100 protein-coding genes, 2 pseudogenes and 1 riboswitch (2 of these 103 running past the window's edge) are annotated in these 115,343 nt (G+C 48.2%); of the genes and pseudogenes, 19 read left to right on the top strand and 83 right to left on the bottom strand.

Annotated features, from left to right (window positions below; all coding sequences use genetic code 11):
- The 4 genes from pepV to LK436_RS08940 form a co-directional block, all read right to left on the bottom strand.
- Positions 1–568, bottom strand: partial view of a dipeptidase PepV gene (gene pepV, locus LK436_RS08955; RefSeq protein WP_008398760.1) — the 5' end (the start) only. It extends 836 nt beyond the left edge of the window; the window shows 568 of its 1,404 coding nt (coding positions 1–568); its start codon is at positions 566–568; its stop codon lies beyond the left edge, outside the window.
- Between the two features lie 94 nt (positions 569–662).
- Positions 663–1,109 (bottom strand): GatB/YqeY domain-containing protein, encoded by a 447-nt coding sequence (locus LK436_RS08950; RefSeq protein WP_008398759.1) that lies wholly within the window; start codon positions 1,107–1,109, stop codon positions 663–665.
- A 122-nt stretch (positions 1,110–1,231) separates the two neighbouring features.
- The gene (locus LK436_RS08945; protein ID WP_008398758.1) at positions 1,232–2,833 is read right to left on the bottom strand and encodes a peptide chain release factor 3; all 1,602 of its coding nucleotides are present in this window, start codon (positions 2,831–2,833) and stop codon (positions 1,232–1,234) included.
- Positions 2,834–3,078: 245 nt separating this feature from the next.
- Complete coding sequence (locus LK436_RS08940) at positions 3,079–4,011, bottom strand: alpha/beta hydrolase (protein ID WP_008398756.1); 933 nt, start codon at positions 4,009–4,011, stop codon at positions 3,079–3,081.
- 428 nt (positions 4,012–4,439) lie between these two features.
- Here LK436_RS08940 and sigG point away from each other — a divergent pair, with 428 nt between their 5' ends.
- Positions 4,440–5,216 (top strand): RNA polymerase sporulation sigma factor SigG, encoded by a 777-nt coding sequence (gene sigG / locus LK436_RS08935; RefSeq protein ID WP_015574814.1) that lies wholly within the window; start codon positions 4,440–4,442, stop codon positions 5,214–5,216.
- Positions 5,217–5,314: 98 nt separating this feature from the next.
- Here sigG and sigE read toward each other — a convergent pair whose 3' ends face one another.
- The 16 genes from sigE to LK436_RS08855 all read right to left on the bottom strand — a co-directional run bounded on the left by sigE (position 5,315) and on the right by LK436_RS08855 (position 24,024).
- Complete coding sequence (gene sigE, locus LK436_RS08930) at positions 5,315–6,055, bottom strand: RNA polymerase sporulation sigma factor SigE (protein WP_008398753.1); 741 nt, start codon at positions 6,053–6,055, stop codon at positions 5,315–5,317.
- A complete protein-coding gene (locus tag LK436_RS08925; protein ID WP_198006656.1) occupies positions 6,045–7,184 on the bottom strand; it encodes a sigma-E processing peptidase SpoIIGA in 1,140 nt (379 codons plus the stop codon). Before LK436_RS08925 ends, sigE begins: the two co-directional genes overlap by 11 nt.
- Before the next feature lie 472 nt (positions 7,185–7,656).
- Positions 7,657–8,892, bottom strand: a complete 1,236-nt coding sequence (gene ftsZ, locus LK436_RS08920; protein ID WP_021966008.1) for a cell division protein FtsZ — start codon at positions 8,890–8,892, stop codon at positions 7,657–7,659.
- Positions 8,893–9,046: 154 nt separating this feature from the next.
- Positions 9,047–9,772: a cell division protein FtsQ/DivIB gene (locus LK436_RS08915; RefSeq protein WP_008398746.1), complete on the bottom strand. Its 726-nt coding sequence runs from the start codon at positions 9,770–9,772 to the stop codon at positions 9,047–9,049.
- A gap of 24 nt (positions 9,773–9,796) precedes the next feature.
- Positions 9,797–11,122 carry a UDP-N-acetylglucosamine 1-carboxyvinyltransferase gene (murA, locus tag LK436_RS08910; RefSeq protein WP_008398745.1) on the bottom strand — a complete coding sequence of 442 codons (1,326 nt, stop codon included), beginning with the start codon at positions 11,120–11,122 and terminating at the stop codon, positions 9,797–9,799.
- Between the two features lie 74 nt (positions 11,123–11,196).
- The gene (locus LK436_RS08905; RefSeq protein ID WP_021966006.1) at positions 11,197–12,348 is read right to left on the bottom strand and encodes an FtsW/RodA/SpoVE family cell cycle protein; all 1,152 of its coding nucleotides are present in this window, start codon (positions 12,346–12,348) and stop codon (positions 11,197–11,199) included.
- Positions 12,349–12,436: 88 nt separating this feature from the next.
- Positions 12,437–13,783, bottom strand: a complete 1,347-nt coding sequence (gene murD / locus LK436_RS08900; protein ID WP_008398742.1) for a UDP-N-acetylmuramoyl-L-alanine--D-glutamate ligase — start codon at positions 13,781–13,783, stop codon at positions 12,437–12,439.
- 13 nt (positions 13,784–13,796) lie between these two features.
- Positions 13,797–14,768, bottom strand: a complete 972-nt coding sequence (gene mraY / locus LK436_RS08895) for a phospho-N-acetylmuramoyl-pentapeptide-transferase (RefSeq protein ID WP_008398741.1) — start codon at positions 14,766–14,768, stop codon at positions 13,797–13,799.
- Between the two features lie 124 nt (positions 14,769–14,892).
- Positions 14,893–16,635 (bottom strand): peptidoglycan D,D-transpeptidase FtsI family protein, encoded by a 1,743-nt coding sequence (locus tag LK436_RS08890; protein ID WP_347476090.1) that lies wholly within the window; start codon positions 16,633–16,635, stop codon positions 14,893–14,895.
- A gap of 236 nt (positions 16,636–16,871) precedes the next feature.
- Entirely contained in the window at positions 16,872–19,124 is a 2,253-nt protein-coding gene (locus LK436_RS08885) for a penicillin-binding transpeptidase domain-containing protein (RefSeq protein WP_008398739.1), read from the bottom strand.
- On the bottom strand, positions 19,099–19,599 hold the full coding sequence (locus LK436_RS08880; RefSeq protein WP_008398738.1) for a cell division protein FtsL: 501 nt from the start codon (positions 19,597–19,599) through the stop codon (positions 19,099–19,101). Before LK436_RS08880 ends, LK436_RS08885 begins: the two co-directional genes overlap by 26 nt.
- 42 nt (positions 19,600–19,641) lie before the next feature.
- Positions 19,642–20,595, bottom strand: a complete 954-nt coding sequence (gene rsmH, locus LK436_RS08875; RefSeq protein WP_008398737.1) for a 16S rRNA (cytosine(1402)-N(4))-methyltransferase RsmH — start codon at positions 20,593–20,595, stop codon at positions 19,642–19,644.
- Positions 20,592–21,017, bottom strand: coding sequence for a division/cell wall cluster transcriptional repressor MraZ (mraZ, locus tag LK436_RS08870; protein ID WP_015574810.1), 426 nt, complete (start codon positions 21,015–21,017; stop codon positions 20,592–20,594). Before mraZ ends, rsmH begins: the two co-directional genes overlap by 4 nt.
- Before the next feature lie 526 nt (positions 21,018–21,543).
- Positions 21,544–21,699 carry an aspartyl-phosphate phosphatase Spo0E family protein gene (locus tag LK436_RS08865; RefSeq protein ID WP_008398733.1) on the bottom strand — a complete coding sequence of 52 codons (156 nt, stop codon included), beginning with the start codon at positions 21,697–21,699 and terminating at the stop codon, positions 21,544–21,546.
- A gap of 2 nt (positions 21,700–21,701) precedes the next feature.
- Positions 21,702–22,577 (bottom strand): prolipoprotein diacylglyceryl transferase, encoded by an 876-nt coding sequence (gene lgt, locus LK436_RS08860; RefSeq protein WP_008398732.1) that lies wholly within the window; start codon positions 22,575–22,577, stop codon positions 21,702–21,704.
- Positions 22,578–22,695: 118 nt separating this feature from the next.
- On the bottom strand, positions 22,696–24,024 hold the full coding sequence (locus LK436_RS08855) for a sodium-dependent transporter (RefSeq protein WP_008398731.1): 1,329 nt from the start codon (positions 24,022–24,024) through the stop codon (positions 22,696–22,698).
- A gap of 239 nt (positions 24,025–24,263) precedes the next feature.
- On the opposite strand from LK436_RS08855, the gene ychF reads away from it, so the two are divergent.
- A complete protein-coding gene (gene ychF / locus LK436_RS08850) occupies positions 24,264–25,361 on the top strand; it encodes a redox-regulated ATPase YchF (RefSeq protein ID WP_008398729.1) in 1,098 nt (365 codons plus the stop codon).
- 164 nt (positions 25,362–25,525) lie between these two features.
- Here the strand turns inward: ychF and LK436_RS08845 are convergent, their stop codons facing one another.
- The 19 genes from LK436_RS08845 to hrcA all read right to left on the bottom strand — a co-directional run bounded on the left by LK436_RS08845 (position 25,526) and on the right by hrcA (position 51,223).
- Entirely contained in the window at positions 25,526–25,861 is a 336-nt protein-coding gene (locus tag LK436_RS08845; protein WP_008398727.1) for a DUF1292 domain-containing protein, read from the bottom strand.
- Positions 25,862–26,089: 228 nt separating this feature from the next.
- A complete protein-coding gene (locus LK436_RS08840) occupies positions 26,090–26,824 on the bottom strand; it encodes a hypothetical protein (protein ID WP_227910195.1) in 735 nt (244 codons plus the stop codon).
- 87 nt (positions 26,825–26,911) lie between these two features.
- A complete protein-coding gene (locus LK436_RS08835) occupies positions 26,912–27,493 on the bottom strand; it encodes a cob(I)yrinic acid a,c-diamide adenosyltransferase (RefSeq protein WP_015545207.1) in 582 nt (193 codons plus the stop codon).
- A gap of 78 nt (positions 27,494–27,571) precedes the next feature.
- Positions 27,572–29,428 carry an ATP-dependent helicase gene (locus LK436_RS08830; RefSeq protein ID WP_008398724.1) on the bottom strand — a complete coding sequence of 619 codons (1,857 nt, stop codon included), beginning with the start codon at positions 29,426–29,428 and terminating at the stop codon, positions 27,572–27,574.
- Between the two features lie 129 nt (positions 29,429–29,557).
- Positions 29,558–31,009 (bottom strand): glutamate--tRNA ligase, encoded by a 1,452-nt coding sequence (gltX, locus tag LK436_RS08825; protein ID WP_008398723.1) that lies wholly within the window; start codon positions 31,007–31,009, stop codon positions 29,558–29,560.
- 187 nt (positions 31,010–31,196) lie between these two features.
- Entirely contained in the window at positions 31,197–32,549 is a 1,353-nt protein-coding gene (gene mgtE / locus LK436_RS08820) for a magnesium transporter (protein ID WP_021965396.1), read from the bottom strand.
- Positions 32,550–32,880: 331 nt separating this feature from the next.
- Positions 32,881–33,930 (bottom strand): ABC transporter permease, encoded by a 1,050-nt coding sequence (locus LK436_RS08815; protein ID WP_147594840.1) that lies wholly within the window; start codon positions 33,928–33,930, stop codon positions 32,881–32,883.
- The gene (locus tag LK436_RS08810; protein WP_008398719.1) at positions 33,923–35,107 is read right to left on the bottom strand and encodes an ABC transporter permease; all 1,185 of its coding nucleotides are present in this window, start codon (positions 35,105–35,107) and stop codon (positions 33,923–33,925) included. The genes LK436_RS08815 and LK436_RS08810 overlap by 8 nt, the downstream gene beginning before the upstream one ends.
- Before the next feature lie 154 nt (positions 35,108–35,261).
- Positions 35,262–37,286, bottom strand: coding sequence for a hypothetical protein (locus LK436_RS08805; RefSeq protein ID WP_044931654.1), 2,025 nt, complete (start codon positions 37,284–37,286; stop codon positions 35,262–35,264).
- Between the two features lie 378 nt (positions 37,287–37,664).
- Positions 37,665–38,336 carry an ABC transporter ATP-binding protein gene (locus LK436_RS08800; protein ID WP_008398713.1) on the bottom strand — a complete coding sequence of 224 codons (672 nt, stop codon included), beginning with the start codon at positions 38,334–38,336 and terminating at the stop codon, positions 37,665–37,667.
- A 245-nt stretch (positions 38,337–38,581) separates the two neighbouring features.
- Positions 38,582–40,693: a polyribonucleotide nucleotidyltransferase gene (locus tag LK436_RS08795; RefSeq protein WP_008398711.1), complete on the bottom strand. Its 2,112-nt coding sequence runs from the start codon at positions 40,691–40,693 to the stop codon at positions 38,582–38,584.
- 313 nt (positions 40,694–41,006) lie between these two features.
- The gene (gene rpsO / locus LK436_RS08790) at positions 41,007–41,273 is read right to left on the bottom strand and encodes a 30S ribosomal protein S15 (protein WP_015545211.1); all 267 of its coding nucleotides are present in this window, start codon (positions 41,271–41,273) and stop codon (positions 41,007–41,009) included.
- Between the two features lie 213 nt (positions 41,274–41,486).
- On the bottom strand, positions 41,487–41,792 hold the full coding sequence (locus LK436_RS08785) for a hypothetical protein (protein ID WP_008398708.1): 306 nt from the start codon (positions 41,790–41,792) through the stop codon (positions 41,487–41,489).
- Positions 41,789–43,375: a hypothetical protein gene (locus tag LK436_RS08780; protein WP_008398707.1), complete on the bottom strand. Its 1,587-nt coding sequence runs from the start codon at positions 43,373–43,375 to the stop codon at positions 41,789–41,791. The genes LK436_RS08785 and LK436_RS08780 overlap by 4 nt, the downstream gene beginning before the upstream one ends.
- Before the next feature lie 50 nt (positions 43,376–43,425).
- Positions 43,426–45,636 carry a L,D-transpeptidase family protein gene (locus tag LK436_RS08775; RefSeq protein ID WP_008398706.1) on the bottom strand — a complete coding sequence of 737 codons (2,211 nt, stop codon included), beginning with the start codon at positions 45,634–45,636 and terminating at the stop codon, positions 43,426–43,428.
- A 436-nt stretch (positions 45,637–46,072) separates the two neighbouring features.
- The gene (gene dnaJ, locus LK436_RS08770) at positions 46,073–47,230 is read right to left on the bottom strand and encodes a molecular chaperone DnaJ (RefSeq protein WP_008398704.1); all 1,158 of its coding nucleotides are present in this window, start codon (positions 47,228–47,230) and stop codon (positions 46,073–46,075) included.
- A 173-nt stretch (positions 47,231–47,403) separates the two neighbouring features.
- On the bottom strand, positions 47,404–49,257 hold the full coding sequence (gene dnaK / locus LK436_RS08765) for a molecular chaperone DnaK (protein WP_044931674.1): 1,854 nt from the start codon (positions 49,255–49,257) through the stop codon (positions 47,404–47,406).
- A 127-nt stretch (positions 49,258–49,384) separates the two neighbouring features.
- The gene (gene grpE / locus LK436_RS08760; protein ID WP_008398701.1) at positions 49,385–50,050 is read right to left on the bottom strand and encodes a nucleotide exchange factor GrpE; all 666 of its coding nucleotides are present in this window, start codon (positions 50,048–50,050) and stop codon (positions 49,385–49,387) included.
- A 129-nt stretch (positions 50,051–50,179) separates the two neighbouring features.
- Positions 50,180–51,223 (bottom strand): heat-inducible transcriptional repressor HrcA, encoded by a 1,044-nt coding sequence (gene hrcA / locus LK436_RS08755; RefSeq protein ID WP_008398700.1) that lies wholly within the window; start codon positions 51,221–51,223, stop codon positions 50,180–50,182.
- 231 nt (positions 51,224–51,454) lie between these two features.
- On the opposite strand from hrcA, the gene LK436_RS08750 reads away from it, so the two are divergent.
- Positions 51,455–51,910, top strand: a complete 456-nt coding sequence (locus LK436_RS08750) for a 3D domain-containing protein (RefSeq protein WP_008398699.1) — start codon at positions 51,455–51,457, stop codon at positions 51,908–51,910.
- Positions 51,911–52,258: 348 nt separating this feature from the next.
- Positions 52,259–52,978, top strand: a complete 720-nt coding sequence (locus tag LK436_RS08745; protein WP_008398698.1) for a 3D domain-containing protein — start codon at positions 52,259–52,261, stop codon at positions 52,976–52,978.
- Between the two features lie 36 nt (positions 52,979–53,014).
- On the opposite strand, the gene uraA is transcribed toward LK436_RS08745, so the two are convergent.
- Together uraA and LK436_RS08735 are read right to left on the bottom strand one after the other, a co-directional pair.
- A complete protein-coding gene (gene uraA, locus LK436_RS08740) occupies positions 53,015–54,265 on the bottom strand; it encodes a uracil permease (protein ID WP_008398697.1) in 1,251 nt (416 codons plus the stop codon).
- Positions 54,266–54,487: 222 nt separating this feature from the next.
- A complete protein-coding gene (locus LK436_RS08735; protein ID WP_227910194.1) occupies positions 54,488–55,009 on the bottom strand; it encodes an AAA family ATPase in 522 nt (173 codons plus the stop codon).
- Positions 55,010–55,403: 394 nt separating this feature from the next.
- Here LK436_RS08735 and LK436_RS08730 point away from each other — a divergent pair, with 394 nt between their 5' ends.
- Positions 55,404–56,315 (top strand): LysR family transcriptional regulator, encoded by a 912-nt coding sequence (locus tag LK436_RS08730; protein ID WP_008398692.1) that lies wholly within the window; start codon positions 55,404–55,406, stop codon positions 56,313–56,315.
- Between the two features lie 75 nt (positions 56,316–56,390).
- Positions 56,391–56,546, top strand: a riboswitch (M-box (ykoK) riboswitch).
- Positions 56,547–56,922: 376 nt separating this feature from the next.
- The gene (gene mgtE, locus LK436_RS08725) at positions 56,923–58,335 is read left to right on the top strand and encodes a magnesium transporter (RefSeq protein WP_008398688.1); all 1,413 of its coding nucleotides are present in this window, start codon (positions 56,923–56,925) and stop codon (positions 58,333–58,335) included.
- Positions 58,336–58,566: 231 nt separating this feature from the next.
- Here mgtE (LK436_RS08725) and LK436_RS08720 read toward each other — a convergent pair whose 3' ends face one another.
- The 11 genes from LK436_RS08720 to LK436_RS08670 all read right to left on the bottom strand — a co-directional run bounded on the left by LK436_RS08720 (position 58,567) and on the right by LK436_RS08670 (position 76,482).
- Complete coding sequence (locus LK436_RS08720; protein WP_008398686.1) at positions 58,567–59,964, bottom strand: MATE family efflux transporter; 1,398 nt, start codon at positions 59,962–59,964, stop codon at positions 58,567–58,569.
- 208 nt (positions 59,965–60,172) lie between these two features.
- Positions 60,173–60,748 (bottom strand): pyridoxamine 5'-phosphate oxidase family protein, encoded by a 576-nt coding sequence (locus LK436_RS08715; protein ID WP_044931648.1) that lies wholly within the window; start codon positions 60,746–60,748, stop codon positions 60,173–60,175.
- A 115-nt stretch (positions 60,749–60,863) separates the two neighbouring features.
- Positions 60,864–62,279, bottom strand: a complete 1,416-nt coding sequence (locus tag LK436_RS08710) for a sugar transferase (RefSeq protein ID WP_227910193.1) — start codon at positions 62,277–62,279, stop codon at positions 60,864–60,866.
- A 648-nt stretch (positions 62,280–62,927) separates the two neighbouring features.
- On the bottom strand, positions 62,928–63,449 hold the full coding sequence (locus LK436_RS08705) for a VanZ family protein (RefSeq protein WP_008395246.1): 522 nt from the start codon (positions 63,447–63,449) through the stop codon (positions 62,928–62,930).
- A gap of 181 nt (positions 63,450–63,630) precedes the next feature.
- Positions 63,631–64,986 (bottom strand): hypothetical protein, encoded by a 1,356-nt coding sequence (locus tag LK436_RS08700; protein WP_008395247.1) that lies wholly within the window; start codon positions 64,984–64,986, stop codon positions 63,631–63,633.
- A 3-nt stretch (positions 64,987–64,989) separates the two neighbouring features.
- Positions 64,990–66,672 carry a coiled-coil domain-containing protein gene (locus tag LK436_RS08695; RefSeq protein ID WP_008395248.1) on the bottom strand — a complete coding sequence of 561 codons (1,683 nt, stop codon included), beginning with the start codon at positions 66,670–66,672 and terminating at the stop codon, positions 64,990–64,992.
- Positions 66,673–67,219: 547 nt separating this feature from the next.
- The gene (locus LK436_RS08690) at positions 67,220–69,670 is read right to left on the bottom strand and encodes a hypothetical protein (protein ID WP_008395250.1); all 2,451 of its coding nucleotides are present in this window, start codon (positions 69,668–69,670) and stop codon (positions 67,220–67,222) included.
- Positions 69,667–71,487 (bottom strand): DEAD/DEAH box helicase, encoded by a 1,821-nt coding sequence (locus LK436_RS08685; protein WP_008395251.1) that lies wholly within the window; start codon positions 71,485–71,487, stop codon positions 69,667–69,669. Before LK436_RS08685 ends, LK436_RS08690 begins: the two co-directional genes overlap by 4 nt.
- Positions 71,484–74,039, bottom strand: coding sequence for a DEAD/DEAH box helicase (locus tag LK436_RS08680; RefSeq protein WP_008395252.1), 2,556 nt, complete (start codon positions 74,037–74,039; stop codon positions 71,484–71,486). The genes LK436_RS08685 and LK436_RS08680 overlap by 4 nt, the downstream gene beginning before the upstream one ends.
- A 68-nt stretch (positions 74,040–74,107) precedes the next feature.
- Positions 74,108–75,943, bottom strand: a complete 1,836-nt coding sequence (locus tag LK436_RS08675; RefSeq protein WP_147594841.1) for a TIR domain-containing protein — start codon at positions 75,941–75,943, stop codon at positions 74,108–74,110.
- 386 nt (positions 75,944–76,329) lie between these two features.
- A complete protein-coding gene (locus tag LK436_RS08670; RefSeq protein ID WP_156796954.1) occupies positions 76,330–76,482 on the bottom strand; it encodes a hypothetical protein in 153 nt (50 codons plus the stop codon).
- Positions 76,483–76,514: 32 nt separating this feature from the next.
- On the opposite strand from LK436_RS08670, the pseudogene LK436_RS08665 reads away from it, so the two are divergent.
- Together LK436_RS08665 and LK436_RS08660 are read left to right on the top strand one after the other, a co-directional pair.
- Positions 76,515–76,655, top strand: a pseudogene (locus LK436_RS08665) (toxin-antitoxin system protein); the annotation flags it as partial.
- Positions 76,638–76,805 (top strand): annotated as a pseudogene (locus LK436_RS08660) (type II toxin-antitoxin system YafQ family toxin); the annotation flags it as partial. The pseudogenes LK436_RS08665 and LK436_RS08660, both read left to right, overlap by 18 nt.
- Before the next feature lie 42 nt (positions 76,806–76,847).
- Here the strand turns inward: LK436_RS08660 and LK436_RS08655 are convergent.
- Positions 76,848–78,548 (bottom strand): AAA family ATPase, encoded by a 1,701-nt coding sequence (locus LK436_RS08655; protein WP_021965520.1) that lies wholly within the window; start codon positions 78,546–78,548, stop codon positions 76,848–76,850.
- Between the two features lie 320 nt (positions 78,549–78,868).
- Here LK436_RS08655 and LK436_RS08650 point away from each other — a divergent pair, with 320 nt between their 5' ends.
- Positions 78,869–79,141 carry a hypothetical protein gene (locus LK436_RS08650; RefSeq protein WP_008395257.1) on the top strand — a complete coding sequence of 91 codons (273 nt, stop codon included), beginning with the start codon at positions 78,869–78,871 and terminating at the stop codon, positions 79,139–79,141.
- Positions 79,142–79,621: 480 nt separating this feature from the next.
- Here the strand turns inward: LK436_RS08650 and LK436_RS08645 are convergent, their stop codons facing one another.
- The 9 genes from LK436_RS08645 to LK436_RS08605 form a co-directional block, all read right to left on the bottom strand.
- Positions 79,622–80,350, bottom strand: a complete 729-nt coding sequence (locus LK436_RS08645) for a hypothetical protein (protein WP_008395261.1) — start codon at positions 80,348–80,350, stop codon at positions 79,622–79,624.
- Positions 80,347–81,531 (bottom strand): AAA family ATPase, encoded by a 1,185-nt coding sequence (locus LK436_RS08640; protein ID WP_008395263.1) that lies wholly within the window; start codon positions 81,529–81,531, stop codon positions 80,347–80,349. Before LK436_RS08640 ends, LK436_RS08645 begins: the two co-directional genes overlap by 4 nt.
- Before the next feature lie 264 nt (positions 81,532–81,795).
- Positions 81,796–82,038, bottom strand: coding sequence for a type 1 fimbriae regulatory protein FimB (locus LK436_RS08635; protein WP_008395264.1), 243 nt, complete (start codon positions 82,036–82,038; stop codon positions 81,796–81,798).
- 157 nt (positions 82,039–82,195) lie between these two features.
- A complete protein-coding gene (locus LK436_RS08630; protein ID WP_008395265.1) occupies positions 82,196–82,426 on the bottom strand; it encodes a DUF6718 family protein in 231 nt (76 codons plus the stop codon).
- The gene (locus LK436_RS08625; protein ID WP_008395266.1) at positions 82,398–83,018 is read right to left on the bottom strand and encodes a hypothetical protein; all 621 of its coding nucleotides are present in this window, start codon (positions 83,016–83,018) and stop codon (positions 82,398–82,400) included. Before LK436_RS08625 ends, LK436_RS08630 begins: the two co-directional genes overlap by 29 nt.
- 126 nt (positions 83,019–83,144) lie before the next feature.
- On the bottom strand, positions 83,145–84,065 hold the full coding sequence (locus LK436_RS08620; protein ID WP_227910192.1) for a transposase: 921 nt from the start codon (positions 84,063–84,065) through the stop codon (positions 83,145–83,147).
- Complete coding sequence (locus LK436_RS08615; RefSeq protein ID WP_008395268.1) at positions 84,043–84,474, bottom strand: transposase; 432 nt, start codon at positions 84,472–84,474, stop codon at positions 84,043–84,045. The genes LK436_RS08620 and LK436_RS08615 overlap by 23 nt, the downstream gene beginning before the upstream one ends.
- Positions 84,475–84,555: 81 nt before the next feature.
- The gene (locus LK436_RS08610; protein WP_008395269.1) at positions 84,556–84,900 is read right to left on the bottom strand and encodes a transposase family protein; all 345 of its coding nucleotides are present in this window, start codon (positions 84,898–84,900) and stop codon (positions 84,556–84,558) included.
- 531 nt (positions 84,901–85,431) lie between these two features.
- On the bottom strand, positions 85,432–86,607 hold the full coding sequence (locus LK436_RS08605) for an IS110 family transposase (protein ID WP_044930339.1): 1,176 nt from the start codon (positions 86,605–86,607) through the stop codon (positions 85,432–85,434).
- A gap of 261 nt (positions 86,608–86,868) precedes the next feature.
- On the opposite strand from LK436_RS08605, the gene istA (LK436_RS08600) reads away from it, so the two are divergent.
- From istA (LK436_RS08600) to LK436_RS08585, 4 genes are all read left to right on the top strand, one after another.
- On the top strand, positions 86,869–88,389 hold the full coding sequence (gene istA, locus LK436_RS08600) for an IS21 family transposase (RefSeq protein WP_347476035.1): 1,521 nt from the start codon (positions 86,869–86,871) through the stop codon (positions 88,387–88,389).
- Complete coding sequence (gene istB, locus LK436_RS08595) at positions 88,382–89,152, top strand: IS21-like element helper ATPase IstB (protein ID WP_008395594.1); 771 nt, start codon at positions 88,382–88,384, stop codon at positions 89,150–89,152. The genes istA (LK436_RS08600) and istB overlap by 8 nt, the downstream gene beginning before the upstream one ends.
- Positions 89,145–89,501 carry a hypothetical protein gene (locus LK436_RS08590; RefSeq protein WP_008395593.1) on the top strand — a complete coding sequence of 119 codons (357 nt, stop codon included), beginning with the start codon at positions 89,145–89,147 and terminating at the stop codon, positions 89,499–89,501. The genes istB and LK436_RS08590 overlap by 8 nt, the downstream gene beginning before the upstream one ends.
- A gap of 95 nt (positions 89,502–89,596) precedes the next feature.
- Positions 89,597–90,250, top strand: a complete 654-nt coding sequence (locus LK436_RS08585; RefSeq protein WP_227910191.1) for an IS66 family transposase — start codon at positions 89,597–89,599, stop codon at positions 90,248–90,250.
- A gap of 468 nt (positions 90,251–90,718) precedes the next feature.
- Here LK436_RS08585 and LK436_RS08580 read toward each other — a convergent pair whose 3' ends face one another.
- The 8 genes from LK436_RS08580 to LK436_RS08545 all read right to left on the bottom strand — a co-directional run bounded on the left by LK436_RS08580 (position 90,719) and on the right by LK436_RS08545 (position 98,066).
- Positions 90,719–91,495: an ATP-binding protein gene (locus LK436_RS08580; RefSeq protein WP_147594810.1), complete on the bottom strand. Its 777-nt coding sequence runs from the start codon at positions 91,493–91,495 to the stop codon at positions 90,719–90,721.
- 6 nt (positions 91,496–91,501) lie between these two features.
- On the bottom strand, positions 91,502–93,061 hold the full coding sequence (gene istA, locus LK436_RS08575) for an IS21 family transposase (RefSeq protein WP_008398413.1): 1,560 nt from the start codon (positions 93,059–93,061) through the stop codon (positions 91,502–91,504).
- A 50-nt stretch (positions 93,062–93,111) separates the two neighbouring features.
- Positions 93,112–93,798 carry an acyltransferase gene (locus LK436_RS08570; protein ID WP_008398414.1) on the bottom strand — a complete coding sequence of 229 codons (687 nt, stop codon included), beginning with the start codon at positions 93,796–93,798 and terminating at the stop codon, positions 93,112–93,114.
- Positions 93,799–93,803: 5 nt separating this feature from the next.
- Entirely contained in the window at positions 93,804–94,922 is a 1,119-nt protein-coding gene (glf, locus tag LK436_RS08565) for a UDP-galactopyranose mutase (protein WP_008398416.1), read from the bottom strand.
- Positions 94,923–94,972: 50 nt separating this feature from the next.
- On the bottom strand, positions 94,973–95,758 hold the full coding sequence (locus LK436_RS08560; protein WP_227910211.1) for a polysaccharide biosynthesis C-terminal domain-containing protein: 786 nt from the start codon (positions 95,756–95,758) through the stop codon (positions 94,973–94,975).
- 550 nt (positions 95,759–96,308) lie between these two features.
- Complete coding sequence (locus LK436_RS08555; RefSeq protein WP_008398421.1) at positions 96,309–96,674, bottom strand: hypothetical protein; 366 nt, start codon at positions 96,672–96,674, stop codon at positions 96,309–96,311.
- A 46-nt stretch (positions 96,675–96,720) separates the two neighbouring features.
- Complete coding sequence (locus tag LK436_RS08550; protein ID WP_044931530.1) at positions 96,721–97,521, bottom strand: helix-turn-helix domain-containing protein; 801 nt, start codon at positions 97,519–97,521, stop codon at positions 96,721–96,723.
- A gap of 50 nt (positions 97,522–97,571) precedes the next feature.
- A complete protein-coding gene (locus LK436_RS08545) occupies positions 97,572–98,066 on the bottom strand; it encodes a tetratricopeptide repeat protein (protein ID WP_004462512.1) in 495 nt (164 codons plus the stop codon).
- Between the two features lie 344 nt (positions 98,067–98,410).
- Here LK436_RS08545 and LK436_RS08540 point away from each other — a divergent pair, with 344 nt between their 5' ends.
- From LK436_RS08540 to LK436_RS08520, 5 genes are all read left to right on the top strand, one after another.
- Positions 98,411–98,824 carry a cysteine-rich VLP domain-containing protein gene (locus tag LK436_RS08540; protein WP_044931594.1) on the top strand — a complete coding sequence of 138 codons (414 nt, stop codon included), beginning with the start codon at positions 98,411–98,413 and terminating at the stop codon, positions 98,822–98,824.
- A 111-nt stretch (positions 98,825–98,935) separates the two neighbouring features.
- Positions 98,936–99,331, top strand: a complete 396-nt coding sequence (locus LK436_RS08535) for a replication initiator protein A (RefSeq protein WP_008395205.1) — start codon at positions 98,936–98,938, stop codon at positions 99,329–99,331.
- A 185-nt stretch (positions 99,332–99,516) separates the two neighbouring features.
- Positions 99,517–100,458: a MobV family relaxase gene (mobV, locus tag LK436_RS08530; RefSeq protein WP_008395207.1), complete on the top strand. Its 942-nt coding sequence runs from the start codon at positions 99,517–99,519 to the stop codon at positions 100,456–100,458.
- 70 nt (positions 100,459–100,528) lie between these two features.
- A complete protein-coding gene (locus LK436_RS08525; protein WP_002566025.1) occupies positions 100,529–100,720 on the top strand; it encodes a hypothetical protein in 192 nt (63 codons plus the stop codon).
- Between the two features lie 94 nt (positions 100,721–100,814).
- Positions 100,815–102,326 (top strand): recombinase family protein, encoded by a 1,512-nt coding sequence (locus tag LK436_RS08520; RefSeq protein WP_008395211.1) that lies wholly within the window; start codon positions 100,815–100,817, stop codon positions 102,324–102,326.
- Here LK436_RS08520 and LK436_RS08515 read toward each other — a convergent pair.
- From LK436_RS08515 to LK436_RS08465, 11 genes are read right to left on the bottom strand one after another with little or no spacing between them, the layout of a single operon-like run.
- On the bottom strand, positions 102,310–103,053 hold the full coding sequence (locus tag LK436_RS08515) for an oligosaccharide flippase family protein (protein ID WP_008395212.1): 744 nt from the start codon (positions 103,051–103,053) through the stop codon (positions 102,310–102,312). The genes LK436_RS08520 and LK436_RS08515 overlap by 17 nt on opposite strands.
- Before the next feature lie 9 nt (positions 103,054–103,062).
- Positions 103,063–105,012, bottom strand: coding sequence for an HAD family hydrolase (locus tag LK436_RS08510; protein ID WP_008395213.1), 1,950 nt, complete (start codon positions 105,010–105,012; stop codon positions 103,063–103,065).
- A 22-nt stretch (positions 105,013–105,034) separates the two neighbouring features.
- Entirely contained in the window at positions 105,035–106,219 is a 1,185-nt protein-coding gene (locus LK436_RS08505; protein ID WP_008395214.1) for a hypothetical protein, read from the bottom strand.
- A gap of 16 nt (positions 106,220–106,235) precedes the next feature.
- Positions 106,236–107,228 carry a glycosyltransferase family 2 protein gene (locus tag LK436_RS08500; protein WP_008395215.1) on the bottom strand — a complete coding sequence of 331 codons (993 nt, stop codon included), beginning with the start codon at positions 107,226–107,228 and terminating at the stop codon, positions 106,236–106,238.
- On the bottom strand, positions 107,225–108,430 hold the full coding sequence (locus LK436_RS08495; RefSeq protein WP_083794709.1) for a Coenzyme F420 hydrogenase/dehydrogenase, beta subunit C-terminal domain: 1,206 nt from the start codon (positions 108,428–108,430) through the stop codon (positions 107,225–107,227). The genes LK436_RS08500 and LK436_RS08495 overlap by 4 nt, the downstream gene beginning before the upstream one ends.
- 12 nt (positions 108,431–108,442) lie before the next feature.
- Positions 108,443–109,603, bottom strand: a complete 1,161-nt coding sequence (locus LK436_RS08490) for a polysaccharide pyruvyl transferase family protein (RefSeq protein ID WP_044930360.1) — start codon at positions 109,601–109,603, stop codon at positions 108,443–108,445.
- Between the two features lie 11 nt (positions 109,604–109,614).
- Entirely contained in the window at positions 109,615–110,556 is a 942-nt protein-coding gene (locus LK436_RS08485) for a capsular polysaccharide synthesis protein (protein WP_008395221.1), read from the bottom strand.
- Between the two features lie 21 nt (positions 110,557–110,577).
- A complete protein-coding gene (locus LK436_RS08480) occupies positions 110,578–111,315 on the bottom strand; it encodes a glycosyltransferase family 2 protein (protein ID WP_008395222.1) in 738 nt (245 codons plus the stop codon).
- A complete protein-coding gene (locus tag LK436_RS08475) occupies positions 111,308–112,048 on the bottom strand; it encodes a glycosyltransferase family 2 protein (RefSeq protein ID WP_008395223.1) in 741 nt (246 codons plus the stop codon). Before LK436_RS08475 ends, LK436_RS08480 begins: the two co-directional genes overlap by 8 nt.
- A gap of 1 nt (position 112,049) precedes the next feature.
- On the bottom strand, positions 112,050–112,688 hold the full coding sequence (locus tag LK436_RS08470) for an HAD family hydrolase (RefSeq protein ID WP_044930361.1): 639 nt from the start codon (positions 112,686–112,688) through the stop codon (positions 112,050–112,052).
- Positions 112,689–112,701: 13 nt separating this feature from the next.
- Positions 112,702–113,538 carry a LicD family protein gene (locus LK436_RS08465; protein WP_008395226.1) on the bottom strand — a complete coding sequence of 279 codons (837 nt, stop codon included), beginning with the start codon at positions 113,536–113,538 and terminating at the stop codon, positions 112,702–112,704.
- A gap of 72 nt (positions 113,539–113,610) precedes the next feature.
- Between LK436_RS08465 and LK436_RS18530 the strand changes: the two genes are divergently transcribed.
- Complete coding sequence (locus LK436_RS18530; protein ID WP_083794717.1) at positions 113,611–113,808, top strand: hypothetical protein; 198 nt, start codon at positions 113,611–113,613, stop codon at positions 113,806–113,808.
- Here LK436_RS18530 and cps2T read toward each other — a convergent pair.
- Both cps2T and rfbC read right to left on the bottom strand, forming a co-directional pair.
- Positions 113,771–114,979 carry a beta 1-4 rhamnosyltransferase Cps2T gene (gene cps2T / locus LK436_RS08455; protein ID WP_008395227.1) on the bottom strand — a complete coding sequence of 403 codons (1,209 nt, stop codon included), beginning with the start codon at positions 114,977–114,979 and terminating at the stop codon, positions 113,771–113,773. The genes LK436_RS18530 and cps2T overlap by 38 nt on opposite strands.
- Positions 114,980–114,997: 18 nt before the next feature.
- A protein-coding gene (gene rfbC / locus LK436_RS08450) for a dTDP-4-dehydrorhamnose 3,5-epimerase (RefSeq protein ID WP_008395228.1) crosses the window boundary here: on the bottom strand, positions 114,998–115,343 show its 3' portion. 260 nt of this gene lie beyond the right edge of the window; only the last 346 of its 606 coding nucleotides appear in the window; the start codon falls outside the window, past its right edge — the gene reads right to left on this strand; its stop codon occupies positions 114,998–115,000.

Raw genomic sequence — 115,343 nt, 5'->3', positions numbered from 1 at the left:
CCAGATGGCCCTTCTCAATATTCACAACAGGGAAGGCTCCGTCCGGCGAGAAGGTCATCGGCGCCTCCTTCTCCACAGCGTAATAATGTTTTATATCGCTGCTGCCGCACTCCTCATCTGTTCCCAGAATCAGCCTGACGCGCTTCTTTAACGGAATGCCTAACTCCTTTACTGCCCGCAACGCATAGAGGGCGGCAACGGCCGGCCCCTTGTCGTCGGCTGTACCGCGGCCATAGAGTCTTCCGTCCTTCTCCACCGGCTCAAAGGGTTCTGTCACAGTCCAGCCCTCTCCGGCCGGAACCACGTCGAGATGAGCCAGAATATCAAGCTGGCTTTCCTCTCCTCCCCAGTCGACCGTTCCCACATAGTTGTCGTAATTGCAGATGGAAAAACCGTATCCCTCAGCCATGGCAAGCGCTGTTCCAAGCGCCTGGCAGGCTCCCTCTCCGTAGGGCATTCCCTCCTGGTAAGGCATTTTTTCGCTGTTGATGCGGCACAGGGACTTGATATCCTCAAGCATCTCTCCTCTGTGGCTGTCAATATACTTCTCGATCTCTTCTCTGTACATCTTCTGTCATCCCCTTTCCGGGGCCTCCCAACCAGGCTGCCCCACTCTGCCCTGTCATTTCTGTCTCTTTCTCAGGCCTGACCTGCGCCTGTCTTTATTTCAGCATTCCTGCCAGCACCTCATTCACAACCCTGCCGTCAGCCTTTCCCTTTACTCTCGGCATTAAAACCTTCATGACTGCGCCCTTATCGGACTTCTTTGGCTCATCGATGGAAAGCTCCCTGAGCACTTCCCCGATCACCTCCCTGATCTGATCCGGTGTCAGATCGGCCGGAGCGAACTCCTCATAGACGGAAAGCCTTGCCGCAGCCTCGTTCCTGATATCCTCCCTGTCGGCCGGAGCCAGCTCCATGGTTTCCCTGGTCTGCTTGATCTCCTTTTTCACCACTGCATTCTCCTCATCCTCTGTCAGCGGCTCTCTCTTGTCAATCTCCGCATTCTTCAGAGCTGAAAGCAGCATGGACAGGGAATCCTTCCTTGCCTTGTCCTTGGCCTTCATGGCCTCCACCATCGCTTTTCTCACAACATCAATCTTGCTCATTTTTCTACCTCCCAGCTTACTGCTGCTTCTGTGACTGTGCTGTTTAAACTATACTGTCTCTGTGATCGTCCCTCTATGCCAAAAATAGAAGGGACGGTTTTTCTGCCGCCCTGCCGGCAGCCTTAATCGCGCCCGAACTCGCTGAGCACCAGTCCCGGATTTCTGTCCAGTACCATGCCGACGCTCCAGCTGTTGACAAATAAGAGCAGAGGATTGCCCTTTAAGTCCTTGATGCGCTTCATATCTGAGGTTCCCTGAATTTTGGCCGGATCCACCTCATTCTTATTCTCAATCCAGCGGATATATTCGTAGGGCAGCTTCTCCAGCTTGACCTCCACATTGTACTCATTTTCCAGACGGTAGGTAAGCACCTCAAACTGCAGCTCTCCCACCACGCCCACGATGATTTCTTCCATTCCCGTGTTGAACTCCTGGAAAATCTGAATTGCACCCTCCTGGGCGATCTGATTGACTCCCTTGATAAACTGCTTTCTCTTCATGGTGTCCATCTGACGTACCCTTGCAAAATGCTCCGGTGCGAAGGTAGGGATGCCCTCAAACTGAATTTTGTCATTGGACGCGCAGAGGGTGTCTCCGATGGAGAAGATGCCCGGATCGAACACACCGATAATATCGCCTGCGTAGGCCTCCTCCACAATCTTTCTGTCCTGGGCCATCAGCTGCTGAGGCTGGGACAGACGGATCTTTCTGCCTCCCTGCACATGATTGACCTCCATGCCCGCCTCGAACTTTCCGGAACAGATACGCATAAATGCAATTCGGTCTCTGTGGGCCTTATTCATATTTGCCTGGATTTTAAACACAAAGGCCGTGAAATTGTCATCAAATGGGTTCACCTGGCCTGTGGTGGTCTTTCTTGGAAGAGGCGGTGTGGTCATATTCAGGAAATGCTCCAGAAAGGTCTCCACTCCGAAGTTTGTGAGGGCAGACCCGAAAAAGGCCGGAGAGAGTTTTCCTGTGCTGACCTTCTCCATGTCGAAGGGCTCGCTGGCCCCGTCGAGAAGCTCGATGTCATCAAGAAGCTGGCTGTGGTAATCCGCCCCGATCACCTGCTCTGCCTCTGTTCCCTCCAGATCAAATTCCCTGGACGCAACCTCCTTCTGGCCTCCCATGGCCGCCGTAAAGGTGGTGATCTTCTTTGTATTTCTGTCATAGACGCCCTTGAAGTTCTTTCCGCAGCCGATGGGCCAGTTGATCGGGCAGGTCTTGATTCCGAGAACGCTCTCAATCTCGTCCATCAGCTCGAAGGGATCTCTCGCCTCCCGGTCCATCTTATTGATGAATGTAAAGATAGGAATATTTCTCAGAAGGCATACCTTAAACAGCTTGATAGTCTGGGCCTCCACACCTTTGGAGGCGTCAATCACCATAACCGCCGAGTCGGCCGCCATCAGCGTCCTGTAGGTGTCCTCTGAGAAATCCTGGTGTCCCGGAGTGTCCAGAATGTTGATGCAGTAGCCCTCATAGTTAAACTGCAGGACAGAGGAGGTGACGGAGATACCTCTCTCCTTCTCAATCTCCATCCAGTCTGAAACTGCGTGCTTGGTAGCCTTGCGCCCCTTAACCGTACCGGCCAGGTTGATGGCCCCTCCGTAGAGAAGAAACTTCTCCGTCAGCGTCGTCTTTCCCGCATCCGGGTGGGAAATGATAGCGAATGTCCTTCTCTTTTTAATCTGCTCTGTGGTGTTTTCTGTATTAGCCAAAATGGTTCCTCCATGTTCTGTCTTTTTCCTGCTGAGTTTCCGGATTCTGCCCGGCCCGTGATGTCCGTTCAGTCTGTTTCCGGTGCTTCTTTTCCGGCAGCTTCTGTCTCTGCACAGAAAAAATGGACACCAGCGCCTTCGGTGTCCATTTTATTCTAGTATGAAATATATGGAAAGTCAAGGGCAAGGAATTCTGACAGAGCGGCCCGGACCGCCCAGGCGGAAAGAAAAGCTTTCCATCCCCTCTACTCTTTTCTCCACCTGTCCAGAAACCGCTCTGCAAGCTCCACCCACGGATGGCAGCACTCCACGTCGCAGCTTCCTCTTCCGTCATCTGTCTCCTTGTCGGTGCGCTCGTCGGCCAGGGCAATTCCATGGCGTCCCTCGGGAAAGATATGGATCTCCGCGCTTACTCCGGCCTTTCTCAGAGCTCCTGCAAAGAGAAGCGTATTTTCCACAGGAACCGTTCCGTCGGTGAAGGTGTGCCAGAGAAATACAGGAGGCACCTGGCTGCCCACCTGCTTTTCCAGAGACAGAAGATCGAGAAACTGCTCTCTCTCCTCCCCCTTCCTGCCTCCGAGAAGGACATCAAAGGAACCTCTGTGGGCATACTCTCCGGAGGTGATCACCGGATAGCTCAAAAGCAGGCGGTCCGGGCGCAGGAGCAGGGAAATTTCCTCCAGGCTGCTCTCGGAAAATACCGTTTCCCTTCTTCTGAAACCGTCGCCTCTGGGATACTGCACCTGGCCTTTCACAAGAGCTGCCAGAAATTCCTGATTCCAGAACACTGCCAGGCTGGCAGCCAGATGTCCGCCTGCTGAAAAGCCCATGACGGCCACTTTCTCGGGAATCACCTTCCATTCTCTGGCTTTCATCCTCACCATGGCCACCGCCCCGGCAAGCTCCAGGAGGGCCGTCGGAAAGCTGTCCGGAGCTACGCTGTAGTCCAGCACAAATACCTGGTATCCCTTGGACAGAAGCTCCAGAGCCACCGGCTCCCCTTCTCTGAAGGAGCAGAACTCATAGCCTCCGCCCGGGCAGATAATAACTGCAGGCCGTTCCTTTATCCTGCACTCCCTTCCCGAATCCTGAAGGTAGGCCGTGAGCACCGCCGTCTTGTCTGTGATTTTAAATGCTCCGTTTTTTTCTATCTGAATCTGTATCTGTTCGACTCTCATCTCTGATTTCCTTTCTCCTCGCCGCAGTGGTGTTTTGGCTCCCTTCGGGCGCCAGCGGCTCGGCGCAGGTATAATGCCTGCTACGCAGCCATTATACCATATCCTCCGGATATGGCAGCCTCCGGCGGAACTTAGCGCCCGGTTTTCAGCAGTGAATGCTGAAACCGGTATGCGCAGGTATAATGCCTGCTACGCAGCCATTATACCATACCTTGTCCGAAATGGAAACGGAGACTGAGGAGGAGCGTTTCCCTGTCAAGGGCTAAAAGTTTTTTTAATTTCCTCTTTTTCAGTATATTGCCGCCCAAAGAGGTAAATCATGATAGCAGATGAAAACTTGCTGCCGTTTGGACTTCCTTCTGCGCAGGCTCCTTTGTAAAAAGCCGGAGGGAAGAACGGCTGCGAATAATGTAAGGAGGATACTCTTTATGGCACTTAACAAAGTTGAAATCTGCGGCGTCAATACAGCGAAGCTGCCGCTTTTGACCAACGAGGAAAAGGAAGAGCTCTTTGCCCGTATTCTAAAGGGTGACAGGGAAGCCAGAGAACAGTACATCAAGGGAAATCTCCGGCTGGTTCTCAGTGTCATCCAGCGCTTTTCCGGCAGCAGCGAAAATGTGGATGATCTGTTTCAGATCGGCTGCATCGGCCTGATCAAAGCCATCGATAATTTTGATATAACACAGAATGTCCGTTTCTCCACCTACGCAGTTCCCATGATTTTAGGCGAGGTAAAACGCTATCTCAGGGACAATAATTCCATCCGGGTCAGCCGCTCTCTGCGGGACACGGCCTACAAGGCCATCTATGCCAGGGAAAGTCTGATGAAGAAGAATTTAAAGGAGCCGACACTCTGCGAAATTGCCGAGGAGGTGGGTGTCAGCAAGGAGGATATTACCTATGCCCTGGATGCCATCCAGAGTCCGGTAAGTCTCTATGAACCTGTGTACACCGACGGCGGGGATCCGCTCTATGTGATGGATCAGCTCAGCGATAAGAAAAACTCTGAGGAGAACTGGATCGAGGACATTTCCCTGAGCGAAGCCATGAGACGGCTACCCGAAAGGGAACGCCACATCATCGGCATGCGCTTTTTTGAGGGAAAAACACAGACCGAGGTGGCAGAGGAAATTCATATCAGCCAGGCCCAGGTCAGCCGCCTGGAAAAAAATGCCCTGAAAGCCATGAAAAACTACCTGAGTTAAAAAATACGGCAGCGGATGGAGAGAATTCCTGCTCCATCCGCTGCCCAGACTGCTCATAGTTTTTTGCTCATGTAGCCGCTTTCTGTTCATCGCTTCCTCTACTCATACTTCACAATCTCTTTTTTAAGCCGCTTCATAATCTTCTTTTCCAGCCTGGAAATATAGGACTGTGAGATTCCCAGCAGATCCGCCACTTCCTTCTGCGTCATCTCCTCCCCATTTTCACTGTTCAGCCCGAACCTCAGCTCCACGATTTTCTTTTCCCTGGGATTCAGCCGGCTGATAGCTGTGTTCAAAAGGTTCCTCTCTATCTCATCCTCCAGATCCCTGTAGATCACATCCTCATCTGTTCCCAGAATATCGGAGAGCAGAAGCTCATTTCCGTCCCAGTCCACATTGAGGGGCTCGTCGATGGAGACCTCCAGCTTCGTCTTATTGTTCCGCCTTAGATACATCAGAATCTCATTTTCGATACAGCGCGATGCGTAGGTGGCCAGCTTAATATTCTTTCCCGTGTTAAAGGTATTGATGGCTTTAATAAGCCCGATGGTTCCGATGGAAATCAGATCCTCCACACCCACGCTTGTGTTGTCAAACTTCTTTGCTATGTAGACCACCAGCCTGAGGTTGTGCTCAATCAGCCTGGATTTAGCCTCCCTGTCCTTTTCCGTGCCCAGCTCACCTAAAACCTCTGCCTCCTCCTTGCTGTCCAGGGGAGCCGGCAGAATGTCTGCCCCTCCTATGTAGTGGATTTCCCCTTCCTTCTGCATAAGCAGAGTTTTAAATGAAGGTACTGTCTTCAGCCGAAACCGGTTCGATATTGCAACCTTAATCACCATATTTCTCTCCTCCTGACTGATTCTCAGGCTCCTTGCGCCCGCTTTTGCCGCCGTCCTCATTCTGCGGGCTCCTGCTGTTTTCCAGTCCTGTCTTTCCCTCAGAGCCGCCTTTTTGTGTTCCATTTTTTCCCACTGCATCATTTTTTCTTTCTGTTTCCTTTCCCGTTTTTTCGTATGTCTCAGGCTCTGTGAGCCTTTCGCTGCCTGCCCAATTATTTTCCGATTTTTCTGTCTCCTGTCCGCCTTCCGTCTGCCTGCTTTTGTCTTTCTCTGTCTTCCCCGTCCTGGCGTCTCCCCCGTGGCAGGACTTCTCAGACCTGACTGCCTTCTCCCAGAATGCCTCATGCAGAAGCATTTCATAGCTTCCGTCTGACGACAGAGGAGCCTGCGAGACGGCGATGAGAGGATTTTTAAGCTCTCTGCACTTTCCCTCCAGTTCGATACAGATACAGTCAGCCTTCACTGCCGGCAGGAGTCCGCTTTCTTTTCCCACGCTCCTGTAGGGAATAAGAGTCACCCCCGGCGCTCCGTCAAAAAATCCCTCCAAAGCTCCGGCCCAGATAACGCTCACAGGCCGTCCGGATACGGGATCGGTCAGCCGGTTTCCTGTATCGAGAAATGCCTGCACCTGAAGACTTCTCCCCTGGAAAAAAATCGTGGCACCTGCCATATGGCTTCTTCTCCTCCGTTCCTCCCTAACCGCTTCAAGCAGGAAGCAGATAAAGAAGAATACTGCCGCTGCCGCAAAAAAAAGCACATAAAAAGGCAGTTTCTGCTGCCTGGGGTTTGCGGGATTTTCATAATTGTACACTCTGGCGGAAAGGCCCTTGACAAGCTCCAGCCCTCCTGCCATAAGAACGGCTGTCAGGTACAGTGCCGCCGTTCCTTTTAAAAGTCTGACCGGATGTCTCTCCCTGAAAGCCAGAAAGACCATGAGTAAGCTCACAGGCCCGCAGGTAAGGGCCGCCTTCATCGGAAAAGAAAGCGGCAGAAAAATTCCGCCGCAGGCCCACAGCGCCCCTGCTGCTCCTCCCGCCGCAATCCGTCCGGCCCTGCAGGTTTGCCTCATCATCCTCCCTGTCAGCGTGAGAACGCAGACATTCATCAAAAAATTTTGAAGAAATATCACGTCCAGGTACAGCGTATATTCTGCTGCCAGCCGCCTCACCTCCCGTCTGACACAACCTATTATAAAAACTTTCCCCTTCGTAATTTGTCAAAGTGTGCAGGATAATCCTCTTTTTTTATCGCCATATTTCGGCTGGATTCCCCCCGGATTTTTTCCCTTCTCCGGCCAATGACCTCTCACCTATTCAGGGTCCGGCGGAGTATGCCTCCTGCTTTCCTTCAACCAGAGAGTTCTGTACTTTGTTTCTGATTTTGTCGGATTTGCTCAGATTATATAAATAAATAGAACAAAAAGAATTATATAGAAAATTATTTTTCTGTCCGCCGCGCGGCGTACGCATCCCGCCCGGCAGGGCTTTTTGTATTACAGGAAATTGAGAGGAATTTCCTATAATTATGAAAAAAGAGCCTTCATCTCACTGTGAAATGAAAGCTCTTTTGAATTTTCTCTATTTTACTGCCTTATGCCGGCTTTATCTCTTATGCTTTAAGAAATCCGGAATATTGATCTGTGTCTGTCCCATAGGTCTGTAGGAAGGAGTCGGGGCAGGATTCTGGGCCGGAGCCTGCTGGCCTGCCTGATTCACAGATGTGGGAGCCTTATATCCGGCTGCTGGCTGGTGAAAGCTCTGGGAAGCCGGCTGTGCTGTCGTGGCAGCCTCTCTTCCTGCTCCTGCCGGCTGAACAGGCGCCTGCTTTTTCTGGAACGGGTTCGTTCCGAAGCTGGTCATAGCCTTGGCAACAGGAGTCGCTGCATTCTGATCATTTAATCCTGTGGCGATAACTGTAATTGTGGCCTCGTCCTGAGCGTTCTCATCGTACATGGCGCCGAAAATAATGTTGGCGTCATCGCCTGCAAGTTCCTGAACATAGGAAGCAGCCTCATTTGCCTCAATAAGGCTGATATCGCCGGAAATATTGATGATCACGTGGGATGCATTCTCGATGGTAGTCTCGAGAAGCGGGCTGGAAACTGCCTGCTTCACAGCCTCGATAGCCTTGTCGTCTCCCTTGGCATGTCCGATTCCGATGTGAGCGATTCCCTTGTCAACCATAACAGTCTGTACATCCGCAAAGTCCAGATTGATAAGGCCTGGAATATTGATCAGATCCGTGATTCCCTGTACCGCCTGCTGAAGCACCTCGTCTGCCTTCTTTAATGCATCCGGCATGGTTGTCCTTCTGTCAACAATCTCAAGCAGCTTGTCATTTGGAATGACAATCAGGGTATCCACGCAGCTCTTTAACTTTTCAATGCCCTGAATCGCATTGTTCATACGTGTCTTTGCCTCGAAGCGGAATGGCTTTGTGACAACTCCGACTGTCAGGATTCCCATATCTTTCGCAATCTTTGCCACAACGGGAGCCGCGCCTGTACCTGTGCCGCCGCCCATACCGCAGGTGACAAATACCATATCTGCACCCTTTAACGCCTGGGCTAACTCCTCCTGATTCTCCTCGGCAGCCTTCTCCCCGATCTCAGGTCTTGCGCCTGCTCCAAGTCCCTTGGTCAGCTTTTCTCCGATCTGCATGGCTGTGGAGGCCTTGCAGAACTGAAGCGCCTGTTTGTCTGTATTGATTCCAATAAACTCAACACCTGCGATATTTTCCTCGATCATACGGTTCACTGCGTTGTTTCCTGCTCCGCCTACGCCAACTACAATGATTCTGGCTGCATTCTCTGACTCATTTATCTTAATCTCTAACAAGAAAACTTCCTCCTTCACTCACATCTCTATCGGGTTTTAGCTTATGTTTTGCTCATTCCTGTGCTTATCTGATTCTAGCCTATCTAATACTATATTTTATTTTACCAAAAATATCAACTGTTATTTTGCCAAATTTATAACTTTCTTGGACCAATCAGTCTTTTTGGAAGCGGTACATGGGGTTGGTATTCGTCTCGTCATAGGTATCCAGGTAGAGAGTTCCGTCCAAATCCGGATACTCCTCGATAATGTCATGCAGTTCGGAAATTTTTCCGTTTATTTCCGACTCGCTTCCCAGCTCCACGCGGAGATTCTTGACTGTGAGAACCGCTTCCCCGTTTTCCCGGTAGCGGATTCCGTCGGTCGGTATTTCATAGAGGGACAGCACCTGCGTCAGATTCAGAATATCCTCGAAAATATTCTGGTTCTCCACGGGGAGAGGCTTGTGAAGCACCACATGGCCGAATTTCAGTCCCTGGATTTTCGGTATGCCGGGAAGCGTTTCGCTGGTACTCTCCACGATAATTCCGTCCTTGTCAAAGTACATATTGCTGTTCATATAGGAAACGTATCCGACCAGGCTCTTCTCATATACGATGATTTCCACCTCATTGGGACTTCTGAATACTATTTTATAGTCTTCCACAAAAGGGATGGTCTTATGAGGCCGGAACCTGTACTGGAAATAACAGTAAGCTGTATTTCTGCTCAGTGACGAGTCAAAAATCGTCTGTTCGATCTGCTCCGGCGTATACCTTGTCGTTCCGCTGACAGTCACATCTGTAATGCGCAGAGAAACAGCCGTGATCACCAGAACTGCAAGCACCGCAAGGGCGGCGATCAGGCCTGTTTTTTTTCTGCGTCTGAAATATGTTCTCACCTTTGTACCTCCTGCTGTCCCTTTTTACTTCGCTTCCCTGTCTTCCTTTGACGGCTGCTCTTTTCTGCCAGGTGCCGTGATGTCCCTTTCCATATATCTGAGCCGTCCGCCCAGCTGACTCAAGTCGCGGCAGATATTTTCATAACCCCTTTTAATATACTCCGCATCCTCCACCACCGTTATCCCTGAAGCGGTCAGCCCGGCCGTCACCAGGGCAGCCCCTCCTCGCAGATCGCAGGCCTTTACCCGGCATCCGAAGAGCCTTCTGCCTCCGCGCACAAAGGCCCTGTCACCTTCCAGGCGAATGGAAGCTCCCATTTTATTCAGCTCTCCGGCAGTTTTAAAGCGGCTCTCAAATACCGTTTCCCTGATTTCTCCTCCCTTTGATACGCATAAGAGAGTCATAAGAGGAGACTGCAGATCCGTGGGAAAAGCAGGATACGGTCCTGTCACTGTGCGCATCTGTCCGAGGGGCCTTGGAGAACGGAGGAAAATCCGATCTTTCTCTGTGTAGATGAAGGCTCCTGCTTCCTTCAGAAGCTCTATCACACCTTTCAGTTCCTCCGAGCGAATTCCATTTATCTGAATCTCTCCCATGGAAGCAGCAGCTGCCATCAGGTAGGTTCCCGCCACAATCCGGTCGCCGTCTGCCCGCACCGTACAGCCGTGGAGAGGCAGGCCTCCTGAAATCCGCAGATGGCTGGTTCCCACCCCCAGGATCCTGGCTCCCATCCGGTTCAGCATGTGGCACAGAGCAGTAATTTCCGGCTCTCTGGCGCAGCCGGAAAGAAAACTCTCACCGTCTGCCGCCACTGCTGCAAATATGGCATTTTCCGTAGCGCCGACGCTGGGATAGGGAAACTCCACAAAGGCTCCCCTCAGGCAGGCAGAGCGCCCGCTTACCTTCGCTTTCACTCTCCCCGTCTCCCTGTCCTCCATAATCTCTGCTCCAAACCGGCCCAGGGCGAACAGATGCAGGTCAATGGGCCTTTTCCCGATCATGCAGCCTCCCGGATAATAGATGCAGGCCTCCCCCTGCCTTGCCAGAAGCGGAGCCAGAAGTATGACAGAGGAACGCATTTTTTCCATGTCCTCTTTTCTGATACATGTCCCTGAAGCTCCTGACGAATCCACCGTCAGCCTGTTTTCTTTCAGAGAGCAGACACAGCCCAGAGAATTAAGAATCCCCATCATACAGCAGACATCCTGTATTTTGGGGACATTTTCAATTACCGTAATTCCGTTTCCCAGAACCGCTGCCGCCATCATAGGCAGAACGGCATTTTTAGAACCCTGTACCTCTATTTCACCACTCAGCGGGCCATTGCCCAGAATTTCTATCGCAGACAAGCCAAACCTCCCGTATGCCTTCTATATAATATTTTATGGCATAGAGAGTGTCCCTGTGACTAAAGGCGGCTTTGCTACGTTTCCAGCTTGATCTGGTTGGATACGCTTAACACCAGTCCCATCTCGCACATCAGGAACAGAACCGATGTGCCTCCGTAGCTGATAAAGGGCAGTGTAACTCCGGTGTTCGGGATCGTGTTGGTAACAACCGCCACGTTTAAGATAACCTGGATTCCGATATGGGCCATGACTCCCACCACGAGCAGTGCCCCCATCAGATCCGGAGCGTTTCCGGCGATTACCATAAAGCGGTAAATGACAAACATGAACATGAGAATCAAAAGGACTGCTCCAAAAAGGCCCAGCTCCTCACAGATAACCGAGAAAATCATATCGTTCTGCGCCTCGGGGATAAAGCCCAGCTTCTGGAGACTCTGCCCCAGCCCTCTCCCGAAGAAGCCTCCGGAACCGATGGCGTAAAGCCCCTGAAGGGTCTGATAGCCGGTGTCTGTCGCCGTTGGATCCACCCAGGCGGTGATTCGGTCGAGCTGATAGGGCTTCAGAAGGCGGAGAGCCACCAGGGCGTTTCCTATATAGGGAGAAATAGCAATCAGGCCTACGCCCGCTCCTGCGCAGGCAAAAAACGGCCATTTAATTTTGCAGGCCACAAAGAGAACTACAAACACAATTCCGCAGGTGATGATACCGGAGCTTAAGTTGTTCTCTGTTATCAGAAGAGCCGGGATACCGCACCAGATAATAATCGCCCGCACCTTCTTGAACTCGTTGATTTTTAACCCCAGACGTGAAATCACCACTGCCAGAAACAGGATAAGCGAAATCTTTACCATCTCTGTCGGCTGGAACTGGATCGGTCCAACCTGCAGCCATCTCTTTTTTCCGTGGGATTCCACGCCGAACAGCATGGTGGCAACCATACAGATCAGGGAAACAAAGTAAGCCGGATAGGCAAACTTCGCAAACCAGTGATAGTCAATCTTTGAGATAAGCAGCATTCCCACGGCGCTGCATGCCGCAATCATCCCCTGCCTTTTTACGAAGTAAGCTGCGTCACCCTGCACCAGCTGTGCCCGGTAAGAACTGGCGCTGTAGATCATGATCAGTCCGAACACAGTCAGGAACACTACAGCCAGAAGAAGACTGTAATCATAAAACCGGTGGGGCTTTTTTTTCTTTTTTTTCGGTGTAGTCGGCGCATCAGCCATCGTATCACTCCTCACTTGCCAGCCAGGCCCGGCGCCTCCTTTCAGGAGGCAGCAGCCGGAGCCCGTCGGAAACAGCGTTCAGATTCATTTAGAGGTTTCTCACATACTCCTTGAACATGCGGCCTCTCTCCTCATAGTTTTTAAACATTCCCCAGCTTGCGCAGGCCGGTGAGAGCAGCACATTGTCCCCCGCATTCGCGTAGGAAGCGCAGACCTGAACAGCTTCTTTCAAGTCCTCTGCGTACATAATATCCGTAAAGCCGTGACGCTTTGCGCACTCTGCGATTTTATCCCTGGTCTGTCCGATTAATACCAGGTAGCGCACCTTGCCACCGAAGCTCTCGATCCACTCGTCATACTCAGAGTGCTTGTCATAGCCTCCAGCGATGAGAAGCGTCGGGCCCGGCATGGCCTTGATGGCCTGCATGGCTGCATCCGGGTTCGTTCCCTTAGAGTCGTTGTAATATTTTACACCGAACCGCTCTGTCACGAATTCAATGCGGTGCTCCACCGCCTCAAACCGTTTTACCACCCGGCGGATGGTGTCCATGGGAACATCCATGTTCATGGCAATGGCCACTGCTGCCATGACGTTCTCGTGGTTGTGGCGTCCAAGGAGCTTGAGCTCATGGATGTTTACAATCTCCGTCACTGTCTCGCCGTCCTTGTATACGATCTGATCTCCGTCCAGGAACAGGCCCTTTTTCAGCTTCTCGCGGCTGGAAAAATAGACAACCTTACACTTTAAGGTTTCCCCGAACTCTCTGAGTACCGGATCATCGTAATTTAAGACGCACACATCGTTTTCCTTCTGGTTCTTTGTGATGCCCTCCTTAATCTCGATGTAGCGCTCCATGGTTTTATGCCTGTCTAAGTGATCCGGGGTGATATTTAAGATGGCGCTGACATTCGGTCTGAAATCCATGATGGTTTCCAGCTGGAAGCTGGAAACCTCCGCCACTGTCACCGACTTCTCTGTGGTTTCCAGAGCGTGAGCCGTGTAGGGATCTCCGATATTTCCCACCACGAATACGCTGTCATAGCAGGCCTTCATAATCTCTCCCGTCAGCGCTGTCGTCGTCGTCTTTCCGTTAGTTCCCGTGATGGCCGCCAGCCTTCCCTTCGCACAGTGGTAGGCCAGCTGGATCTCGCTCCATATGGGGATTCCCGCCTGATCAATGACGGACACGAAAGGAGCCTCCAGGGAGATTCCCGGGCTGATAATCGAAAGCTCCACGCCCAGCAGATCCGTGCGTGTCAGCTCACCCAGCACAAAGCTCACCTTTGCATTTTCATCAAATTTCTTTCTCAGATCCTCTTCTCTCAGCTTTTCGTTTCCGTCATAGAGAACTACCTCTCCTCCCATGTCGAGAAGGAGCTTCGCCGCTGCAATTCCGCTGATTCCGCTTCCTGCTACCAATACTTTCTGACTCATTGTCCATTTCCTCCTATAATCCTAAGTACGCAATCAGGCAAAGGATTGCCGTTATAATTGAAAATACTGCCACTACTCTCGTCTCCGACCATCCGCACAGCTCAAAGTGGTGATGGATCGGCGCCATCTTGAAAATCCGCTTTCCCCCTGTACTCTTAAAGTAGGTTACCTGGATAATGACCGACAACACCTCTACCAGATAAATCAGTCCCACCAGAGCGATGAAAATCGGCATCTGCATCATAAATGCGCTGGACGCCACAAAGCCTCCCAGAGCCAGAGAGCCGGTATCTCCCATAAACACCTTGGCCGGATACACATTAAACAGAAGAAAGCCGAGAAGACTTCCCACCACAGCCCCGGTAATGGGACTGATGCCCGTGTTCTCGCCGATGGCCACAATCGTAAAGAAGGTCGCCACCAGAATCGTCACACTGGTGCAGAGGCCGTCAAGGCCGTCTGTGAAATTTACTCCATTGTCCGTACCCAGCACGATAAAAAACAGAGCCGGTATAAACAGAACCGGCGGAAGTTCCAGGAAAAAGCCGTCGTCAAAGCCGCCGGTGAACGGAATCAGCATGGAGGTACCCACCTCCCTGCTGCTGATCAGGTAATAGGCGAAAATGCCTGTAATCACAAACTGTCCGATGAGCTTCTGCTTCGGGTTTAACCCCTCTGACCGCTTCATCACAATCTTAATATAGTCATCCAGAAAACCGATAATGCCAAAGCCCACTGTAACAAACAGAATCGGGATAATTTTCGGATAATCCCTGATATAGAGAAGGGAGGTAATCACAATCGCTCCCAGAATCACCACTCCGCCCATGGTCGGAGTTCCCTGCTTTTTCAGATGGGCCTGCGGGCCGTCCTCCCTGACCTGCTGGCCAAATTTCAGCTTGTGCAGAAACGGTATCACGATCGGGCACATGACTGCGCTGATAATGAATGCCGTAATAACTGCCAGAATTGTTTCGTTTACCATGTCACACCTCAGATTCTTATGTAGTCTTTTGTGATACTGCGGCCACAGCTCCGAAAGGACGCGGCTTATCTGTTTTACACGATCCCAAGACTCCTGATTAGTATACGTCTTTTTCCTGGAATAATCAACTGTTAGTTGACTCCTCCTCTGCCCTTGGAATTCCCAGATACGGCAGGATGTTTTCAAAAATATCTCCCACCACCGGGGCTGCTATGGTTCCTCCATAATAGACTCCCTCCGGCTCGTCGATAGTGATAAGGGCAATCACCTGCGGATCATCCGCCGGGGCAAAGCCCAGAAAGGAGGAAATATACTTTTTTCTGCTTCTGGGCAGCTTTTCCGAGGTGGCCGTCTTTCCGCCGATGCGGTAGCCCTCTATCTTCGCGTTTTTTCCGCTCCCCTCTGCCACCACCTGCTCTAAAATATAGCGCATGGCGGCGCTTGTTTCCTCTGAGAGAATTCTTCCCTTTTCTTTGTACTCAAATTCATGGACAATACCGGTAGACGGATTTTCAGCCCGCAGGGCAAAATGCGGTGTCACCCTGTTTCCTCCATTAATGATGGAGGAAGCTGTGGTGATGAGCTGAAGGGGGGTAATCTGGAAGGACTGCCCAAAAGAAACAGTGGCCAGCTCCACAGCCCCCATATTTTCCTTCCGGTGCATGATCGTGGCCGCCTCCCCGGGCAGATCCACCCCTGTCTTTCCCATCAGACCGAACTGTTCAAAGTACCTGTAATAATTGTCCACCCCCAGCCTCTGTCCCACATCGATGAGCACCGGATTGCAGGAATTCATCATACCCTGAAGGAAGGTTTCACCTCCATGGCCGCCGACCTTGTGGCAGCGGATCTTCCGATCCTCCACAATCCGAAAACCAGGGCAGGAAAAGGTGTCGTCCAGATCCACCACGCCTGCCTCCAGCCCTGCGGCGGCTGTGATAATCTTAAAGGTAGAGCCGGGCTCATAGGTATCGTTAATGCACTTGTTTCTCCACATTTGGTTCAGGAGATCCTGTTTCTTTTTCGCCTCATCGTCGCCGCCGTCCGCTTCCGGGGACTCATCTGCTTTTTCCTCCCCCTGGACTTCGGCAGCCGCAGGCAGCCATACAGTCTGTCCCTCCTCCTTATGCTCAGCCTCCATCCCCGCAGTCAGGGTAAATGGCTCATTCAGGTTAAACTCCGGCACATTCACCATAGCGAGAATCTCCCCGTTTTTCGGATTCATGACAATGACAGAAACACTGTTTGCCGATTTTTTCTCCATCACCTGGTAGGCGGCCTGTTCCGCATACTTCTGGATATTCACGTCCAGGCTTACCGTCAGATCATGTCCCGGTATCGGCTCTATGCGATCCTCGGCTGCGTTCTCAATCTCCACCCCGGCCGCATCCGCCAGTGTCAGGATCAAGCCGTTCTCTCCCTTGAGCCAGGATTCATACTGCACCTCCAGTCCTATGATCCCCTGATTGTCCCCGCCTGTAAAACCAAGCACCCTGGATGCCAGGCTGTCATAGGGGTAATACCGCTTGTAGTCCTCATCCACCTTGACGCCCGGAAGAGCCATTTCCCGGATCCTGTCCCCGATTTCCTTGTCCACATTCGTCTTTATGATTTCCCTGGCCGTGTATTTCTCCACCTTCTTTTTCACATCCTCAAGGGGGATGGACAGTTCCCGGCTCAGAACCTCCGCCGTCCGCTCCGGCTCTGTTATCTGATTGTGCACCACAGAAACGGTACATACTGTCCTGTTGTCGGCAATGACCGTTCCGTTTCTGTCCAGAATTCTCCCTCTGGCAGCCTTGATTGACCGCTCCCTCTGGTGGAGATCCTCTGCCATGGCGCTGTACTCCTCTGCCCGAAAGGTCATAAGAAAAAATAGCCGTCCTGTCAGACCAGCCATACAGAGGCATAAGAGTCCGCACAGGAGAGCTATTCTTTCTCTGTGTCGCGTTCTTCTCCGCTCCATACCGCATCCCTTCACCGCCCTGTCCCCTTACGGCAGAGGGCGTCTTTCTCTCTGCTTGGTACAGTATATTGGAAAAAAAACATTTTATGTGTTTGTAATCGCAGGCTTACGGATTCACTTCCGTCCCGCCCGTCTCTCTATGCGCCGGCTTCTCCCTGGGCGCCTGATACCGGTGAAGCCGGCTCCTCCCCTTCAGGCGATGCCGCGCTGCCCTCTGACTCCTGGCTTCCGTCCGCTGTCTGGTCTGCCGCGCTTTCCGCTCCCTGACTCTGACTTTCACCCGTTTCCGAATCTGAGGGCTGCTCTGCAAAAGCTTCGCTTCCTGACGTCTCTCCCGGATCGGCAGCGCTCTGTTCCGGACTGCCCGGCAGTCTTTCCGGGTAGCTCACGCCGTCATCGATAAATTCCTCATCATAGACAGGATAGGTTTCGCCGTCTGCGTTCGTCGGCGCTTCCGTGCTCTCCTCCTCGCCTTCCTCCGGCTCCTGGCTGGTAATTCCCTCCGGAAGCTCTGCCATCTCCTCATCGGCAGGTGCTGCCTCGGAATCCGGAAATACATTCATATAAGGAAGCACCTCTGCCATAATCTTGCTGAAAATCTCGCTGGCGAAGGTGGAATGAGCCTGTTCTGTTCCTTCCAGATGCGGTGTGTCAAGCACCACATAGCAGAGCACCTGAGGATCATGGGCCGGTGCATGCCCGATGAAGGAAACCAGATAGTTCTTGGCGCTTCTCGGATACTTCTCAGCCGTTCCCGTTTTTCCGGCTATCTCGTATCCTGCCACGGCAGCCGCTTTGGCAGTTCCGCCCTCGCCTGAGACGGTCTGGTAGAGGGCCTCATTGATAAAGTCTGAGGTTTCCTGGGAGATCGTCTCTCTCACAAGCAGAGGCTCCCTTTTTTCCACCACTGAGCCCTGTTCATTGAGAATCTGCTTCATCACATGGGGCTCGTAGTAGGAGCCCCCGTTGATCAGGGAGGCATATGCTGCAGCCATCTGTATCATGGTGCAGTTGTAGTTCTGTCCGAAGGAGTTGGTGGCCAAATCGGCAGGGCCCATGTTTTCAGCCGTATAAATCAGTGTCGCCGCATCGGCCTCTCCCGGAAGGTCGATTCCCGTTTTTTGCCCGAAGCCAAAAATACTCTGATACTTGGCAAAAATATCCGTTCCCTCCATCCGGGAAATATTCATCATGACCACGTTGCAGGATTTCATCAGACCCTGCACAACTGTCGTCGGGCCGTGTCCAAACCTGGAAACACAGTGAATATCGTGTCCTCCGATGGAGAGAAAACCTCCGCAGTCAAAGCTCTCATTTCCGTTGATGATATTCTCCTCCAGGGCTCCGGCCACAGTGAAGGCCTTCTGGGGAGAGCCCGGCTCATAGGTGTCATTGACGCAGAAGTTTCTCCACAGCTTGTACCATGCATCTGACTTTGCCTTTTCGTCCATGGCGTCTATTTCTTCCTGGGAATAGTAGGCGCTCAAATCATAGGGATTGTTCAAATCATACCGCGTGCTGGTATCCATGGCCAGAATCTCTCCGCTCTTGGGATCCATCACAATGACTGCCGCCACGTTGCTTCCGATTCCCGCCTGCCACTCGTCAATGTATTTTTCACAGATTTTCTGAATGTTAAGGTCAATGGTGGAAACTACTGTATTTCCGTTCTCTGCAGGCTTAATTACCCGCTCCAGGTTGGAATCGTCGGTCAGATATCCGTATTCGCGGCCATTGTTTCCAATCAGCTCACTGTTATAGTACTGTTCAATTCCTCCTGAACCGGTGCTTCCATCCTTCTGGGCAAAGCCGATCACATTGCAGGCAGTGGCGCCGTTTGGGTACACCCTTCGGTACTCATCCTCAAACCAGACGCCCAGGATTTTCTTTGCCTCATTGTTTTTTTTGAATGCCTCGTTCCTCTCCCTGGAAGCTGTCTCAAACTGTTCCTTTTCCTCAAAGGTCATCTGCTTCCTGTAGCGAATGTAGGAGCTGTCTTTTCTGCCTGTGATAGTTTCCCTCAATTCCGCAGTGTCAAAGCCGAAGCACTCGTTTAAAAGCTGAATGGTCGGTTCCACACACTCATTTCTCTCATCAGAGTACATCTGCCTCGGATCCAGAATCAGAGTGTAGACTTTCTCGCTGGTGGCCAGGTAGGAGCCGTTCCGATCCACAATGTCTCCGCGTCTGTAGGGAATGGTTCTGCTCTCATAATCCTGGTGCCCCAACACCACCTGTGTATATTCCTCGTTCTTTTCCTGGACAATCGTGTAAAGAATGACGACAAGAGCAATTAAAGCCAGCATCATTACCAGTACGGTAATTGCCAGCTTCTCCTGCATGTATCTTCTGAACGGCTGCCTGTTATTCGTGTTCTGGGACGTCTTCATACTGTCTTACATACTCGCTTTCTGTTTTATCGTACAAAAGAATCTGATTCTTATTTGCATAGACCATGCCCAGCTCTTTTGTAGCGACATCATAGATATGATCCAGATCCACGTATGTATTGATGCTTGTTTCGAGGGCGTCATTCTCAGCCTTCAGCGCCTCCACGTCCTGTTCCAGGCTCTCGATATTTCCGATTCTCGTGGTGATGGATGACCGGAGCTGAAGGTACTGCATACAGATAGCCAGCGTGACAATCGCTGCCACAGTTAATGCCAGCACGTAAGGTGCATCCATCCTGAGAGCCTTTTCTCTATTCCTTCTTACCATTTGGCTGCGTCTGATCTCTGACTGCAGCTGCCGCCTGCGCTGTTCTTCTTCCTGCCGTCTCTCACGCTCCTGCGGCGCCCGTCTGACCTTTCTAACCGTATTTCCATCCGTATACGTCTCATATACAGTCCGTTTTCTTGCAGCCATGGTTTCTCCTCCTCACATTTCAAAACCCGGAAAGCCTCCGGTTTACTGCTTCTGATCGCCTGCTTTTTCGAACACTCTCAGCTTGGCGCTCTTTGATCTCTTATTTGCCGAGAGTTCTTCATCAGAAGGTAAAATGGGCTTTCGCGTCACCACGCGTCCCCTGCTCTTCTTTCCGCACATACACACCGGAAATTCCGGCGGGCAGGTACAGGGATTTTCATTGATGCGGAATCTGTTTTTTACAATCCGGTCCTCCAGGGAGTGGAAGGTAATGACAGAAAGCCTTCCTCCCGGATTCAGAAGCTCGATCATCGTGTCGATGGAGTTTTCCAGCACCTGCAGCTCCCGGTTCAGCTCTATCCTGATTGCCTGAAACGTCCGCTTTGCCGGATGTCCTCCCGTAGCCCTGATTTTTGCCGGAATCGCTGCCCTGATGATCTCTGTCAGCTCCCCTGCCGTCTCAATCTCCTTCTCCTGTCTGGCTTTAACGATATGCTTTGCAATATTTTTGGCAAACCGGTCTTCCCCGTAATCCCGGATAATCCGGTAAAGCTCCATCTCGCTGTAGCCGTTTACAATATCCTTTGCCGTTTCTGACCTTCTCTGATCCATCCGCATGTCAAGAGGAGCGTCGTCTTCCCTGTACGTGAAGCCTCTCTCAGCCGTATCCAGCTGGTAGGAGGAAACTCCCAAATCCAGGTAAATGCCGTCCACCTTTGCAATTCCCAGAGAGGCCAGGGCCTCCTTGATATTTTCATAGTTTGTCCGGATCACAGTTACCCGGTCCCCGTAGGGCTTCAGCCTCTCTGTCGCCGCCGCGATGGCATCTGCATCCTGATCAAGTCCAATCAGCCTTCCGCCCTCTCCCAGCCGGCTGAGCACCAGGGAGGCATGTCCTCCCCCGCCGAGGGTTCCGTCCACGTAAATTCCGTCCGGCCTGATATTCAGGCTGTCCACCGTTTCGTACAAAAGGACAGATGTGTGTGAAAATGTCATATTCCCAGTCCCTCCATATTTTCGGCAATGTCCTCCATGTCGTCATAGACATTCTTCTCTTCCCAGAGTGCCCGGTTCCAAATCTCAATTCTGCTTCCCACTCCCACCAGAGTCACCTCTTTTTCCAGATGGGCAAACTCCCTGAGCACAGCCGGAATCAGAATCCTTCCCTGCCTGTCCACCTCACAGTCCGAAGCTCCGGCAAGGAAAAATCTCGTAAACTTTCTGGCATTCTGGTTCGTCAGCGGCAGCGCCCGCAGCTTCTCCTCAAAGGCGGTCCACTCAGAATTGTCATACACAAATAAACAGCCGTCGAGTCCCTTTGTTACGACAAATTCATCTCCGAGCTGTTCTCTGAATTTCGATGGCATAATCAGACGCCCCTTGGCATCTATTGTATGACTGTACTCTCCTTTGAACATAAAACCACCTGCTGGCCGAAGCTGCCACTCGGCCTCCATAGCGCCCCACCAGGCCCCACTTTCCGCCACTTTCTACCACTTTGTATTTATAATAGTAGTACATACGAAAAAAAATAGCAAGGAATTTTTCAAAAAAATTATGTAAATTGCAAAGATCGGGCCGGCAATTTTTTCCATTTGGAAAATTAGCTGAATTTTCATCTCGTTTTCACGTTTTTCCGGCCGGCAGGCATCTTTTCAGGCCCCCTCTTTTCCGGTCAAAAAGTCTTTCTTTCCGCGAAGTCTGTCTTTCCGCGCCGGCCGCTGGACAAAATAAAGAATCCTGCCTCTCAGGATTCTTCGCCTGCGGCGGGGCTGCAAAGCAGCCATATCCCTCTCCGCCGCAGTGCGATCCCCGCGGAGCGTTTTTCATATCACAGGGAACGAAGTTTCCTGTGATATGAAAAACAGGCGCTGCCATAACGACAGCGCCTGCATGCGGCTTTGTTGCAATATGTGTTTAAGAATCTCTGAGAATTATCCCATTCTAATAGCCGGCCACAATATACTGATTCAGCAGTTCGTCAAGTTCCACGCTGTACTCGTATATCTTCCGGTATTCTTCCCTGCGCTCGATGCAGAGATCCATTTTTTTTCTCACCCTCTCGATTTTCTCCACTAACTCTTCTTTTGCATTTGCCATTTCTATTCTCCTTTTATCCCTGTTTTTAACCGCAATCGTTTCCAGATGATAACGGCTGCTGAGGCAGCCACCAGAATCATCGACAATGCCTGGGATACAGGAATACCCGTGCCAAAGAACAGAAGCTGATCGGTGCGAAGCCCTTCTATCCATGCGCGACCGAGTCCATATCCCAAAAGATACACCCACAGCACCTCTCCATCGAACCTTTTTCTCTTTCGGTACCACAGCAGAAAAATCAGGACTCCTACATTCCAGAGCGATTCATAGAGGAAGGTCGGGTGAACCTGGATATACTCCACCCCGTTTTCCACTATTCTATGTTCGAGAAGCCCCTGTGAAATCATAGAAGGATTTACCAGTGACATTTTAATTCTCATTGCGAACAGATTATCTGTGTAGCCGCCGAAGGCCTCGCAGTTGAAAAAATTACCCCACCGTCCGATAATCTGCCCTGTCACCAGTCCGATACATCCGCTGTCTGCCATCGAAAAGAACGAAGTCTTCTTGATCCTTGAAAATACAATCAACGTCAGGACGGCCCCGATAATTCCTCCGTAGATAGCCAGCCCGCCTCCCCGCAGATTGAAAATCTGGATTGGATCATTCTTATAAAGGTCCCAGTTAAAAATGACATAGTACAGTCTGGCTCCTATGATGGAAAAGATGATCGCATATAGGGCAAAATCCAGATAGATTTCAGGATTCTGTCCTCTCCTGCGCGCATCCCTCTGCGCCATATAAATCCCGGCAAGCATACCGCATCCTATGATAATTCCATAATAGGCAATTTCAAATCCTCCGATAGAAATACTGTTCCTCAGATGCTCGATCGTTATACCGAGATGGACAAAACTTATGTCTGCACCTTCCGTCATACACGTTCTCCTTTCGATGCAATTTTTATTTTAAGTCACGAATCCCCAAAAATCAAACACATTCGCTCGACATTGTATCCTCTTTTTCGACAAACAGGGCTCGGAAACCGACGTTTTTCTACCCAATTCCCTTATAGATAATTCCCAGAATAAATACCACAACCGTCAGCGGTACATACAGATATCTGGCCACTCCTCCAAACCAACCGGGAACAGGTGTCTTTCTGCCGGTTTCCAGCTCTTTCCTGATTTTCCTGTATCCGAATACATAGTAAACCGATACGGCTCCCAGCACAGCGCCGAGAGGGGTGACAATAATGGTGATAAAATCCATCCAGCTTCCCACGTATGCCTCCAGTTCCAGGAACACGCCGATGCCCAGGCAGATGATTCCGCAGAGCGCCACAGCCAGGCGGCGCGGTATGTCGAATTTGTGCTGCCAGCTCTCAATGACTGCCTCGAACATATTAATTAAAGAGGTAATCCCTGCAAACACCACGGACAGGAAGAAGATAGCAGAAAAAAACTGTCCCATGGGCATCTGCGAAAAAATCTTCGGGATTGTGATAAACATCAGGGACGGTCCGGAATTCGGCTCGATTCCAAAGGCAAACACAGCGGGCATGATGGCAAGAGCCGAAAGCATGGCTGCTACTGTGTCAAAGCCCACGGTCCTCATGGATGCTCCGATAATGTCTGTATCCTTATTGAGATAGGAGCCGTAAACGATCATGCCGGAGCCTGTGATGGAGAGGGAGAAAAACGCCTGTCCCATAGCCATAACCCAGGTATCCACATTTTTCAGCTGTTCCCACTTCGGCACAAAGAGAAAGCGATAGCCTGCCCCTGCACCGTCCAGGAAGCACACCCGCACAGCCAGCACGGCAAACAGTACAAAAAATACCGGCATCATGATACGGTTGGCCTTCTCAATCTGGGTAACTGAGCCTGTGAGCAGGATCAGCACGGTAATGAGAACTACGGCAATATGCCAGGGCAGGCTTCCGAAGCTGCCTGTAACCTGAGAAAAATATTCTGCAGAATCTGTGTTCAGAATGCTTCCTGTCAGGGAGCCTGCAAATGAGCGCAGCACCCATCCGATGATAATGGAGTAGCCGATCGCAATTCCCAGAGACCCGATAAGCGGAATCCAGCCGATTGCCTTTCCCACCGTCTTTCTGAAGCCGTCTTTCTGTCCGTCTCCCCAGCACAGCTCATAGGAGCCGAGGGTTCCCGTCCTGGCGCGCCTGCCGATGGCGAACTCCGCTGACAGGCCGGTCAAACCGAACAGCACCACAAAGAATATATAGGGGACCAGAAAGGCCGCCCCTCCATACTGCCCCAGGCGGTAGGGAAACATCCAGATATTTCCAAGCCCCACCGCTGAGCCCACACAGGCAAGTACAAAGCCCAGCGAGCTGCTGAAGCTTCCGTTTTTGTGACTCATCCAATTTCCTCCTTCACTATGCCGCTTTAAATTTAAAAAGCAGCAGTTTCCTTATACCTCAATCTCTTATCTTAATATATCGCAGGCAGAAAAGCAAACATTTTTCTCTTTTCTTTCCCCCCATTCTATGCTATTCTTATAAAAGACTATCAGCCGATAAAAAAACAGGGCTTCTGCCGCAGGTATTCTGCCGCGTGCCGTGCCTGAAGCAGCCCTGAAGAATAGAAAGGATACGTATTATGAAATTAGGTATCGTAGGTTTACCAAACGTAGGAAAAAGTACATTATTCAACTCTCTGACGAAGGCCGGCGCCGAGTCCGCCAACTATCCCTTCTGCACCATCGACCCGAATGTGGGCGTCGTTCCCGTTCCCGACGAGAGACTCCAGAAGCTGGCAGCGCTCTATAATTCTGCCAAGATTACTCCGGCTGTCATCGAATTTGTGGACATTGCCGGTCTGGTAAAGGGAGCTTCCAAGGGCGAGGGACTCGGAAACCAGTTTCTCTCCAACATCCGCGAAGTAGACGCTATCGTCCATGTAGTTCGCTGCTTCGATGATCCCAACGTTGTACATGTAGACGGAAGCGTAAACCCCTTAAGAGATATTGAAACCATTGATCTGGAGCTGATTTTCTCTGATATGGAGATTCTGGAGCGCCGCATCGCAAAGACTACAAAGAGCGCCATGGGAAACAAGGCTCTCGCAAAGGAGCTTGAAATCCTGAAAGCCATGTACGCCCATCTGGAGGAAGGAAAGCTGGCCAAAAGCTATGAGACAGAGGATGAGGACGAGCTGGCCTTTATCTCCTCCTTAAATCTCTTAACCTGGAAGCCTGTGATTTTCGCCGCCAATGTAGCCGAGGATGATCTGGCGGATGACGCGGCCGGCAATGCCTATGTCCAGGAAGTCAGAAAATTTGCAGCTGAAAACGGCAGCGAGGTATTTGTCATCTGCGCCCAGATTGAGCAGGAGATTGCAGAACTGGACGAAGATGAGAAAAAGATGTTCCTGGAGGATCTGGGGCTGAAGGAATCCGGGCTCGACAAGCTGATCGCCGCAAGCTACCGCCTTCTTGGCCTCATCAGCTATCTGACCGCCGGAGAGACGGAGACGAGAGCCTGGACCATCAAGGTCGGCACAAAAGCTCCCCAGGCAGCCGGAAAGATCCACTCCGACTTCGAGAGAGGCTTCATCAAGGCCGAGGTTGTCAACTACCAGGATCTTCTGGACTGCGGAACGTACACCGCAGCAAAGGAAAAGGGCCTTGTCCGCATGGAGGGCAAGGAATACGTGGTAAAGGACGGAGATGTGATCCTGTTCCGCTTCAATGTATAGTATGTAGAAAAAAACGAGGATATTTTGTTCCAGCGAAGTCACAAAATATCCTCGTTTTTTTCTTGGGAGGGAAGAGACACTCCCGTTTCCCTTCCCCCAGGAAAACCCCCATGTTTTTTTGTGACTTTTCTGGAACAAAAAAACATGGGGGTTTTCCACACCTCTTATTCTTCTAACTCGTCCTCGCCGACCAGCTCGTCGTACTCCTGCTCGTCAAGGAGCTCGTCGAAGGCGTCAGCGACGATCTCATACTCATCGTCGTCCTCGATGTTCTCAAGGTTCGGCTCTCCGTTCTCGTCCTCTGTATAGCGGTACAGGTAAACCTCTCCCTCTTCACTGTCCTCATCATCCATGGGAAGCAGGGCAATATACTCCTTCTCACCGGCCGGGAAAATAGTGAGAACTACACATTCCAGTTCTCTTCCGTCATCCAGTGTCAGGGTCACTGTCATCTCTTCCTCATTCTCTGCTGCCGGATTTACATTCTTGTTTTCAGCCATAGATTTTCTTACCTTTCTGTTTTATCTTTCACTGTGAAGCCCCGGACCTCTCTCTGCATGGTCCGCCTTTCGGGCCTTTCTCCTGCGCGGCAGGACAGGGCGTCCTTCTTTTTAAACTTTATCAGAGAAAAGGCGAAAAATCAAGCAGCTTTTCACCTGCTTTTCCTGTGAATTCCTGCATTCTCCGGGAAGACCTGCGGCGGGTCTGAAAATAGCTGCAGGCCGTCTCTATTCCTTCCGCTCTGAACCGGAGGGGGTTCTCCCCTGGTCATCCCCTTTTTCTGCGCAGTCTGCATCCTGAGTCCTCTCCCTGCCGCCGCTTTCTTCGCTTTCCTCGCTTTCCTCCCTGTCCCCTATGCTGTCCTGGGCTTCATTTTTATATCCGGCCATGCGCTCAAGCGTATCCCTCGACACCTGGTTCGTCATAAACCAGGATCCCATCTGGCGGTTCAGCCTGATTGTCATGGCCGCCTTTGGCTCAAAGACTACATAGATACAGAATACCGCCTCTATGAACTGTAAAACCATCCCCGCTGTCATAATGAAAATGGCGGGAAGGGCTGTTAATCCCGGCAGACCCATGACCAGCACCGGAGCGCTGTTTAAGAGGGAGGTTCCTCCTATAACCAGACCGATTCCCCTGGCCGCTATCATCAGCGCCGCCACGGCCCACCCGGAGGTCAAAAGCAGGGTATACCAGAAATAGAATACTGCTGTGCCGAACAGACTGACAAACCCGCTGGACAGGCTGATCCCGCTCGGCACGAGAGTCTGATAAAACAAGATCAGCATGATATAGAGCAGGCTGTATACCAGCCTGACTCCCGTAAAAGTGTAGACGAACATGTAAAGCTTGTCCCTCTCATAGATGTATCCCGGATGTTTCTTCTCCATCTCGTTTAAGTATCTCAGCCGCATTTCCTTCGTGATCAGGCTCATCTGCGGCTTTTTTGCTCTGTTCATTCTCACTGTCCTTTCCATTCTCTCCTGAGAGTTCTTCCTCCTGTGCGGCCGCCGGATTGATACACTTCTCATGGGGCCGGCAGAGGTTCAGTATTCAATCCCCCGGCGGGCTGTCATCCCCTTCTCAAAGGGATGTCTCCTGCACACAATCTCTGAGATATAGTCCGCCTCTCCCAGAAGTTCTTCTGACGGATTTCTGCCTGTCATGACCACCTCAAGGTTATGGGGCCTCTTTCGCAGAAAATCCACCACTTTCTTCTCCTGCACAAATCCGCCGCTGCAGGCTGCGAAGATCTCGTCAAGGATCAAAAGCGCCCGGCAGTCTCTGTCCGGGACGGCATTCTTTTTCTCCTCCCGCTCTTTTTCCTCCAGCCTATCGCAGAGCTCCAGAGCCCTTTCGCGCGCCCGCTCAAACATGGCTCCATAGTAACCGGACGCTTCCTCCCTCTGGGCATCTGTCATCTGCCAGGTAAACCCGAAACTTCTGTCGCACGGCAAAAGCTCGATGCCGGGAAGGCTTTTCAAAGCCCCCACTTCCCCCGACTCATCTGTCTTTAAAAAGCGGGCAGCTATCACATATCCCCCGCATCCCTGCATTCGCACAGCCAGCCCGACGGCGGCAGTGGTCTTTCCCTTTCCGTCGCCGCAGTAAATATGCACACAGCCCATCCGGTTCCACCTCTCTTTCCATTTTTCCATCCCCCGGTTTCAGAAACCGCTTCAGCTCTTATCCCGGTTTTCTTTCCATCACAATACCGTCTGCTCTTCCTCCCCGTCCAGATACTCCTCCACAAACCTGGAAACCTCCGCCGGCTTATGGTATCTCTCCTTTACGCTGTACACGTGGAGCCTCTGCTTTGCCCTGGTCATGGCCACATAGAACAGCCGTCTCTCCTCCTCGATATCTGCGTCCAGGACAGCCTTGCTGTGAGGCGTCACTCCCTCATTGGCATCCAGAATATAGACCACCCTGTACTCCAGCCCCTTGGAGCTGTGCATGGTGGACAGGGTCACAGCATCTGCCGTCTGCTCCCTCTCCCTGGCCTGGCGTTTCAGCTCCTCCCCATATTCGCTGATATGGGAAAACCAGGCGTCAAAGGTTTTGTAGCGGGCGGCGCTCTCCTTAAGCTGGTCTGCCGTTTCCAGAAATTCATCTGCCTTCATCCGGTGGGCGGCCGCGTACTCGTAAAGCCAGGCATCGTATCCCACGGACTTCCTGATATAATTGACGGCTGCAAGAGGCGACATGCGGCTGATTGCCGTCAGGTCAAATTCCAGGCTTTCGATCCGCTCCACCATCCAGTCCTTGTCCCGGTAATAGCCCTTGACCTCGTCAAAGGAGATCTGCGGCGCCTGAAGGGCATCCCTGCTGATATACCGGGCCGGACGGTTGATCATCTGAAGCACTTCTCCCCTCTCCCTGCTTCCCAGAGCCACCCGGATGTAGGCCAGAATATTTTTTGAGATCCAGTGCTCATAGAGATTCGGGACCACATCCCTGGCTTTAAAGGGCAGGTTGTACTCCATCAGCTTTTCTATAAGCCTGCGGGGGCCTGAATTGGTGCGGTAGAGAACGGCGATGTCCCGGTAGGCACAGCCTGCCTCGCTGTACATCCGGATCTCCTCGGCGATGCGGCTGTTCTCCTCCTCCTCATCCTTCCAGACACGGGTGATCACCTTTCTGCCTCTGCTTCCAGCCGTCCTTAGGGACTTTTTAAAGCGTTTTTCATTGTTTCCGATCAGACGCAGGGACGCGTCCACAATCTCCTTCGTGGAGCGGTAGTTGACATCGAGAAGAACTCTCCCGGCATCTGGATAGTCCCGCTCGAAACCCAGCATAATCTCCGGCCTCGCTCCCCGAAACCGGTAGATGGACTGATCATCGTCCCCCACAATAAACAGATTGTTCCGGGGGGCTGCAAGCATCCGCACAATCTCATACTGCAGCCGGTTAATGTCTTGAAACTCGTCCACCAAAATATAGGCATACTTTTTCTGCCAGGCCCCCAGAATATCCGGCCGCTGCCGGAACAGCTCATAGCACATTACAAGCATGTCATCAAAGTCGATCTTTCTGTTTCTTCTGAGTCTCTCCTCATAGCCTGCATAGATTCGCTTGAAGGCCTCCTCCGAGCAGCTCTTTGCATAATAGTGGTCAAGATCAATCAGCTCTCCCTTCACAGAGCTTATCTCTGAAAGAAGGGAGGCGATCAGCTCATTTTCGTCCTCCGGCTCCAGCTGCTCCTTTGCCACCAGTTCCCGCATAAAGCGAAGCCGCTGATCCTCCCTGATAATATCGGCTGCCTCATAGCCGTAGGCCAGCTTGAGGATCCTGAAAAAAACGGCATGGAAGGTTCCAAAGCTCACCTGCCCCCGCAGGCACCGCCCCTCCATCAGACGCTCAAACCGCTCCTTCATTTCTCTGGCTGCGGCCCTCGTAAATGTGATGACAAGAATCGATGAGGGGTTGACTCCATGCCTCTCAATCAGGCTCTGCACCCTGTGTGTCACCACCGTCGTCTTTCCCGAGCCCGGCCCGGCAAGGACCATCATGGGGCCTTCCCCGTGGTTTACCGCCGCCTCCTGCGCTTTATTAAATGGCATACCTGTCCACTCGCTCCCTCCAACAGACTTCCTGCAGCGCTGCGGCCTGCGCGTCGCTGCCTCATACGTCAAAGAAGGATGCCGCGGAACCCATCCGCAAGGCATCCCTCTTTTATATAAGCATCTCTTCTATTTCTCGAGAAGCTCGATTCCTTTTCTGATTCTCTTTAAGGATTCCTCTTTTCCGAGAACCTCCATAATCTCCGTAGCCCCCGCAGGCGTCATCTGCTTGCCTGAGACAGCTGTACGGATAGGCCACATAACAAAACCTGTCTTTACCCCTGTTTCAGAAATGTAGGCAGACAGTCTCTCATAGAGAGCGTCATTGGAGAAATCCTCCTGGGCCTCCAGAATCGGCAGCACGTCCTTTAACACCTTTAAGGAAGTCTCCTCTGTGGATTTCATCTTCTTGTGGACGTACATCTGCGGATCGTACTCCGGAAGCTCCTCAAAGAAGTCAATATGTCCCGCAATGTCCGGGAACACCTCAATCCTCGTCTTCACCATGGCTGCAATCTTCTTCAGATCCAGATCCTTTTTGATCACGGCTTTGATATAGGGCTCTGCCATCTCATAGAACCGGTCAAAGTCCATGGCCTTCATATACTCGCCGTTCATCCATCTGAGCTTTACCATATCAAACACTGCCGGCGACTTGCTGATGTGTCTGTAATCAAACTGCTTAATCAGCTCGTCCAGCGTAAAGATCTCCTGGTTGCTCTCCGGAGACCAGCCTAACAGCGCCACGAAGTTCACCACAGCCTCTGAGAGGAAGCCCTGGTCGATGAGATCCTGGTAGGAAGAGTGACCGCTTCTCTTGCTCAGCTTCTTGTGCTCCTCATTTGTGATGGTCGGGCAGTGTACGTACACGGGAACCTCCCAGCCAAACGCCTCATAAAGGCGGTTGTACTTCGGGGAGGAGGAAAGATACTCATTTCCCCTCACCACATGGGTGATTTTCTGTAAATGGTCGTCGACCACGTTGGCAAAATTATAGGTGGGATAGCCGTCGGACTTAATAAGAACCATGTCGTCCAGCTCCGAGTTGTCCACGCTGATGTCACCGTAAATCTCGTCGTGGAAGGTTGTCCTTCCCTCCTGTGGATTGTTCTGGCGGATGACGAAAGGCTTTCCGGCAGCCAGGTTTGCCTCAACCTCCTCCTTGGACAGGTGCAGACAGTGCTTGTCATAGACCATAATTTCCTCGCCGTTTACGGTCTTTCTCAGGCTGTTTAAGCGCTCCTGATCACAGAAGCAGTAGTATGCTTCCCCCTTGTCAATGAGCTTTTTCGCATACTCCATATAGATGCCTGCCTTCTGGCGGTCGCTCTGGACGTAAGGACCTACCGGTCCTCCCACGTCCGGGCCCTCATCGTGAATCAGGCCTGTATCCTTTAAGGTATTATAAATAATCTCAGTGGCGCCCTCCACGTAGCGCTCCTGATCCGTATCCTCAATTCTTAAAATATAGTCGCCGCCCTCATGCTTGGCAATCAGGTAAGCGTACAGTGCAGTCCTTAAATTTCCGACATGCATCTTCCCAGTCGGGCTTGGGGCATATCTCGTTCTGATCTTTTCCATAGCTCCACACTCCTCACTTTGATAATTCAGTCCAGTCAGATAACTGAACTGCTGCTAAAGATACTTAATTATATCGCCTTATCTGAAAAAATACAAGCCTGGAGTGGGACTGAAATCCTGTCCTCTGGCATAGCCCCGGAAACTCCTTTATCCTCACAGAGGCAGCCTGAATGATTTCTGATGCTTGCTAAACCGCCATATCCAGCAGGTGGCAGGCAAAATTAAAGTAGATGACAAGACTGCAGGCATCCAGGATCGTGGAAATCATCGGGGATGCCATCAGGGCCGGATCCAGGTGCAGCACCTTTGCGATAATGGGCAGCGTGCATCCGATCGTCTTGGCAATAATGACGATACAGAAAATGCTCAGCACTACAGTCAGGCAGATCATCTCCTGTCCCGGATAGGACAGGCTCAGACGGATGAAGTTTGCCACAGCCAGGCAGAATCCCACTAAAACGCCGACTCTCAGCTCCTTCCACACCACCTTCACAATGTCTGCTGGGCTGATCTCTCCCACCGCCATACCTCGGATAATCATGGTGCTGGCCTGGCTTCCCGAGTTTCCTCCCGTGTTCATCAGCATGGGGATAAAGGTAACAAGCAGAGGGATCGCAGAGAACGCCTCCTCATACTGGGTCAGGATCTCTCCCGTGACCATACTGCTGAACATCAGCACTAACAGCCACACGATCCTGTTTTTGGCGAGCTGGAACACACTCGTTTTCAGGTAGGGCTTCTCGCTGGGGTTCATGGCCGCCATCTTCTCAAAATCCTCGGTAGCCTCCTGCTCCATGACATCCATAATGTCGTCAACCGTGATAATTCCCACCAGCCGGTTTTCCCCGTCCACAACAGGAAGGCTTAAAAGGGCATACTCATTGAACATGGCCGCCACGGCCTCCTGATCCTCTGTGGTGACAGCCTTCAGCACATGGGTGTCCATGATCTCCTCGATGGTTGTGGTGTAGGGGCTCATGAGAAGATCCTTTACTGTGACGACTCCCTCCAGATGGCGGGCCGCATCCATGACATAGCAGGTGTAGATGGTTTCCTTGTCCACCCCGTATTTTCTGATGTAGGCAAAGGCCTCCTCCACCGTCATGGCCTTTTTCAGTCCCACATATTCGGCTGTCATCACGCTTCCCGCACTGTTCTCAGGATATTTTAAAAACTGGTTGATCAGCGCTCTGGTGTCAGGGCTTGAATTTTTCAGCACCCTTTTTACAATGGTAGCCGGAAGCTCCTCCAGCATATCCACCGCATCATCCACAAACAGATCATCCATGATATACTGAAGCTCTGTATCCGTGATGCTGGTAATAATGTGCTGCTGCTTCTCCACCGGAAGGCAGGCAAACACATCTGTGGCAATCTCCTTAGGGAGCGTTCTGAACACCACCACCGTCTTTTCAGAATCCAGCTCCTCGATAAACGAGGCAATGTCCACCTCATTCATCTCTATCAGTTTTTCCTTCAGGCTCCTGTATTTTTTTTCATCTGCCAGAAGGTGCAGCTCATCGAAATTCATCTCTTCCATGCCAGATTCCTTCCCCCTCATCAATCCTTGGTCCTATATACAGAGACGGCAAAAAGCGGAGCACCCGCGCCGCAGCCACACAGGGCCCGACGGCAGAAACGCCGTCCTTTACGGTATCGGGATGCTCCGCTTCTCCGGGCATCGCGTACTCTTTTTTTATTATAGTCAGAATCCTGTTAAATTTCAATGTGTTTAAAGAGAGTTTTCCAAAATCTGACACAGTCTTTTAAAAGACTTTACAGTCAGACCTGTATCTTCTTTTCCTCCCTGCCGGAGACCGGAGCCTATCCTGGGGCCTGCAGAAGGCGGGACTCTCCAGCCGGCAGAACTCCTACAGAAACGCAGCTGCTTTCAGATAATACCAGGGCAAAAACAGCTTTCCCGCAGTTTTCAAAGCCGGAAGGAACAGGGACAGATCCACAAAAACAGGGCAGAAGACAAGGCTTCCGATAATAAAAAAAGGAATCAGGCAGGCGATGGCCAGAGGATTTCTGACCAGGCGGCAGAGAACCCAGGAAAAGACTGTGCAGCTGCAGCCATAGAGCAGAAGAAGACCTGCTTCCCCGGCTGGGCTCATGAGCACTCCCGCCGCTCCCAGACCTGCAAACCCGCTGAGACAGGCAAGAGATACAGGCGCTGCCAGGCAGGCCATAATGGCCGCCTCCCGCCGCAGACCGGACATGGTCCCGAACAGGCCTTTTTTTATATCCTCGCAGACTGTCACCGCCGCTGCAAGTCCCATGACAAAGATAAACACCGCCGCGATCCCTCTGGCAGGGGGAGAAGTTTTAAGCGTCGGCTCCTCCAGGGCGCTTCCCCCTGAGGTGACATACTGAAAAGCAAAGGTGCTCCCGTTGTTCAGATACCTGTCATAGAGGGGTTCCAGCTGCTCCCAGACGTCCTTCTGTCCGCAAAAGGCTTCTCCCTCACCGGCATATGCCTCAAGGAGCTCCCTTCCCCAGACGGTAAACAAACCGGAAAATACAATCTCCGTAGAAAGTCTTCCCGCTGTGGTTGACGGGGAGGAGACCAGCACAATGCACCTTTTATAGTCTCCTGTCTCCAGCCTCTCCTTAAGATCCTCCGGAAAAATATAACCGCACTCGGCTCTCCCCGCTTTCACATCTTCCCTGAGCGCTTCCTCAGAGCTGCTCACATAAAAGCCAAAAGATCCTGTGTCCGAAAGAAGCTCCTTTGCCACTTTCCGGTTCCACGCGCTTTCCCCGGCATAGAGAGCTACTTTCACCTGCTCACTCTCCCCCTCTCCGGCTGCCCTGAAGCACCACAGCCCAGCGGGAAGGAAAAAAAGAAGAGCCAGAAAAAAGATCCTCTTCACCTGTCTTTTCAGGGACAGAAAAAACCAAAGTCCCGTCTTATTCATAATCCCTCCTTACTGCCGCCGCAAGCAGAAAAGCGGCTGCTCCCAGGACTGTAAGCCTGAGTACAGGAAAGGCCTCCCCTCCCGACACCATCCACTGTACTGCGTCCATCAGAATCGCTGCCGGTGTCACGCTTCCCGCCCGCTGTACAGCCTCCGGGAGAAAGACAGAAGGAATCAGGCCACCCGCCATGAAAACAGAGGCCGCTGCAGTAAGAAACAGCGCACAGATCCCCGCAAATGCGTTCCTGGCCAGCTCATAAATGAGTATCGTCCACATGGCTGCCGCCATGCAAACCATAAGCCACACGGGAATACTGAATCCTCCGCTCTCCATGAATCCCATTCCAAAGCACAGAAAAAACGGCGCAGCCGTCACGGCCGCAAATGCCAGCCACAGGCACACGGCCCTGGCTATAAGTCTTTTTGTCCGTGAAAGACCGATTAAGAACAGCTTTCTCTCCATGATTTCCGAGTAGGGCTTTAAGAAACCGGCCGCCGGAATTCCCAGGAGCAAAAGCACCATCACAGAAGCTGAAATTCCATAAAAAGCGGCCGTTCCCACCTCTCCCACGGCACTTACCTCCTCTGTCCTGAAATAAACGGAGCGGTTCAGTGCGTATTTCAGATACATGGAATTTATATCTGCCTCAGCGCTTGGAATCTGTGTCTCTCTTCCCATTCTGCTGCACAGCTCATCCGCTGCATAGACAGCCGCCTGAGCCGTTTTCAGGATCTGTGTTCCTGCATCGGCAAGCTCCCTGAATACCGCCGCCTCCAACCCTGCATTTTCCGGAAATACGATGGTCACCGGCGTATTGGTGCCGTCCATAATCCCCCTCAAAAGCCCCTCCGGAAGCAGCATCAGGGCATAGAGTTTTCCCTGCCTCATCTGCTCCCGCCCTTCTTTTTCATCCACATAGGAGAATTCGCACAGGCTGGACACGCTTTCCAGGGAGGAGACCATGGAAATCAGTTTCTCAGACGCAGGATCCTGTTGCGGCAGCACGACTCCCACCCGGATATTCCCAACTGCACGGTCCGAGTAAAGCACCCTCCCCGCCGCAAAGGCAATCAGGCCCACAAGAACTGCCAGCACCGCTGTTCCCGCAAGAAAATATGGGGCGCTCTTGAGCGCCCGTTTCAGCTCCAGTTTCAGATACACTAAAAATGTACGCATCCGTCAACCTCTTTGTCCATGTTTCGTCTGCGCCTGCTGACTCAAGGCGCTCCTCTCATCTTTGCAGAAATCCGGCGCAGACTGTCTTTTTCCATTCATCTGAGCAAGCAGAGCCTGCCTGGGCCTTCGCCCCGGCAGGCTCTGCTCCGGTCATTTAGTATATGCTGCTCGTCAGCTCATTGAGTTTTAAGTACATTTCCGCGATTACCTGATTCCATTCTTCCTCAGTAGCCGCAAGAATGTCAAAGCTCTCTCCCTCCGGCTTGGCCGGGCTCTCTGTCATCGGGCCCATCCCAAAGGAACCGGACAGCTCCAGCAGATCCATATCTGTCGCCTGCTCTGCAGGAACTCCAAGGAGTATCTGGTTCACTGTAAGCTTAATAGAATCAGCCGCTGCCTTAAAGGACTCTCCCGGAACCAGCGTTTCCATGATTCCGTCCACAGTCAGGCTTCCCATCTCCGTTCCGTTGCTCTCCAGAGCTCCCTTCAGAGAGTAGGTTTTGTCCGCTATGTTATAGCTTCCCGCCAGGCTGAGGGCTCCCTTCTCTCCTTCTGACTCCAGGCCGATGACAAGTCCTTCACTGTAGGACTGCTCCTTCTGGTAGTCGCCTGTCTTATTCAGGGTAACTGTCACCGGGGATGAGCCTGGGGCCGTAAGCACAAGGCTTGCATCTACATTGGCCATGCGGTTGTAGCCTCCCTTAAAGGTAACCGTTCCTGAGAGGGTAAGAGTTTCTGCCCCCTGCGCTGCGCCGCCTGCCTCGGAGCCTGCCTCTGCTGCTTTTGTCTCTTCCTCTGAAGCGCCGGAGGTCTCTGCACTTTCCCCACCGGCCGCCTGGCCGTCCTCCATTTCCTCCGAAATTCCGGTAAGGACTGCACTGTAGTCAAAGGAGGCCAGCTTTCCATCATCTGTCACATAAACTGCCAGGTTCAAATCTCCCATGCTGTTCTGGAACTGGGTCAGAGCTTCATCCAGGCTGCTGTCCACCTCAGTCCAGAGCTCTTCCTGCTGCTCCTGGGGTGTCAGTTCCTCCGCCTGGGCGCCGTCCCCGCCAGCCACACTGTCCAGGCTGTAGGCGCCTGAAACGGAGTCATTGAGATCCTTCACAAGCTCCAGATAGGTGACGACATCCTTCTTTAAGGTTTCATCCTCCAGAAAGAAGTCCTTCGTATCTGTGAAAAACTGAACAAGTGAATCGCTGCTTAAAACCACATCGTATCCGGTGCATTCCTGCTCCTGGCCGTCTACGGTAAAGCTCCTTTTCTCTCCCTTTTCCACGGTCATGGCAGCCTTCAGGTTGTCGATTGCCTCACTTCCCGTCTTATATCTCTCCCAGAGCGCCTCCAGGTCAAACATCGGCGTTTCGGACTTGGAAATCTCGTTGGCTTTTTTCATATAATCTACATATCCCTGAAGATTAAATCCCATATCGGAAAGATTTTTTCCCAGATACGGGGAATTGGCAATCTGGGTCTCCAGATCCTCTGCCAAATTCAGGCTGAATACCTTTCCCGTCAGCTCGGGAAGCGCTACCGCAAGCTCTGCATCGTCCAGATAAATCTGCGCACCTGCAAGATCCATCCCTCCATACTGAATCCCGAAATCCATGTCCATGGCTCCGGTGTCGCGATCCTGCACTGCGGCCATATTGAATCCGGCGCCTGCAAGCTCTGTGATTCCCAGCAGGCTCTCCAGCTGAAGGCCCATATCCATCTGATAGGAGCCCTGATACAGCTTGTCATACATGGCATCCCAGCCAAAAATCTCCTCAGCCGGATTGGTCTGTCCATCTGCCACCACTCCCTCGAAGGCCTTGATGACAATATCCTTGGGATCCTCTTTGTTCATCTGCCAGAATGCCAGGCCGGCCACAGCGACAACTGCAGCTGCCGCCACAGCTATGATCGGGCCGCGTCCCTGCTTCTTTTCAGGCACAGCAGGAACTCCCGCCGCTTCCTGGCCTGTAGCTGCTCCCTCCTCTGTGCTGTCCGCCGTTCTGCCGGCCGTATCTGTGCCGGATGACGCTTCTTCTGCAGGTTCTTCAGCGGACTTCTCTTCTATCGGGGCCTCGCTGCCTTCACGGCTGCCGTCCTCCTGGCTCGGTATCAATTCCTTCATACAGACAGGACATACAGAGCTGCCGTCTGGAATTTCCTGATCACAATACGGGCATTTCATACTCATTCCTCCTCTTTTTCTTCTTCACAGACTGACTGATAATTTTGCTGTCAGGGTATGATTGCGTCCTCACTGCCTTTTTTGCAGGCTGCTTTGCAATTTTTATACCATCTCGACTAGCGTCTCGATGGACTGCTCGTCAAATGCATGCTCATGCAAGCATGGCATGCGCTTTCCTCGCCATTATACCATATCCTTCGGATATGCTATACTCTCCGAGGGGTGCGCACTCGCCGCAGTAGTGTTTTGGCTCCCTTCGGGCGCCAGCGGCTCGGCGCAGGTATAATGCCTGCTTGCAGCCATTATACCATAGCTTTTCGTTTTCGTCAGCAGATGACTGATTTTTGTAAACATTTTTAAGATTTCTGACGGTTTTTGTCAGAATCTTCCGATCAGTTCCTCCGGCTTTATGCCGCTGTCCGCCTGTGTAAGGACTCCGTCCCTGAGAATATAGAGCTTTTGGCACATGTTCAGCTCCGGCAGCTCATGGGAGGTTAAAATCACCGTTTTTCCGCTTTTTACAAAACCGTCGATATAGTGAAGGATCTCCTCCTTCGCAGCCAGATCCAGGGCGGCTCCCGGCTCATCCATAATCAGAACAGAGGCATGATTGGACAGGGCAGACGCAATGCTCAGTCTCTTTTTCTGGCCGCCTGACAGCTTCCCGGCCGGAATAGAAAGAAACCCGGGAAGTCCCAGGGCTGCGGCCACCCCCTGTCTCAGGTCCTCCTCCATTCTCTTTTTGTCCCCCTTGTACCAGAGGGCAAAATTGTCCCTGGCCGACAGCTCCGGAATCAGCGGATTTTCCTGGGGAACGTAGGCTGCCTTTTTTTCAAAAATTTTCCGTTTTCCCACTGCCTCCTCGCCGTCAAACCGGATGCTTCCCGCATCCGGCCTGCTCACACCTGCCAGTATGGAGAGAAGCGTCGTCTTTCCGCATCCGTTTCCCCCTGCAATTCCCACGCACATCCCTGGTTCTGCCTGAAAGGATACTCCCTTTAAGATCTGCCTGTTTCTGAACTTTTTATAAATTCCCGTTACCTCCAGCATATGTCCTCCTGCGCGCTTTCATACTTCTGCCTGTTTTTCCGCTGCCGATTTTTCCCGGCAGCCCGGTTTTCTGGCCGTCTGCAGTCCGGAAGGGTCCCTGCAGCAGCCCGGCTCCGTTCCCTGCACAGCAAAGGGCTGCCGTAAAACGGTCCTTCGTCTTACAGCAGCCCTGTCAGGCTGTATCCAGCCTCTGTTTCGATTTTAATTCAGCGCAGAGCGCCGAATAATTGATGTCTTCCCGCGGTTTATTCCCCTTTGGAAGCCTTCGGAGCCAGATCGCCCGGCTTCATGCTCAGGTTGATGCGGCCCATCTTGTCCACCTCGATTACCTTTACGGTAACCTCATCGCCGATGTTTACCACATCCTCCACCTTTGCCACTCTCTTGTCGGAGAGCTTGGAAATGTGGATCATTCCGTCCTTGTTTGGAGCCAGCTCAACGAAAGCTCCGAAATTCATAATGCGCACAACCGTTCCCGTAAGCACCTGTCCCGGCTCAATATCTGTGACAATGCTTCTGATAATGCTGATAGCCTTATCGATCATAGCCTTATCTGTTCCGCACACAGAAACATTTCCGTCGTCGTTGATATCAATCTTCACGCCTGTCTGCTCGATAATCTTGTTGATCACCTTGCCCTGCTTGCCCACAACATCTCCGATCTTCTGAGGATCAATGGTAATCTGCTCAATCTTCGGAGCATACTTGCCTACCTCTTTTCTGGGCTCTGCGATAACAGGCTTCATGATCTCGTCGAGAATGTAGAGCCTTGCCTCTCTTGTCTTGGCAATAGCCTCCTCGATAATCGGCCTTGTCAGTCCGTGAATCTTAATATCCATCTGAATGGATGTGATTCCCTTGTGAGTTCCGCCTACCTTGAAGTCCATATCTCCGAAGAAGTCCTCAAGTCCCTGAATATCAGTCAGAACAATATAATCGTCATCTGTGTCGCCTGTCACCAGACCGCAGGAGATTCCCGCTACCGGAGCCTTGATCGGCACGCCTGCTGCCATCAGGGACAGAGTGGATGCACAGATGCTGGCCTGGGAAGTAGAGCCATTGGACTCCATGGTCTCAGATACCGTGCGGATGGCGTAAGGGAATTCCTCCTCGCTTGGAAGCACCGGAATCAGAGCTCTCTCTGCCAGAGCACCGTGTCCGATCTCGCGGCGTCCCGGGCCTCTGGACGGCTTGGTCTCTCCTACAGAGTAGGACGGGAAGTTATAATGGTGCATATATCTCTTGCTTGTCTCATTCTCATCGAGTCCGTCTAACTTCTGAGCCTCAGACAGCGGAGCCAGCGTACAGATATTTAAGATCTGGGTCTGTCCGCGGGTGAACATACCGGAGCCGTGAACTCTGGGAAGCAGATCGATCTCGGCAGCCAGCGGGCGGATCTCCGTGATGCCGCGGCCGTCAGGACGCTTGTGATCCTTTAAGATCATCTTTCTCACCGTCTTTTTCTCATACTGGTAGATGGCCTCTCCCAGTACAGAAAGCCACTCTTCATTCTCAGCAAAAGCCTCCTCCAGGCGCTCTGTGATAACGCGGATGTTCTCCTCACGCTTCTGCTTCTCATCTGTGAAGACAGCTTCCTCCATCTCCTCCTGAGGCACGATCTCCCTGATGGCTGCAAAGAGCTCCTCCGGAACAGCGCAGCTTTCATAGCTGTGCTTTGCCTTGCCGCACTCGGCGACAATGGTATCGATAAATTTGATAATTTCCTGGTTTACCTCATGTGCCTTGAAAATAGCCTGGATCATCACATCCTCCGGCACCTCGTTGGCCCCGGCCTCGATCATGATAACCTTCTCCCTTGTGGAAGCGACAGTCAGAGCCATATCGGAAACCTTTCTCTGGGCGGAGGTAGGATTTACGATAAACTCCCCGTCGATCATGCCGATCTGTGTCGTCGCACAGGGACCGTCAAATGGAATGTCTGAGATGCAGGTGGCAATGGCGGAGCCAAGCATGGCAGTGTACTCCGGGCTGCAGTCCGGATCCACAGACAGAACCAGGTTGTTTAAGGTCACGTCATTTCTGTAATCCTTCGGGAACAGGGGACGCATAGGACGGTCAATCACGCGGGCCGTCAGCACTGCATTTTCAGAAGCCTTGCCCTCTCTCTTATTGAAGCCTCCCGGAATCTTTCCCACGGCGTACATCTTTTCTTCAAACTCAACGCTCAGGGGGAAGAAATCGATTCCCTCTCTCGGCTTATCGGAAGCTGTCGCTGTGGACAGTACTGTCGTATCTCCATAGTGCATAAACGCAGCGCCGTTTGCCTGTGCTGCCACTCTGCCGACATCTACTGTCAGTGTTCTGCCGGCCAGTTCCATTGAAAAACTCTTATACATAAAACTGTAATCTCCTTTTTCTTTTCTTCATTCTTCATTCTTCATTTTTCATTCTTGTCCGTTCTGATGTTTCCTGAGTCCTTGACTCTCATCCTGCCCTGTCAGGCAGCTTATGCAGAAGTGTCCGAAACTACTGATCTGGGCGCAGAAAACTCCGGAAAAGCTCCTGAGTGCTTTCCCGGATCCCATCTCTGTGCCTACATCAGCGGTCTCGGATAACTCCTTCTACATAAAGCAGGTCCTTCTGAGAAGCTACAAAAGTTTTCTATGATATAAACAACTAGGGTGGATTGCTCCACCCTAATTTCGTCTCTTACTTTCTGATGCCTAACTTCTCAATTAAAGCACGGTAGCCTTCCAGATCTGTCTTCTTTAAGTAGTCCAGCAGACCACGTCTCTGACCAACCATCTTTAACAGACCACGTCTGGAATGGTGATCCTTCTGGTTTGTCTTTAAATGCTCTGTGAGCTCTGTGATTCTCGCTGTTAAGATAGCGATCTGAACCTCCGGTGAACCTGTATCTCCAGGCTTTCTTCCATACTCTGCGATGATAGCAGACTTCTTCTCCTTTGAAATCATGACGATTTCCTCCTTATAAAATAAATTCTTACCGCACACTAAGCTCCTGTCAGGAACTCAAAAAGCTGAGTGTCGGCGCGTTAGTACGATGTAGAGTATAGCACAAGAACTTCTACTTGTAAACAGAGATTTTTATGAATATGGCGGCTGGCTCCGGCAGCTTCCTCCTGTCTCTGCAGGGGCGGGTGTCAGACAGCTTAAGCGGGACAGAAGTTAACAGCACCTTCTCTCCCACAGCTTTCCAACTCCCCACAGTCCGATCACGGCTATGATCTCTCCTGCCACCGTCAGGGAAATCACAGGCATAACCTGGCAGAGCTCTTCCAGTTCTCCCATCAGGATATAAAATCTTGTCAGCCCCATGGCTCCGGCAGAAGCTACCAGGACAGCCAGCATGGCCACAGTGAGAGCCCTGCGCCAGAACCGTTTTTTTCTCACAAGAAAAATAAAAGATGCTGCAGAGGCTGTGGCGGCACCGAACACTCCGGCCATCAGCACAATAAATAAGATCTCTCTCATTGCTCCTCTCCCTGGCTCTCCGCGAGCTCAAACTCTGCGTTTATGGCAAACCGCAGCTCCGGTTCCGGCGAAACCTGAATTCCCAGGCGGTAGATCCCCGATCCCGACGGCTGAAAGCTCCCGCTCCAGGGCACGGCCAGTTCCTTTTCCTCTCCCTCCATCCCGGTGAGGAAACCGCAGAAGCCGGCAATGCTCTCCACCTGTATCCAGCTCTCCTCCCCGTCTTCCTCTGTCCGCTTTTCAATGATGGGAGACAGGATGTACTGAATCGGAGCGCCGGTCTCATTGTGCAGGATAAAGGTCAGCTCCCCGTCATCCGGAGAATACTGCTCCTCTTTCATCTCCATCCAGATCTGATCTCCGTACCTTCTGTAGCCGTCAACTGTTCCGAACAGGCGCCAGAGGCTCTCTGCCGTCTCCCGGCTGAGCCTGTAAAAGGATGCGTTTCCCACTGCCAGCTCTGCATCCTCGGCCCCGCTGACATCTGAGAGCCACAGATTCAGTTCTTTGCCGGAGGAGAGCTTCAGCACAAGCCTTCCGGGGAATCTCCCGTTCATGGGAGAATCCTCCAAAACGGCTTCCCCCAGCAGTTCCCGAAGCCTCTCCATCTCGGCCCGGCCGCTGAGAGTCTCTGTCCGGGTCCCGGTTTCAAAATTCCCTGTCAGGCCTGCACTTTCAATTTCTGAAATCCCGTCCAGACTGTCTGCCTGAAAACCGCAGGTCTCTTTGACAAACTCCATCGCCTCCCGGGTGATCTCCTGCTCCGGATGGCCCATAAAATTCTTTTCCATGTCCTCTCTGTTCTCAAACAGATCAACTGCCCCCGTGTTCTCCATCCCCGGAGTCTCTGCTTCTTCTGCTGCCTGCACAGCCTGAGCCTCCTCCTGAACCTGGTCCTGGTCTCCCACCGGGGATTTTTGCAGGCCTTCTGCTCCGTACTGTTCCGGAAACAGTTCCTGCCTCTTCTCCTTTGAGAGGGGAAGATATTCTGTCCTCAGCCCCCCGTCCTTTACCATCCTCACTCTCAGGAACGGCTCCTCTGCCGGTGGCACAAGGAAAACGCCTCTCTCCCTGGCGTCCTCCATATAGGCAATGCCCTCCATTCCTTCATTCAGGCAGTCGTAAAGGCCGGAAATTCCGTAGGCGGCGGCACCCTTCTCCAGCAGGAGAAAGGTGCCGTCGGCAAACTGGCTGGCACTGTAATCCGAATCCTGTCCCCCATTGCCGCAGCTCAAATCCTCCAGGGGATTTTCCTCAGCTGTGCGAAGTCCCAGGATATAGCTGTATCCATTGTCTGCCTTCCTGCCCTCAAATATGTAGCTGTCCTTAAAGAAGGAAACAGCCGCTTCCACCTCCCCGGCAGGAATATCCTCAAATGTCAGTTCCGGCAGCTGCCCCTCTATGGCAGCCGCGGCCCGTCTGAGCTCCTGATGCTGCTGATCTGACAAAACATTGGCTTCTGTCTCCTTATTTACCTCCTCCTGCTGCTGTCCCTGAAAAGGGGCAGAGTTCCCCTTCCCACAGCCGGACAGCAGCAGGGCGAAGACAGCGGCGGCTGCTGCCAGTTTCCATTTTTTTCTCATTCCGTCTTTCTCACTTTCTTTCCGTCATGCCGGCTAAAGCCAGCTGTCCCTTACATTCCCGGTCCGCTGGCTCCTCCGCTGCCTCCATCGTCAGAGGCAGGGCCATCCGGCTCCTGGGCAGACGGCTGGGTCGGTGCCTGGGTGGACGGTTCAGTCGGCGCCGGGGCTGTCGATTCTGCCGGCGGCTGGGTGGACGGTTCAGTCGGTACCGGAGCTGTCGACTCTGCCGGAGCCTGGGTGGACGGCTGGGTCTCCTTCGGTTTCTCGGGTTCAGACGCCTTCTCAGTTCCCTCCAGGTTGTAGCAGAGCACCGGCATTCCCGCCGAAATATTTTCGTAAATTTTCTTCGCTACGCTGTGAGGCAGATTGATGCAGCCGTGAGATCCCCCTGTCTTATAGATGGTTCCTCCAAAGGAGGATCTCCATTTGGCGTCATGCATCCCGATTCCGCCGTTGAACGGCATCCAGTAATCTACAGGGGTGCGGTAGTTCTCTCCTTTTAAAACAGCGTCCCTCTGCTTGTATGTCAGCGGATATGAGCCTGCCGGAGTTCCCCAGCCCTTGGACAGATTTCCTGACACGAAGTCTGACTCCACAAGCAGCTTGCCATTTTTATAGAAGAACAGGTGCTGAGCAGTCAGATTGATCTCTACATAGGTATCTCCATAGTCATTTGCTCCATGGCTGGCCGCCTTCTGAGAGTAAACCGGCTCACGCCCGCTCTGGCTCTGGCCTGAGCGGATCAGAGCTGCCAGCTCATCTGCCTCCGCCGACTGGTTTATTTTCCAGCCGTATGTGCCTCCCCGGATCGTCACTGTCTTTCCATAGGAAGTTTTCAGATTCTTTGCCTTATTATTTGTATTGTACTTGTCTGCCAGCTCCTTTACATAGGCGTTCACCTTTCCAGAATCTACTCCGACAGTTCCATCCGCGTTTGGAACCAGCCATTCGTGGATTCTGTCTCCGCTCAGGGTCTCTGTGGCATCTCCAAACTGGTATGTAATCACAACGCCGGCAGCTTTGTTCATACTGTCGCAGAGCTTTATTAAGGTTTCATCCTCAGAGGTCACCTCCGGCTCCTCATAGCCGCCGATTTCCTCCAGGGAGACGCTTGGCTGCAGATTGAGGATAGCATCAGAAATTCCCTTTTCCACCACCTCATAGACTGCCTTGGCCCCTTTTTTCTCCGGGACAATGGAGTATCCTTCGCCCTCTGTATACTCTGACAGATGGGCATCTTCCGGAGCCGGAGCGTCCTCGTCGAAGCACTCCAGACTTTCCACCGCCTTCTGAAAGGCCTCCTCGTCATAGGCCATCATAGTCTTAATCTTGTAGCTGGCGGGGCTGAATACGTATTCTCCCCAGGCGAGGGGGTTCTGGGAGGCAATAATCTTTTCCATCGTGCCGTCAAACTCAGCGTGAAGCCCTATATCTGCCTGGGAGAGCTGTTCTGTCTTATCTCCTCTCTCCTCGATAGTCAGCGTGTACCCGCTGATGCCGTCAGAGATCATCTGCTCTGCCTCAGCTACCGTTTTTCCGGAAACGTCAAGCCCGTTGATCTCTGTTCCCGGGAAAAATACATTTCTGTACTTCTGTCCCAGGCCGACATAGACTGCTCCTCCGATCAGGAGGACGGCGGCTGCCGCTCCGGCTGCCACCGCCGCCTGCCTTCTTCCAAAACGGCGTTCTCCCTGTCCCGGCCTCCTGCCCCGGACTTTCCTCACACTGGGCTCATCTGATTGGATGTCTTTGCCTGCCCGTCTGAGGGACTCCGGCGGCACGCTTCCTTTCCTCCTGCTTCTTCCCCGGGAGCGGTTTGCATCTCCCCCGCCGGCTCTCTCCTCAGAGGGACGGTTCTTTTCCCTTATTCTGTCTGCCTCCGGGGGGGCAGTCTGCGTCTGAGCTCTCCTCTCCTTCCTGGGCGGCTCCGTAAAACTGCTTCCGGCAGCGCGGAGAATCTCTTCTTCTGTAGGCATAATATCCCCCTGCCTGTTTTCCTTTTCCTCCGGTTCTTCCTCTTCTGCCAGCTCCTCCAGAACGCCTTCCTCCATCCCGTCCAGCGCTGTGTCTCCGGACATATCTGCCCTGGAATCTTCCGTGATTTCTACCTCACTTCTGAATTTTTCCGGCATTCCATCTGTCTGCGGCGCCTCTTCTGTTTCTTCTATCCACTCCAGTCCATCTTCGATTTCGTCTGTCTGCCCGGCTGACCGGACTTCCATGTTCTGATCCGGTTCATCCTTTCTGCTGAAATCTGACATTCATTTAACTCCTTTTCAATCATTTTGCCCTCTGCGGCCTGACGGCTGCCTGAGGACGCTTGTTTGTTCCGGCCGCCGAAATACCCGCTCAGCGGCCATTGTATAATTCTATATGACTTTATTTCGCAAGTCAATGCACGAAACCTTACAGTTCCTAAAATTTTTATTAACAGTCTGCGCCCGGCTCTGCCGGAAATTTTCTGCAGATGTACCGAAAAAAAGAGGGAAAAACCGGCCCTGCTGCTGCAGAGGGAGGGGCCTGTGCAGTACAGGTCCCTCCCTCTGTGCCCGCTTTGTCCGGGCGGATTTTCTCCCCCATAAGCGATACTCTGTCTTTTTTTGTCTTTTGCGTCTTTTCTGTCTTTTTTCTGTTTCTGCCTTTTTCTGTCTCTGTCTTTCCTGGCAGTTTCCTGTGTCAGCCCGAGCTGTCCTGAGCCTACAGTCTGCCTCCAAACAGTCCCTTCTTCTTGTGCTTTTCGCTGCCTTCTGCCGAGACTCCGTTCATGGCGTCGTCGAAGCGGCGAAGGGCCTCCTTCTGCTCCTCGTTCAGCTTTTCCGGAACCTGAACCACAAGAGTTACAAAGTGATCGCCGCGCACATTCTTATTCCGCAGGGACGGAACTCCCTTTCCCTTCAGACGCACTCTCGTGTCGGTCTGGGTGCCCGGCTTAACCTCATACTCTACCTCGCCGTCCACGGTCTTGATGCGGATCGGTCCGCCGAGGGCGGCCTTTGCAAAGGAAATCGGAACCGTAGAATAGATGCTGGTATCCTGGCGCTTAAATACCGGATGATTGGAAACGATCACCTCAACCAGAAGATCGCCTCTCTCTCCTCCGTTTACGCCCGGCTCGCCGTTTCCGCGATCCCTCAGCATCTGCCCGTTGTCAATTCCGGCAGGGATTGTCACCTTGATTTTCTTTCTCCTTGTCACATATCCCGTTCCATAGCAGTCAGGACACTTCTCTCTGATAATCTTTCCGGTTCCCCGGCAGTCCGGACAGGTCTGCACGTTCTGCACCTGGCCGAAGAAGGACTGCTGGGTGTACATAATTTTTCCCTTGCCATTGCACTTCGGGCAGGTCTGAGGCTGGGTTCCCGGCTTTGCCCCTGTTCCGTGGCATTTCTCACAGGTTTCCTTCAGATCCAGCTCGATCTCCTTCTCGCAGCCGAAGATAGCCTCCTCAAAGGTAATGCGGATGCTGGTTCTCACATTGGCCCCCTTCATCGGACCGTTGCTTCTGCCGCCCCTGCTTCTGCCGCCGCCGAAGAGATCTCCGAAAATGTCTCCGAAAATATCTCCCATATCAGCGCCTGAGAAATCAAAGCCGCCGAAACCTCCGGCTCCTGCACCTGCGCCTCCGTCGAAAGCGGCATGGCCGAACTGGTCGTACTGCTGGCGTTTCTGCGGATCGCTTAATACGCTGTAGGCCTCAGATGCCTCCTTGAACTTCTTCTCAGCCTCCTTGTCGCCCGGGTTGGCATCAGGATGGTACTTTTTGGCAAGGGTTCTGTATGCTTTTTTGAGGGCGGCGTCATCCGCATCCCTCGGAACGCCTAAGACCTCATAGTAATCTCTCTTATTCTCTGCCATGTCAGCTCTTCCTCTCCAAACCCCGCAAAGGGGATTGAGCGTTCCCGCCCCATCCCCGTCACGGTTTCTCTATGTCTATGTTCCGGACAGCCTGCCGGCCGTCCTGCGGAAATCTTTCAGGGTGGCGCCGTTTTTCAGGCATTTCCTGCCCCGTTTCGCCGGGGCTTGAAAATTTATACCTCCTTGAAATCTCCGTCTACTACGTTGTCATCAGCCCCCTGGGAACCTCCCATATCAGGAGCCTGGCCTGCTGCTCCTGCTGCCTGAGCCTGCTCATAAACCTTTGCGAACAGAGCCTGGGCGCTAGCCATTAATTTCTCCTTGCCGGCCTTGATATCCTCTACCTGGGCATCTGTCATCTGGTCAACCGGAGCGCGGTTGATGGCCTCTTTCAGGGCATTTAAGTCTGCCTCTACGGCTGCCTTGTCGTTGGCATCGATCTTGTCGCCTACCTCCTCAAGGGCCTTCTCTGTCTGGAATACCATGGAGTCTGCATCATTTCTTGCATCAATGGCTTCCTTTCTCTTCTTGTCCTGAGCCTCATACTCAGCTGCCTCTTTCACAGCCTTCTCGATATCAGCCTCAGACATGTTGGAGCCGGAAGTGATGGTGATATGCTGCTCTTTTCCTGTTCCCAGATCCTTTGCGGATACATTTACAATACCATTTGCATCGATATCAAAGGTAACCTCGATCTGCGGAACGCCTCTTCTTGCCGGCGGGATTCCGTCCAGACGGAACTGGCCCAGAGTCTTGTTGTCCCTTGCGAACTGTCTCTCACCCTGTACTACGTGGATGTCAACAGCTGTCTGGTTATCTGCGGCTGTGGAGAAAATCTGGCTCTTCTTGGTCGGAATAGTCGTATTTCTCTCGATCAGCTTTGTAGCGATTCCGCCCATGGTCTCAATAGACAGGGACAGCGGAGTAACGTCCAGAAGAAGGATGTCGCCTGCGCCTGCATCGCCTGCCAGCTTTCCGCCCTGGATTGCCGCACCGATGGCAACGCACTCATCCGGGTTTAAGGTCTTGCTTGGCTCATGGCCTGTGAGCTGCTTTACCTTCTCCTGAGCAGCCGGCATACGTGTGGAACCGCCGACTAACAGAACTTTTCCTAACTCGGAAGCGGTCAGACCTGCATCCTTTAATGCGTTCTGAACCGGGATGGCTGTTCTCTCGATTAAATCGTGGGTCAGCTCGTCGAATTTTGCTCTTGTCAGGTTCATGTCAAGGTGCTTCGGTCCCTCGCTGGTCGCTGTGATGAACGGAAGGTTAATATTGGTCGTGGTAGCTGTGGAAAGCTCCTTCTTTGCCTTCTCAGCGGCCTCCTTTAATCTCTGGAGAGCCATCTTATCTGTGGAGAGGTCTACGCCCTCTGCCTTCTTGAACTCGTCGATCATCCACTGGGTAATCCGGTTGTCGAAGTCGTCGCCGCCCAGATGTGTATCGCCGTTTGTGGAGAGAACCTCGATTACGCCGTCGCCGATCTCAATGATGGAGACATCGAAGGTACCGCCGCCCAGGTCGTATACCATGATCTTCTGCTCTTTTTCATTGTCCAGTCCGTATGCAAGAGCTGCGGCTGTCGGCTCGTTGATGATACGCTTAACGTCAAGGCCTGCAATCTTTCCTGCATCCTTGGTGGCCTGACGCTGCGCGTCGTTGAAGTAAGCCGGAACTGTGATAACAGCCTCTGTCACCTTCTCTCCCAGATATGCCTCTGCATCTGCCTTCAGTTTCTGAAGAATCATGGCAGAAATCTCCTGAGGAGAGTATTTCTTGTCATCGATGGTTACCTTGTAGTCCGTACCCATATGTCTCTTGATGGAGGAGATGGTCTTCTCTGCGTTTGTGACTGCCTGACGCTTTGCAGGCTCACCCACTAATCTCTCCCCTGTCTTTGTGAATGCCACTACGGACGGAGTCGTTCTCACGCCCTCTGTATTGGCGATTACAACCGGCTTTCCGCCCTCCATAACCGCCACGCAGCTATTTGTTGTACCTAAGTCAATACCAATAATCTTGCTCATAGCTTTTTCCTCCTGATAAATTTCCTCTATTTCCATTCAACCTGTCATCTTACCTGCTGCCGGAAGCTCTGCTGTCCGGGCTTCCCGCTGTCCTGCGGCATCCTGTGCCTGCCGGGACTGACTGCTTTTAGTTGGCCACCTTCACCATGCTGTGTCTTACCACGCTGTCCCGGTAAAGGTATCCCTTCTGGAACTCCTCTGCCACCACGTTTTCTCCAAGGCTCTCGTCCTCGATGTGCATCACTGCATTGTGGAAGTTCGGATCAAACGGCTGTCCCACCGCCTCGATAGGCTTTACGCCCAGCTCCTCCAGCGTCTTTAAAAGCTGCCGGTAAATCATATTCATGCCCTCAGCGAAAGCATCGCCGCCTTCGGGCACGGCACTTAAGCCTCTCTCAAAATTGTCGACGATCGGAAGGATTTTTTCAATCACATCTTTGGCTCCGATCTCGTACATGGCTGATTTTTCCTTTTCTGTCCTCTTCCTGAAGTTGTCGAACTCTGCCATGGTACGCTTTAAGCGGTCTGTCAGCTCTTCAATCTGCTGATCCCGCTTATCTTTTTTTCTGGCGAAGAAGCCTTTTTTCTCCGGCTGGGATTCCTCCCCGCCCTCCTCTGCCTGTTCGCCATCCGCGCCTGTCTTTTCCTCGGCCCCGCTCTCCTCTGCCTGACTTCCTTCAGCGCCCTCTGCAGTCTCAGATGACGCATTTTTCCCGGCAGCTTCGCCGCAGTCCCTGTTCTCCTGTTCGGACTCGGGCTGCATGTTCTCTTTATCCTTTAATTCTTCGCTCACTTGGCTTCACCTTTCTTTATCTGAATTCACCTGTTCGGAACTCCTTATCTGTATCAGAACCGTCCTCCCAGATTCCTCTCTGTTTTGCTGTAAACCGGACCAAACCCTTTCTTCCAGCACGCCCGAAGGCTACTGGTCATGGTTGAAGGTCGCTTCCAGCTGGCTCATCAGGGAGCGCAGAGTGTTTACCACCTTCTCATAGTCCATACGCTTGGGACCGATAATTCCTATGGTTCCCCGCAGTCCGTCGCCCAATACATAATTGGCTGTCACGACGCTGCAGTCCTTCATAGACTGAACCGGAGTCTCATCTCCGATATAAACCTGTATGCCTGTATTCTCCTGGCCGTCTCCTTCATCTGTAAACAGATTTTTAAGAAGCTCTTTCTGCTCCAGAGTTCCCAGAAGCTCACTGGCCTTCTGTCCGTCGCTCAGCTCAGGGTACTTGAAAATATTCGTGGTTCCTCCGGTATAAATCTGAAGATCCTCCTCATTTGCCCTGATAGCCTCTGCAACCTCATTGAGCACCAGATCCACGATCTGCCTTCTGCTTCCCGCCTGTTCCTTCATCTTTGTGATAACGCCCAGATTAATCTGATCGGACGTCAGCCCGTTTAACGAGTTATTCAGCAGAATGTTCAGGTTCAGAAGCTCTTCCTCACTCAGCTCTCCATCCAGATCCACCATGGAATTCTTAATGATATTTCCCTCAAGAACTGTCACAATCAAAAGCTTTCCTGCCTCCATCCGCGACAGCTGGATAAATTTGATCTTGGTCTGATGGTACTGCGGCCCGCTGATCATCGTGGCATAATTGGTATTCGCCGCCAGGATGGTGGCAAGCTGCTTGAGCAGCAGTTCCACCCGGTCAACCCGCTGTATCATCAAGTCCTTAATCTCCGTCACCTCGTCGTCCTTTTCCCTGATAATCTGATCCACATAGAAGCGGTATCCCTTATCTGAGGGAATCCTTCCGGCCGAGGTATGAGGCTGTATGATATAGCCCAGCTCTTCCAGGTCTGACATCTCATTCCGAATGGTGGCAGAACTCAGGTTCAAGTCAGAGTATTTTGAAATTGTCCGGGAGCCTACCGGTTCTCCGGTCTCCAGATAGGTCTGGATAATCGCTTTTAATATCTTTTCTTTTCTCTCACCCAGCTCCAACTGCCTCATTCCTTTCTGTCAGTTTCCTGTTCTGTTAGCACTCAACACTAAGGAGTGCTAACATCTACAGTTGATACTATATTACTTCTATAGTATTTTGTCAACAGATTTTGGAAAAATTTTTTATAATTGCAGCTTAATCTGATCTTAGCTTGACATTTAACATTTTTGTAATATAATAATAAACAGATTGTAACAAACCATAATCTCTATGAAATAATTCTGATTGTGAGGAAAAATATGAAAAAAAGATTAAGCCACGGATTGTCCGCCGCAGTTTTTTCTGTCGCTCTTATAGCAGGCGCAGCTTTTACCTCTTACGCTGAAGAGACAGCAGAGGCCAGCGGTCCCGCCGCAGAGGTTTCCGCATTTTCTGAGGAGACATCTGATCCTGTTAAGACAGCAGAGGGCAGTTTTCTGGGAGAGTTTGACATCACCGCCTACTGCGGATGCCAGAAATGCTCCAAGGGAAATTTACTTACCTACTCCGGCACAGCCCCTCAGGCTGATCACACGATATCGGCAAACTTAAGCGTCTTTCCTATCGGGACACAGCTTCGGATCGGAGATACCGTCTACACAGTAGAAGATACGGGATCCGGTGTGGGCAGAAATCACCTTGATATTTATTTTGATTCACATGAGGATGCCCTGGATTATGGGCGCCAGACAGAAAAGGTCTATGCCGTTGAATAAAAAACTGAATAATGAGAAATAAGAACGGATGTCCGGTATTTTCCCTGGGAAGGTACCGGACTTTTTTCGCTTTGAGGGAAAGACCCCGCTGCGTTAAAGCATAAGCATACTGGTTCCTGATGTTTCTTTCTAATATAGAACATAAACGTTCCGCTATGGATGCGCTCTCCGAAAACAGGGGCCCTCTCCCCTTGACAAATGGAAAAATCTATGTATAATGTTTTCTTACGGCCATAAATATTACAGAATTATTACATTTTGTCACTTTTTGTAACATTTTTTATTTTTTCTGTAACATTTCTTCGCGGCACTGCTGCCGCTATTCCGGCCGCAAGAAAGGAGCGCTCTATGTTAAAGACGCTGAAACTTTTTTTACTTACGATTACCTTTGCCCTTCTGGGTGCCTTTTCGGCTTTTGCCGGAGAGGACTCCTGCGGGCATCTCGATTTTCTCAACGAAACTGGTGTGTCAGGCTGGTGTTATCAGAACAGCCAGCCCTCCTCTCCGGCTGATTTCACCCTGCGCATTGCCAATGTGCTGACAGGAGAAACCGTCCAGGAGATCCCGGCCACCACTTCCCTGTCCCGCCCCGATCTGGAATCCAGAACAGGCGCAGAGAGCACGCCCGGCTTTTTCGTTTCCATCGACTGGGAATCCCTCGGCAGCGGTCTGTACACCGCTTCAATTGTGAGCAATGGAAAAACCGTGGGCAACTCACTCTCCTACCACGTCTCCGGAGCAGACGGGCAGAGCGGGCTTTTGGAGGGCATCTCCTCTGTCCAGAACCTGGGAAATTTCCGCATTACCGGATACTGCTCCTGCCGAAGCTGCAGCGCCGGTTGGGGCGGGCGCACCAGCTCCGGCACCATCGCCGCCTCCGGCCGCACTGTAGCCGTAGACCCGCGGGTAATTCCCATGGGAAGCCGCCTGCTTATCAACGGGCAGGTCTACACAGCCGAGGACACAGGCGGCGGAGTAAAGGGCAGCCATATCGACATCTACTGTGACTCCCACGCTCAGGCCAGAAGCCTCCCCTTCCAGAATGCCCAGGTATTTCTGCTCAGCTAAAATTTCTGCAGAACACAGCCGGCCCTCTCAGTCTTCTCAGTCGTTTGTCAGGTGCAGCCTGTCCAGGATATAGAAAATCAGGCTCAGGATCATTCCCGTAACACAGGCCAGAACCATTCCCGTGAGCTGAATATTTCCGATATTGACTGCGATGCCGGAGAGACCTGTCACAAAGATCACAGAGGTCAGAGCCAGATTCCTGGATTTTCCATAGTCCACCTGGGAATCCACGAGAATGCGCAGACCCGAGGTTCCAATCATTCCATAGAGAAGGAAGGAGATTCCCCCGATCACGGGGCCCGGAATGCTGCTGATCAGCATGGACAGCTTTCCTATAAAGGAGCAGATAATGGAGAGCACTGCAGCGCCTGCGATCACACGGACACTGTAGACTCTCGTGACAGCCATAACGCCGATGTTTTCTCCATAGGTTGTAGTTGGAACTGAACCGATCAGTCCTGAGATCATGGTAGAGAGATTGTCTCCTAAAAGGGAGCGGTGAAGCCCCGGATCCTTCAGAAGGTCGCGGCCTACAATCTTTCCTGTCACTACCTGGTGGCCGATGTGCTCCGAGGTGATGACCAGAATCACCGGCAGAAGAATCATAATTGCCTCTGCATTAAATTTGGGAGCTGAAAAGTTCGGAAGGGCAAACAGCGGAGCGCTTACTACCTGCGAAAAATCCACCAGCCCCATGCAGAGGGACGCTGCATAGCCTGCGATAATGGCAATCAGAATAGGGATAACCGATAAGAATCCCCGAAACAGTATGGAGCCAAATACGGCAACTGCCAGAGTCAGCAGGAATACAATCACCTTCTTTGGATCCAGGACTTCGTCGAGAAGGCCTGCGTTGCCGGCAGCCGTTCCGGACAATTCCAGACCGATAAGTGCTACCACAGGTCCCATGGCTGCCGGCGGGAGCACCACGTCAATCCACCGGGAACCGAATTTGCAGATCACAAAAGCCAGGATACATCCCAGAAATCCCACAGCCACGAAGCCTCCCAGAGCATAGGAATAGCCGAACTTTTCAATCACAAGGCCGGCCGGCGCCAGGAATGCGAAGCTGGAGCCCAGGTAGGCGGGAGCCTTTCCCTTAGTTAAAAAAATGAAGAGAAGCGTTCCCACTCCATTCATAAACAGTACAATCGCCGGATTAATGCCAAACATAAAAGGAACCAGCACCGACGCTCCGAACATGGCAAACATGTGCTGGATACTTAGCGGGATGAGAAGATTAACCGGCACCTTCTCCTCCACCTGAATAATACGATGATTTTCCATCTTTCCCTCCTGTCTCTTTCAGGATAATTTTTTCTTTTATCCTGTATTTTCTGCTTGTTCCGAATAATCATACAACATTTTTCCCCTTCATTCAACTTTATCATATTTCAGGCGGCATAAATTTTACACCGCAAGAATCCCCCCAGGAAATTCCCGGGGGGATTCTCGCAGAAAATACTTATGAAAATACATTTATCTCACCAAATGCTGAGCAGGCTGGGGCTAGGCTCTCGCCATACAGGAGCGGATCAGTTCCGCCGTTCCCTCGATTCCAAAGCGGGAGCTGGTGATAATGAGATCGTAATCCACCCGGTCGCCGCACTCGGTAACAGAATAACTATCCCTTATTTTGCTTCTCTTCTCATCCATCTCGGCAATCTTCTTTTCCGCTTCCTCGCGGCTGATCTTTTCGCTGGCCATGGCCCAGCGGACCTTGCTCTCCATATCAGCCTTGACAAACACATTGATATTTCTGTCACGCCCCTGGAGCACGCCTGCTGCGCAGGTTCCCACAAATATGCAGGATCCTCTGTCAGCCAGGAATTTGATCGCCTCCCTGTGCATCTGATGCCTCTTCTCATCCTCTGTCATACCGTCCCCTGTCACCAGATGATTTTCCTCTGCCACCTTTATCAGAGCTTCCCTGTCATAGAGTTCAATGCCGGTATTCCTGGACAGCCATTCTGCAATCTTTCGGCCGTTGCTCCCATACTCTCTCTCAATACAGACTGTTTTTCTTGCCATAATTTCTATCCTCCTGATTTTTCTGCTTTTGCCTGCCGTCCTGATCAGGCCATTCTGTTTCATTCTTCAGCGCTCTTCTTTCGCTTTTCCTTCTCTCTCAACTATCTGGCCTTATTATACGTTATTTTTTTAACGATTTCCAATATTTTATTTTTATCAATTAATAACTTTTATGTTATGATTTATCCTTTTATGCCTAAAATTTTTCTTTTGTTTTTTCTTTTTTTCAGCTATAATAGAAAAAAATCCAGTGTTTTTTACCGGTGACAAACAGTTAATGAAAAGTAACTTTGATATGATTTTTAACAATTTCCCGCTGTCACTTCTGCCTTATTTCTGCAGACATTTCTGCAGAGCGGATGACGAAGCGGCGAGACAGAAAAGAGGATGATCTATGGAACTTCTACAGCTGCGCTATTTTCTGGTGGCGGCAAAATACCAGCACATGACGAAGGCCGCCGAGGTTCTCCAGATTGCCCAGCCCGCCCTGTCCCAGTCCATCAAGAGGCTGGAACAGGAGCTTGGAGTTTCCCTCTTTGAAAGAGAGAAAAGGAATATCCGGCTCAATGACGCCGGGCGCTTTCTGGAACAGAAGCTCCTTCCCATAATGGCTGCCCTGGATGAAATCCCCTCGGAAATACAGAAAAAGGAGCGGATGAACCAGCGCACGATTCACTTAAATCTTCTGGCGGCTACCCGTCTGGTGACAGACTGCATCATCGCCTATAAGGAGCTTCACCCGGAGATCCTGTTCCGCCTGGTCCAGAATCCGGATCGGGAACATGATGATATCTGTATCTCCACGGCCTTTCCCGGAACTCCCCTCCGATACGGCGAACAGCTGCTTTTGCAGGAACGGTTTTTTATGGCTGTTCCGGCAGGCTCCCCCTATGCAGGGCTGGACGGCGTTGATCTGGCTTGTCTGAAGGATGAGGGATTCATCAGCCTGTCCAACAACCGGCCCATCCGTAGAATCTGCGAGCGCTTCTGTCTGGAGGCAGGCTTTGCATGCCACACGGTCTGCGAGACGGATAACCCGGAATCGGTCCGGAACCTGATCGCGGCAGGCCTGGGCGTCGGCTTCTGGCCGGAATATTCCTGGGGGCTGCTCTCCACTCCCAAAATCCGGCTTCTTCCTATTATAAACATGCACTGCAGCAGAGATATTGTCCTGACACGCCGTTCCCACGGCGCTTGCGAGAAAGCCGCAGATGATTTCTGCCGTTTTCTCGTAAATTACGCTCATGCGGAGGGAAGCAGTGCTGACGGAAAAGTAAGTCTCAGCAAAGACATGGACAGTCGCTGAAAAGAAACTGCTTTTCACATTTTTTTGTTTTTTTCTTGACACCTGCTTTTGGTTGTGTTACAACTAATCTGTAAAAAGAACATTCGGTAGGTGAGGCTACCACAGGGATAAGGGTTACTGCCGGTTAAAGGTGGAGACACCTCTAATCAGGTCAGCAGTCTGTGTCGCTGTAAGGCGCAGAATAATGTAATTTCACGCCCTGTGAAGCTAAAGCTTGAACGGATTGGATACGCAGTATGAGTCCATATCATTCGCTCAGGCTTTGATATGGGCTTTTTTATTTGTGAACAGTTCTGTGAAAATCCTGTCACAGCAGGCTCTGCCTGTATCTGTTCCAATCCTGCCTCTGTTCTTCAGACGTACCCGAAAGGAAGTGAATGTATGGACGGCGACGGTCATCCTGATACCGCAAAACTGAATATCCGGCTTTCTGTGGCTGTCCCTGCTCAGAGCATACAGACCTGATGCAGCGGCCTTTTTGCGCCCTGCGTCTGCTTTCAGCGCCTGTCAGGCTGCTGATATTCTGCAAATCTGATGATTTCTCTGTTCTCACAGCCAGAAGTATTCCGGCATATTCACCCAAATGACAACTGAATAAAAGGAGGATATGAATGTGAGAAGACATGAATTCATCAACGAAGAGATTGTAAAAGAGATCATCCAGTTTATCCGGGGAGAGCATGACAGAGAAGCACTCCTCTCACGTCTGGACGATTATCACGACTACGACATTGCACAGGCTCTGGAGGAGATGACTCCTCAGGAGAGAAAAGAGCTGTACTCCAAGATGGGTGAGGAGTGGACGGCCGAAATCTTTTCCTACTATGATGAGCCTGAGACTCTGCTCACAGAGCTTGCCCCCAAGGAGGCGGCAGGCGTTATTGAGCACATGGATTCTGACGACGCTGCCGAGCTTCTCGAGCAGCTTCCTGAGTCCTTCCACGACAGCATTGAGGCAAATTTAAGTGAGGAAACCTCCGGCGATATCCGCCTTCTCTCCTCCTATGGAGATGATGAGATCGGAAGCCTGATGAGCACAAATTATATCTCTATCTGCTACAGACTGTCTGTGAAGGAGGCCATGCGGGAGCTGATCCGCCAGAGCGCCGACAATGACAATATCACGACGCTCTATGCGGTAGATGAAAACGGCTGCTTTTACGGGGCCATTGACTTAAAGGATCTGATTCTCGCCAGAGAGTACACGCCCCTTGAGAGCATTATTGTCAACTCCTACCCCTTTGTCCACGACCATGACGATCTGGAAGAATGTATGGACTGGATCCGGGACTATGAGGAGGACTCTCTCCCTGTTCTCAATTCTGAGGATCACCTGGTGGGCGTCATCACCGTTCAGGATATTGTAGACTACATGGAGGCTGAATCCAAGGAGGTTTACAACAAGCTGGCCGGTATTGCTGAGGGCGACGGCGACAGCGAGGATATGAAGGAGACCCTGCTCACCAGCATGAAGAAGCGCCTTCCATGGCTGGTGGCCCTGCTCTTCCTGGGAATGTTTGTTTCCAGTGTGGTTGGCATGTTTGAGGGGATTGTGGCCAAGATTGCCATTCTCATCTGCTTCCAGTCGCTGATCCTGGATATGGCAGGCAATGTGGGAACCCAGTCCCTGGCTGTAACCATCCGTGTTCTCATGGATGATGACATCACCTTCAAAAAGAGGCTTGCTCTTGTGTGGAAGGAGGTAAAGATCGGAATCGCCAACGGCGGGCTGCTGGGCATCGTGGCTTTTGTCTTTATCGGCATCTACGTATGTATCTTTAGGGACAAATCCCTGCTTTACGGCTTCTCTGTTTCTGCCTGTGTGGGAGTCTCCCTGGTTCTCGCCATGGCAATTTCCAGCTTCGCCGGCACGGTAATCCCGCTGTTTTTCCACAAAATCAAGGTGGATCCGGCGGTAGCCTCCGGCCCCCTTATCACAACGGTCAACGATCTGGTTGCCGTTGTCACCTATTATGGAATGGCCTGGCTGATGCTGATCCAGATCTTTCATCTGGCATAGGCGGACAGAACACAGAATGGAAAGTTTGTTCTAATGGTACAAAGAATCCTGCCTCGCAGGATTCTCCGCCTGCGGCGGGGCTGCAAAGCAGCCGTATTCCTCTCCAACCCAGTGCGATCCCCGCGAAGCGTTTTTATATAACAGAGAACGAAGTTTCCTGTTATGTAAAAAAAGCTCCGGTTCCTGCCGTAAAAGGCGGGAGCCGGAGCTTTTTTGCTCCCAGCGTCGCTCTTAAGCTGCCTCAATCTCTGCCTGAGCTGCCCTAATATGTCCCATCTCTCTCCGAATGAGAATCATGGTAGTGATAAAGGCGGCAAAGTCGGCTATCGGGCCTGCAAACATAATTCCCTCAATGCCCCAGACCAGAGGAAGAATCAGAATCAGGGGCACCAGGAAGAATACCTGGCGGGTAAGGGATAACACAACCCCCTTCACCGGCTTTCCGATGGCTGCAAAAAAGTTGGCCGAAATCAGCTGAACCCCATTTATGATAACCATAAAAAGGAAAATTCTTAAAAATTTGATGGCAAACTCAAAGTAGAGGGCATCTCCCGTTCCAAAGAGAGCGATAATCTGTCTTGGGAATAGCTGGAACAGCAGAAATCCGATACCGGAAATAATCAGGTTGCAGGTGATGGCAAGGCGGTAAATCCCGAGCACCCTCTCATACTGTCTGGCCCCGTAGTTAAATCCGATAATCGGCTGGGAGCCCTGGGAAATCCCGATGATGACAGCCAGCAAAATGGCATTGGTTTTCATGACAATTCCGCAGCTGGCGAGGGGAATCTCACTTCCGTAAACGGAATGGGCCCCATAATAGGTCAGAGAGTTGTTCAGCACAATCTGGACAAAGGTGATGGCAAGCTGGTTTAAGCTGTTGCTCATTCCCAGGGAAGCAATTTTCAGGCACACGGGAAGCCTGAGCCTGAAATGGCTGCGCCGAAGCTCCACATGGCTGAAGCGTCTCAGATAACTCAGAGCCATCAGGCAGGAGAATACCTGTCCAATCACCGTGGCGAGAGCGGCTCCCGCTACCCCCTGGTGCAGCACAAAAATGAAAATCGGGTCCAAAATGGTGTTGATCACTGCTCCCACCAGCATGCAGGTCATGGAATACTTGGGGCTTCCGTCCGCCCTGGCCAGGTTGCTTATACCGTTTGTCAGAATCAGGAGAGGCATTCCCACTGCAGTGATTCTGGTATAGCTCTCTGCGTAGGGCATGACATCCTTGGTGGCTCCGAATACGGTGAGAAGGGGATGGAGGAATAATTCGATCAGCACCACGTAGATGACGCCAAACAGCACCATCATGCAGACGGCCGTTCCCACTGCCTGGGCGGCGCTTTCCTTTCTCCCCGCCCCCAGCTCCAGGGAAAAACGGGATGCGCTTCCAATTCCGATTAAAAGAGCAATCGACAGACAAATGGTGGTCAGGGGATAGGCCACATTGGTGGCTGCATTTCCCAGATAGCCGACACCCTGTCCGATAAAAATCTGGTCTACAATGTTGTAAAGTGAGCTGACCAGCATGGCGATCACGCTGGGTACTGCATAGCTTTTAAGGAGCCTGGGCAGCCGCTCATTGCCCAGAGGATTTCCCTCTCTCGTGTGTTTTACTGCTTCTGTCATTGGTATATATCTGCCTTTCTTTTCATAGGGTTTCACGATTCACGTCTGATGATTATAATATAAAACGCCTGCAGGTGCAAGGCGTTTTTGAGGGTGAAGGCAGATGATAATTCTGAAAAAACAGACCGTTCCCTGTCAGAGGCCAGCTGCTTCTGAATAAACCAGCGATGATAATCTCACCCAAAAAAGCAGGAAGATATGAACGCTGTCAGTCCGGCGCCGAGGCGAAATTGACCGGCTGCGAGCCGTCAGAGGCAGAGTTCGCCATAGGTTCTCTCAAAGTAAGTTTCTGTCTGGCCGAATACCCCATCTCCAGAAACTCTCCAAACACGCCCTCTATCCGCTCGGGATGGATTACCAGAAGATAGAGTCCCTGCGGCAGAGCGGCTACCGAACCTCCTTTTTCACTCCTGTGCGCCCGATATTCTTCAAATTCCCCATTTCCCGGCTCTGCCACCTGAGCAGTTCCGGTTATCTGAATCCCTTTCACTGAATCAAAATCTGTGTATGGCTCGTAAACCGCCACACTGACCCGATCATTATCTCTCAGTGCCGCGAATTTCAGGCCACCCTCTGTGATAATCCACAGACGGCCTCTGAAGTATTCGTATTCTAACGGGGTGCACCGCACGAAATTTCCGCATCCTGTTGCCAGAGCACAGGTGTTGTGGGATGTAAGAAATTCTTCTATTTTTGATAGGAGCTGTTTCGGCTCCATTTGTTTTATTTCTGATTCGCGGCTTATCCAGAATTTGGCCGCCCGGTCATACTCCTGTCGATTCATAGCTCTCCTTCCTTTCCCTTGGAAGATCCCGCCTTTTTTTGCTCCGGTCTTACGCTGGTCTTTGCCCTGTGCAGGCGTCTTCGGATACACATTTCAGCCATCTGGGGGGTGGCTGTCATTTTGCGCCTCTGTGAAAGAAGACAACGAAAACTGTCTGAAAGAGAATCTTGATATCCAGCCAGACAGACCAGTTGTCTATGTACTCCAGATCCAGCCTCACCACATCCTCAAAATTCTGGATGTCACTGCGGCCGCTTACCTGCCACATGCCTGTGATCCCGGGCCGGAGCGAAAGGCGCCTTTTGTGATGCTCCTCATAGCGCTCAAACTCGTCCACGGTCGGAGGCCTCGTTCCCACAAGGCTCATATCTCCCCGCAGCACATTAAAAAACTGCGGAAGTTCGTCTATACTCGTTTTCCTGATAAACTTTCCTACCTTCGTAATTCTCGGGTCGTCCTTCATCTTAAACATGAACCCTTCCATCTCATTCTGCTTCATGAGCTCTTTCTTTTGCTCCTCCGCATCCATGTACATGGAACGAAACTTATAAATCGAAAACTTCCGGCCGTTTTTTCCAATGCGGGTCTGCTTAAAAACAGCCGGTCCAGGAGACTCCAGCTTAATGGCCGGAACGACGAAGAGTCCGATTAAAACGGTCAGGCAAATCCCCACAGCCGCTCCCAGAATATCCATGACCCTCTTTAATATCCGTTCAGAGGGGCGGAAAATTCGGGGGCCGTAGGTCAGAACCCGGTAGAGCCCAAGCTCTCCTATCTGCTTTTCCTCCTCTGAGAGTCCCAGGCTGCTGGCCGCCACATGGACGACAATCCCCATACACTGCAGCTTCTCTAAAAGGCTGCTGATGCATTCCCTGCTGCTGTCCGGCAGGCTGATCAGGGCTTCATCTACTGCCTGGCGCTTGAGATACTCGGTAAGATCAAAGTCTGAAGTGCTTTTCCTCTCATATCCTCCTGTATCTTTTGGCCTGATCAGATTCAGCTCAGGGTTCTTTCCCTCACGGTCCATGATCACCAGGGCTATCAGCTCATACATATACAGGTTGGAGGCGGCGAGCCGGCCCATAGCCTTCTGCACATTCGACGGATTTGCAAAGATTAAAAGGCGGGTTCTGTTTTTTTCATTTCCATAGTAATTGAAGATCACTGCCTTGCAGTAAATTCTTCCGAGGTAAAGACATCCAAAGGAAAACAGCACCAGAAGGCCGAAAAACAGCCTTGTGTCTCCGCCTCTCTGCCCCAGCAGAAACAAGAGGAGGGCAAACAGAAAGGCCATATAGACCGTCTGCCGCACCACGTCCAGAAAGGTTTCCACACCGCTTTCCTCTGCCAGCGGCTTCTCGTGCCCAAAGAACAGATCCGATACCAGGTAAACTCCCAGCACTGCCATAAGGCCGTACCATTTTGTTCTGGAGGGCAAAGTGCCATACAGGGCAAACAGCGTCATCACATAGGCTATCGCCATCGCAGCCAGATCGATTAGAATAAAAAAGGAACGGTTTTTAACTAACATGACATGACACGCCCTTTCTCAGATATTCTTTCCCTCTTCTTCAGCAACAGCGCTGTTAACAAAATTATCAGCCTTTTCCTTCGTCCATCCCTCTTCATATCACTCACTCTTTTCCATTTATTTGAATCGGCAGAAGCCTGCAGCAGCTCTTTTTCAGCTGCTCCCCAGTCTTCCTTTCCATCCGCCGACTTTTTTACAACATAATTAGTATTTCGTCATTTTTTCCATATTTATCCAACTTTTTTGTCCGGCATTTTCAGATAACCGTCCTCATCTCTTCAGGCATTCTTTCTGCTCTGTTTTTCTGCAGCTGGAGGCTCGCGTTACACTCATGCCATTTGATCAGATGTGAAAAATTACCTTGTTTTTGCATAATAAAAAGGCCTTCTATGAATTTCAATTTATCATAGAAGAACCCTTTCCGTTACATATTTGCAATAAGGCTTTGCATATAGGACGCGGGCAGAAACTGATTAGGGGCATACCGTTACCTGCCCTACTTTTTTCACGAAAGTCCCTGCCGTATTTGATAATCTTTTTCACATTCCCGCTCTTCAGGCCTTCTGCATATTTCCTCTCCCCGCTCTGTTCTAGCAACCTTTGCGCAGGCGCGCTCAGCCCACTGGTATATATCCCTGGTATATCCGGCTAAAGCAGCTGTCTGGCCGCTCTGTAAACGAGTTTCGTCACCTGGAACAGCACATATCCAATAACTGCTCCCAGGACATTCATAGCGATATCGTCTGTCTGCGAATAGCCTCTTGCAGTGATATACTGGATGGTTTCAATAAAAAGGCTGCACAGAAAGGCCAGTACCGTACAGAGCAGAAAGCCGCACCTGCCTCTGAAAAACGTAGGAAGAAGCAGGCCGAACGGGATAAAGAGCAGTATATTTTCCAGTACATAGGAATTTCCCCTTATACTGTGGCTCAGAGTGTCAAACAATGACAGGTCAAGGCTTCTGCGGCTGCCGGGAGGCCGGTTAAAAAATACCAGCCAGGCCAGCTGTTCCAGATACACGCCCAGCAGAAAGCCGGAGCCGCAGGGCAGATTTTTTCGAAAGTACCTGTTAATGAATACGCAGAGAGCCAGAGCGAGTACTCCGGCTGCTATGCTCACAGGAATATGTGTCACTGTATCCTGCAAGTCAGTTAAAATGTAGTGCAGCATAAATAGGGGTCCTCCTGGAGACGCAGCAGATTGATGCGGTGCACAGAGACTGCCATCAGCTCCTGTATACCGGCTATGAGCTATCTGGAATGTTACAATGTTTTGCCGTCAAAGTGCCGTCAAAGGCGGCCTGCGGAAAGAAATTTCACTTGTCAGCATACGGCCCGCCAGCAGGAGGGTATCAATTCTGCCTTTCTATCCTGAATTTCTGGCTGTTTGTGCCATTTTCCTTCCAGAGCTGAAGCCTGGTGCCAAGTCTGAAATTTCCGGAGGCCACATCGAGGCACAGGCTTTGATCCTTAAAAAAGCTGAGCTCATAAAGCCCCTCCTCTCCCGGGTACTCTCTGATACAGAACTTCTGGTTTTCGGATACCCAGAGTCCAGGCATTCCGGGTTCTCCCCCTTCTTCCTGCTCCAGGACTTCAAAGATCTCAAGCGGACAGAAAGACAGGCTGTTTTCTCCGGTACGTGTAAGGGCCAGATGCCTTCCGCCCAGCACAATCACAGAGCCGTCCAGAAAGCATATGAGAACACTGCTGCTGTCCGCCGCCATGACAGCGTCCAGGTTATGGGACAGGCTGCCGCTGTGAGGAAAAAGCGCCGGGCTGCTGTTCTGCTTTTCATCCACTAACATGTCATAAGAGCCGTCAAAGGTGCGGATGAGATACTGTCCGCTTTCAAAGGCCGGGACTGAGAACCTGTCATAGTTTATACACTTCTCCGCGTCTGCAGCATATCTCATCTGAATCTTTGCCTCCTCCATCAGGCCGTCTATATCATCTCTGGCGGTTATATCTGATTTAAGGGCAGCAAAGAACCGGTAAAACTGGTTCCACAGGCATATTATCCTGTTCAGTACATCAATCCGGTCAGACAGCTCAGACAGCTCCCTCTCCATAAGGGAAGAAAGGCAGCCAAAAGCAGCCTTCCCTTTACCGGCCTCATCCATATTTCTGGAGAGCTTTTTCATTTCCTCCCTTATCTCACACATCCTGCAGTTAAGTTTGTCTATGCGGGCATTTGTATCTTTTCGGACGCTTTCAAAATCCGAGAGCAGCGCCAGGTTATAAAAGGGCACCCAGCACCATTTTTTAAGCTTGGCTCTTTTCATGTTCGCCTCATCTATCTTTTGCTGCAGATAGGCATAGGCTTCTGACGCCTCATTCTGTACATTTATAAGCTCAGCATTAAGACCCTGAATTTTTGCTTCCTCCTCGCCAATCCAGGCTTCGGAAGCATTTTTCATGCTGTACAGGGAGGCTCTCATATCCATGACAGAGAGCTGTCTGTCGGAAAGTTTCTCAAGAGCAGTGCTGCACCTTTCCTTCTGCTCCTTTATGAGAGGGAGAACCTTATCAGCCAGGGCCTCGGCTTCTTTTTGCTTTTGCAGGAGGATATCAAGCTCATCCTCTATCGCTTCTTTTGCAAAATTGAAGAGCCGGCCCTTACCGGCATTCGGCACGGCGTTCTCCGAAGAGCGGGGGCCAAAGCCGGCCGCTGCAATATTCAAAAGATCTGAAAATCTGAAATCCTTCATAATTTATATATTTTTCTCCTGAATCTCTAACATTACGCTCTTACCCTTGCTGAGCTCGATGGCCCGTTTCCACATAACTTCAGGATTGCTGTCCTGTTTAACATTAAGCTGAGCCTGAAGCTTGTCGCTGACCCGGTAAAAAGCATGCTGGTAGTCCGTAAGCACGAGCTTGAGTGCCACCCACTGTGCGGCATTTGATGCAAGCATAACGTAAAAATTTATGGTTCTCAGTTCTTCCGGATCATCCTCAAAGAGAGTGATATAGTTTTCTATCTCTCCTTCAGCCATAGAGCCTGTTTGAGTCTTGACAGAAGTCCAGAAAGTATAAAAATCATTGAGCACGCTCACAATATAATTCATGGCGCCGATGCCTGCGCTTAAGGCGGAAATAGCCAGATCAAGTGAATTTTTGGTGACAACTGAATTTTCAACAGTCTTCGTGTATTCAGCCACCTGCCTCAGAATCTCTCTCTTTTCCTTTCTGAGAACGGCTCTCTTTTCCGATATATCATCCGCAAGCTTCGTGAGAGCGGCAACTGTATCTGAAAGCTCTGAAGCCTGCTTATCAAGGCTTCCGCTCAGATTTGAAAGCCCTGCAGAGATGCCTGAGATAACATCTGTATAAGACTTTGCCTGTGCTTCAAGCGCTCTCTTTCCTGCCTGTTCCTGCTCCAGCTTTGAAGCGAGCTCCTCCTTTTCCTTTAAGAGAGCTTTCTTTTTCTCCTTGTCATTCTCGTCATTCAGCTCCTTATCCTTATCTGACAGCTGTTTTTTCAGAGCATTGATTCTCTCCTCCGAGGCTTTCATTTTTTCATTGACCTCATCAAGCCGCTTCTGCGTGTTTTGAACAGAGGCATTTTGTTTTTCTGAGGATACTGCGTCGGCCACATTTTTTCCTATATTGTTAGCTGCACCTGCTCCGGTGGTGGAGACATATGCCGACAGACCTGTGCCTATAGCTCCGCATAAGGCGGAGGTAATCCCCATCCAGAACTGCTGATTGGACGCCCTGTCGATCTTTTTATCTATTTCTTTGTATTTCTCTGAAAGCTCCTCTATCTCCGATTCCAGATCATCCTGGACTGCTTTGAGGCCATCCATCTTTGCTTTAAGTCCGGCTACATTATCCTCAAGCTGCTTTTTCTGTTTCACATCCAGGGCTCTGGCATCAAGCATTCTTGTCACAATCTCTCCAGCCTCATTCTGGAGAGTTTTAAACATGTCTATGAGTTCTTTTGCCCGGCTGCTTATCTTCGCTGCCTCGGCACTGATAAGCGAAAATACCTTCAGGGCCTGACTTCCGTTTATAGGCTCTGACAAGAGTGCCTTCACTCCTATCTTGTAATAGCCGGGAATCTTATCTACACGATTTATAAACTCCCTGACATAGTCATCAGCGCTGTCGATGGACGCCTTGTTTAAGTTCTGTCTGAGTTTCCACACAGAAGACTGGAGCCCCTCCATGCCGTCCACCGCATCATAGGTCACCTCAAACAGATCTGCGCAGATAGAAAGGTTATTGTAAAGAGTGACAGGGTCTATCCTGCCATAAAGACTGGCTGCGGCTTTCTTGACAAGTATGGAATTCTCATTTGGGATCTGCATCAGGCTGTAGGACTCCTTTTCCTCGCCGTCCTCTATGAGGAACTCATCCGCTCCAGTGCTGAGCTCAAATTTCAGTGACATATCCTCTCCTCCTTATATATTTAGACTATGTGTTTTAGAGATGAAACTTTATGGGACTGGTATTGTGTATCTCAGTCTCTTCTCGGTTTCTTTCGGCTGCGGCCGCTTTCTGGTTTATATTTTACCATCTCGACTAACGTCTCGATGGAACCGCTCGTCAAATGCATGCTCATGCGAGCATGGCATGCGCTTTCCTCGCTATTTTACCATATCCTCTGGATACGGCGGCCTCCGGCGGAATTTAGCGCCCGGATTTCAGCAGTACATGCTGAAACTGGTATGCGCAGGTATAATGACCGCTCTGCGGTCATTATACCATATCCTTCGGATATGCTATTCTCTCCGAGGGATGCACACTCGCCGCAGTGGTGTTTTGGCTTCCTTCGGGCGCCAGCGGCTCGGCGCAGGTATAATGACCGCTTTGCAGTCATTATTCCATAGGGAAGCTGGGACTGACAGGGGTTTTGGGGGGATAATATTGGAGTTCTAAAATGAAACTTTTTATTCTGATGCTGGCACGCTGCCCCGCGCCACTCTGCATAGTAGCTTACTTATCAGACACCTCCTCAGCCGCATCTTGCCTATCAGCATTAATGGTGACTCTTATCTTTCTTTCCTTATATTCTTCCGATATGTCTCCACTAATTTTCTCGATAATCTGTTCTGCCACCCTTTTCGAGTTTTCTTCCGTCAGATTCAGCCTTGTAGAATAATCTCTGCCTTCATTAAACAATCTGCAGTGTCTGTCATTATCCGGGTGCAGGAACCAAAGGTGTCCTGCAGCCAGACCCTGATGCAGTTTTTCAAATATTACCCTCCCCTCTCTCTCACATGCGCTGCTCAAATCGTAAAAGCTGTCATCAAGAATCAGAAAATAATCACATTTCTGATACAATTTCAACGCCTCAGGCAGCACGCCGTTGCCGTCAAACTTGTTAGCTGAAGATGGATTCTCGTCGAACAGAACAGCCGACTCCCCGTATTCCTCATTCAGAAGCTCGACAATTCTCTCAAGCTGAGCCACCGCAGGCCTCATTCCGCCCTGAATCTTATCTTTTGCGTAGGAAACCCCTATCAGATATTTGTTTCTTTTAAAAAGGTTAGAAAGTACACTGATTTTTTTGACAATGCCGTCAATATCTTTGGTCTGACAGCTGTGCTCCAGTTCCACACACGGCAGCTTTGGATTTTCCGTACCCCACTTCCGGTAAGCATCCTCAGAATTGAAAAGTGCATAGGTATGCCGGTAATGATTCCTCCTCAGGCAATTGCAGAACGCATCCAGGCTCCTGCTGCTTTTTACCGTATCCCACTCCAGGAACAGCATCGTCGGAGCGTCTGTCAAAGCTTCTGAATCGAGAACTTCGCCCCACCGCAGAACTCGATATAAAATATGAGATTCTTTCAGTTTCTGTGTAATATGTTCAAGAACACGCTCAACCCGATCCAGCCTCCTGTCATAGAGAATACGCAGAACGGAGGCTCCTTCTTCCACTGATTCTGCCGATTCCGCAGACAGCTGCTGATCGGAGGCAGTATCGTAGTTCTGCAAAAAAGGTCTGAGTATCTGGAGTCCCGGCATCTGGAATACTCCTCGTATATCTTTCAGCATAGACAGCAAAATGTGCGCATCGCTGTCATCAAGTGCAATATCCTGGGCGATCAGTTCACTGAATGTCCGGAACGTCATCGCAATATGGATACTGCCTATGAGAACCTCCCCATGCTCGTCAAGCAGTTCCCATATAGAACCATCGGTTCTGCACTGATGGATATCTGCAAGTGCCGCCTCCTGCTTAAACAGCAGAATATTGATTCCCCTTCTCTTTTCCTGTGCAAAATACACGCTGAGATTCTCATCCTGTTTTCGATTGCCTGTATAAATACCGATCGTAAATACTGTCTTATCTCCTCCCGATTCGCTCTCCAGTTTCGCACGGCTGCCATCCGGAAACAGCTGCAGATTCACGCGTTCATTGTAAATTGGCCGTTCTATTTCCGAATCCATCCTCAATCTGAACCTGGCATCCTCTGTCAGGAAAATTTTGTCCAAAGGTCCCAGCAGATTCTCCTCCTTCGTATCGCCGCTGATATTATACAGCTGTTCAATCGCGTTTCGCGCCTCATCTCCCAATGACATCTTTCCCAGATCACTCTGAATGGTGTCCAACAGGCTTGGCAGTCTGTCACGTAAGTAGAGATCGTCGATCCGGCGAAGCAGCTCGATTCGCTGCTGCTCGGTTATGATCCCCTCCAACTCTTCTGCCGGGGCCTCCTTCAAAAAATTGGCGGGACTGTCATATTTTCCCAGTCTGTCACATGCCGCCCCGATCCGAAGCACTGTTTTTCGGTCGATCCCCCTCAGCTGACGATTCATGATAATCACCAGATCCCTTCGCATGCCATATTTCACACGGGTCGAAAGCGCATAGAGCGGACCGAGAGCCCTGGGTGCAAACCTGCTCTTTCCAGCGTAACCTCCATAGCAGTGGTAAATGGCTTCCAGCTGGTAGCTCACAACTTCTGCCATGCGGGCCAGATCCCCGCTCACTATGGATACAAAGTTGTTAAACCCTGTCTCCTTCTTAATTTCTTCCATAGTCTTCCCTTTGGTCCAGTGCCACAGCAGAATGGCTCTCATGGCGGATTCTTTCTCCTCCCGCTCATGCACATATCCATTTTCCAGCATATAAGAAAGGGGGCTGGCTTTCCATACCTCACATTTTGCCGGCTTTTCATCTTTTTCTGCAATCATGTCCTTCAGTTTCATTTCGACTTTATCCAGGGCTGAGCGGGCCTTCTCCGGATTTTTCTCGGCCACAGGCAGTTTCAGCTGTCCCATCCGCCGAACCTCTTCTGTGCAGCAGAGTGCATACAGAATATCCAGCAGATATCTGTCGTTTTTAATATCATCCTGCGTCACATTCTCCGGAAGGCCTCCTTTTCCCGGATCAGGGACCGTCTGCCATTCATATACGGTTTCTGTATTGCCGTTCACCCTTTTTCACGTCTGACTCTCCGCAGTCCTCCATCAAAAAACAGTTTTCGTATTTTTTTGCAGGTGTCAAGGCTGAACGCATAGGGAGCCATCAGGCGTCCGTAATCACTCAGCTCATAGACATCCTCATCACTTTCGTCATCACTCTCTTCCGCCCGCTGGCAAAGTTTTGCTTTCATCAATTCCCGCACCACCCGGTCCATGTTGAGCGAAGTACCCGAGCAACATTTGGAAAAACTTTTATTCCACAATTTTTCCAGATCCTCTTGTGTATATTCTTCTTCTCCGAGAAGACTGAGATAGTAGGGGGCCTGCTCAATCTCATTTGCATAAATCAGTGCCGATTCAATTTCTTCTGTCCTGCAGTTGACATAGGAATCCCAGTATTTATCAGCGTCCGTTTTACTGGTGGCAAATACGTAGCTCTCTCCCATCCGGTTTGTCTGCCCCAGGCGTCCTGCCCGTCCCACAAAATTCTTATATTCCTGACTGGTGAGAGCTTCCGGCGGTGTCCCGCCGCCCCGGTGGACAATGGTATCATACAAGATCATCACATCCACCGGCATATTCATTCCAATGGTCAGCGTCTCTGTGGCCACTACATAGCACAGCGCCCCTTCCTGCTTGTACAGCTGTTCAATAAATTCTCTGAGTGCCACAGACAATGCGGCATTGTGGAATGCAATGGATCTGGGCAGGAGATTTTCTTTTAATATATTCTGGTACTCGTCCCCATCATAATTATTGATTTCCTTTGCCGTATCCGATAATCTCTTTACTTCTGTCAATTTCAGCTGTGCGATAAACTCTGCCAGCTTTTTGGTTTTGTTCCTGCCATTTGCAAAAACCAATACTTTGGCTTTGGGATTATCCTCGTGAATCTTCAGAAGCAGGGCCTTCAGGAGAGCCTGCTTTGCCTGTTCCATTTTACATTCTTTGACATATCCGGGAACATCAAGCGCTCCCTCGTCCTCAGACTTCACATCGATGTCTTTAATATTTTCCCCGGCTGTGTAGCGCATCCTCCATTTGCCGTCCAGCTGAATCACGTACTCCTTCAATCCCACCGGACGCTTCGGGCAGCTAATCAGAATCGGCGGCTGCTCCATGCCGTTTTTCCGGACAGTCAGCCACTTGTAGATATAGTTCGCCTTACAGTCACTGGTTGTAAGGCACATAATCCTCGTCTCCACTGTGTTTTTCCTGGAACTCTCATTGCGGCGGAGTATTTTCTGGATACTGATTTCCAGCTTTGGCCCGCGATTGATGCTGGAAAGCATCTGCATCTCATCTACAACCAGCAGCGCACAGTCATTCATCATATTGCCCGAAGCCTGCGTAAGCATTGCAAAAAATTTCTCATAGACAATTACAGCCACCTCATAGTCCCCGTTCACGATGTCTCCATCGTGATCCTGAAAATCGCTGCTGGAAGCGTATACCTGCCCTGTCCCCAGCGGTTTCAGATCCTCCTGCAGAGACTCGCAGCGCTCCCTCACCATAGCCTTCAGCGGTACCAGCACAATACTCTTCTTCCTGCTTTTCAGGCAATCCATAATGGCCATCTCGCTCACCAGCGTCTTGCCGGAGCTGGTCGCCCCCTGAACAATCACATGCTGTGAATCCGTCTTCGGGTCTCCCCGCCAGAACCCCTCCTTATTGAAGGCTTCCTTCTGTAGGCTGGTAAACTGAAATTCGTCCATATTGGCCTGTTGGCTGAGACGCTTTTCCAGAGCCTTTAAAGCGTCCCTGCTCAGCTGATGCTGTTCGATGATATCATCAAATGAAGCAATTTTTTTTACATCACTGCTGTTCATAATAGTACCTCCCTGAATTCGCTGTGAAATGCCTTTTTCCACTCTTCGTTGTGCCATGTTTCAATTCTGGCTTTGATCTCCCTTACTTTTTTTCTTTCGCTTTGATCCAGCGTCTCCCCTTTATCCTGAATTCGTCTTAAATCTATGTAGACTTTGGCCACCGCACGGATCTTCTGTGCCTCTCGTGGGTCACTGCACTGAATATTCAGGAAGCGGCAGATAAAAGCCGGAATCCGGTAGAACAGCTCATCAGACTGTTCCTTCATCCACAGCTCTGCTTCCCGAAGACGTTCCATGCCGATCTTTCTGTAAAGCAGCTCGCCATTCTCATCCGTCACAGACGGCAGCGCCAGCCGGATAATATCCAGACGGTAGCTGATATATTCTGCAAAACGCTTCATCTGAGTGTAATTCACGAAAAAGGCATCATAAAACTGCTTTATCGTGCAGTTTTCATCGCTCCACAGAAACAGTGCAAACAAAAGGCGCTGCCTCTGAAATCTTCTGTACCCGGCAAGCCGTTTATACTGTCCATTTTTCAGCCATGCTGTGTAATTCTTTATATCCTCTTTAATGGCCTGATACTGACTCTTGCTGAACACCCCCCGCGACTGCCGCTCCAGCATCTGCTTCATTGCCCTGACCGACTGTTCCAGAGTCTGCGGATAATAATCCGTAAGAGGGGGAATGTCCTGCGCAATATGGATTCTGACCTCACTGCTCACCATTACTCCAAGCAGTAAATCTGCTTTAAACATGTTCTTATCTGTAATACATCTGCAGATCATCGCAGTTAATCCGTCATAGTCGTCTATGCCTATAATGTAGCCGCTGAGCTTCCTGCCTACATCCGTGAGCCGATATTCCGGGACATACTCCTCGTCCTCATCTTCCTCGTCATTTGCAATACAGATCAGCTTACGTTTCAGCAGAAGATCCAGAAGCCCGTCAATTCGTTCTTTCTCATCTATTTCCAATCCTGGAGGCTTTGGCAAAAGCCTGGTATATCTCAGAAGTTCATCTGCCGTCAGCGCGGAACAGCCGGAACAGCCGTCTGCCGCATTGGGAAAAAGGCTCAGCAAATAGAAGGGCAGTGTATCTAAATCTGCACTGAAAAAACAGCTGGAAATTACGAGCGGGCGCTGAACTTCCTTCTGCAGATTCTCCCACAATAATTTCTGATCTTTTTCAGGGTTAACACGCTCTTCGTCCGGAATACAGTATTTGGCCTTCAAAAACGGGTATACATATCCCTTTCTTACCTGCCTGTCAGCCGGCAGTGACGGATCCAGACGTCCCGCACGGCCGATATAATTCATGTATTCATTCGGATAAAGAAAATCCGCACTCTGTAATTCTTCTATATGCTGCTTGATCATAGATGGGATAATAACTACATCTGCATTACTGTTAATCCCATAGACTAATGTTTCTGTGCTGCACAAGATCCGAAGGCATCCATCAGATTCCAGAAATTCCTTTTCGATCAGCAAACGCAGGGACGTCGGGACGTCTGCATTATGATAGCCGATCCCTGCAGAAAATGCCCGGTAATCGTTTTTATCCATAATCCCATACAATTCTTCATCATTCTGAACAGCAGTTTCCTCAAGGATGTATTGCCTGCAGGCGGATTCACTTTTTTCCGCCTTCAGTACCCCGCGCTCCGACAATTCACTGCAGATCCGCTGCGCCAGCAATCGAACTTCTGTACGGTTGTTTTCAAAGATCAGTATTTTATGCCCCATTCCGAGGTGATACTGACAGATATCAGCGATAATACGGTCCGTACGGCGCCTGGGATTCACTTCAATCCCCCGGTTGTGAAGAGACTCAAAAAGGCACGGCTGTACTGCCATGCATCCAGAGCCCACGTAGTTCACACCTGCCTTCGTGTAGTAGATGGGATATGTCTCCAGCAAAATAGGTCTTTGATTTACCTGAATCTGAAAAAATTTTCCGGCAGAGATATACCTGCTCCAGTCATAAAATGGCGTTCCCAGCGCAATCACCCGCAGTTTCTCATGGGCCACCGCCTGCAGAAGAATAAAATCTGCCTTTATTCCCCGGGAAGTATCCTGCGTAAGTCCAATCTCGTCCAATACCAGCATATCGTAGCTGTCCAGGAAACTGCGCTTCATACTGGAGAACATAAATACCTTCTCATAGATAATAACCGCGATGTCCGTCTTTCCATTCAGCACATCCATATCATCCCCACGGAATTCACCAGTTGACAGAGTAACCCGCAGCTCCAGTCCCAGCCTCTCTGTCATTTCCGAGATTTCCTTCTGCTTTTGGCCTGCCAGCGCCCGGTACGGCACTGCAAACAGCAGTCTGTGCGGTTTCCCCTCTCCTTTTTTCCTCATGTACTCACGAAAGTATAACAGCAGCGGAATCAGCGTTTTCCCACTGCTTGTCGCACCTATGACAAACAGCCACCTGCCGGAGTTATAGGTCTCGTCTGCACAAAAAGCCTTGTGCTGCAATTCCGTAAAGCTTTGAAATCCCAGTTTTTGGGCCATAAACTGTATATGTTCGTACTCTTTCATTGCTATTCCCCATCTGTATCACAAACCATCATCTGCTCCGGCTTAGCTCTCTCCTGCCCGATCCTCTCTTATTCTATTTCATTCAGCAGCCGCCGGATCATCAGCCTGTGATTGACATTATAAAATAAGCTCTCATTCAGGCTCTTATCCCAGGAGTTTAAATCAGACCAGCGATTATCGGTTATCCTTTCATATGCATATTCACTGGAACGCCCTCCTACCGTGCCGACCAGGGCCACCGGAATTCCGGCATTTCTGGCAAGTTCTATTTCTCTGTCTACCCCCTGCTGGCTTTTATCCTCTTTCATTTTTCCGCCCAGGCAGATGAGCAGCTCACTTTTTTCCCCGCATATCATTTTTTCGCGCATGGCCTGGAGTCCGTCTGACAGCACAAGGGTACAGTTTTCTTCGAGTTTCTTCAAATCATATTCCCCGATGTATGCCTTATCCATATGCATCTCAATCGAATATTTTACATCAGAAGAATACAGTTTCCCTATGTCAAATATCAGTTTCTGAAAAGTGGGATGTGCCCCGAAAACCAGAATATATCCATTTCTGATAATTTCCCGTGCATAGATGGTAACGGCTTCCAGCAATGAGTTTTTGTATATCTCATCATAATCCGGGAATGCGCCTGAGAGGATAATCCGTTTGTCTCTCCGGGGCCTTTTGATGCCGGATACATTTTCAAGGTTCACAATATAATCGTCAAAATTTTCTTCTATTACCTTAATATCTCCGGCAGGCTTCTCTCTCTTTCCGTGATTAGAGAGCAGAAACAGCCTGTTTTCTTTATACTTTTCTTCTTGTTTCGCTTTTTGGATAAACTTTCCTATATCTTCCTCTTTGGGATTTCTGCCAAAACACTGGATATAATGTCTTCGGATTCCCTCATCATAGATGTCTTTCGTATCCTCCTTATACTCCACTTCGTATGCCAGTACAGCCTTTTTATCCGCAGTCAGTTTAATCCGCTTCGCATCATTCAGATCCCTCAGATATTCAATATAGGAATACACCTGATTAGAAGAATTCATCATCAGCTGAAAACATTTCTCTTCCACTTCGTCCACAATTTCGCATAACCGGTCCTGACAGTCAAACTCCTCGCTTCCATAGCTGAGGGCAGGTTTCTCCCCCGGATGAATCTCCAGGTCAGAATATGGGGCATGATCAATCTGGATCCACAGAACAGGAATGTCGTTAATCAGCGCATAACATAATTCTTTCATAATATACGGCGAATTCTGCGCCTCTTTTGTCTGAAGAAATATCAGCACATCGCTCCGGGCCAGATTCCTGTCAATATCTTTCTGGGCATCATCCCCCACCTCCACATGAACCACATCACGGTACACATTTCTCTCTCTTGTCAAGTTTCTCAGTTCATCTGCAAGCTTAGCGGCTATGTGTTCTCCATCAGAGCGCCGATGGCTGATGAAATACAGGACTTCATCGCGATATAAGGGAGACAATGTCTGCGCAACAATTTTCCTGGCAAAAATTTGCGCAATCGCCCTCATGTTGTTTTTCATTGGGTTCCTGTTTTCATTCCGGCAGGACACATCGAAGCTCTGCTTATCCGTTACCGGCTCCGGCGGACGCCTGCATTCCGGATTCTTTTCCATGGCGATCGCCCATACCCTGCTCTGGATATTGTGATACTTCGTAAGCAGCCTGATAAACTTTCTGTCGTATGTTCCATCCTCTGCATTGAAAAATACGAAAATATCGTCCGCATCAGCGCTCTCTGCCAACAGGTGATCCATCTGAAAAGCAGAGGAAAGATAGAATATATCCGTCACATATTCATCTAAGATCTCCCGGCAGGATTTAAAAAACAGGTCTGCCTGATCAGTCCTTTTCATGGTCAGCTGAGGTCTGCAAAAAATTACTCTCATCCTTATCCTCCGTAATGAAATACCTACACGATTCCTTCTGCTGTATCGGCGAATTCATCCTTTCATTTTTGCATATTGTTCTTGTTTTTCATTGCTGTTTTGTTATTTTCATGTCTGTAAACGGGAATTTTTGAGATTTTAATGTACCGGCATCCTAGCGGTTGATATGAAAAGAGAAATTTTTAGATCCATACAGCATCTATCGCGTCTCCTTCTGAATATTTTCTTATATAATATCATATTTCCACAAAATTTTCAATTAATTATTGGATTATTTGCTGATTTTTTCTGTTTTTTGTTGCTGTTTGAAATATATTCCGCAAATTGATATTGTTCGTGCCGGACGCACAGACTGCTGTAAAGTCTCAAGTAATTATTTTCAATGCTCAAACACAAAGGCGCAGGAGGCATCCAGCTTTGCCCATACTTTGTGTTGCATGAGCGGATTCACAATACTCGGCGAATGCTTTCCGCTGCAAGCGGGCAAGGGACAAGCTGATATTCAGGCGGACGGCAACGGATAAAATAATCTGCTTCATACAGCGGCCTCCTTAGATGAGTTTATCGTTAAATTTTCGTGCGCCAGTCGCTTCTTGAAGGCGGCATTCCCTTTGAGGTGAAGCTGGAGAAGCCCAACAGGGAAACGATTGCCGCCATGCTGGAAGCGAAAAAGATTGCAAAAGATCCGTCTGTAAAGGGCTACAAGCGGTTAATCAAGCGCGGCCTAAAAATCTAATTGCTGGAACAGGTCGTGGCGCTGCTGTCGGTGGGTGAACCGCTGCCGGATAAAAACCGCGATCATGATCTGTCCGGCGGTTTTTCTTTATCGGCCAAAGTTCCAGTCCCCGGTCATGGGACTTGCGTACCTGGAGATGATGTATGCTGCAAGTTGAATACTATCATTTTACGCCATCACAACCATACATTCTTTTTCATAAAAGGCGATGCCATACTTAAGAATCTTCTTCGTTCCCCATCGCTTCATCCCTTCCGCATACTTCTTTTCTTCGATCTGTTTTAAGGCCTCACCGCATGCTTTCTGCAGGTTCCCATCATCCGCATATTTCAGTTCGATCACAATCCCTGTCCGATCCGGTGTCTGGATGGAGATATCACTGTATCCTTCGCCCGCCTCCGCATTAGATTTCACACGCCAGCTTCCCTGACTCCGCAAAAGCCCCAGCAACATTCCATGATAAAAGTTTTCTTTCATATTTTTTCGCACTGCTGTATCCCGCACACTGATGGAATCCCACAGATAGTCACTCAGCATCTCCTGAATAGTCTCCGCATCTCCGGCCGGGAATGCCGCGCAGAAGCGGTTGATCCTCTCTGTGTCCGACCTTGTCACTTCCAGGAACCAACCCTCCACCAGATCATAGAATACTTTATGGATCTCGCCATTTGGAAGCCACAGGCTAAAAATGTCTGCATCAGCCTGATCCATATATCTGCCCGTCAGATAGCCTGTGGCATAGAGGACGCTCCACACATTTCCAACGCTGTCCTCAATATCCCGATACGTTAGCTCCTGCCTAACCCTTTTTGTGATTTTTCCGCCGTTTAGCAATTCTTCTACTTCATCTTTTGTTGTCTGGTCTGCTTTTTCAAGCAAACGGAGAATGAGACTGTTCCCGCTGGTATTCGCCCAGTAGTTTTTAGGGGGAGTACCCGGAGCTGCCAGCAGTTCATCACAGTAATTAATCACATCCCAGGGACAATAGACATCTGTATCCCCAAAACGGTATCCATCATACCAGTCCCGAATTATCTCTTTATAAGAGGACAATCCATAGAATTCCAGCAGTGCATCCACATCTGCATCGGTAAATCCAAAGTACTCATCATAGCGGACATCGGAAATCGTGTGTACTTTCAGATTGTTCAGCCCTGTGAAAATGCTCTCTTTCGAGATCCTCAGACATCCGGTAAGTACCGCAAAATACAGGCTGTCATTTGTCTTCAGCGCATTGCCCAGAAGATTTCGGATGAAACTTACCATCTCATCATAGTATCCGGCCTGGAACGCTTTATCCAGCGGAACATCATACTCATCGATCAGGAGGATGGCCTTCTGGCCATAATGCTTTTCGAGAAGCAGGGAGAGTGTCTTAAGACTGTCAACCAACGTATCATCGGACATGGTGTATTTCGAACTGCCCTTCACCTCCACATTGACCAACTGATTATAAGAATTTTTATCATTCTCATCCAGTTTCGCACTGTCACGCAGAAAACGAAATCTTCCAGCCTCATTCCCAATGACCGTTTTCAATGATGCCAGCGCAGAATCATATTTTAAACCATCCACGCTTTTCAGGCTGATAGAAATCACAGGGAGTTTACCCATGTATTTCTCGCACAGTTCTTTTTCCCGCGCTATCTTCAGTCCTTCAAACGGCGCCGGATCTCTCCCTATCTCAAAAAAGCATTTCAGCATGCTCATGTTGAGGGACTTTCCAAACCGTCGGGGCCGAGTAAACAGATTTACTTTTCCCCAATTCTGTAAAAGTTCTTTAATGAACAGTGTTTTATCTGCATAGTAAAAATTCTCAGAGGAGAATTCCTCAAAGTTTTCGATTCCAATGGGAAGTTTCTTTCTCACCTTCCCCACACTCCCTTCTATCATCCGCCTATTATGTATCCATTTTACCGTTAAGCCACAGGGCAGTCAAGTTCGTACATAGAGCGATCTGTAAATTATTTGTGGCTGCGGCGCAAAGGCTAAGCACGATACCCATGTATTCATCTGGCTCTTCATCTGTGAGTATTCTGGGGCATTTTCCGTCACCAGTCTGGTGATAGGAAATCACTATTCCGGATAAACGGAAATCTCTGTTCCAGAACCGGAAATCATATTTCAGGACCTTATGATAGAGACATGCATCGCAAGATGTAAATCTATTATAAAGAGGTCACAAGACAATGACCAAGTATCGTGAGTTCCTCAGGCTTACCGCTTTGGGACTGTCACAGCGAAACATTGTTCAAAGCATCGGCGTTTCGCAGAAAACCGTAGTCAAGGTTCAAAAACGAGCGCAGGAAATGCATTTATCCTGGCCGTTGGATGAAACCTTAACAGATGCAGCGCTTGAGACGCTGATGATTCCCAAGGAATCAAAGGTATCCAGACAAAAACGGATGCCGATGAGAGCATCCCCGCCCGCATCCGGCACCGAAGGACAAGACAAATGTTGAGGGCTCTGTAGGTGTCAATTCTACTTGGATCACCGCGGTGCTCCGTAATGAACAGTTCTTTTCGCTGGCCGAGCTGAACAAGGCCATCCGCATTGCTTCCCACCGCCGTCTGTATGGCCGAAAGGGGCGACACAGCACTGTTACGGAACAGAAATTTCCTCTTTTCGGACAGGTGATTTCCAAAACACCGGACTGGCGCTTTCAGCGCACCGGTATATCCATTCAGTGAAAAACAGGGAACGGACTGCTCTCCCCAGCACCACTGCCTGAATATCAGCCCTGGCGTTTCCTATGTAAACTGGGAGATACCAAAGAGAACCGACTAGCTGAAAGCTTACATTTTAAACACGAAAAATAGGATCAGACTCAGAATTACTCCAGCCCCTGACGGGTTGGAGTAATTCTGAATTTCGGATTATTCAATACTTTTTCGATTGTGATGGGATCTGCCATTGGTACTATGTCAAGAAGTGGACGGATTTACACAAGCGCCAAAAGAGATTCTTCAAAATCATATGCACTCTGGCAAAGTTCGGTTACTTTAGACCAGTTTTCACAGACGGTAGGTACAAACTGCTCAAATATACGGATGCGTTTCTTCTGGCCGGATATCCGAATGTTGTGATAATATTTTCCACGTGCAATGATATGTTCCCACGGCGCTTCAACCGTCTCAATTCCATCGGTTTGATCATACGCAGCAACGATCCAGGCTTCAGTACTATCACATGGAATAACAATACAGGTATCATCTGTTTCTTTGAGCCATGTAGTAAGGAGAGCTTTGAGGTGAGACATATACCCTGTCACAGAAGCATCATGTCCTGGGCACGGAAGGACAATAGGAGAGGCAGCCCGCCCAGCTGAGGTGGTATCACACTCTAAAGGATTCCATTTCCCCTTATGAGCACACTGCGTCGCTTCGCACCAGCAATGCGAAGATTTTTCCTTTCGAGACACATCCCCATCCATTTGGATCACTAAAAAATCCAAAGCTGGCTGAATACTCTTCATCAATTCATTGCGAATTGACGCATTATCATAACACCATTTCCAAACGCCTTTCCATCCATTCCCGTATTTCCCGGTCAAATCGTTTTCCGGTTGGAGCATGACATAGGTGTTTTTTTCACCAGTGATCTGGTCAATGACACCTTTCAAAATAATATAGTCAGTAGGACCCTCGCAAACAATTCCTATGTGTTTCATATCAGAGTAGGCACACCCCCCAACCGCCCACTGATCCAGAGCCGAGACAGTGGCTGGCCTTCATTAATCAACTCCTGAGAAACTTTGACCCGTTGGATCTGAGCATAGCCGCTGGCATCACGATCCACCGCAAATAAGCGAATATCGTCATTGTTCAAATCCAATCCATCCAAAACCAGCGGATTATGGGTCGTCAGAAAAACGTGCTTACCTTGTTGCAAAATCTGACCGCAAAATACCTCTATCATCTTTTTGGCCAAACGCGGATTTAATGCATGGTCAAAACTGTCTACTGCAAAAATGGATGGGCCTTGCGGGTGCATTGCCAGTGCAAGCATGAACAGGACATAAAGAGCACCTTCGCTTGCATCATAGCCTGTAAATTGAGCTGTTTCCTTCATATAGCGGTCTGTGAACTCGATAATATTGCGCGTGGTTGGAACATTAGCATTGATATTGCTTTTCTTTGGGGAGGCTACTGTAATATCAGCGGCCCAGTCAATCATATCAAGAACATCGTCCATGTAGAGATTTCCAAAATACACTTCATCATCCTCAGAGTGAATCAATGCCTTGAGGGCTTCCGCAAGGCGGCCGCCATTCAGCCCAATCGGAGTCGTTTGATTCGTATCAGGTGCAGTGCCACGCAATGTAATGGTGTTAGGTTGAAATATACCGTATGCCGAAAAATCCTCAGCGATTTTTCGGCTGGCTTTTAGGTTAATCGCATCATCAATAAGGAAAAAGCCAATGTAGCTGTTGCTCTGCTGGGAGGATGCGTTACTGCGCCCCCACCGCTTTACCCCATTTTGGAACAATACTTCGGAATGATACTTCCAATACTCAGTGTCAGTAGGGGTAGTTAAGTGAACATCATACTGATACACGTCCGAACTGCTGCCATCATCCCATTCCAGCGAAAGGTCAACAGTAGGCTTTACCCGATTAATGCTTTTGAAATTTGACTTGTAGAGAGCCGGAACGCTGAGACGAACTCCTTTGCGCTGAAGACTGGCAGCATCAACGCGGTCTGTCATGGCCGCGCTTAACAGACCTATTCCTTCCAGAATAGTGGATTTCCCAGAACCGTTGGATCCTATAAATACATTAACCTTTCCCGGTTCAAAAGATGCTTTATAAAGACATTTGAAGTTTCCAAAGGTTATTTTTCTCAGATTCATAGTATTGCCCCTTTCTAATTATATATAGTATATCAGATTATCGGAATTAAATACAATTATTTTTTTAAAGAAGGCAATATCTAATTATATAAGTTTTGGAGAAAGGATATTTACCTGTGGGTTAGTAAAGCTTCCACAGTATAATGGTGTCGTAAATTAAGCCACTTTTTCGGACAGATTTTAATGAATCTGATATACTTAAATCAATTCGAAAGAGAGGATTCATTATTATGTCCAGACAAAGAAAGAGATTTAATGCAAAATTTAAATCAGACCTTGTAATTGAGCTGTTTGCAGATTACCAGCCCAGACGACTGCCTGCGCCATATTCAGCGCCCCCCTATGACCTAAATAGCGGCCAGCCAAGGACACGTCTACCGGATGGACGGCTATCGAGAAGCCTGCTGATGTCTCCAGCACTTCTTCAATTTCAAATCCAAGACCGCATTTCCCATCAGGAAGCAGATTGCAATAAGCGATACAATTTAAACAATTTTTCTTTGGCATACCTGTTATGTCCCCCTTTATGGGTTATTTTAACACAGTAAATGATGGGCTGCAATGCGTATTTCAGCTGCAACGCAATGCTCAAATCTCATAGATCAGAGTACAGCTCCTCCCGGTACACTCCGTCCGCAATCAACTTCTTAAAGCTCTCCACAACTTATGGGCGAAGCCCTTTTACCAGTGACTGAAACTCCTGCTCTGTATCCACAAAATGATACGGTGCATATTCACCATACGCTGTTGGTCTGCTGATTGTCACAATCTGTACTCCCTTATACCCAACTGCTCTGTTCAGTTCCCTTTTTAATTCTACCAGATGCTTTCCATGAGTTGTTTTCAGAGCAAAACAACCATGTGCATTACGATCTTTCGCTACCAGATAACACACGATTCAGCACCTCCTTAAATTCATGCTCATTTCGGATAAATCCACTTTCATATTTCTCACGCATTACTTTTCCCGTATCTATCGGATAATTCTTCTTGTACAGGTAATCGTGAAGCCAGTTATTCAGCTGCCTGTCAAACAGCGTATTAAACTGAATTTCTATGGGATAATGTCTTCCGCTTTTCTGATAGTACACATGAACACCTCTGTAACCATCATCCACTGCTTTTCCATTCGTCATATCAGCGATTCGGAACTGTGAAGATTCTTCCAATATTGGATCATAACTATCACAGAAAGCTCGAAAGCCCAAAATATCATTAAACACTTTCCGTGTCTGATGGTTCGGATAGTAGCGATCGTACTTCAAAAGGATGGAATCCAAACTCTTGACTCTATAATCCAACGCAATATCTGAAAGGATCTCCTGTTCATCCAGCCACTCAGTCATCGCCATCAGCTCGGTAATTAACGAATCCTTATCAAAATAATGCAAATTCTTCTTCAATGGAATTCCCAGATGTGACTCAAACGACAACGCATCCAGAATTTCCATCGATAAGCCATTCATTTTCAGCAGCTGCTCATTCATAAGCGTACCTCCTGCTTATCAGGATTCTTTACTTATGCTACCATAGATATGCCAAATTATCAAGGCATCTACATAGATCGGTATGTGTCAAGCGTAAGGTAAGCGTCAAATAGGTTCTTTCCAGTTTTAGTTGATTTGATGAAAATATTCGTTTATGAGTAGTTTCGCTTTCAATAAAGCAAAACTATTCCGTCCATACATAATTCGTTTCGTAAGTTTGATTTTATTTACAATGCCTTCAGCCAGGCCGTTGTTGTATGGGTAGATAATCGCATTTTTTACAGCTTTCAGGTCGTTTTGCAGGCCATTAATATACCGGTCCAGTTCATCTATCTTCAGCTCCGCTGCTGTTTCCATCCAGGAATCCAGTTCCTCACTTTTTCTGGAAAATACAATACGGTAGAATTCTTTTAGCAGTGTATATAACTGGCCGAGTACAGGATACTTTTGAATCGCTGCCTCATATTGTTCTGCCGTGATCCCTTTCACACTCTCCAGTTCATGGTAGATCAGCTGACACATGGTCTTGCGGGGAATGTACTCAACAGGGACAGTCTCATTTGGGGAAATATTTTTCTGGTGTGTTCGTTCTTTCTGAATAAAGACTCTCAGGGAGGCAATCGTGCCTGTATATCCTTTCTGAGCAATATGTTCATGGATCCTGGCATAAGTCAGCCCATTGGACCGCAGTTCGATGATCTCCTTCTCATATGGTGCCAGCTTTCCCGGCCGTCTTCTGTCATAGTGCCCATTTATGAGCGGACAGTCCTCTTTCAGGTATGTTTTGACAGTCCGTCTTGTGTGGCCGGTGATACGGCTGATCTCATCAATCGAATGGCCTTCTGAATGAAGCCTGCGGACTTCATCGATTTTCGCCTGCTTTTTCAGAATCTGCTCCTGATGCTGCCGCTCACGGGCGTTTTCTTTCTTTTCAGGGATCTTATCTTCCGGCATCGAAAGATACCGGTTTATGGTTGTCACGGAAGAATGAAGGAGAAGTGCGATATCATTAACCGTATAGCCTTCAGAGCGTTTTTTTTCGGGCAAACAGTATCCTTTCTGTGCGGTTCCTTGTATCATACAGGGCCTGCATTTCCGGATTTTGTGAAACAGCCGGGATAGCCAGGCGGGAAGGAAACAGCCTGTACATATATTCCTCCACTGCGCCGGACAGATTTTTCAGCAGATGGAAACGATCACTGATCTGTAATGCCCTGGGATGGGAATTTGCCGCTGCAGAAGCATATGCCTGTGCGCCATCGCGGGAAATAACCTGGATATTTGGATAAGATTTCAGCCATTCCTCAACCTTACCGGTTTCTCTGGAATCAAGGAGATCAATAATTCTATGGCTTTCCAGGTCAACCATTACTGTTCCGTAGGAATACCTCTTACGGAAAGCAAAGTCATCCACACAAATCTTTGTGACGCCGGATTTATCCACAAGAGCCGGCATTTTTTTTTAGCAGATCGCAGATGCTGCTTTTACAGACCTTTATGGAATCTTCCTTCAGTAAAGCGGAAGCACTGACAGAACTTAATTTGGAAGATGTTTCAGGATCTTGTTCACCAGTCGCCTGGTTTTTCTCTCTTTTGGAGCAATTAAATCAAATCTTTCAGAGAATGTTTTATGGCTGCAGTCAGGATTCATACAGAACATCTTCCTGGTGTTTAATAAAAGTATTGTCTGCCGATCCTGCAGCGGAATGTCCTGGATCTCACGCTGATAGACGGAATGCACTTTTGATGAGAGAATCCCACAATAAGGGCAAGGTACTTTTTCTCTTGAAGATTTAACTTCAAATATAACCTGTTGATTTTTTAATTTGCATCGAATGCACTCTAAATCCGGATCTAATAATTTTATGATTTCCTGTTCCATAAAGCATCACCCAGTATTATTATAATACTTTTGCACATTAGTATCAACTAAATATGGAAAAAACCTATTTGGCGCTTACTATACTAACACCATACAGGACTTGCCGCCATTCACCAAATACTCATGAACGGCCATGAAGCCTTCCTTGCCGTAGTAATCGTCTGCATTGATTACAATATGTTTAGTGTATAATAAAAATACCCAAAATTGCAGAGGCGATTCCCCAAAGTTGCAGAGGGAAATTCCCCAATAATGCAGCCGTGTTTGGTGCTTCTCTAAGTCTATTCGGGCGGTAGATTTAGAGAAACACCAAACATCCATTGCAAGCATACAGCACTTTTTGTATCCTTGGAATGTCGTTGCAGACAACATTCAAGGAGGAAAGACTAACTATTAAAAGTCAAGTCTAAAATGAAGACTTTTGAATGAATTGCGGGAACGCATTTCATAGATCGTTGTACCTTGAAAATCGCACGACAAACAGAGCATCGGATATCGGTGCTCTAAAAGAGTGTTATAGGGCAGAAAAAGTTATGCCGTTTTTATGTAAGGTTTGCCGGATTTTTCCATTGCGTAAATTAACCGTACAAGTTTCTTTGCGGCGTGGGTGATGGCGACGTTGTAGTGTTTCCCTTCAGAAATCTTCTTCTGAAGGTATGCACCGAAAGTTTCATCCCATTGGCAGACGTATTTGGTGGCATTGATCAGAGCAAAACGTAAATAGCGCGATCCCCGTTTCTCCATGTGGGAATAAGAGGATTCCATCTGCCCGGATTGATAGGTAGATGGAGAAGCTCCGGCATATGCCAGGATCTTATCCGGCGAATCAAAGCGGGAGAAATCTCCAATCTCTGCCAGGATCATGGCGCCCATGCGGTAGCCTATTCCTGGAATGGTCAGGATGGGAGAATGGATTTCATCCATGATCCGTTTGATTTCGGATTCAATTTCTGAGATTTCGGAATCCAGTTCACCAATTAGCCGGAGTGTGTGCTTTAATTCCAGAGATTTGGCAGGCATGTTGGAACCGATGGAGGCTCTGGCAGCATTCCGTATTTCAATCGCTTTCTCCCGGCTGTAACGGCCTTTTGAAGCGTTTTCCAACCGCTTCGTCAGGTGTGTCAAATGGCAGGAGGCAATCGTTCCGGCAGAAGGAAACTCGGAAAGAAGGGCGTAGATAGAAGCGATATGAAGCGAAGGAACAAGTTTTTCCAATTCTGGAAAGAGAATGGTAACAAGCCTGGAAACAGACTGTCTAAGCTGAGCGCGTTCCTGAACCTTACGAAAACGATAACGGGTGAGTGACTTTAACTCCTCGTTATGGTATGATGTATCTGAGTAGGACTTCAGGTTCACGTCAGACATGAGCATCAAAGCAATGGTTCGGGCATCAACCTTATCTGTTTTCGTCTTTCTAAGGCTGAGACTTTTTCTGTAAAGATTTGTGTGGAGCGGATTGATAACGAAGGTGTGGAGACCTTTGTCAATAAGATAACCGAGCAGGTTGTAAGAGTAGTGTCCAGTGGCCTCCAGTCCTACTTTTATATTGGACACATCTGAAGAAGAGGATTGAATCCTGGAAAAAAGAACATCAAATCCATCCCGGTTATTCTGAATGGTAAAAACCGGAAAAAGGACTTTGCCATCTGAATTGGTGATAAAGCAGTCATGCTTATCCTTAGCGACATCAATTCCAACGTAGATCATAAGAACACTCCTTAGTAATAGATTTAGATACTGTTTAGGACCACAGAGCTCTCTGCGCTTGTAACCTCGTTCTAAATCAACCGTCATGCGGTATCTAACTGATTAACAACGATACAAAGAGACTGTGGTTGGAGCCTTTCCGTAACCATCAAGTGGTAGGAAAATGAAACCAATCCACAGTATCTCCAAACAGTATAGCATACAGACCTTGGAGAGGGTCTATAAACACTACTACTATATAATACGAGGAGTATGATTGCAATGGACAAGGTTCATTCTATCAGACAGCTCTTTTATGAGCAAGGGAAAAGTGTCTCGGCTATTGCTGCTGAGACGGGGCATGACCGGAAAACGATAAGTAAGTATCTGGACATGACCGATTTTAACACACCGGAACCAAAAAAAGAGGATCCGGAAAATATGTGCCCGAAGCTGGATGCATATAAGCCATTGATTGATCAGTGGCTCCTGGATGACCGTAAGGCTCCCAGGAAGCAGCGCCATACCGCAAAAAGGGTTTTTAAGAGGCTTCTGGCAGAAAGCGAAGGCTTCGACTGCTCTTACCGGCTGGTTGCGCAGTACGTGGCCTACAGAAAATCGCAGATGCATCTTGACAGCAAAAAGTCTTATCTGCCGCTCATCCACTACCCCGGCGAGGCCCAGGCTGATTTCGGCGCCGCACAGTTCTTTGAAAACAGTTTATCCATTGAAGGAAAGTATCTGGTGCTTTCCTTCCCGTTCAGCAATGCCGGGTATCTCCAGCTGATGTATGGTGAAAATGCCAAGTGCTTCATGGAGGGCATGATCACCATGTTTATGCATCTTGGAGGCGTCCCCACGGAAATCTGGTTTGATAACACATCAACCCTTGTCACGAAGATCCTAAAGGACGGGGGCCGTCAGCTGACGGATAAGTTTCTCCGGTTCAGTGAACACTATGGGTTCCGCTATAAGTTCATGAATCCCGAATCCGGATGGGAAAAGGGAAACGTGGAGAACAAGGTTGAATACAGCCGCAGAAACTTCCTCGTGCCGCCGCCCAGGTTCATGGAACTGTCCGGATACAACAGCCGTCTCCTTACAGAGGCTGACAGTGACATGGACCGGGAGCATTACCACTACGACCAGACGATACTGGAACGCTTTGGCGAGGATAAGAAGGCGCTTCTCCCATTGCCGGATGTTGCGTTTGATCCGGCCAGATATGAGACGGTACTCACGGATAAATGGGGCAGGTTTACATTGGAGAAAGGAAAGCATGAGTATTCCGTCTCTCCAGACCACGTCTGTACGAACGTGTGGCTTAAGATCACCTCACGGCGGGTACAGGTCATGGACATGCAGCACCGCCCTATTGTGACACACAGGCGGCTCTACGGAGACCAGAAACAGTCAAGCATGGAATGGCTGCCGTATCTGACGGCTATCTCCAGGAAGCCCCGTTCCCTGTTCAACAGCGGCATCTACGATATGATGCCGGAGAACATGCAGCGGTACATGAAGAGCTGTGGCAGCACGGACCGGGGAGCTATTCTGAAAGTCCTTGCAGAGCTGACCGGGCGGACTGGATTTGACAGCGCCCTTCAGACAGTCAACCAGGCCCTTCTCTACCAGGTAAGGGATCCGGACAGCCTGAAGAATCTGTACCGGAGACTGTATGCGGATGTACCGGAGCTCCCGCCGATGCCATTCCAGAGCGGTGTCCCCGCATTGGAACAGATGCCGGTGGATCTGGCTTCCTATGACCTTTTCCTGCAGAAGGGAGGTGCCGCAAATGGATGACTACAGAGACGCCATTGCTTCCTGCTGCAGGCAGCTGCGCCTGTCGGCCAACCTGGCTGATAATGCATTTGCCATACAGGGCGAAACCCATCAGGAATACCTGTACAACCTGTTAAGCGAGGAGATCAAATGCCGGAAAGCAGCACGCATCGGAAAGCTGATCCATTCCGCAGGTTTCCCAGTCCAGCATAACTTTGCCGCATTTCAACCTGATGAAGTGCAGTTTCCATCGGGTGTCACACCTGAAAGCCTGAAAGCGCTGGAATTTTTCCATGCAGGGAATAACCTGGTGATGTACGGCAGCACAGGCACCGGCAAGACCATGCTGTCCATCTGCATCGGGATGGAAGCATGCAGGAGCGGGATCCCTGTGAAGTTCTTCCGGACAGCCTCGCTCATCAACCAGCTTTCAGAGGCTCAGGAAAGAGGCAGCCTTGCGCAGCTTCACAAGAAGCTGGATAAGGCAGATATCCTCATTCTGGATGAATTCGGGTATGTCCCGTACAACCGGACTGGTGCCCAGCTGTTGTTTGACTATCTCTCCGAGATCCATGAAAAGAAAGTCATTATCCTTAATACAAATCTGGAGTTTTCCAGATGGGTAAATGTCCTGTATGATGAGCAGATGACCGCCGCACTTGTAGGGCGGCTGATGCACCACTGCCATCTGATACTCTTCCCCGGTGAAAACAACCGGCTGCGGGAATCCAGTATCAACGACATGTTTACTTCCCGACAGAAGAGAGGTGCCCGGAATGCCTGAACATAAAATTTTCAAGGAGCATGATCCGGAAGACTGTTTCTACAGCTGCAGGACCGTGCATGATTTCATGCGTCTCACTGACGAGATGGTACATACCATCATCGGTCTGGAAGAAGAACTCGTCCGGTGGCGCCAGGCCCTCATCAAATATCTTCCGCCCGAATGGGCAGAAGGGCTGCGGTCAGACATTTTAAACAACATCGCCCGCGATTTTGAAGGAGATCCGGCTTATGAGCTATATGTCAGCATGGTATGTAACGGTATCGATCCTCAACAGGAGAAAGAGAAACTGGCCCGTATGAAGAGGCTTGTCAACGGCACCGATGAAACCAGCATCACATATCTGTAACTAATAAACTTTGTATGCCTGCAACGGCTCCTCTCCGGCACCTAAAAGAGTGCCGGAGGGGGAAATGCAATACTGAGGAAATTCCCCATGCAACTTTGAGGAAGTCAATCTGCATTTTTGAGGAAAAAGTGCTTGCAAAAAACATGGTCATCCGCTGTGGCTGCTTTGCCCATATGAGGCGGTACTGGAATGAAGCGCTTCCCGGAAAATCCAGGAAGTCTTCCGATAAGACCCCTGCAGAAATCGGTTTAAACTACTGTAACCAGTTATTCGAACTGGAAAAGGAGTATGCGGATCTGGATGCCGACACCCGGAAAGCTAAGCGCCTTGAGACAGAGTCTGCCATCTGGGAGGCTTACTGGTCATGGCTTAAAACAGTGAAGCCAGCTGGCGGAAGCCGTCTGGCCAAAGCGGTGACCTATGCGAAAAACCAGAAGCCATATATGGAGAACTACCTGTTGGATGGGCGGTGCTCCATATCGAACAATATCGCAGAAAATATCGCCCGCCCCTATGCAGTAGGCCGGAAAAATTTCCTGTTCCACGATACCGTAAAAAGCGCCCGTGCCAGCTCTATCATTTACAGTTTAGTAGAAACTGCAAAACTCAACGATCTGAATATCTACGCATATCTGGAGACCGTACTGCTCTATATGCCGGACTACAAAAATGAGCCCGAAGGGATAGAAGAGCTGATGCCATGGTCTGACATGATACAGCAGAGATGTTGGATCAAATCGAAAAGTTGAAGTTGGAGTATTTTACTTCAACTATAGCGGAATACCTTATGGGAAGATAGCCATTATTTTATTGAGCGCTTACGATGCTAAGCTAACAACCCATTTACTGTTATTGCACCGATTCATAAAATGATATTTAAAGAAAACAAAGATTCCCATAGACAAAAATACCGTATGAAACTGGTTATAGTCAAATAATCCTTCGTATAGCTCGTCATTTTTGCACGATACTACTACTGTAACAACATATCTAAATACAAGTGCAACTATTGCGACGATATAAATAGCTGATCTTTTCTTTTTATCCAGATTTACTTTATTTAAAAGATAACCTAAAATCGCCCATAAAATGTACCCCCTGAATATTCTTGTGCGGGAGTACCGCTGTTCCGGAGGAACGGATACCGCCAATCCAGCGGCAGGAAACCGCTAATCCGGAACAGGGATACCACACTTAATTGATTGTTACCTGTGAGTTTACTCGCTTAAGGCCGGATCTAATCCATATACCTCCCGCATGGATCTGTAATTCGCCGGATCCGTTGGGACGATATTGATCTTGTATGCATCATGCTTGATGCGGTCCAATATCGCTTCCGACAGAGGACTGTCATCACCACCAAGCTGGTCATACCAGCCACTGGGGTCGTACTGGGAACAGAAGATGGTAGATGACTTCCTGCGTCTCCTGTGAAGAAGCTCCAGAATGTCATGCTGTTCGGATTCTGTGGGCTTCAGCAGAAGCCATTCATCAATGATCAGCAGAACAGGGTTAGCGTATTTCCCTTGGACCTTTTTGTATGTACCGTCATTGCGTGCCATCTCCAGTTCCAGAAGCAGATCCGGCAGGCGGACATATTTCGTCTTGTAACGCTGTTTGCAGGCTTCCATCCCGAATGCGCATGCCAGGTAGGTCTTTCCACTCCCAGTAGCTCCGGTAATAAAGAGATTCCTGTGTTCTGTGATATATTCACAGGTTGCGAGCCGCTCAATCAAAGAACGGTTCAGCTTGCGCCCGGAAGTATAGTTGATATTGCCAATGTCTGCGTCTGGCTGGTCAAATCCGGCATTGCGGATCAGGCGTTTCAGGCTGTTGCTCTTGCGGTTGCTGTATTCGATATCCACCAGCATTCCAAAACGATCCTCAAAAGATATCTCCTTCATCTTGGGATCATCCATCTGGATGCGGAATGCATCAGACATAGATGTCAGGCGCATTTCAATGAGTTTATCTATCGTGCTTTGTGTAGTCATGGTTCCTTACCTCCTGTAGTAATCAGCGCCCCTTGTAAGCGCATGGCTGCTCTTTGCTGGTTCAGTATGGCTGCTTGCTGCTCCTTTGTCCGGCATCTCCATCTGGTCGCTTCCGGTATCAAGGATGTTCTTGATACTCTTATAACTGGGAGCAGCCGTAAAGGAGAGTGCTTTCCGGCAGGCGGCTTCCAAACGGTCAACGGAATATTTGTCGGCCAGTTTTAAAAGCCCCATACAGCTGCGGTAGGACTGTTGTTCTACGCGTTTGGAGGTAAGGATTGCATCAATTACCTGATAAGTACTGGAGCCGATCCGCTCCGCCCATTTGCGGAAACGGTCGCCGTTCCATTCCAGATACTGCTGGTGAGATGCCGGCATATGCTCTGTGACGGTGCTGTATTGTCCCTTACGTCCATAAAGCCGGCGGTGGGATGCAATCCGGTTGTGATTGTAAAAAATCTCAATGGTCTTATCTGCAACCCTCACATCAACTTTGCGTTTTATATATTCATAAGGAACTGAGTATAGCATTCCGGCAAAGGATATGTGATAATTGAACTGAACGGTGGCTTGTTTCCATTCCGCCAGTTCATATGGGGTGGCAGGTAAAGGTGCCAGGAGTGGCAGTTCTTCGTTGCGGAAGATCTCATACCGGCTGCCCTCTTTCTTTTGAAAAGGGCGATGGCTGAACTCTTCCAGTTTCTGTCGGATTGCTCGGTTTAACTCAATGAGGGAGAAGAACTGCTCATTGCGCAGGGCTGCGGTGATCCAGGTGGAAATATTCCCTACACTGCCCTCGGCATTGGGTTTGTTCTTTGGAGCCCGGACGCGGGCTGGAATAATCGCAGTGCCATAGTGCTCTGCCATCTCCTGATAGACGGCATTGATCCGCTGATCTTTCCAACCCTTGTTGTGATCCACAGCAGTACGGCAGTTATCCGGCACGAGAATCCTGGCAACACCGCCAAAATATTCATACATGTGGACATGCGCAGCAATCCACGAAGGCTGCTTTTCATCCATGAACGCTTCTACGTATGGATACTGGCTGTAAGTCATCACTCCTACGAAAATGTAGGCATCCAGGATTTCGCAGGTATCCGGATCGATGATATGTGCCGGATCTCCGGCCCAGTCAACCTCAACCTGTTCCGCAGGTTTGCGGTTGATATGCATGGTGGCGCGGCGCTTCTGTTCATCCTTCTGGATGTAATAGCAGAACTGTGAGTACATAAGCGGCTCATCCCCGGAAAGGCGGCATTCCTCAAGGTATTCTGTCCAGAGGAGTTTCTTATTTACTCCATTACGGAGAAGCTCCTTGCGGATATGCGCATAATCCGGCATCCGCCTGTTTGATTGAGACTCAGGGCTGTTCTTCTTCGGGAACAGCAGCTGCTCAATCACTGAATCGGTCTGGTTTGGATCAAGCGGCCACGAGATGCCTTTTTCTCTGGCAGCTTTTAAAACCTTATTGACCGTTTTCTTGGATACACCGCAGCTAAGCGCGATGTTCGTCTGACTGAGACTCAGACTGGCAAGTCTGATAATCTCGCGGTATTTGGTCATAACAGACGACCTCCTTATAATGTATTTACGCTAAGAGACGCATAAATACATTATAAGGGAAGAAACCACGGTTTCCATGGCTCTGGAATCACGGTTTCCTTTACATCGGAACGCCGGTTTCCAACTTCCGGAATTACGGTGTAAAACTGACCGGAATACTCACCCCCCAGCGGGAACATCAAATCACGATTGAATTCAATCCTCAAGATTTCAAATAGCCAAGGTAAACAATAGGTGGTTATAAAAGTCACGCCCACAATATATTTGAGGATACCGTCCCCGTCCTCGCTTTTGCTTATAGCGGATAGAACTGGAATACAAAGATATACGGATATCAAAGCAGGAAAGAACCAATACACTCCTATGATTTCTGTATTTAAGAATAAAGAAACTACTTTTATTGAAAGGACTTCTTCTAGCTTTACGCTTCCTTTTATAACTTGTAAAAACAGAAAAATTGCGCTCCAAGCCAACCACGGGATTACAACTTTTTCTATCCTTCTTTTTATGAATTCTTTCGTGGTGTGTCGCTCTCGATAATTCATTAGTTTAGCCCCTGAAATCATAAAGAAGACAGGCACAGCCCAAAAGCATAAGCATTCAATTCCCATAGAAATTAGCCACATGGCAGACTTTTCATAATGATGAGCCAACCCATTATGGTGCATATAAAGTACAGCTATACATGCGGCTATACTTAGATAATCAAAATATGCATATCTCTTTTTCTCAGACATTGTTATTAATCCTTCCTTAAAACTCTCTCAGCCATATCCAAAGCAGATGCAATAACTGCATCCATGTCATAATACTTATATTCGCCAAGACGACCACCGAAGATGATTTTCTCTTCTTTATCTGCTAACGCTCTATACTTCTTATAGAGTTCACCGTTTTTCTCGTCGTTTACAGGATAATAAGGCTCATCACCAGGTTTCCACTCAGAGCTGTATTCACGGCTAATGATAGTCTTAGGCAGATCATTGCCCTCTTCATCCTTACCAAACTCAAACCATTTGTGCTCGATAATGCGGGTCCAAGGAGTCTCTCGATCTGTATAATTGACAGCTGCGTTTCCTTGAAAATTTGGCATTTCGAGGATCTCATTTTCAAAACGAACAGAACGATACTCAAGATTGCCCAGGCAGAAATCGAAGTATGCATCAATAGCTCCGGTGTAAACAACCTTCGCCGCCATGCCGTCCCATTTATCCTTATCTGCAAGGTAGTCCTCATTAAGGATTACTTCGATTCCTGCAAGCATGTTTTCAACCATCTTGGTGTAACCACCCACTGGAATGCCCTGATAAAGAGCATTGAAGTAGTTGTTATCGAAAGTCAAACGAACCGGTAAACGCCTAATGATAAATGCAGGAAGTTCTTTGCAATCACGTCCCCACTGCTTCTCGGTATAACCTTTTACCAGTTTTTCATAGATATCACGTCCAACCAGACTGATAGCCTGCTCCTCAAGATTCTGAGGATCGCCGGAAATCTCTTTCTTCTGCTCTTCAATCTTTGCAGCAGCTTCTTCAGGAGTTACAACACCCCACATCTTGTTGAAAGTGTACATATTGAAAGGCATGGAATAAAGCTCGCCCTTATAATTTGCAACCGGAGAGTTTGTGAAACGATTGAATGTTGCGAACTGTGTGATGTAATTCCAAACCTTTGTATTGTTGGTGTGGAAAATATGTGCTCCATATTTATGAAAATTTATTCCTTCAACCTTTTGCGTATAAACATTTCCAGCAATGTTTGGTCTCTTATCAATTACAAGTACCGACTTGCCTGCTGCTTTCGCTTGCTGTGCAAATACAGCTCCATATAAGCCTGATCCTACTACTAAATAATCGTACATAGTGTTTAACCTCTCATAAGGACATCGTCCCCAATAATCGTATATCTATTTCATTTTTTCAAAATCTTGGATATCGCTAGCTGAAGCATACTAAGGCACAGCTCATATTTCAAGATAATCATTACAATTGCGTATACAGAAAAGAACAGACATGCATTTATAAATAACATCCAAAAACTTCCCGAAATACTAATCATTGAATTAAATATCAAAGAAACTATATAAGCAATTCCTGTTCCTATGACCACTTTACCCAGGGCCTTAACTGTAAATACTTGCTTCACCATTTGCCATGCCAAAAAAATCTGAATAGAGCATTGCGTTGCCTCAGCAATCAAGGTACCAATAGCCGCTCCATTATATGATAGTTTAGGAATGAAAATGCTGTTAAATATCAGGTTTACAATAGCTCCTGTAACAACGGCAATCATGAGGTTTTTCTCTTTACCTATCGAAACAGAATATTGACTACCTACAATCTGGGACACAGAAGAAATAATAATTGTAGGCATCAGAATTCTCATTGGTGCGCTAGCTTCTTCAAAAGATACTCCCGACAGAAAGATAACACTTTCACGCGAGAAAAATGTAAAGTAAGTACAAATTGGAATGGTCACAAACAGCAATAATTCATACGATTTCTGTAGTAACCCATACATACTATTTTCGCTGTTTCTACCAACATATGACAATCTGGACATCATAACCACACTAAATGAAGATATCAAAGTCAGCAAAATAGTCTTTACTTTAACAGCAACGGAATATATACCTGTTGCATAATCACCTTGATATAATCCAAGCATTACTGTATCCATGTGAGAATAAACATTAATTGCAAGGGTTAGGTCAGTTTACAAGGAACTACACGCAGACCACGAAGCGGGGGCTGCTGACAACAAATAAAGGCTGAATATCAAGCACCGGGGAAATGCGAGATATTCAGCCTGTTTTGTTGTCTGGGGTTTCCAAAGGGGCTTGCCCCTTGGCACACGACTTTGCTCGCAAAGTGTAGTGTGTTATACGCTCTGTCGGCGTTGCTGCGAAAATGCCGTTGCCAACCGGGAGGACAAGGGCATTTGAAACGGCAGGAAAACAGGGCTGTGATTGCGTGGCGTGGAGCCGCAAGCGCAGGACTGGTTTCATCAGCAGACAGGGCGGATATGAAAGCCCCCGTCCCACACGGATAGCCACACTTACGAAAAAACAGACGGATTTTTCTCTCAAAATTGAAATGGGCGGGAAGCCATTTTAAGGCTTTCCCGCCTTGATTGACTATTAGCAAAGACGGGCGGGACTGTCAACGGCGGCGCATAAAATGCGCCGTTCATCTTGACCGTTGACTGGCTCGGCTGGCTTTGCTATCTCCACGATAAATGGGATTTGTTATCTATCTGTCCAAGAATCGAATCTCGTTGAAATTTGTGGGTCGTATAGAGGGCAACCAAAATCAAGTAAAATATCCATGAGAGCGTTCATATCAGCCTCTTGCATACCATAGCAATCAAACCTTACGATTTGCGAAGTTGTAAAAACCTGAAATGCTCCATGTCCTTCTTTTTCAAAATCTTTGCCTCCACCTTGTATATTCCAGTCAGAAAAAGAATCAGCCACTTTTTTCAAAATCTCGTCAATCGGAAGAACTTCCAATACTTCCATTACCTCGCCATCACAACACGCTGTCTGATATACGGTTGAATGGTCATGTGCGGTATCTTCCTTGTACTTCCAAAAATTCAAATCCATACTCATTGTATAATCCTCCTGTTAAAAAAGTAAATTCAATTTTATCAATTTCTTATTTCCTCCCCCGCTGTGGGTTCGGATTTTTCAGCAAGTCCGACTTCTGTGCAATCTTTTTCAGCCACTTCTTTTCTTCCTCGGACAGCTTTTTCAAATTCAGCTTGAGCCGCTTACAGATAAACGCCAAAGCCGCTTGCTCCGGGTCGCTGTCTGGACTGGCAGTTTCCTCGGCGGTCTGCAAGAAATCTTCCAGTGGGTTGTCCCCCGGAACGCTGAAAAAATCGTCCTTATGGGCTTCCCGCAGGTCGAGGGCTATCTTGTTTATGTCCTGCTGTATCACATAGCGGCAAAAGCTGTCATCATCAATATGGGCGGCGATAAGCTGTCTTAGCTGCGGGTCGGACAAGCCGGGATTGTACTGCTTCATAATCGTTGCACTCATGGTGTCCACGATGGCGTTTGCACTCTGTACCTGTTTTCCTGCGATACCGTTTACATAGATTTCAAGGTCAGCCATCAGCCGGGGAAAATCCGGGTGTACTGCCAGTTCACACAAGAGGGAATTATCTATCAACCCACTTTTCAAGAGTTCAATCATATCATCACTCAAACGCAGGTCTGCAAGATCAGCGTTTGGGTGATTTCTTGTTTGGGACAGCCCCAGTAGATAATCGGCGGTTACACCGTAAAACTTCGCCAGCTTGATAATAGCATAGTGACTGATGTCCTTAAAATCCTTTGCTTCATAGCTGCCCAGCGCAGACTTGGAGAGATTTACCTGCTCCTCAAGCTGCTCCAGCGTCAGCCCACGCTCCACACGCAAATCTTTCAATCGTTCTTGTATGGATAGTTCCATGCTCTCCCTCCTTGTCTGCTCGATAAATGGGAACTGTGTTATCTTAATCTTCACTCAATGTTTTCAACATGAGTTCTTAAATAATCAAAATATTTTTTGCCATCATCATTACCGTCCTCGTCAGGCTCAAATATCTCCCTTCCTTCAAACATATAGGCTCTAAGCAAATATTCTGTGGCGTTTTTTTCGTCCCCTATTTCTAAACAACATTCACCTAATCGAAGCATAACAAACGGATTTCCATATCCCTCGCCGCTCAAATTCCCCCTTGCTTTGTCAAAGCATTCGTGTGCTTTTTCGTATTGTTTCTTTTGAAAATAAATATCGCCAATGGCAGCTAAAAACCATATGGTTTCACTGTAAAATTGCTGTGGCTCTGGGATTAGGCTAAGAGCTTCTTTCCATGCTTGTATAGCTTCCTCATATTGTTCTTCTTCCTCAAACTGATTGCCTTTTTGGGCTAATTCATCTAACTTAGTTTTTATTTGTGGTGTTAGTTCATCAATAGCCACTTCTTCATTTTTCTTCTTTGAAAACAGTCCCATAATATACCTCCGTGAAATTTCGATTTGCCATTCTATTTCTTCTATTCTACCACAATTCCAAGAGCGTGGAAATAGAGAGTTTTCCGGGCTGATTTCCGACCTTATGGATATACGGGGCGGGCGGTCTTTTAGGTGTAGACTTAAGGTAGTTCATCGATGAGCTGCACCTTGAAAACAGAATGACCGTCCGAAAAGGAATACCCCGGCAGGGGAAGCACCGCAACGAGCCACTTCGGGACAAAATGTCCCGAAGTCCGGGGAGCGTGCCAACGCCGGAACACGCCGCAGGAATGGGGCAGGAAGCCTTTTCGGGGAGAACGGCAAAGGAAAAATGGAGGGAACACATGAGAGAGAACCCATATAAACGACTGCCGCCCATAGAGCGCAGACAGGACGGTTCCCTTTACCGCATGACACCGGCACAGAGGAAACAGGCAAACGCCCTGATCCGCCGGGAGTGCTGCAACTATGAGGACGGGAACTGTATGCTCCTTGACGAGGGGGACACCCACACCTGCCCCCAGACCATTTCTTTCTCGGTCTGCTGTAAGTGGTTCCGCTGGTCGGTCTTGCCGCAAATCGGGACGCTGGAAGCGGAGATTTTCCGGGATAAGGAGCTGAAACGCTGTGCGGTCTGCGGCAGAGTGTTCGTCCCAAAGTCAAACCGGGCGAAATACTGCCCCGGCTGTGCCGCCAGAGTTCACAGGCGGCAGAAAACAGAAAGTGAACGGAAAAGGAGGTCTTGTGTGGACAGTTAGGGGCTGAAAAGTCCTTGATTTACAAGGCTTTGCAAGCACAGAACAGGGGCAGGCAATAGAAACTACCGTCTGCCCCAGAAAACGGGCTTCTAACCGTCCACAAAACACGATATGACAAACACCATTTATATCCATCAGCCGGAAAAGGCGGTCAGCTTTACCCGGCTTCCTAATTTCCTTTTTGAAGCCCCCACATTCACGCCACTGTCCAACGAAGCAAAGGTACTGTATGCCTTTATCCTGCGCCGAACAGACCTATCCCGGAAAAATGGCTGGGCGGACGAATACGGGCGGATTTACCTCTACTATCCCATCAACGAGGTGGTGGAGCTGCTCCACTGTGGGCGACAGAAAGCGGTCAATACCCTGCGGGAGCTGCAATATGCCGGACTGGTGGAGATCCAGAAGCAGGGCTGTGGAAAACCCAACCGCATTTACCCAAAATCCTATGAAGCGGTTCCAAATACCGACTTCAAGAAATCCGGTTATGGAACGCGGTCGGACTGAAAACCGCACTCCACAAGTACGATAATCAATCCTCTTGAAGTACGAAAACCGGACGGTATATAGAAATACAGAGATTAAAACGATTTTATTTATATCTTATCCATTCCTATCCGATCCGAGATATTTTCTGCGGGATTTTCCTGTGGAAAAGTCCCGGAAAGGAACGGAACGGGGAAAGGAGTTTCATGGCACAACACGCAATTTTGCGATTTGAAAAACACAAGGGCAATCCAGCAAGACCGCTGGAAGCCCATCACGAACGGCAAAAGGAACAGTACGCCAGCAACCCGGATATTGACACCAGCCGGAGCAAGTACAACTTCCATATCGTTAAGCCAGAGGGCAGGTACTACCACTTCATTAAAAGCCGCATTGAACAAGCTGGCTGCCGTACCCGTAAGGACAGTACCCGGTTTGTGGATACGCTGATTACCGCCAGCCCGGAGTTTTTCAAGAAGAAGTCCCCAAAGGAAATACAGGAATTTTTCCAGAGGGCGGCTGATTTCTTAATCAGGCGGGTAGGGAAAGAAAATATCGTGTCGGCGGTGGTACACATGGACGAGAAAACGCCCCACCTGCATTTGGTCCTTGTCCCGCTTACAGAGGACAACCGCCTGTGTGCAAAGGAGATTATCGGCAACCGGGCAAACCTGACAAAGTGGCAGGACGATTTTCACGCCTATATGGTGGAGAAATATCCTGACTTGGAGCGTGGGGAAAGTGCCAGCAAGACAGGCAGGAAGCATATCCCCACCCGTTTGTTTAAGCAGGCGGTCAATCTCTCCAAACAGGCAAGAGCCATTGAAGCCACGCTGGACGGCATTAACCCGCTGAATGCCGGAAAGAAGAAAGAGGAAGCCCTCTCCCTGCTGAAAAAGTGGTTTCCGCAGATGGAGAACTTCTCTGGGCAGCTCAAAAAATACAAGGTCACGATAAACGACCTTTTGGCGGAAAATGAACAGTTGGAAGCCAGAGCCAAAGCCAGCGAAAAAGGCAAGATGAAAGATACGATGGAACGGGCAAAGCTGGAAAGCGAGCTGCACGACATTCAGCAGCTGGTAGACCGCATCCCACCGGAGGTGCTGGCAGAACTGAAACGCCAACAGCGGCACACAAGGGAACGGTGATTGATGACAGAAAACATTTCACGCCGCAGCATGGCGGCACTGCACTTTGAAAATTAAATACGGAGGTACTATGGAGCATATCAGATACAAGAAAGAAACCGAAGTCGTGACTTTTCAGGGAAAGGAAATCACGCTGGAAAATCTCTCCCCGGTATTCACGCCGGAGCAGGAAGCGGCAAAACGCCGGGAGCTGGAACAGCAGCTTTATGAGGTGTTCCGCAAGTATGCCGACAAGCGGCAGAGTGAGGAAGCCGGAGCATAAGATTTTCCGAAGCCATCGTTGATTTGCGGGGCTGCTGACGGTATAATAAAGGTGTCAGCAGCTCCGTTTCTTTTTTAAGAAAAGGAGCGACAATATGAATAATCGAATAGACGCAATCTATGCAAGACAATCGGTGGACAAAAAGGACAGCATTTCCATTGAAAGCCAGATTGAATTTTGCAAATATGAGTTGAAAGGCGGTAACTGCAAGGAATACACAGACAAAGGGTACAGCGGCAAGAACACAGACCGTCCGAAGTTTCAAGAACTGGTGCGGGACATCAAGCGGGGCTTGATTGCAAAGGTCGTGGTTTACAAACTCGACCGTATCAGCCGTTCCATTCTGGACTTCGCAAACATGATGGAGCTGTTCCAGCAGTACAATGTAGAGTTTGTGTCCTCTACGGAAAAGTTTGATACCTCCACCCCGATGGGGCGGGCGATGTTAAATATCTGTATTGTGTTCGCCCAGCTTGAAAGGGAAACGATACAGAAGCGGGTAACGGACGCTTACTACTCCCGCAGTCAGCGTGGTTTCAAGATGGGCGGGAAAGCCCCTTACGGCTTCCATACAGAGCCGATTAAGTTGGACGGTATCAACACAAAGAAGCTGGTGGTAAACCCAGATGAAGCGGCAAATATCCGGCTGATGTTTGAGATGTATGCTCAGCCCACAACTTCCTATGGAGACATTACCCGGTACTTTGCCGAACAGGGGATTTTATTCAACGGTAAAGAACTGATACGCCCCACGCTGGCGCAGATGTTACGCAATCCTGTCTATGTGCAGGCAGACCTTGATGTGTACGAATTTTTCAAAAGTCAATGGACGGTCATTGTCAATGACGCTGCCGATTTTACGGGCATGAACGGCTGCTATCTGTATCAAGGGCGGGATGTGAAGCCCAGCAAAAAGAACGACTTGAAAGACCAAATGCTGGTGCTGGCTCCCCATGAGGGCATTGTCCCCTCTGACATCTGGCTGACCTGCCGCAAGAAGCTGATGAACAACATGAAAATCCAGTCTGCCCGGAAAGCCACCCATACATGGCTGGCGGGAAAAATCAAGTGCGGGAACTGCGGGTATGCCCTTATGAGCATTAACAATCCTGTGGGAAAGCAATATCTCCGCTGCACAAAGCGGCTGGACAATAAAAGCTGTGCCGGGTGCGGGAAAATCATCACTTCGGAACTGGAAGCGGTGGTTTATCAGCAGATGGTGAAAAAGCTGGAAAAGCACAAGACGCTGACGGGCGGGAAGAAAGCGGCAAAGGCAAACCCGAAAATCGCCGCCCTGCAAGTAGAACTTCTCCATGTGGACAGCGAGATTGAAAAGTTAGTGGACAGTCTGACGGGCGCAAACAATGTCCTGCTCTCCTATGTGAATGTGAAGATAGCGGAACTGGACGGGCGCAAGCAGGAACTTCTGGCGAGGATAGCGGAACTGACGGTGGAAGCCATCAGCCCGGAACAGGTCAGCCAGATTTCCGGCTATCTCGACACTTGGGAGAATGTATCCTTTGACGACAAGCGGCGGGTGGTGGATCTGATGATTACCACCATAGCCGCCACAAGCGACAGCTTGAATATCACATGGAAAATCTGACGGGCGGAACACCTCCCGTCAGATACCTACCCTGTGTAGTCCCTTGTAAACTGTACTTTGTTGCAAACAAAATAAAAATGGGTTTCAAATGCCTTTTAAAACTATATTCATTATATCTCTTAAAAGAAATATAATTGTGCGAATAAATGATATTCAGAATGTTTCCTGCACTAACTGCAAACACAGAAATAATTGCATAAATAACACCATCAGACGGTTTCTTAACAAAAAGAAACATTAATACAATCGAGATAATCTTAAACGCAATTGATCTTGTGGTGATATATTTATATTTCTCGATGCCTTGATACATCCAGTTCATTCCGAGGACATTCAGCACAATATTAACGCTATACACCATCATCAATGATCTATAACTTTTGAATTGAGGCACGAACCACAGACTAAGATATAAAACCACTAATACAATAATTGCAGCTATAGAACTGATCATCAAAAGTTCTTGCGTTACTTTTGAGAGTTGGTTTCTATCATCTTTTACTTGAGCACACGCTTTTACGCCATATGACGATAGCCCCAGTGTCGCAAAAAGTGCGAAATAATTCACCACTGAAGTAGCAAATGATATTGCTCCATTTGTTTCTACCCCCAGAACTCTCGTTATATATGGAAATGTAATTATCGGGAACAAAATAGATGACAAAGAAAGAATTCCGTTCCAAATAACATTTTTTCCGATTGATTTTTGTTTCCGGTCTGTTGCCACTTAATCACCTCATTTTTCCAGCAGCATTCTCTCAACTACATAAACAAGCCTATAAGCAATTTTTTTCCACGAATACTTATGTCTCGCATTAAGTTTGATTGAAAAATAGCTAACGAAACTCATAAAGCCAAGCCCCGAAGTCTTAATCTGCTTAAGATCTTTTAGCATTGATAATATCTTTTCCTTCTTGCTCGTTCGTGTAGGTATTTTTTTGAACCAACCAAAATTGTTCGTTTTGGGTGTTAGAGCCACTCTTTCAAATTCAATACATTTTTCATCCAATAGCAGAAGTGTCTTAAGATGATATAACGATAACAGCGAAACAATCTCAGCTGTGCTGACGTAATTTGAATTAATAACATCGCATAAGCCAATAAAAACCTCTGTGATTCCATCTTGAACGCTTTTTGCCAGAGAATACAATTCCTTATCCTCATCGCTATACTCTTCAAGGATAGGCATTATCATTCCATTTTCATCACGGTAACCATATGTTGAACCATGAGGAGCTGCCAACATCTGCTCTATTAAATGAGTTTCAAAATCCCACATCGAAAAGTTTTTTGAAGGCGCAGGATATTTTGAAAATACTAGGCCTTCTTTTATGTTATGCCAACTCTCGCTTCCAGTGCAATTCTCATATCCTAAGTATAACCCTCTGATTTTATATTTTTCGCCTAAGGCATAATAAACATTATCTTGAATTGTCCCCTTCCAACCAACATCAACTAGTATAATTTCATCTCCTGCAAATACTCCCTGCTGCTTAATGTATTGTTCAAATAACTTCTTTTCTCTTATACATTTTCTGTCAAGAATATCTTTGAATACTTCACATTTTAACAAGGTCTGAAACTCGCAAGAATGATGTAAACCATATATTACTTTTGAACAATCTACATCCAATTCTCTCTCTACAGTTTCAACCTCGTCATCTGTAAAGGAGAGATTTTTAAGGAATGATTCAATATCCAGATCCTTATATGATCTAAAGATTGATAAGAATTCCGTCTCTGCAGATCCTTGTAGCGAAGCAAGTAATGTAGCCTTTCTGGAAACATATAAGTATTCTGCATCAAACTTTCGGGCTTTAGCAGATTGATAAGAATTAAATAGAGTAATTAAAAAGTAACCTTCTCGGGCAAGAAAAAAAACTTTCTTAGCATTCAGCTCTACTAATCGGTGATACAATCTATCTATATACAAATAATATATAAAGGCGTAGTTGGAAAATGGTGTTTTCTTTCCTTCAACATACAAACGCCTAAATTCTTTTTTAACATCAACACACGTATAGTTATCCGACCACTCTAGCTGATAGCTCTCGATTCCATGCTTTAACGGCATTTCATAATCGGCTATCTTGCTATCGCCAAACATAACTAAATCCGCAGCATTTCCTAAAGCCTTTATTACAACTTCATACAAATTTCCTGTTTGTTTTTTTACTCCATATTCGCTTGATACAAAAAGCACACTGGTAAAATCATCAATGCCTAAGCAAGTCATTATTCTCTTTAAGTTGTCTTCTGAGAGATATGTATCTGAAACAACAGCAATTCTAAAGCCCTCTTTCTTTTTTTCTCTTAAGAACGCAATCATTGAGTCATCCAAATACAGGTGCTTTGTTTCAGCCAATAACTCTGCATCAACACAGAGTTCAATAAATCTTCCTAGAGGAATAGATATTAAAGAATGTAAATAAACATACATTTCTTCTAGTATATCTACCAGACAAAGTTCTTCAGTTTTACTTGTCTTCGCAAGTTGCTTTGTTGCTGTACTTCTAATGGATAGCAATAAATTGGGGGAGACCTTATTTTCTAGTTGTTCAGATACCAAACCTGCCCAACATTTTCTAACTGTCTTTTCATGGACAGTTCTATGAACTAAGGTGTCGAAGAAATCCGTCAATATCCATTTTTTTCCATCGAGATTATATATTTTGTCTCTTTCCATAACACCACTCACATCTCAAATGTTACTTATACTCTTCTAATAGCCAGCTCGAAGCCCGAGATGCTTCATTGAATGAGCATATAGCTAAATAAATAATAATCCAGAATGCTGTTCTTCCAGCTCCAAGAAAATGATTAAACATCATATCTGTAAACAAGTACAACATCAGCATAAAGGACATTCTCGATTTCGACGCCATTTTGAAATAATCATATGTAAAAGCTATTGTTCCAATAATACCGCATTCTAGATATATTCGAAGCACATCATTATGAAGATTTCTGCTAAAACCTCTTCCTAGGACCTCGTTCAAAAACTGTGTTGATGATCCAAGTCCGTATCTCATTTCATTATCGATACAGAGATTTAGTCTTTCTAATCGTCCGGATATAAATGCATTAAAGTTTAATCCTGTAACGCTATAAAACCAGCTTCCAAACGAATCAGAGCATATCAAATGAAAACCTATCGGGACAATGATAAAAAGCACTGTCACAATAAACACTCCTCTTGGCGATGGGGTCTTATTAAACGTTCCTCGTTTTGTCTGGAGCACACTCATAATCAATACGACCAATGCGAACATTACTGCCATTCTCTTAAATGCCAGGATTGTCATGAATAAACTAAGTACAGCCCTCCGCTTATCCTTCATGAATAAATAGAACATAAAAAACACAAGACCGTAAAAAGAATACTCACTCTCAAACGCTGAGTTTGAAGTGATAAAATTAATCGCAAGTATATTTTTTATAGACAGTTTGTCCATAATATCAATAAAGAAAAAGATGAGCTGTATGATAAATGCCGTATCCATATACGGTTTTATGTCATTAATGCAGTTAACCAAAAAATAGACATAAATAATTGGAACAAGCCAGAAGAACACTTCATTATAGCTAGCCCCCATAAAACCATTCTGCATTTGCTTGATTACTGTAATAGTGGACAAAATAACCGTAGTTAATAAAACGTTCTTTGCCTCATCTCTAAATCGAACAAATCTACCTGGATTTCTTATGTAACGTAACAAAAGAATTCCTATTGCTAGAACTGCCATCATGTATTTTATTTTTAAAGAATCAACGGTATTTGATAACCGTGCTAATACAGAACCATCATCAGCTACCTGTTCTGAAAATATAAAAATCGAATACAGTAATCCAAATATCAATTGATTCTTCGATATTTTCCATGAAAAATGCATTACATCACCCTATCGCCTACATTTTTAACAAATGATACATCTTATTCTCGATCGGAAATAATACATGGTTCATAAAACGCATGATTCTTACTTTTTTCTCATTTCCAGATTCGTCAAACAACTCCTTTGAGATAGATTTGATAGTTTCTTCGTAGGCCTTTAATTCCTTCTTTGCAATTTTAGTATCATCATAAGCCAAGTACACCAAACATGTACCGGAAATCATCCTCACTACTTTTTTCTTCATCAATTCATAGCGCTTAGGATTAAACTCTGCTGATTTTTTATAAATAGTTACGTACTCCGCAAGCCCAGAGGATACCTTTATCCTCATGCCAATGTTTTTTATCATATTTTTAACATTAACACTTTGATTAGGAGTTCCATATCTATACATATACACATCATATGGCATGTAAACAGCAGATTCTGCATGATTTAGAATATAAACTACATACTCAATATCAACATAAAAACACTTCTCTGAAAGCCGAACTCCATTGTTCTTTAGTAGTTGACTTCTAACGGCAATGGAATGCATAGCAATGCTTTCGATTTCGGGCATATCTAAAACAGGATATACTTTTCCTACCTCGAATTCAGAAAAGTAAAGCTCTTTCTTTTTGCTTCCATCTGTATATACACGGCTAAAATCCGTTAAAACCAAATCTGTCTCCGCAGTTCTCAAATACTCAACCAACTGTACAAAGTCAGTTTTCTGAACCCAATCATCGCCATCGACCACTTTAAAGTATTTACCAGATGCCAGTTCAATACCCTTATTTACAGTTGAGCCGTGACCTCCATTCTCTTTTGGAATGCATCTAAATGTATTTGGATATTTTTCTTGGTATTTTTCTGCAATCTGATGAGTATTGTCTTTTGATCCGTCGTCTACAACAAGAACTTCAATATCATCCATTACTTCCGGAATACAGAAAGATTCCAATGTGTCTCCCAAATAATCTTCAACATTATACGCTGCGATAGAAATCGTTAACGTTTTCATTTGCTGTCTCCTCCATTTTTCACCTGCTTCACAATTCTCATAATACCCATTCTGTGAAGCATCCCTTTTCCCCATTCAACGACATGATCCTTTGTCGTAACAGGCAGATATCGTTGCATTACCTCCTGGAATTGTCCTTGAGCGATTTTCCGAAGCAATTCTTCTCGAAATGCTGCCCTCGATGGCTGCTTAGAAATCATAACACCATCTAAGCAATGCATTAGTACCGGATCAGCTTCCCATAATTGAAGAGCACCTGTAAGTTCATTAACAAATGTATCTCCCTTCTTTGTATGGATAAAAACATTAGTGAATCCTAGATCGTCATCTTTGCAATCCTGATTAAGCTTACCGACATTCCAGCTATCAAATATTGTCAAATCGCTACATCTTGCATCCCCCTTAAATGAGCATTGATAACAACACTTTCTCGAGCAGGCTCCGCTAAAATAAGCCTTCGCCATATAATCTATTCTTCCACTACCGTAGTATCTCTTTCCGCTTTCAAAAGCAACCATCATAGTACTACTATGATATCCATAGGTCTTATTACGAAATCTCACATCCGTAACTTTTGATCCGTACCTATCTTCCATATATTCAACATATTTTTTAAACAGAAGTGGTGAAGAAACTCCATGACACACTAAATCAACAGTAATCAGGTTTTTATATTCCTTGTTCAAATAGGACTTTAAGCCTGCTATCTGACAAGGAGTTCCTGTAAATACTACAAATGTATCTGAATCCAACACTGTTTTGACTTCTTTGAAGGTCATCCCCAGAGTGCTCTGCACATATTTGGATCCTTGCATCTCACTGACACGATCTTTTTCTGTCCGATTGATGCCAAAGTGCCTAGCAACCATATTGTTATCATAACCAACGCCAAATATGATCCCCTCTTGTTGAAACGCATAATTCGCAAATGCCGCACTTGTTCCACCAGAGGTACTATTGCTTACAATTCTCTTATCTATGTTTCTAACAATATATCCCTTTTGAACATCATTAAGCTTTGGAGGATTATTAACAGGGCAGGTTTTTTCACATAATTTACAGTTAACGCACGCCTTCTCATCAACAAAAGGGTATAAAAAACCTTCTGAATCTTCTCTCATCTCAATGCAGCCCTTTGGACACACGTTAGCACATGCGGTGCAGCCTGTACACGATTGAATATCTGAGCATATATTTTTCATTTCTGCAATCCTTTATCCATTTAACGCTTTATCAAGGAATTCATAGGTTTCATTTCTCAACCCAATTAACACAGAATCAACAGAACCATAATCTATTTCTGCATCAATAATATCTGAAATTCCAGTATCATAACTTGTAACATGTCGATTCGAGATGCCCAACTGACTAAAAAGGCTTACAATACGACCATTCTTTGACTTCCTGATTGCATCTGTATACCTACTGAATGTCACAAATTTTTTGTGATTCAAAATAGAGAATACCGAGCCGTGGAATGAATCCGTGCATATATACTCGGCACCTCTAATCAGATTAAGAAAATCAACCGGATCAACATCAAACCTCTGTTCATCACCAAATTCATTATCTGATTCAACATATTCATCAAGGTGAGGACAAGTTATAATTTTTAGGTTCTTTTCTTTCGCGAACTCCTCCACGAGTCTCCTATGCACTTCAGATGTACCTAAAAAATAGGCGAATATATATGGTTCTGAACTCTGTCTTTCATATGGAAAAATAGAATTCCACTCATCTTCATTAAATAGAAGCGTGGGATCCACAGCAACTTTAGCATCTCTACCAGTTAATCTCTTGATGATATCAGCTCCTGTTGTTTCTCTAACGCTCAAAAACTCAATACGCTCTAAGTATTCTTTTGTCAGTTTTATTTGGTTTTTTGGTACTTCACTAATTCCAAAGCTCGTTGCAAACGCTATTTTTCTTACGCTATCTGGAACAAATAACAAATTATAAAATCTGCTTTTTATTCCGGCTGGTGTCCATAACTGGTCACTTCCAACAATAACAGCATCGTAAGCCAAGGTTGCCTGAGTCAGCTTTTTCTCACCTTTGAAGACTGTTGAGTACGGACCAATATATTTCTTACGATAATCTCTGAATCTATTCAAACGAGCGGCATTGTTCTTCTGTATCTCAGGATTTGCCTTTATGCTTTTATTCTTTTTGTAAGCTATTATTTTCCCTCTCATGAAGTAAGGATTAAACAAACGGGTGATATTCTTTATAAGAAATAACAGCGTTTGTTTATCGTATCGTATTATTTCATATTGCCATCCCATTTTCTCAATTGCTTTTTGAGTGGCAAGAATCTGCAACATGCTTCCATAATTGTTGCAATCATATCGAACGCATAATCCGGCTTTTTTCATAGTCATTATCCTTATCGAAACAGCACATCATAGTACGTGCCTTTCATTCGTTTTTGTTCTTCCGTAAATTTGTACGTCAACTTATGAAACTGTGTTTGGGCTTTAATTGTATTCCAGGTTTCTTCATCAAACTTGTCAAACAATCTAAGCAGCAATATATGTGGAGTTGCATTATCTCTTGGAACGATGGCTCGTGCATCCTCTTGGAATCTGTCCAAAACGATTGCGATAAAGTCATGCAACAAGAAGTAATCCCACATGCTGTTGTTCTCTTTCCAGTATGCATAACACAGGTCTCTCACCGCCATTAACACCTTGCTATTCGTTTTCGCAGACATTAACCACGAAGAAATATAGTTTGCGTGCCCATCACGTCCCGGCTTCAGGCATTGATACATAAACAAATCTGATTGATAAAAATAGGATGGAATACTACTGTCGCTGCAAAAAACAGTAGCATCAAGCCACAACCCACCATAACGAATAAGAAGTTCTAATCGCATAAGATCTGTCATATGCGTATGTGTAATGATATCAGCTTTCCACTTTTCAACAATAAACGGCGGGAATTGAATATAGTCAAACATATTCTCTGTTGTAAGCAACACAACATCCTTATCAGCCATATTTTCCTTCACTGACTGATAGCATTTCTGTACAAGTGCCGGAGCCTGATCAATTCCTTGGAACCAACATATCCATACCTTGTTCGATACCTCATGTGATGCATTGTTGTCGTAGTTTTTTTCAAACTCATCTAAAACCCGATGGTATCTCTTATAAAGTTTTTGTTTTGTCTTAAGCTGTGTTGATAATCTAAGGATTTCTAATGCCGTTCTGCTTTTTCCAAGCAAAACAAATTCGCCTACAGCAGTGAAAAAAGCACCACCTCGCCAATACTGCTTAAGCAGTTTCATACCACCCTGTTTTTCAAATATTTGTTTCAGCCCCATGGTGCTTTTCTCCTAGTCAAATCAAAACTTCTCAGAAATTGGATGCGCCAAGAATGCTTTCAAATCTTCCGGTACACCTAATCCGTACATTCCTGCGCCAACACTACCAATATTATGAAAAACAATCTTCTTAGCGTCATCAATTAGCATATTGTAGACAGGAGCCACATAGAATTCGCCCTTTACTCGCAGATCCAAGTCGATCATCTTGTGCGCATAACGTACAAAATCTTTTCCATGCTTAAAGTTATAAATGCCTACTGTAGCCTCATTAGAGATTACTTCTTTCTCCCTAACCATTGTTACAAGTTTCTGATCATCGAAAGCAATAAATGACCATTTATCGTCATCTGCATACATTGTCATAATGAGACCGTCATTATCTCCCTGAGCATTAATGTACTCATTAATATCACAGTCTACATACTGATCAGAATTTGCAATCATAAGTTCATCATCATTATTGATATACTCTTCTGAAAGTAATACAGTGCATGCTGCTCCTTCAGTCACCTGATTCACTGGAATAACAACACAACCAGGAGCTATTTTTTCTAAGTACTCCGGAAGGCCAAATTGATCAATATGCTCTTGTAAACACAAGAATATAAATCTGTGCTCACATGCAGGAGTCAGGTTCTTTACTACCCACTCAATCATATAATGACCTTTCACATCAATTAACGGTTTCGGCTTCTTGTATCCGGCATTTACAAATCTGCTTCCACGGCCAGCCATCGGTATAACTATATTAATCATTTTTCTTTCCTCTCTGTTCTTTAAGATACTGTTTATATGCCTCAATACCGCCTTCGGTCTTCAGCAGGAAATAATCTTCTCTTTCAATAGGATAAACTCCAATTCTTTTCTGCTTCAAAATCATTTCATTATATACAGGGCAAAGGTAAAACAGTCCATTTACAGATGCATCCTTTGACAACATAGAAATGGCACTTTCAATGAAGTCAGATCCTTTTTTGAAATAATAGAATCCTGCAGTAGCATGCTTACTAATAGGTCTTTTTTCAGCGGCCTCAATAACCAATCCTTCCTTATCCAGTTTAACAAATGAGAACTTAGGATGAATATCTTCGAATGTGACAATCCCTCCATCATAATCTTTCTCAATAAATTCATTTACAACTTCATTTGTATTTGCAAGAAACAGCTGATTGCTACTTGAAATAACCAACGGCTCATCATCCTTGATATAGTCAATTGCAAGCAAGCAACTGCAGACCGAACCCTTCGTATTTCCTTCAGCTATTACAATTTTTGCATCAGGAATCAACAGCTTTACTATCTGATCAAAATGATATCTTTTAACATCCGCTTTTCTGAGAACGACAATAAATTCAGCATCCTTTATCGGCTTCAAGAAATCATAGCAGTACTGAAAAATCGTTTTTCTTTCAATCTCATAAAGGCTCAGCATATAATCAGTATTGTTTTCTAAAGAATCGTTTCCAACGATAGGAATAATCACTTTCATATTACTTTACCTCTTTTGCTTCGATACTATGAATAAAGTTCTTGATATTATCGTAATTTACATCGTACACAGTGGAAATTTCCAATACATGTGCGCCAGCGGCCTTGGCTGCCATAATGCCATTCTTGTTATCTTCACATACAACGCACTCTTCTGGAGTGAGTCCAAGCTTCTCAATAGATTTTATATAAATCTCAGGATCCGGTTTTGACTTTACAACATCCTGATTACTCAAAAAGAAATCCAAATACTGCAACAAATCGCTCTGCTCCATCATCAGCTGAATTGAATTTCTGATTGAATTAGATGCGCAAGCAAGATGATAACCTTCCGCTTTTAATTTAGACAATGCATACTGATGAGTAAAAATAGGATGACAGTCCATATATACTCGTTCAATTGTATACTTCTGCTTTAGCATGTTGATATACGGATGAAGTCTTTCAGGAAGTCCTCTCTCCATAGACAACATTTCCAATTTTTTCTTAGTCGGAAGTCCATCATAAGTAATCAGATGGTCATATCTACTGATCTCATATCCGAATAAGGACAGTGCTTTATTGAGTGCTTCATAATGCCATTCCTTTGCATCAATCAGCACTCCATCCATATCAAAAATTACCGCCTTGATCTTGCTCATTTTCTTTAACCTCTTATTTTCTATACGCCTTGTAATCATGTGTAGCTACTCTCTTCTCTACAGGAGGCATCTCCATATAATTACCATATTTATGCTTAAGTATTTTTTTATACTCTTTTGGTGCTCTGAACTGTTCCCCTTCAAATTCAATCAATACAGTTTCGTCAACCCACTCTTTTTTCATCACATCGCGCTTATAATCACTCTGCCAAGTGGTTGGCCCAACATAATCACATTCGCTGTATTTATGCTTCTCTTTCAACGCTTCGAGACGCTTGAACCAAAAACGCACGCCTGTAGTTTTAGCAATCAAATACAAAGGATACTTTACTATCGTCTGTTTGATACTCTTCTTTGATGAATACTCCTCGTGTGCAACAAAAAAGTGTTCTCTTGATGCGAGAAAACACATAGAAGAGAGGAATCTATAATAGTTACCCTTTCTCTGAACTTCCTTCCATGTGCGACCAGCGCCATCCAAAGGATAGATATCCACAAAAATGCCCATGCCGCAGTCCTTCTCATTATTTGCAACATACTTGTAACGGGTATCACAAAATCTTGCAATCATAAATGGGTATTCTGGATTATTATACTTACAGAACAACTTATACGGTAAAAGCTCACTTTCATGATCCATCAAATATTTCAGAAGCTTATCATAATCAGCACGCTTCATCATAATATCAAGATCATCATCCCAAGGGATAAAACCTTTATGGCGTGCAGCTCCTAATAATGTTCCGTAGATAAGAAAGTAATCCAGATGCTGCTCTTCGCATATCCGCGCTAATACCCTCAATACATCAAGTTCTACCGCTTGCATCTCTTGATTAGTCATTTCTTGCATATAAAAATCCTCCTTCAAATCTGGTAAAAAGAATATTTTAAGTCAGCACCTAAATCTACAGTTTCGCTATATCTGTTTTTCGTAATACTACATCCTGCTAAGAAGGAAGCGACCAAAATCCCATTTCAACCAACTTGCTTCTATCCAGTCTACTGTTCACAGTTCTTTTGGCTTTGCTTATTCCATACTCTTCTGTATGTACAGTTGTTACCTTCGGCTCAAAACCATCCACTCATCTCAAAAACTCTTCCGCATATCTGTCACAAATGAGCTTCCAACTGTATGCGGTTCTAACTCTTTCTTTTGCTTTAGCCCCCAATGCCAATCTATCTTCAGCTTTCATAGCATCAGCCTTATCAATTAGTTGAGCCAAATTGCCATCTTCTTTTGTCCAATAAAGAGCCGACTCCAAACCAACCTCTTGATTAAAGCCAACATTCAACAAAAGATTCAATTCCGTGCTTCCCAAAGCTTCAATAAGGCTTGGATTTGTACCTCCAACTTCATGGCCATGTAAGTAGGCATATGCCTGCTCTCTAATTTTCATCAGTAATTCCTGGTCATACACAGTACCTACGAATTTGATTCTTTTATCCTTCTGAAAGCCCAGTTTCTTATCAAGCTCTTCTAAGAACTTCTCATCCGAGTTTGTGATAATAGCTAAGTCCTTTGTAGTGTTGCTCTTCATAAACTCGCAGATCATCGTCTCATAGTTATTTTCGGGGATGAATCGTCCAACGACCAAATAAAAGCATCCGTCACTAAGACCCTTTTCTTTCAGCCACTTGGCATATCTTTCATCCGCGCCAACAGATTTTCTTGTCTCAGCGCCATATGCAATGTATGTAGTATTCGTCACACCATATCTTTTCTTAATATATTTTTCGATATTTATAGAGTCACAGATAATCAGATCACTCTGTTTTACCATCAACTCCTCGCTCTTTTTCCAGTATGCTCTTACTGGTCTGCTCCATTTAGCTCGCTTCCACTCGTGCCCATCAGGATTCAAATAAACCTTTCCACCAAGCTTATGGATAGCATTTACATACTTTCCAAAGAATGGACCAATCCGACATGTCATAACATACACAATTGGATTATTGATTTTCTGGGCCTTAATGATTTTCACTGACTCTGTCATCGCGCTACAGTCATAATAAATTGCCTGCGCGGGGCCAAGTCTCTCTGGAATGTTTATCTGAAAACATTCTGAATTGTGGTATGTAAAAGTAGTCGGAGATGTAATAACAGCGCCATCTATCTTTGCCGGAATCATTGCGCCCTGTCCATTAGCTTTGCATGCCACATGATATTTGATTCTACAATCATTCTGATGATATTCGGTTAGTTTGTTTACAAATGTCTCATAACCTCCATAGGCTCCTAAGCTTTTAGCGCCTACCAGAAATACATGTTGTACTTCGTTTTCCCGATGCATTTTTCTACCCCTATGTTCTCAAAACTTGAATGTGTCCTTCAATCCAAGCCACTTCTGATCTTTATCGCTTAGATTGAGTGCCACTCCGTCTACGCTATACCCTTCAGCACTTGCTGTGCCTTGATACGTCCCTTCAACCTTCGGCCACACAATACAAATCTCTGGGTCGTTCCAAGCAAGACCGCCCTCATCGCTTGCATGGTAGAAATCATCGCACTTATAGCAGAACTCTGCGGTATCACTCAGCACAAGGAATCCGTGTGCGAACCCCCTGGGAATGAGGAACTGCTTCTTATTATCTTCGGTCAGCTCGATGCCGTACCATTTTCCGTAGGTCTCGCTGCCGGAGCGCAGGTCAACCGCC

It is taken from the genome of Clostridium sp. M62/1, from assembly GCF_020736365.1.
In the GTDB taxonomy this organism is placed as follows: Bacteria; Bacillota; Clostridia; order Lachnospirales; family Lachnospiraceae; genus Otoolea; species Otoolea saccharolyticum_A.
The sequence above is the reverse complement of the archived record's forward strand: the minus strand, read 5'-3'. Positions and strand labels throughout refer to the sequence as shown.

Excerpts from the sequence above, each read along its gene's own strand:
- LK436_RS08580 (WP_147594810.1), bottom strand. The coding sequence starts at position 91,495 with ATGACTACACAAAGCACGATAGATAAACTCATTGAAATGCGCCTGACA.
- LK436_RS08715 (WP_044931648.1), bottom strand. The coding sequence starts at position 60,748 with ATGAATCGACAGGAGTATGACCGGGCGGCCAAATTCTGGATAAGCCGC.
- LK436_RS08615 (WP_008395268.1), bottom strand. The coding sequence starts at position 84,474 with ATGCCGGCTCTTGTGGATAAATCCGGCGTCACAAAGATTTGTGTGGAT.
- LK436_RS08835 (WP_015545207.1), bottom strand. The coding sequence starts at position 27,493 with ATGGGCTGTGTGCATATTTACTGCGGCGACGGAAAGGGAAAGACCACT.
- LK436_RS08695 (WP_008395248.1), bottom strand. The coding sequence starts at position 66,672 with ATGTCACTGAAATTTGAGCTCAGCACTGGAGCGGATGAGTTCCTCATA.
- LK436_RS08830 (WP_008398724.1), bottom strand. The coding sequence starts at position 29,428 with ATGCCATTTAATAAAGCGCAGGAGGCGGCGGTAAACCACGGGGAAGGC.
- LK436_RS08735 (WP_227910194.1), bottom strand. The coding sequence starts at position 55,009 with ATGGCAAGAAAAACAGTCTGTATTGAGAGAGAGTATGGGAGCAACGGC.
- mraZ (WP_015574810.1), bottom strand. The coding sequence starts at position 21,017 with ATGTTCAAAGGAGAGTACAGTCATACAATAGATGCCAAGGGGCGTCTG.
- LK436_RS08470 (WP_044930361.1), bottom strand. The coding sequence starts at position 112,688 with ATGAGCAAGATCAAGGCGGTAATTTTTGATATGGATGGAGTGCTGATT.
- LK436_RS08590 (WP_008395593.1), top strand. The coding sequence starts at position 89,145 with ATGCCTGAACATAAAATTTTCAAGGAGCATGATCCGGAAGACTGTTTC.
- LK436_RS08780 (WP_008398707.1), bottom strand. The coding sequence starts at position 43,375 with ATGAGAAAAAAATGGAAACTGGCAGCAGCCGCCGCTGTCTTCGCCCTG.
- LK436_RS08720 (WP_008398686.1), bottom strand. The coding sequence starts at position 59,964 with ATGACAGAAGCAGTAAAACACACGAGAGAGGGAAATCCTCTGGGCAAT.
- LK436_RS08605 (WP_044930339.1), bottom strand. The coding sequence starts at position 86,607 with ATGATCTACGTTGGAATTGATGTCGCTAAGGATAAGCATGACTGCTTT.
- lgt (WP_008398732.1), bottom strand. The coding sequence starts at position 22,577 with ATGACGGAAGGTGCAGACATAAGTTTTGTCCATCTCGGTATAACGATC.
- LK436_RS08555 (WP_008398421.1), bottom strand. The coding sequence starts at position 96,674 with ATGAGTATGGATTTGAATTTTTGGAAGTACAAGGAAGATACCGCACAT.
- LK436_RS08865 (WP_008398733.1), bottom strand. The coding sequence starts at position 21,699 with ATGGCAAATGCAAAAGAAGAGTTAGTGGAGAAAATCGAGAGGGTGAGA.
- LK436_RS08745 (WP_008398698.1), top strand. The coding sequence starts at position 52,259 with ATGTTAAAGACGCTGAAACTTTTTTTACTTACGATTACCTTTGCCCTT.
- LK436_RS08650 (WP_008395257.1), top strand. The coding sequence starts at position 78,869 with ATGACCAAGTATCGTGAGTTCCTCAGGCTTACCGCTTTGGGACTGTCA.
- sigG (WP_015574814.1), top strand. The coding sequence starts at position 4,440 with ATGGCACTTAACAAAGTTGAAATCTGCGGCGTCAATACAGCGAAGCTG.
- mgtE (WP_021965396.1), bottom strand. The coding sequence starts at position 32,549 with ATGGAAGAGATGAATTTCGATGAGCTGCACCTTCTGGCAGATGAAAAA.
- LK436_RS08805 (WP_044931654.1), bottom strand. The coding sequence starts at position 37,286 with ATGAAATGCCCGTATTGTGATCAGGAAATTCCAGACGGCAGCTCTGTA.
- LK436_RS08815 (WP_147594840.1), bottom strand. The coding sequence starts at position 33,930 with ATGAATAAGACGGGACTTTGGTTTTTTCTGTCCCTGAAAAGACAGGTG.
- LK436_RS08535 (WP_008395205.1), top strand. The coding sequence starts at position 98,936 with ATGACAAACACCATTTATATCCATCAGCCGGAAAAGGCGGTCAGCTTT.
- LK436_RS08510 (WP_008395213.1), bottom strand. The coding sequence starts at position 105,012 with ATGGAAAGAGACAAAATATATAATCTCGATGGAAAAAAATGGATATTG.
- gltX (WP_008398723.1), bottom strand. The coding sequence starts at position 31,009 with ATGGAAAAGATCAGAACGAGATATGCCCCAAGCCCGACTGGGAAGATG.
- glf (WP_008398416.1), bottom strand. The coding sequence starts at position 94,922 with ATGTACGATTATTTAGTAGTAGGATCAGGCTTATATGGAGCTGTATTT.
- LK436_RS08465 (WP_008395226.1), bottom strand. The coding sequence starts at position 113,538 with ATGCAAGAAATGACTAATCAAGAGATGCAAGCGGTAGAACTTGATGTA.
- sigE (WP_008398753.1), bottom strand. The coding sequence starts at position 6,055 with ATGGTGATTAAGGTTGCAATATCGAACCGGTTTCGGCTGAAGACAGTA.
- LK436_RS08485 (WP_008395221.1), bottom strand. The coding sequence starts at position 110,556 with ATGGGGCTGAAACAAATATTTGAAAAACAGGGTGGTATGAAACTGCTT.
- LK436_RS08750 (WP_008398699.1), top strand. The coding sequence starts at position 51,455 with ATGAAAAAAAGATTAAGCCACGGATTGTCCGCCGCAGTTTTTTCTGTC.
- LK436_RS08490 (WP_044930360.1), bottom strand. The coding sequence starts at position 109,603 with ATGAAAAAAGCCGGATTATGCGTTCGATATGATTGCAACAATTATGGA.
- LK436_RS08640 (WP_008395263.1), bottom strand. The coding sequence starts at position 81,531 with ATGAATCTGAGAAAAATAACCTTTGGAAACTTCAAATGTCTTTATAAA.
- LK436_RS08610 (WP_008395269.1), bottom strand. The coding sequence starts at position 84,900 with ATGGAACAGGAAATCATAAAATTATTAGATCCGGATTTAGAGTGCATT.
- LK436_RS08840 (WP_227910195.1), bottom strand. The coding sequence starts at position 26,824 with ATGAACAGAGCAAAAAAGCCGCAGATGAGCCTGATCACGAAGGAAATG.
- LK436_RS08705 (WP_008395246.1), bottom strand. The coding sequence starts at position 63,449 with ATGCTGCACTACATTTTAACTGACTTGCAGGATACAGTGACACATATT.
- istA (WP_008398413.1), bottom strand. The coding sequence starts at position 93,061 with ATGACCAAATACCGCGAGATTATCAGACTTGCCAGTCTGAGTCTCAGT.
- LK436_RS08635 (WP_008395264.1), bottom strand. The coding sequence starts at position 82,038 with ATGCCAAAGAAAAATTGTTTAAATTGTATCGCTTATTGCAATCTGCTT.
- murD (WP_008398742.1), bottom strand. The coding sequence starts at position 13,783 with ATGAGTCAGAAAGTATTGGTAGCAGGAAGCGGAATCAGCGGAATTGCA.
- uraA (WP_008398697.1), bottom strand. The coding sequence starts at position 54,265 with ATGGAAAATCATCGTATTATTCAGGTGGAGGAGAAGGTGCCGGTTAAT.
- LK436_RS08480 (WP_008395222.1), bottom strand. The coding sequence starts at position 111,315 with ATGATTAATATAGTTATACCGATGGCTGGCCGTGGAAGCAGATTTGTA.
- LK436_RS08680 (WP_008395252.1), bottom strand. The coding sequence starts at position 74,039 with ATGAAAGAGTACGAACATATACAGTTTATGGCCCAAAAACTGGGATTT.
- mgtE (WP_008398688.1), top strand. The coding sequence starts at position 56,923 with ATGAATGTGAGAAGACATGAATTCATCAACGAAGAGATTGTAAAAGAG.
- istA (WP_347476035.1), top strand. The coding sequence starts at position 86,869 with ATGGACAAGGTTCATTCTATCAGACAGCTCTTTTATGAGCAAGGGAAA.
- LK436_RS08730 (WP_008398692.1), top strand. The coding sequence starts at position 55,404 with ATGGAACTTCTACAGCTGCGCTATTTTCTGGTGGCGGCAAAATACCAG.
- LK436_RS08795 (WP_008398711.1), bottom strand. The coding sequence starts at position 40,693 with ATGTATAAGAGTTTTTCAATGGAACTGGCCGGCAGAACACTGACAGTA.
- LK436_RS08855 (WP_008398731.1), bottom strand. The coding sequence starts at position 24,024 with ATGAGTCACAAAAACGGAAGCTTCAGCAGCTCGCTGGGCTTTGTACTT.
- LK436_RS08885 (WP_008398739.1), bottom strand. The coding sequence starts at position 19,124 with ATGAAGACGTCCCAGAACACGAATAACAGGCAGCCGTTCAGAAGATAC.
- LK436_RS08940 (WP_008398756.1), bottom strand. The coding sequence starts at position 4,011 with ATGAGAGTCGAACAGATACAGATTCAGATAGAAAAAAACGGAGCATTT.
- LK436_RS08880 (WP_008398738.1), bottom strand. The coding sequence starts at position 19,599 with ATGGCTGCAAGAAAACGGACTGTATATGAGACGTATACGGATGGAAAT.
- LK436_RS08685 (WP_008395251.1), bottom strand. The coding sequence starts at position 71,487 with ATGAACAGCAGTGATGTAAAAAAAATTGCTTCATTTGATGATATCATC.
- LK436_RS08810 (WP_008398719.1), bottom strand. The coding sequence starts at position 35,107 with ATGCGTACATTTTTAGTGTATCTGAAACTGGAGCTGAAACGGGCGCTC.
- LK436_RS08505 (WP_008395214.1), bottom strand. The coding sequence starts at position 106,219 with ATGCATTTTTCATGGAAAATATCGAAGAATCAATTGATATTTGGATTA.
- LK436_RS08550 (WP_044931530.1), bottom strand. The coding sequence starts at position 97,521 with ATGGAACTATCCATACAAGAACGATTGAAAGATTTGCGTGTGGAGCGT.
- LK436_RS08525 (WP_002566025.1), top strand. The coding sequence starts at position 100,529 with ATGGAGCATATCAGATACAAGAAAGAAACCGAAGTCGTGACTTTTCAG.
- rsmH (WP_008398737.1), bottom strand. The coding sequence starts at position 20,595 with ATGACATTTTCACACACATCTGTCCTTTTGTACGAAACGGTGGACAGC.
- LK436_RS08710 (WP_227910193.1), bottom strand. The coding sequence starts at position 62,279 with ATGTTAGTTAAAAACCGTTCCTTTTTTATTCTAATCGATCTGGCTGCG.
- LK436_RS08950 (WP_008398759.1), bottom strand. The coding sequence starts at position 1,109 with ATGAGCAAGATTGATGTTGTGAGAAAAGCGATGGTGGAGGCCATGAAG.
- LK436_RS08800 (WP_008398713.1), bottom strand. The coding sequence starts at position 38,336 with ATGCTGGAGGTAACGGGAATTTATAAAAAGTTCAGAAACAGGCAGATC.
- dnaK (WP_044931674.1), bottom strand. The coding sequence starts at position 49,257 with ATGAGCAAGATTATTGGTATTGACTTAGGTACAACAAATAGCTGCGTG.
- LK436_RS08570 (WP_008398414.1), bottom strand. The coding sequence starts at position 93,798 with ATGTCTGAGAAAAAGAGATATGCATATTTTGATTATCTAAGTATAGCC.
- dnaJ (WP_008398704.1), bottom strand. The coding sequence starts at position 47,230 with ATGGCAGAGAATAAGAGAGATTACTATGAGGTCTTAGGCGTTCCGAGG.
- LK436_RS08625 (WP_008395266.1), bottom strand. The coding sequence starts at position 83,018 with ATGAATGAGCAGCTGCTGAAAATGAATGGCTTATCGATGGAAATTCTG.
- LK436_RS08670 (WP_156796954.1), bottom strand. The coding sequence starts at position 76,482 with ATGAAGCAGATTATTTTATCCGTTGCCGTCCGCCTGAATATCAGCTTG.
- istB (WP_008395594.1), top strand. The coding sequence starts at position 88,382 with ATGGATGACTACAGAGACGCCATTGCTTCCTGCTGCAGGCAGCTGCGC.
- rpsO (WP_015545211.1), bottom strand. The coding sequence starts at position 41,273 with ATGATTTCAAAGGAGAAGAAGTCTGCTATCATCGCAGAGTATGGAAGA.
- LK436_RS08520 (WP_008395211.1), top strand. The coding sequence starts at position 100,815 with ATGAATAATCGAATAGACGCAATCTATGCAAGACAATCGGTGGACAAA.
- LK436_RS08495 (WP_083794709.1), bottom strand. The coding sequence starts at position 108,430 with ATGAAAAATATATGCTCAGATATTCAATCGTGTACAGGCTGCACCGCA.
- LK436_RS08475 (WP_008395223.1), bottom strand. The coding sequence starts at position 112,048 with ATGAAAGTGATTATTCCTATCGTTGGAAACGATTCTTTAGAAAACAAT.
- LK436_RS08500 (WP_008395215.1), bottom strand. The coding sequence starts at position 107,228 with ATGAAAACGTTAACGATTTCTATCGCAGCGTATAATGTTGAAGATTAT.
- LK436_RS08700 (WP_008395247.1), bottom strand. The coding sequence starts at position 64,986 with ATGAAGGATTTCAGATTTTCAGATCTTTTGAATATTGCAGCGGCCGGC.
- LK436_RS08905 (WP_021966006.1), bottom strand. The coding sequence starts at position 12,348 with ATGGCTGATGCGCCGACTACACCGAAAAAAAAGAAAAAAAAGCCCCAC.
- LK436_RS08775 (WP_008398706.1), bottom strand. The coding sequence starts at position 45,636 with ATGTCAGATTTCAGCAGAAAGGATGAACCGGATCAGAACATGGAAGTC.
- mobV (WP_008395207.1), top strand. The coding sequence starts at position 99,517 with ATGGCACAACACGCAATTTTGCGATTTGAAAAACACAAGGGCAATCCA.
- LK436_RS08785 (WP_008398708.1), bottom strand. The coding sequence starts at position 41,792 with ATGAGAGAGATCTTATTTATTGTGCTGATGGCCGGAGTGTTCGGTGCC.
- LK436_RS08540 (WP_044931594.1), top strand. The coding sequence starts at position 98,411 with ATGAGAGAGAACCCATATAAACGACTGCCGCCCATAGAGCGCAGACAG.
- LK436_RS08645 (WP_008395261.1), bottom strand. The coding sequence starts at position 80,350 with ATGAAACACATAGGAATTGTTTGCGAGGGTCCTACTGACTATATTATT.
- LK436_RS08845 (WP_008398727.1), bottom strand. The coding sequence starts at position 25,861 with ATGGCTGAAAACAAGAATGTAAATCCGGCAGCAGAGAATGAGGAAGAG.
- mraY (WP_008398741.1), bottom strand. The coding sequence starts at position 14,768 with ATGGTAAACGAAACAATTCTGGCAGTTATTACGGCATTCATTATCAGC.
- LK436_RS08675 (WP_147594841.1), bottom strand. The coding sequence starts at position 75,943 with ATGAGAGTAATTTTTTGCAGACCTCAGCTGACCATGAAAAGGACTGAT.
- cps2T (WP_008395227.1), bottom strand. The coding sequence starts at position 114,979 with ATGCATCGGGAAAACGAAGTACAACATGTATTTCTGGTAGGCGCTAAA.
- LK436_RS08545 (WP_004462512.1), bottom strand. The coding sequence starts at position 98,066 with ATGGGACTGTTTTCAAAGAAGAAAAATGAAGAAGTGGCTATTGATGAA.
- LK436_RS08890 (WP_347476090.1), bottom strand. The coding sequence starts at position 16,635 with ATGACCTTTCGGGCAGAGGAGTACAGCGCCATGGCAGAGGATCTCCAC.
- ychF (WP_008398729.1), top strand. The coding sequence starts at position 24,264 with ATGAAATTAGGTATCGTAGGTTTACCAAACGTAGGAAAAAGTACATTA.
- hrcA (WP_008398700.1), bottom strand. The coding sequence starts at position 51,223 with ATGAGGCAGTTGGAGCTGGGTGAGAGAAAAGAAAAGATATTAAAAGCG.